Annotated in this window: 112 protein-coding genes, 2 pseudogenes and 2 riboswitches (2 of these 116 cut by a window edge); of the genes and pseudogenes, 58 read left to right on the top strand and 56 right to left on the bottom strand. The window is 67.3% G+C overall.

Annotated features, from left to right (window positions below):
* The 3 genes in view from ACNQS7_RS16350 to ACNQS7_RS16340 are tightly spaced (each overlapping or abutting the next) and all read left to right on the top strand, a layout consistent with a single transcriptional unit that may run on beyond the window.
* On the top strand, window positions 1–135 hold the final stretch of the coding sequence (locus tag ACNQS7_RS16350) for an LLM class flavin-dependent oxidoreductase (RefSeq protein ID WP_418013340.1). The gene continues 933 nt to the left of window position 1, outside the view; 135 of the gene's 1,068 nt are visible here — the last part of the coding sequence; its start codon lies beyond the left edge, outside the window; its stop codon occupies window positions 133–135.
* The gene (locus tag ACNQS7_RS16345; protein WP_418013339.1) at window positions 132–1,247 is read left to right on the top strand and encodes an LLM class flavin-dependent oxidoreductase; all 1,116 of its coding nucleotides are present in this window, start codon (window positions 132–134) and stop codon (window positions 1,245–1,247) included. The genes ACNQS7_RS16350 and ACNQS7_RS16345 overlap by 4 nt, the downstream gene beginning before the upstream one ends.
* On the top strand, window positions 1,244–2,560 hold the full coding sequence (locus ACNQS7_RS16340; protein WP_418013338.1) for an NtaA/DmoA family FMN-dependent monooxygenase: 1,317 nt from the start codon (window positions 1,244–1,246) through the stop codon (window positions 2,558–2,560). The genes ACNQS7_RS16345 and ACNQS7_RS16340 overlap by 4 nt, the downstream gene beginning before the upstream one ends.
* Here ACNQS7_RS16340 and ACNQS7_RS16335 read toward each other — a convergent pair.
* Window positions 2,549–2,887 carry a YnfA family protein gene (locus ACNQS7_RS16335; RefSeq protein ID WP_418013337.1) on the bottom strand — a complete coding sequence of 113 codons (339 nt, stop codon included), beginning with the start codon at window positions 2,885–2,887 and terminating at the stop codon, window positions 2,549–2,551. The two genes, ACNQS7_RS16340 and ACNQS7_RS16335, sit on opposite strands and share 12 nt — an antisense overlap.
* Complete coding sequence (locus tag ACNQS7_RS16330; protein ID WP_418013336.1) at window positions 2,884–3,636, bottom strand: MBL fold metallo-hydrolase; 753 nt, start codon at window positions 3,634–3,636, stop codon at window positions 2,884–2,886. The genes ACNQS7_RS16335 and ACNQS7_RS16330 overlap by 4 nt, the downstream gene beginning before the upstream one ends.
* A 39-nt stretch (window positions 3,637–3,675) precedes the next feature.
* Here ACNQS7_RS16330 and fgd point away from each other — a divergent pair, with 39 nt between their 5' ends.
* From fgd to ACNQS7_RS16315, 3 genes are read left to right on the top strand one after another with little or no spacing between them, the layout of a single operon-like run.
* A complete protein-coding gene (fgd, locus tag ACNQS7_RS16325) occupies window positions 3,676–4,686 on the top strand; it encodes a glucose-6-phosphate dehydrogenase (coenzyme-F420) (protein WP_418013335.1) in 1,011 nt (336 codons plus the stop codon).
* A gap of 2 nt (window positions 4,687–4,688) precedes the next feature.
* Entirely contained in the window at window positions 4,689–6,758 is a 2,070-nt protein-coding gene (gene pta / locus ACNQS7_RS16320) for a phosphate acetyltransferase (protein WP_156452785.1), read from the top strand.
* On the top strand, window positions 6,751–7,896 hold the full coding sequence (locus tag ACNQS7_RS16315; RefSeq protein ID WP_418013334.1) for an acetate kinase: 1,146 nt from the start codon (window positions 6,751–6,753) through the stop codon (window positions 7,894–7,896). The genes pta and ACNQS7_RS16315 overlap by 8 nt, the downstream gene beginning before the upstream one ends.
* Here the strand turns inward: ACNQS7_RS16315 and ACNQS7_RS16310 are convergent.
* Window positions 7,891–9,060 carry a DUF1501 domain-containing protein gene (locus tag ACNQS7_RS16310; protein WP_418013333.1) on the bottom strand — a complete coding sequence of 390 codons (1,170 nt, stop codon included), beginning with the start codon at window positions 9,058–9,060 and terminating at the stop codon, window positions 7,891–7,893. The two genes, ACNQS7_RS16315 and ACNQS7_RS16310, sit on opposite strands and share 6 nt — an antisense overlap.
* Window positions 9,057–10,361, bottom strand: coding sequence for a DUF1800 domain-containing protein (locus ACNQS7_RS16305; protein WP_418013332.1), 1,305 nt, complete (start codon window positions 10,359–10,361; stop codon window positions 9,057–9,059). Before ACNQS7_RS16305 ends, ACNQS7_RS16310 begins: the two co-directional genes overlap by 4 nt.
* Window positions 10,362–10,547: 186 nt before the next feature.
* Between ACNQS7_RS16305 and ACNQS7_RS16300 the strand changes: the two genes are divergently transcribed.
* Window positions 10,548–11,411 carry a hypothetical protein gene (locus tag ACNQS7_RS16300; RefSeq protein ID WP_418013331.1) on the top strand — a complete coding sequence of 288 codons (864 nt, stop codon included), beginning with the start codon at window positions 10,548–10,550 and terminating at the stop codon, window positions 11,409–11,411.
* 347 nt (window positions 11,412–11,758) lie between these two features.
* Here ACNQS7_RS16300 and ACNQS7_RS16295 read toward each other — a convergent pair whose 3' ends face one another.
* The 5 genes from ACNQS7_RS16295 to glnX form a co-directional block, all read right to left on the bottom strand.
* Window positions 11,759–12,040 (bottom strand): hypothetical protein, encoded by a 282-nt coding sequence (locus ACNQS7_RS16295; RefSeq protein ID WP_418013329.1) that lies wholly within the window; start codon window positions 12,038–12,040, stop codon window positions 11,759–11,761.
* Window positions 12,041–12,051: 11 nt separating this feature from the next.
* Window positions 12,052–12,471, bottom strand: a complete 420-nt coding sequence (locus ACNQS7_RS16290) for an Hsp20/alpha crystallin family protein (protein ID WP_055580436.1) — start codon at window positions 12,469–12,471, stop codon at window positions 12,052–12,054.
* A gap of 147 nt (window positions 12,472–12,618) precedes the next feature.
* Window positions 12,619–14,916: a serine/threonine-protein kinase PknG gene (locus ACNQS7_RS16285; protein WP_418016022.1), complete on the bottom strand. Its 2,298-nt coding sequence runs from the start codon at window positions 14,914–14,916 to the stop codon at window positions 12,619–12,621.
* A gap of 59 nt (window positions 14,917–14,975) precedes the next feature.
* A complete protein-coding gene (locus ACNQS7_RS16280; protein WP_418016021.1) occupies window positions 14,976–15,902 on the bottom strand; it encodes a glutamate ABC transporter substrate-binding protein in 927 nt (308 codons plus the stop codon).
* A 35-nt stretch (window positions 15,903–15,937) separates the two neighbouring features.
* Complete coding sequence (glnX, locus tag ACNQS7_RS16275) at window positions 15,938–17,257, bottom strand: protein kinase G-activating protein GlnX (RefSeq protein ID WP_418013328.1); 1,320 nt, start codon at window positions 17,255–17,257, stop codon at window positions 15,938–15,940.
* A 124-nt stretch (window positions 17,258–17,381) separates the two neighbouring features.
* On the opposite strand from glnX, the gene ACNQS7_RS16270 reads away from it, so the two are divergent.
* On the top strand, window positions 17,382–18,011 hold the full coding sequence (locus ACNQS7_RS16270) for an NUDIX hydrolase (protein ID WP_418013327.1): 630 nt from the start codon (window positions 17,382–17,384) through the stop codon (window positions 18,009–18,011).
* On the opposite strand, the gene thiE is transcribed toward ACNQS7_RS16270, so the two are convergent.
* A complete protein-coding gene (thiE, locus tag ACNQS7_RS16265) occupies window positions 17,983–18,654 on the bottom strand; it encodes a thiamine phosphate synthase (protein WP_418013326.1) in 672 nt (223 codons plus the stop codon). The two genes, ACNQS7_RS16270 and thiE, sit on opposite strands and share 29 nt — an antisense overlap.
* Before the next feature lie 30 nt (window positions 18,655–18,684).
* Window positions 18,685–18,812, top strand: a riboswitch (TPP riboswitch).
* Between thiE and thiO the strand changes: the two genes are divergently transcribed.
* The 4 genes from thiO (at window position 18,803) to ACNQS7_RS16245 (ending at window position 21,507) form a co-directional block, all read left to right on the top strand.
* Entirely contained in the window at window positions 18,803–19,807 is a 1,005-nt protein-coding gene (gene thiO / locus ACNQS7_RS16260) for a glycine oxidase ThiO (RefSeq protein ID WP_418013325.1), read from the top strand. Its footprint overlaps the riboswitch before it by 10 nt.
* On the top strand, window positions 19,804–20,001 hold the full coding sequence (gene thiS, locus ACNQS7_RS16255; RefSeq protein ID WP_310779403.1) for a sulfur carrier protein ThiS: 198 nt from the start codon (window positions 19,804–19,806) through the stop codon (window positions 19,999–20,001). The genes thiO and thiS overlap by 4 nt, the downstream gene beginning before the upstream one ends.
* Window positions 19,994–20,752: a thiazole synthase gene (locus ACNQS7_RS16250; protein ID WP_418013324.1), complete on the top strand. Its 759-nt coding sequence runs from the start codon at window positions 19,994–19,996 to the stop codon at window positions 20,750–20,752. Before thiS ends, ACNQS7_RS16250 begins: the two co-directional genes overlap by 8 nt.
* Window positions 20,749–21,507, top strand: a complete 759-nt coding sequence (locus ACNQS7_RS16245) for an SGNH/GDSL hydrolase family protein (RefSeq protein ID WP_418013323.1) — start codon at window positions 20,749–20,751, stop codon at window positions 21,505–21,507. Before ACNQS7_RS16250 ends, ACNQS7_RS16245 begins: the two co-directional genes overlap by 4 nt.
* Before the next feature lie 6 nt (window positions 21,508–21,513).
* Here the strand turns inward: ACNQS7_RS16245 and ACNQS7_RS16240 are convergent, their stop codons facing one another.
* Together ACNQS7_RS16240 and ACNQS7_RS16235 are read right to left on the bottom strand one after the other, a co-directional pair.
* Window positions 21,514–22,032, bottom strand: coding sequence for a serine/threonine protein kinase (locus tag ACNQS7_RS16240; RefSeq protein ID WP_418013322.1), 519 nt, complete (start codon window positions 22,030–22,032; stop codon window positions 21,514–21,516).
* A 72-nt stretch (window positions 22,033–22,104) separates the two neighbouring features.
* On the bottom strand, window positions 22,105–22,608 hold the full coding sequence (locus ACNQS7_RS16235; RefSeq protein ID WP_418013321.1) for a serine/threonine protein kinase: 504 nt from the start codon (window positions 22,606–22,608) through the stop codon (window positions 22,105–22,107).
* Window positions 22,609–22,980: 372 nt separating this feature from the next.
* Here ACNQS7_RS16235 and ACNQS7_RS16230 point away from each other — a divergent pair, with 372 nt between their 5' ends.
* From ACNQS7_RS16230 to ACNQS7_RS16210, 5 genes are all read left to right on the top strand, one after another.
* On the top strand, window positions 22,981–23,322 hold the full coding sequence (locus tag ACNQS7_RS16230) for a CD225/dispanin family protein (protein WP_055580426.1): 342 nt from the start codon (window positions 22,981–22,983) through the stop codon (window positions 23,320–23,322).
* Between the two features lie 4 nt (window positions 23,323–23,326).
* A complete protein-coding gene (locus tag ACNQS7_RS16225; RefSeq protein ID WP_418013320.1) occupies window positions 23,327–23,764 on the top strand; it encodes a DUF2752 domain-containing protein in 438 nt (145 codons plus the stop codon).
* Between the two features lie 36 nt (window positions 23,765–23,800).
* The gene (locus ACNQS7_RS16220) at window positions 23,801–25,303 is read left to right on the top strand and encodes a M28 family metallopeptidase (protein WP_418013319.1); all 1,503 of its coding nucleotides are present in this window, start codon (window positions 23,801–23,803) and stop codon (window positions 25,301–25,303) included.
* Window positions 25,300–26,772, top strand: coding sequence for a M28 family peptidase (locus tag ACNQS7_RS16215; RefSeq protein ID WP_418013318.1), 1,473 nt, complete (start codon window positions 25,300–25,302; stop codon window positions 26,770–26,772). The genes ACNQS7_RS16220 and ACNQS7_RS16215 overlap by 4 nt, the downstream gene beginning before the upstream one ends.
* Before the next feature lie 141 nt (window positions 26,773–26,913).
* Entirely contained in the window at window positions 26,914–28,377 is a 1,464-nt protein-coding gene (locus ACNQS7_RS16210) for a neutral zinc metallopeptidase (protein ID WP_418013317.1), read from the top strand.
* 24 nt (window positions 28,378–28,401) lie between these two features.
* Here the strand turns inward: ACNQS7_RS16210 and ACNQS7_RS16205 are convergent, their stop codons facing one another.
* From ACNQS7_RS16205 to ACNQS7_RS16190, 4 genes are all read right to left on the bottom strand, one after another.
* Complete coding sequence (locus tag ACNQS7_RS16205; RefSeq protein ID WP_418013316.1) at window positions 28,402–29,037, bottom strand: alpha/beta family hydrolase; 636 nt, start codon at window positions 29,035–29,037, stop codon at window positions 28,402–28,404.
* On the bottom strand, window positions 29,034–29,864 hold the full coding sequence (thiD, locus tag ACNQS7_RS16200; protein ID WP_418013315.1) for a bifunctional hydroxymethylpyrimidine kinase/phosphomethylpyrimidine kinase: 831 nt from the start codon (window positions 29,862–29,864) through the stop codon (window positions 29,034–29,036). Before thiD ends, ACNQS7_RS16205 begins: the two co-directional genes overlap by 4 nt.
* Window positions 29,861–31,486, bottom strand: a complete 1,626-nt coding sequence (gene thiC, locus ACNQS7_RS16195; protein ID WP_418013314.1) for a phosphomethylpyrimidine synthase ThiC — start codon at window positions 31,484–31,486, stop codon at window positions 29,861–29,863. The genes thiD and thiC overlap by 4 nt, the downstream gene beginning before the upstream one ends.
* Window positions 31,477–31,586, bottom strand: a riboswitch (TPP riboswitch). Its footprint overlaps the gene before it by 10 nt.
* Window positions 31,587–31,649: 63 nt before the next feature.
* A complete protein-coding gene (locus ACNQS7_RS16190) occupies window positions 31,650–33,161 on the bottom strand; it encodes a PE family protein (protein ID WP_418013313.1) in 1,512 nt (503 codons plus the stop codon).
* Between the two features lie 123 nt (window positions 33,162–33,284).
* Between ACNQS7_RS16190 and ACNQS7_RS16185 the strand changes: the two genes are divergently transcribed.
* From ACNQS7_RS16185 to ACNQS7_RS16175, 3 genes are all read left to right on the top strand, one after another.
* Window positions 33,285–33,977, top strand: coding sequence for a PAS and ANTAR domain-containing protein (locus ACNQS7_RS16185; protein ID WP_418013312.1), 693 nt, complete (start codon window positions 33,285–33,287; stop codon window positions 33,975–33,977).
* 102 nt (window positions 33,978–34,079) lie between these two features.
* Window positions 34,080–34,430 (top strand): STAS domain-containing protein, encoded by a 351-nt coding sequence (locus ACNQS7_RS16180; protein ID WP_418013311.1) that lies wholly within the window; start codon window positions 34,080–34,082, stop codon window positions 34,428–34,430.
* A 53-nt stretch (window positions 34,431–34,483) separates the two neighbouring features.
* Window positions 34,484–36,550 carry an ATP-binding SpoIIE family protein phosphatase gene (locus tag ACNQS7_RS16175; RefSeq protein WP_418013310.1) on the top strand — a complete coding sequence of 689 codons (2,067 nt, stop codon included), beginning with the start codon at window positions 34,484–34,486 and terminating at the stop codon, window positions 36,548–36,550.
* Here ACNQS7_RS16175 and ACNQS7_RS16170 read toward each other — a convergent pair.
* On the bottom strand, window positions 36,547–36,828 hold the full coding sequence (locus tag ACNQS7_RS16170; protein WP_418013309.1) for a hypothetical protein: 282 nt from the start codon (window positions 36,826–36,828) through the stop codon (window positions 36,547–36,549). The two genes, ACNQS7_RS16175 and ACNQS7_RS16170, sit on opposite strands and share 4 nt — an antisense overlap.
* Window positions 36,829–36,888: 60 nt before the next feature.
* Between ACNQS7_RS16170 and ACNQS7_RS16165 the strand changes: the two genes are divergently transcribed.
* Complete coding sequence (locus ACNQS7_RS16165; protein ID WP_418013308.1) at window positions 36,889–37,080, top strand: Rv1535 domain-containing protein; 192 nt, start codon at window positions 36,889–36,891, stop codon at window positions 37,078–37,080.
* Between the two features lie 20 nt (window positions 37,081–37,100).
* Here the strand turns inward: ACNQS7_RS16165 and ACNQS7_RS16160 are convergent, their stop codons facing one another.
* The 4 genes and pseudogenes from ACNQS7_RS16160 to ACNQS7_RS16145 all read right to left on the bottom strand — a co-directional run bounded on the left by ACNQS7_RS16160 (window position 37,101) and on the right by ACNQS7_RS16145 (window position 39,643).
* Window positions 37,101–37,538, bottom strand: a complete 438-nt coding sequence (locus ACNQS7_RS16160; RefSeq protein ID WP_310779440.1) for a hypothetical protein — start codon at window positions 37,536–37,538, stop codon at window positions 37,101–37,103.
* A 67-nt stretch (window positions 37,539–37,605) separates the two neighbouring features.
* Window positions 37,606–38,412 (bottom strand): exodeoxyribonuclease III, encoded by an 807-nt coding sequence (locus ACNQS7_RS16155; protein ID WP_418016020.1) that lies wholly within the window; start codon window positions 38,410–38,412, stop codon window positions 37,606–37,608.
* Window positions 38,413–38,471: 59 nt separating this feature from the next.
* Window positions 38,472–39,047, bottom strand: a pseudogene (locus ACNQS7_RS16150) (GNAT family N-acetyltransferase); the annotation flags it as partial.
* Window positions 39,047–39,643, bottom strand: coding sequence for a peptide deformylase (locus tag ACNQS7_RS16145; RefSeq protein ID WP_418013307.1), 597 nt, complete (start codon window positions 39,641–39,643; stop codon window positions 39,047–39,049). The pseudogene ACNQS7_RS16150 and the gene ACNQS7_RS16145, both read right to left, overlap by 1 nt.
* 276 nt (window positions 39,644–39,919) lie before the next feature.
* On the opposite strand from ACNQS7_RS16145, the gene ACNQS7_RS16140 reads away from it, so the two are divergent.
* Genes ACNQS7_RS16140 through ACNQS7_RS16125 form a run of 4 tightly spaced genes read left to right on the top strand, consistent with a single transcriptional unit; the run spans window position 39,920 to window position 42,621 of the window.
* Window positions 39,920–40,228: a DUF3263 domain-containing protein gene (locus tag ACNQS7_RS16140; RefSeq protein WP_055576750.1), complete on the top strand. Its 309-nt coding sequence runs from the start codon at window positions 39,920–39,922 to the stop codon at window positions 40,226–40,228.
* Between the two features lie 26 nt (window positions 40,229–40,254).
* Window positions 40,255–40,728 carry a LytR C-terminal domain-containing protein gene (locus ACNQS7_RS16135; protein ID WP_055576756.1) on the top strand — a complete coding sequence of 158 codons (474 nt, stop codon included), beginning with the start codon at window positions 40,255–40,257 and terminating at the stop codon, window positions 40,726–40,728.
* A gap of 38 nt (window positions 40,729–40,766) precedes the next feature.
* A complete protein-coding gene (gene sodC, locus ACNQS7_RS16130; RefSeq protein WP_418013306.1) occupies window positions 40,767–41,465 on the top strand; it encodes a superoxide dismutase[Cu-Zn] in 699 nt (232 codons plus the stop codon).
* Window positions 41,466–41,469: 4 nt separating this feature from the next.
* Window positions 41,470–42,621: a glutamate--cysteine ligase gene (locus ACNQS7_RS16125; RefSeq protein WP_310786566.1), complete on the top strand. Its 1,152-nt coding sequence runs from the start codon at window positions 41,470–41,472 to the stop codon at window positions 42,619–42,621.
* Here the strand turns inward: ACNQS7_RS16125 and ACNQS7_RS16120 are convergent.
* On the bottom strand, window positions 42,618–43,007 hold the full coding sequence (locus ACNQS7_RS16120) for a hypothetical protein (protein ID WP_418013305.1): 390 nt from the start codon (window positions 43,005–43,007) through the stop codon (window positions 42,618–42,620). The genes ACNQS7_RS16125 and ACNQS7_RS16120 overlap by 4 nt on opposite strands.
* A 21-nt stretch (window positions 43,008–43,028) precedes the next feature.
* Here ACNQS7_RS16120 and ACNQS7_RS16115 point away from each other — a divergent pair, with 21 nt between their 5' ends.
* Together ACNQS7_RS16115 and ACNQS7_RS16110 are read left to right on the top strand one after the other, a co-directional pair.
* Window positions 43,029–43,688 carry a TetR/AcrR family transcriptional regulator gene (locus ACNQS7_RS16115; RefSeq protein ID WP_418013304.1) on the top strand — a complete coding sequence of 220 codons (660 nt, stop codon included), beginning with the start codon at window positions 43,029–43,031 and terminating at the stop codon, window positions 43,686–43,688.
* On the top strand, window positions 43,633–44,274 hold the full coding sequence (locus tag ACNQS7_RS16110; protein ID WP_418013303.1) for an LON peptidase substrate-binding domain-containing protein: 642 nt from the start codon (window positions 43,633–43,635) through the stop codon (window positions 44,272–44,274). The genes ACNQS7_RS16115 and ACNQS7_RS16110 overlap by 56 nt, the downstream gene beginning before the upstream one ends.
* 15 nt (window positions 44,275–44,289) lie before the next feature.
* Here ACNQS7_RS16110 and ACNQS7_RS16105 read toward each other — a convergent pair whose 3' ends face one another.
* From ACNQS7_RS16105 to ACNQS7_RS16090, 4 genes are all read right to left on the bottom strand, one after another.
* On the bottom strand, window positions 44,290–48,450 hold the full coding sequence (locus ACNQS7_RS16105) for a PE domain-containing protein (RefSeq protein WP_418013302.1): 4,161 nt from the start codon (window positions 48,448–48,450) through the stop codon (window positions 44,290–44,292).
* A 99-nt stretch (window positions 48,451–48,549) separates the two neighbouring features.
* Window positions 48,550–50,709, bottom strand: coding sequence for an AAA family ATPase (locus ACNQS7_RS16100; protein WP_418013301.1), 2,160 nt, complete (start codon window positions 50,707–50,709; stop codon window positions 48,550–48,552).
* A 1-nt stretch (window position 50,710) separates the two neighbouring features.
* On the bottom strand, window positions 50,711–51,565 hold the full coding sequence (gene pssA / locus ACNQS7_RS16095) for a CDP-diacylglycerol--serine O-phosphatidyltransferase (RefSeq protein ID WP_055578661.1): 855 nt from the start codon (window positions 51,563–51,565) through the stop codon (window positions 50,711–50,713).
* Window positions 51,562–52,260 carry a phosphatidylserine decarboxylase gene (locus ACNQS7_RS16090; RefSeq protein ID WP_418013300.1) on the bottom strand — a complete coding sequence of 233 codons (699 nt, stop codon included), beginning with the start codon at window positions 52,258–52,260 and terminating at the stop codon, window positions 51,562–51,564. Before ACNQS7_RS16090 ends, pssA begins: the two co-directional genes overlap by 4 nt.
* A gap of 126 nt (window positions 52,261–52,386) precedes the next feature.
* Between ACNQS7_RS16090 and ACNQS7_RS16085 the strand changes: the two genes are divergently transcribed.
* A complete protein-coding gene (locus ACNQS7_RS16085) occupies window positions 52,387–53,532 on the top strand; it encodes an MFS transporter (RefSeq protein WP_418016019.1) in 1,146 nt (381 codons plus the stop codon).
* Here ACNQS7_RS16085 and glp read toward each other — a convergent pair.
* Together glp and ACNQS7_RS16075 are read right to left on the bottom strand one after the other, a co-directional pair.
* Window positions 53,529–54,734, bottom strand: a complete 1,206-nt coding sequence (gene glp / locus ACNQS7_RS16080) for a gephyrin-like molybdotransferase Glp (protein WP_418013299.1) — start codon at window positions 54,732–54,734, stop codon at window positions 53,529–53,531. The genes ACNQS7_RS16085 and glp overlap by 4 nt on opposite strands.
* 1 nt (window position 54,735) lies before the next feature.
* Entirely contained in the window at window positions 54,736–55,674 is a 939-nt protein-coding gene (locus tag ACNQS7_RS16075; RefSeq protein ID WP_418013298.1) for an SDR family NAD(P)-dependent oxidoreductase, read from the bottom strand.
* Window positions 55,675–55,740: 66 nt separating this feature from the next.
* Here ACNQS7_RS16075 and ACNQS7_RS16070 point away from each other — a divergent pair, with 66 nt between their 5' ends.
* Both ACNQS7_RS16070 and ACNQS7_RS16065 read left to right on the top strand, forming a co-directional pair.
* Entirely contained in the window at window positions 55,741–56,217 is a 477-nt protein-coding gene (locus ACNQS7_RS16070) for a VOC family protein (protein WP_418013297.1), read from the top strand.
* Entirely contained in the window at window positions 56,217–57,656 is a 1,440-nt protein-coding gene (locus ACNQS7_RS16065) for a flavin-containing monooxygenase (protein WP_418016018.1), read from the top strand. The genes ACNQS7_RS16070 and ACNQS7_RS16065 overlap by 1 nt, the downstream gene beginning before the upstream one ends.
* Before the next feature lie 19 nt (window positions 57,657–57,675).
* Here the strand turns inward: ACNQS7_RS16065 and ACNQS7_RS16060 are convergent, their stop codons facing one another.
* Window positions 57,676–58,170, bottom strand: a complete 495-nt coding sequence (locus ACNQS7_RS16060) for a cupin domain-containing protein (RefSeq protein ID WP_418013296.1) — start codon at window positions 58,168–58,170, stop codon at window positions 57,676–57,678.
* Window positions 58,171–58,497: 327 nt separating this feature from the next.
* On the opposite strand from ACNQS7_RS16060, the gene groL reads away from it, so the two are divergent.
* Entirely contained in the window at window positions 58,498–60,123 is a 1,626-nt protein-coding gene (groL, locus tag ACNQS7_RS16055; RefSeq protein ID WP_418013295.1) for a chaperonin GroEL, read from the top strand.
* A gap of 65 nt (window positions 60,124–60,188) precedes the next feature.
* A complete protein-coding gene (locus tag ACNQS7_RS16050; RefSeq protein WP_418013294.1) occupies window positions 60,189–61,415 on the top strand; it encodes a TerC family protein in 1,227 nt (408 codons plus the stop codon).
* Here the strand turns inward: ACNQS7_RS16050 and ACNQS7_RS16045 are convergent.
* The 6 genes from ACNQS7_RS16045 to ACNQS7_RS16020 all read right to left on the bottom strand — a co-directional run bounded on the left by ACNQS7_RS16045 (window position 61,412) and on the right by ACNQS7_RS16020 (window position 68,045).
* Entirely contained in the window at window positions 61,412–61,792 is a 381-nt protein-coding gene (locus ACNQS7_RS16045; protein ID WP_418013293.1) for a GreA/GreB family elongation factor, read from the bottom strand. The genes ACNQS7_RS16050 and ACNQS7_RS16045 overlap by 4 nt on opposite strands.
* A gap of 194 nt (window positions 61,793–61,986) precedes the next feature.
* Window positions 61,987–62,625, bottom strand: coding sequence for a hypothetical protein (locus tag ACNQS7_RS16040; RefSeq protein WP_418013292.1), 639 nt, complete (start codon window positions 62,623–62,625; stop codon window positions 61,987–61,989).
* Between the two features lie 132 nt (window positions 62,626–62,757).
* Window positions 62,758–64,281, bottom strand: coding sequence for a PucR family transcriptional regulator (locus ACNQS7_RS16035; protein WP_418013291.1), 1,524 nt, complete (start codon window positions 64,279–64,281; stop codon window positions 62,758–62,760).
* 13 nt (window positions 64,282–64,294) lie between these two features.
* Window positions 64,295–64,711, bottom strand: a complete 417-nt coding sequence (locus tag ACNQS7_RS16030) for a pyridoxamine 5'-phosphate oxidase family protein (protein ID WP_418013290.1) — start codon at window positions 64,709–64,711, stop codon at window positions 64,295–64,297.
* Between the two features lie 21 nt (window positions 64,712–64,732).
* Entirely contained in the window at window positions 64,733–66,229 is a 1,497-nt protein-coding gene (locus ACNQS7_RS16025; protein WP_418013289.1) for a PPE family protein, read from the bottom strand.
* Window positions 66,230–66,305: 76 nt separating this feature from the next.
* A complete protein-coding gene (locus ACNQS7_RS16020) occupies window positions 66,306–68,045 on the bottom strand; it encodes an N-acyl-D-amino-acid deacylase family protein (RefSeq protein WP_418013288.1) in 1,740 nt (579 codons plus the stop codon).
* A 47-nt stretch (window positions 68,046–68,092) separates the two neighbouring features.
* Between ACNQS7_RS16020 and ACNQS7_RS16015 the strand changes: the two genes are divergently transcribed.
* From ACNQS7_RS16015 to ACNQS7_RS16005, 3 genes are read left to right on the top strand one after another with little or no spacing between them, the layout of a single operon-like run.
* On the top strand, window positions 68,093–68,464 hold the full coding sequence (locus ACNQS7_RS16015) for a VOC family protein (protein ID WP_418016017.1): 372 nt from the start codon (window positions 68,093–68,095) through the stop codon (window positions 68,462–68,464).
* Window positions 68,465–68,474: 10 nt separating this feature from the next.
* Complete coding sequence (locus ACNQS7_RS16010) at window positions 68,475–68,993, top strand: mycothiol transferase (RefSeq protein ID WP_418013287.1); 519 nt, start codon at window positions 68,475–68,477, stop codon at window positions 68,991–68,993.
* An 11-nt stretch (window positions 68,994–69,004) separates the two neighbouring features.
* Window positions 69,005–69,874, top strand: a complete 870-nt coding sequence (locus ACNQS7_RS16005; RefSeq protein WP_418013286.1) for a hypothetical protein — start codon at window positions 69,005–69,007, stop codon at window positions 69,872–69,874.
* Here ACNQS7_RS16005 and ACNQS7_RS16000 read toward each other — a convergent pair.
* From ACNQS7_RS16000 to ACNQS7_RS15970, 7 genes and pseudogenes are all read right to left on the bottom strand, one after another.
* Window positions 69,867–70,568: an anti-sigma factor domain-containing protein gene (locus tag ACNQS7_RS16000; protein WP_418013285.1), complete on the bottom strand. Its 702-nt coding sequence runs from the start codon at window positions 70,566–70,568 to the stop codon at window positions 69,867–69,869. The two genes, ACNQS7_RS16005 and ACNQS7_RS16000, sit on opposite strands and share 8 nt — an antisense overlap.
* Window positions 70,565–71,128, bottom strand: a complete 564-nt coding sequence (locus ACNQS7_RS15995; RefSeq protein ID WP_055578881.1) for a sigma-70 family RNA polymerase sigma factor — start codon at window positions 71,126–71,128, stop codon at window positions 70,565–70,567. Before ACNQS7_RS15995 ends, ACNQS7_RS16000 begins: the two co-directional genes overlap by 4 nt.
* A gap of 44 nt (window positions 71,129–71,172) precedes the next feature.
* Window positions 71,173–71,943 (bottom strand): DUF1295 domain-containing protein, encoded by a 771-nt coding sequence (locus ACNQS7_RS15990; RefSeq protein WP_418016016.1) that lies wholly within the window; start codon window positions 71,941–71,943, stop codon window positions 71,173–71,175.
* Between the two features lie 20 nt (window positions 71,944–71,963).
* Window positions 71,964–72,164 (bottom strand): annotated as a pseudogene (locus tag ACNQS7_RS15985) (class I SAM-dependent methyltransferase); the annotation flags it as partial.
* Between the two features lie 38 nt (window positions 72,165–72,202).
* The gene (locus tag ACNQS7_RS15980; RefSeq protein ID WP_418013284.1) at window positions 72,203–72,961 is read right to left on the bottom strand and encodes a DUF1365 domain-containing protein; all 759 of its coding nucleotides are present in this window, start codon (window positions 72,959–72,961) and stop codon (window positions 72,203–72,205) included.
* A gap of 54 nt (window positions 72,962–73,015) precedes the next feature.
* Window positions 73,016–75,844, bottom strand: coding sequence for an RND family transporter (locus ACNQS7_RS15975; RefSeq protein ID WP_418016015.1), 2,829 nt, complete (start codon window positions 75,842–75,844; stop codon window positions 73,016–73,018).
* A gap of 83 nt (window positions 75,845–75,927) precedes the next feature.
* Window positions 75,928–76,317, bottom strand: a complete 390-nt coding sequence (locus tag ACNQS7_RS15970) for an MmpS family protein (RefSeq protein WP_418016014.1) — start codon at window positions 76,315–76,317, stop codon at window positions 75,928–75,930.
* 283 nt (window positions 76,318–76,600) lie between these two features.
* On the opposite strand from ACNQS7_RS15970, the gene ACNQS7_RS15965 reads away from it, so the two are divergent.
* The 3 genes from ACNQS7_RS15965 (at window position 76,601) to ACNQS7_RS15955 (ending at window position 80,895) form a co-directional block, all read left to right on the top strand.
* On the top strand, window positions 76,601–77,287 hold the full coding sequence (locus tag ACNQS7_RS15965) for a TetR family transcriptional regulator (protein ID WP_418013283.1): 687 nt from the start codon (window positions 76,601–76,603) through the stop codon (window positions 77,285–77,287).
* Between the two features lie 93 nt (window positions 77,288–77,380).
* A complete protein-coding gene (locus ACNQS7_RS15960; protein ID WP_418013282.1) occupies window positions 77,381–77,938 on the top strand; it encodes an MmpS family transport accessory protein in 558 nt (185 codons plus the stop codon).
* Window positions 77,935–80,895, top strand: a complete 2,961-nt coding sequence (locus ACNQS7_RS15955) for an RND family transporter (RefSeq protein ID WP_418013281.1) — start codon at window positions 77,935–77,937, stop codon at window positions 80,893–80,895. Before ACNQS7_RS15960 ends, ACNQS7_RS15955 begins: the two co-directional genes overlap by 4 nt.
* Before the next feature lie 7 nt (window positions 80,896–80,902).
* On the opposite strand, the gene ACNQS7_RS15950 is transcribed toward ACNQS7_RS15955, so the two are convergent.
* The 6 genes from ACNQS7_RS15950 to ACNQS7_RS15925 all read right to left on the bottom strand — a co-directional run bounded on the left by ACNQS7_RS15950 (window position 80,903) and on the right by ACNQS7_RS15925 (window position 85,947).
* The gene (locus ACNQS7_RS15950; protein WP_055578683.1) at window positions 80,903–81,226 is read right to left on the bottom strand and encodes a hypothetical protein; all 324 of its coding nucleotides are present in this window, start codon (window positions 81,224–81,226) and stop codon (window positions 80,903–80,905) included.
* Window positions 81,227–81,531: 305 nt separating this feature from the next.
* Complete coding sequence (locus ACNQS7_RS15945; protein WP_418013280.1) at window positions 81,532–81,774, bottom strand: hypothetical protein; 243 nt, start codon at window positions 81,772–81,774, stop codon at window positions 81,532–81,534.
* 7 nt (window positions 81,775–81,781) lie between these two features.
* Window positions 81,782–82,228: a DUF5078 domain-containing protein gene (locus ACNQS7_RS15940; RefSeq protein ID WP_418013279.1), complete on the bottom strand. Its 447-nt coding sequence runs from the start codon at window positions 82,226–82,228 to the stop codon at window positions 81,782–81,784.
* A 62-nt stretch (window positions 82,229–82,290) separates the two neighbouring features.
* The gene (locus ACNQS7_RS15935) at window positions 82,291–83,211 is read right to left on the bottom strand and encodes a crotonase/enoyl-CoA hydratase family protein (protein ID WP_418013278.1); all 921 of its coding nucleotides are present in this window, start codon (window positions 83,209–83,211) and stop codon (window positions 82,291–82,293) included.
* A gap of 32 nt (window positions 83,212–83,243) precedes the next feature.
* Window positions 83,244–83,864: a DedA family protein gene (locus ACNQS7_RS15930; protein WP_418013277.1), complete on the bottom strand. Its 621-nt coding sequence runs from the start codon at window positions 83,862–83,864 to the stop codon at window positions 83,244–83,246.
* Window positions 83,865–83,916: 52 nt separating this feature from the next.
* A complete protein-coding gene (locus ACNQS7_RS15925) occupies window positions 83,917–85,947 on the bottom strand; it encodes a prolyl oligopeptidase family serine peptidase (RefSeq protein ID WP_418013276.1) in 2,031 nt (676 codons plus the stop codon).
* 56 nt (window positions 85,948–86,003) lie between these two features.
* On the opposite strand from ACNQS7_RS15925, the gene ACNQS7_RS15920 reads away from it, so the two are divergent.
* The 7 genes from ACNQS7_RS15920 (at window position 86,004) to ACNQS7_RS15890 (ending at window position 91,372) form a co-directional block, all read left to right on the top strand.
* Window positions 86,004–87,527, top strand: a complete 1,524-nt coding sequence (locus ACNQS7_RS15920; protein WP_418013275.1) for an aldehyde dehydrogenase family protein — start codon at window positions 86,004–86,006, stop codon at window positions 87,525–87,527.
* Window positions 87,527–88,000 carry a DUF779 domain-containing protein gene (locus ACNQS7_RS15915; protein WP_418013274.1) on the top strand — a complete coding sequence of 158 codons (474 nt, stop codon included), beginning with the start codon at window positions 87,527–87,529 and terminating at the stop codon, window positions 87,998–88,000. Before ACNQS7_RS15920 ends, ACNQS7_RS15915 begins: the two co-directional genes overlap by 1 nt.
* A gap of 19 nt (window positions 88,001–88,019) precedes the next feature.
* On the top strand, window positions 88,020–88,298 hold the full coding sequence (locus tag ACNQS7_RS15910) for a putative holin (protein ID WP_418013273.1): 279 nt from the start codon (window positions 88,020–88,022) through the stop codon (window positions 88,296–88,298).
* A complete protein-coding gene (locus tag ACNQS7_RS15905) occupies window positions 88,291–88,932 on the top strand; it encodes a hypothetical protein (protein ID WP_418013272.1) in 642 nt (213 codons plus the stop codon). The genes ACNQS7_RS15910 and ACNQS7_RS15905 overlap by 8 nt, the downstream gene beginning before the upstream one ends.
* Window positions 88,933–89,009: 77 nt before the next feature.
* The gene (lpdA, locus tag ACNQS7_RS15900) at window positions 89,010–90,407 is read left to right on the top strand and encodes a dihydrolipoyl dehydrogenase (protein WP_055578691.1); all 1,398 of its coding nucleotides are present in this window, start codon (window positions 89,010–89,012) and stop codon (window positions 90,405–90,407) included.
* A gap of 173 nt (window positions 90,408–90,580) precedes the next feature.
* Window positions 90,581–91,024 (top strand): hypothetical protein, encoded by a 444-nt coding sequence (locus ACNQS7_RS15895; RefSeq protein WP_418013271.1) that lies wholly within the window; start codon window positions 90,581–90,583, stop codon window positions 91,022–91,024.
* Between the two features lie 54 nt (window positions 91,025–91,078).
* The gene (locus tag ACNQS7_RS15890) at window positions 91,079–91,372 is read left to right on the top strand and encodes a hypothetical protein (RefSeq protein ID WP_055578886.1); all 294 of its coding nucleotides are present in this window, start codon (window positions 91,079–91,081) and stop codon (window positions 91,370–91,372) included.
* A gap of 2 nt (window positions 91,373–91,374) precedes the next feature.
* Here the strand turns inward: ACNQS7_RS15890 and ACNQS7_RS15885 are convergent, their stop codons facing one another.
* On the bottom strand, window positions 91,375–91,941 hold the full coding sequence (locus ACNQS7_RS15885; protein WP_418013270.1) for a carboxymuconolactone decarboxylase family protein: 567 nt from the start codon (window positions 91,939–91,941) through the stop codon (window positions 91,375–91,377).
* Window positions 91,938–93,356, bottom strand: a complete 1,419-nt coding sequence (gene ramB / locus ACNQS7_RS15880; RefSeq protein WP_418013269.1) for an acetate metabolism transcriptional regulator RamB — start codon at window positions 93,354–93,356, stop codon at window positions 91,938–91,940. Before ramB ends, ACNQS7_RS15885 begins: the two co-directional genes overlap by 4 nt.
* Window positions 93,357–93,509: 153 nt before the next feature.
* Here ramB and ACNQS7_RS15875 point away from each other — a divergent pair, with 153 nt between their 5' ends.
* The 4 genes from ACNQS7_RS15875 to ACNQS7_RS15860 all read left to right on the top strand — a co-directional run bounded on the left by ACNQS7_RS15875 (window position 93,510) and on the right by ACNQS7_RS15860 (window position 97,884).
* Entirely contained in the window at window positions 93,510–94,304 is a 795-nt protein-coding gene (locus ACNQS7_RS15875) for an acyl-[acyl-carrier-protein] thioesterase (protein ID WP_278804035.1), read from the top strand.
* A gap of 294 nt (window positions 94,305–94,598) precedes the next feature.
* On the top strand, window positions 94,599–95,885 hold the full coding sequence (gene aceA / locus ACNQS7_RS15870; protein ID WP_055578696.1) for an isocitrate lyase: 1,287 nt from the start codon (window positions 94,599–94,601) through the stop codon (window positions 95,883–95,885).
* A 176-nt stretch (window positions 95,886–96,061) separates the two neighbouring features.
* On the top strand, window positions 96,062–96,925 hold the full coding sequence (locus ACNQS7_RS15865; protein WP_418013268.1) for a 3-hydroxybutyryl-CoA dehydrogenase: 864 nt from the start codon (window positions 96,062–96,064) through the stop codon (window positions 96,923–96,925).
* A gap of 98 nt (window positions 96,926–97,023) precedes the next feature.
* Window positions 97,024–97,884, top strand: a complete 861-nt coding sequence (locus ACNQS7_RS15860; protein ID WP_418013267.1) for a cyclopropane mycolic acid synthase family methyltransferase — start codon at window positions 97,024–97,026, stop codon at window positions 97,882–97,884.
* A 54-nt stretch (window positions 97,885–97,938) separates the two neighbouring features.
* Here ACNQS7_RS15860 and pcaA read toward each other — a convergent pair whose 3' ends face one another.
* The gene (gene pcaA, locus ACNQS7_RS15855) at window positions 97,939–98,802 is read right to left on the bottom strand and encodes a cyclopropane mycolic acid synthase PcaA (RefSeq protein WP_055578699.1); all 864 of its coding nucleotides are present in this window, start codon (window positions 98,800–98,802) and stop codon (window positions 97,939–97,941) included.
* 160 nt (window positions 98,803–98,962) lie between these two features.
* Complete coding sequence (locus ACNQS7_RS15850) at window positions 98,963–99,679, bottom strand: TetR/AcrR family transcriptional regulator (protein WP_306237745.1); 717 nt, start codon at window positions 99,677–99,679, stop codon at window positions 98,963–98,965.
* Between the two features lie 139 nt (window positions 99,680–99,818).
* Here ACNQS7_RS15850 and ACNQS7_RS15845 point away from each other — a divergent pair, with 139 nt between their 5' ends.
* The 6 genes from ACNQS7_RS15845 to deoC all read left to right on the top strand — a co-directional run bounded on the left by ACNQS7_RS15845 (window position 99,819) and on the right by deoC (window position 104,120).
* On the top strand, window positions 99,819–101,186 hold the full coding sequence (locus ACNQS7_RS15845; RefSeq protein WP_418016013.1) for a DUF445 domain-containing protein: 1,368 nt from the start codon (window positions 99,819–99,821) through the stop codon (window positions 101,184–101,186).
* An 87-nt stretch (window positions 101,187–101,273) separates the two neighbouring features.
* Complete coding sequence (locus ACNQS7_RS15840) at window positions 101,274–101,690, top strand: helix-turn-helix domain-containing protein (RefSeq protein WP_055578701.1); 417 nt, start codon at window positions 101,274–101,276, stop codon at window positions 101,688–101,690.
* Window positions 101,691–101,835: 145 nt separating this feature from the next.
* A complete protein-coding gene (gene hbhA, locus ACNQS7_RS15835; protein WP_055578702.1) occupies window positions 101,836–102,474 on the top strand; it encodes a heparin-binding hemagglutinin HbhA in 639 nt (212 codons plus the stop codon).
* Window positions 102,475–102,711: 237 nt separating this feature from the next.
* The gene (locus ACNQS7_RS15830) at window positions 102,712–103,002 is read left to right on the top strand and encodes a DUF2516 family protein (protein WP_055578703.1); all 291 of its coding nucleotides are present in this window, start codon (window positions 102,712–102,714) and stop codon (window positions 103,000–103,002) included.
* A 3-nt stretch (window positions 103,003–103,005) separates the two neighbouring features.
* Window positions 103,006–103,437, top strand: coding sequence for a DUF2599 domain-containing protein (locus tag ACNQS7_RS15825; RefSeq protein ID WP_418013266.1), 432 nt, complete (start codon window positions 103,006–103,008; stop codon window positions 103,435–103,437).
* Window positions 103,437–104,120, top strand: coding sequence for a deoxyribose-phosphate aldolase (gene deoC, locus ACNQS7_RS15820; protein WP_418013265.1), 684 nt, complete (start codon window positions 103,437–103,439; stop codon window positions 104,118–104,120). Before ACNQS7_RS15825 ends, deoC begins: the two co-directional genes overlap by 1 nt.
* 1 nt (window position 104,121) lies before the next feature.
* Here deoC and ACNQS7_RS15815 read toward each other — a convergent pair whose 3' ends face one another.
* From ACNQS7_RS15815 to ACNQS7_RS15805, 3 genes are read right to left on the bottom strand one after another with little or no spacing between them, the layout of a single operon-like run.
* Window positions 104,122–105,171 (bottom strand): DUF2993 domain-containing protein, encoded by a 1,050-nt coding sequence (locus ACNQS7_RS15815; RefSeq protein ID WP_418013264.1) that lies wholly within the window; start codon window positions 105,169–105,171, stop codon window positions 104,122–104,124.
* A complete protein-coding gene (locus ACNQS7_RS15810) occupies window positions 105,168–105,998 on the bottom strand; it encodes a carbon-nitrogen hydrolase family protein (protein WP_418013263.1) in 831 nt (276 codons plus the stop codon). The genes ACNQS7_RS15815 and ACNQS7_RS15810 overlap by 4 nt, the downstream gene beginning before the upstream one ends.
* 29 nt (window positions 105,999–106,027) lie before the next feature.
* Window positions 106,028–106,579 (bottom strand): DUF2505 domain-containing protein, encoded by a 552-nt coding sequence (locus ACNQS7_RS15805; RefSeq protein ID WP_418013262.1) that lies wholly within the window; start codon window positions 106,577–106,579, stop codon window positions 106,028–106,030.
* A gap of 40 nt (window positions 106,580–106,619) precedes the next feature.
* Here ACNQS7_RS15805 and ACNQS7_RS15800 point away from each other — a divergent pair, with 40 nt between their 5' ends.
* Together ACNQS7_RS15800 and ACNQS7_RS15795 are read left to right on the top strand one after the other, a co-directional pair.
* Window positions 106,620–107,714, top strand: coding sequence for a UDP-N-acetylmuramate dehydrogenase (locus ACNQS7_RS15800; RefSeq protein ID WP_418013261.1), 1,095 nt, complete (start codon window positions 106,620–106,622; stop codon window positions 107,712–107,714).
* Window positions 107,715–107,757: 43 nt separating this feature from the next.
* Complete coding sequence (locus ACNQS7_RS15795) at window positions 107,758–109,140, top strand: L,D-transpeptidase (RefSeq protein WP_418013260.1); 1,383 nt, start codon at window positions 107,758–107,760, stop codon at window positions 109,138–109,140.
* Here ACNQS7_RS15795 and ACNQS7_RS15790 read toward each other — a convergent pair.
* Window positions 109,118–109,876, bottom strand: a complete 759-nt coding sequence (locus ACNQS7_RS15790; protein WP_418013259.1) for an SDR family NAD(P)-dependent oxidoreductase — start codon at window positions 109,874–109,876, stop codon at window positions 109,118–109,120. The two genes, ACNQS7_RS15795 and ACNQS7_RS15790, sit on opposite strands and share 23 nt — an antisense overlap.
* A gap of 181 nt (window positions 109,877–110,057) precedes the next feature.
* On the opposite strand from ACNQS7_RS15790, the gene ACNQS7_RS15785 reads away from it, so the two are divergent.
* Window positions 110,058–110,886, top strand: partial view of an ROK family protein gene (locus tag ACNQS7_RS15785; RefSeq protein WP_418013258.1) — the 5' portion only. Its footprint extends 488 nt past the window's final position; only the first 829 of its 1,317 coding nucleotides appear in the window; the start codon lies at window positions 110,058–110,060; the stop codon falls past the right edge of the window.

Genomic DNA, 110,886 nt, shown 5'->3' with positions numbered 1-110,886 from the left:
GTGATCGTGGACGAGGTGGTGCCGCTGCTGCAGCGCGCGGGCGAGTTCCGCTCCGAGTACCGCGACGGCGAAACGCTGCGCGAACGACTCGGGCTGCCGGTACCGGTCAACCGGTATGCGGCGGTGAGCCGATGATTCCCTTGTCGATTCTGGACCTTTCGCCGATCAGTGCGGGCAGCACCGCGACCGCCGCACTGCACAACACCATCGACCTGGCGCAGCACGCCGAGCGGTGGGGCTACCGTCGCTACTGGATCGCCGAACATCACTTCGTGGGCGTCGCCAGTTCGTCGCCCGCCCTGCTGATCGGCCAGATCGCGGCCGCTACCAACACGATTCGGGTGGGCGCGGCAGCGGTGCAACTCGGCTACACCACCGCCGTCGCCGTCGTCGAGAACTTCGGCATGCTCGACGCGTTCTACCCCGGACGGATCGACCTCGGTGTCGGCCGGTCCGGGCAGCGTCGCTCCGAGGAGGGTAAGCCGAAGAAGCCTCGCGCGCCACGGCCACCACGCGTCTGGCACGAGGTGGACGGGGTGGTCATACCGACTCCGTTCGACCTGCGCGGAATGCTCGATCTGGAACGGCTGGCGGCCACCATGGAGATCCTGCAACAGCCCGAGGCGATATCGCCGGACTTCGCCGAGCAGGTCAACGACATCCTCGCCCTGCTGGACGGCAGCTATCGCGCCGGCGGTTTCGACGTGCACGCGGTGCCCGGCGAGGGAAGTGGGTTGCGGCCGTGGATCTTCGGCAGCACCAGGGGGCAGAGCGCGCGGGTCGCCGGAGCGTTGGGGTTGCCGTTCGTCGCGAGTTATCACATCACGCCGGCCACCGCACTGGAGGCCATCGAGGCCTACCGCGACACGTTCGTGCCGTCCGCTGCCCTCAACGAGCCCTACGTGGTGGTGTCGGCCGACATCGTGGTCGCCGACGACACGGAGACCGCTCAGCGTCTGGCCGCCGGGTACGGTCACTGGGTCTACTCGATCCGAACCGGCGTGGGCGCCATGCCCTATCCGGCGCCGGGTGACTGCGGACCGCTCGCCGACGACCAATATGAGTTGGTAAAAGACCGTCTCGCAACACAATTCGTCGGCAACCCGGACGAGGTCGCCGAACGGTTGGACGCGTTGCAGCGGGTCAGCGGAGCCGACGAACTGGTCGTCACCTCCGTCACCCACAGTCACTCCGACCGGTTGCGCTCGCATGAACTGATCGCACAGCGGTGGGGGCTGACCGCATGAGTCGCAAGCCGATTCATCTCGCGGTCCACTTCCCGGGCGTCAACAACACCACGGTGTGGGCGGACCCGGGCGCAGGCAGCCAGATCGAGTTCGAGTCGTTCGTGCACCTGGCGCGCACCGCCGAACGCGGTTTGTTCGACTTCTTCTTTCTGGCCGAAGGATTGCGCCTGCGCGAACACCGCGGCCATATTCACGACCTGGACGTGGTGGGCCGGCCGGATACCTTCACCGTGCTGGCGGCACTGTCCGGCGCCACCGACCGCATCGGCCTGACCGGCACCATCAACACCACCTTCAACGAACCGTTCGAAGTAGCAAGGCAATTCGCGACGCTGGATCACCTGTCGGACGGCCGCGCCGGCTGGAACATCGTCACCTCCTCGGACGCCTTCACCGGTGCCAACTTCCGCAGGGGTGGCTTCCTCGCCCATACCGACCGTTACCGGCGGGCCGAAGAGTTCGTCACCGTGGCGCAGAAGTTCTGGGACAGCTGGGCGCCGGATGCGGTGTTGCGCAGGGACGGTGTCTACGTGAATCCGGACGGGATCGGGCGCGTTGCATTCACCGGTTCGCACTTCGACGTGACGGGTTTCGCGACGCTACCGGCGGGCCCGCAGGGCCATCCGATTTTGTTGCAGGCGGGCGACTCCGACGAGGGTCGCAATTTCGGCGCCCGGTTTGCCGACGCCCTGTTCACCCTGCACGGTTCGCTTGAGGACGGTCGGCGCTACTACGCCGACGTCAAGGGCCGGGCACAGTCTTATGGCCGGGATCCCAACCAGCTCAAGGTATTCCCAGCGGCCACCTTCGTCATCGGGGACACCGCCGACGAAGCCGAGGACAAGGCGCATCACATCCGCCGCCAGCAGGTCAGCGGGGCGACCGCCATCGGCATGCTGGAACAGGTATGGGGGCGTGAGCTTTCCGACTACGACCCGGACGGCCCGCTGCCCGAGATCGAGCCGGTCGTCGACAGCGACATCACCCAGGGGCGCGTGCGTCATGGTGACCCGGTAGCGCTGGCGCGGCGTTGGCGGGAGCGGGCGCAGACGGAGAACCTGTCGATCCGCGAGTTGGTGATCGCGGTGACCAGTCGGGAGCAGTTCGTCGGCACCGCCGCCCACATCGCCGACGAGATCGACCGATACGTGCAGGCCGACGCGTGCGACGGGTTCATCCTGGTGCCGCACCTGACACCGCACGGCCTCGATGAGTTCGTCGACCGGGTTGTCCCGCTGCTGCAGGAGCGAGGCGCTTTTCGTTCCGAGTACCCGGGTGAGACGCTGCGGGAGAACCTCGGCCTAGCCTCCTGAGCGCGGTACGTACATGATCACCGCGACGCCCGCCAGGCAGACCGCCGCTCCGATGATGTCCCAGCGGTCGGGCCGGAATCCGTCGAAAGCCATGCCCCACAACAGCGATCCGGCGACGAACACCCCACCGTAGGCGGCCAGGATCCGGCCGAAATGGGCGTCGGGCTGCAGGGTGGCCACGAAACCGTAGGCGCCGAGCGCGAGGACGCCCAGACCGGCCCACAGCCAGCCGCGGTGCTCACGCACCCCTTGCCAGACCAGCCACGCGCCGCCGATCTCGAACAGCGCGGCGAGCACGAACAACGTGATCGACTTCGCAACGGTCATAAAGCACCCGCCTTGCGCCGGGCCGCATCGGTGGCTTCGCGGATCGGGCCGCGCCACAACGGGCCGTGGCCGGGGGCCAGCACCTCGGTCTGCACCTGCGACAGCACCGACAGTGTTCGGATGCACTCCTGCTGGCTGTAGCTGAAAATGGCGGGCAGCAGCTGCGGCCCGTCCTGGCGGATCAGCGGGTGGCCGGTGATCAGCGCGTCGCCACTGGCCAGGACCCCGTCCACCAGATACGAGCAGTGGCCGTTGGTGTGGCCGGGACTGAACACGGGTTGCGGGTTACCGGGCAGCCCGGCGGCGATGTCCGCTGTCAGCGGCCGGGTGCTCGGTATTCCGTCGCGGATGAGCCCGCCGCTGCGCACCACGTGCAACGTCCACACCGCCCAGCGCGGCCGCCAGAGGCGCAGTGCCAGATCGTGAATCGCGACCTGTTCCAGATACTCGCGCTTGGCGTGGCCCACCTCGTCGGCGTGGCAGTAGACCGGTGTGCCGTGCTCGGCGGCGAACCAGATCGCGGTGCCCAGGTGGTCGATATGCGCGTGGGTGAGCAGGATGGCGCGCACGTCGCCCGGCCCGTAACCGAGCTTGCGCAGCGAGGCCAGCACCTCTTCGCGGTCGCCCGGATAGCCGGCGTCGATCAGCATGACGCCGGTGTCGTCGGTGACCAGCGTCCAGTTGACCGCCGGGCCGTGTGCGAGGTGAACCGTGTCGGTTATCTGAACAAGCTGTGTCTGTCCGGACATGCCCATCAGCCTAGGAGCTGGGGGGAGTAGAAAAGACTGGTGGCTGAACTGAAACTTGGATACAAGGCGTCCGCTGAACAATTCGCACCGCGCGAGCTCGTCGAACTGGCCGTCCTCGCCGAAGGACACGGCATGGACAGCGCCACCGTCAGCGATCACTTCCAGCCCTGGCGGCACAAGGGCGGGCACGCACCGTTTTCCCTCGCGTGGATGACCGCGGTCGGCGAACGCACCGAAAGGCTGCAGCTGGGCACCTCGGTGCTCACCCCGACCTTCCGGTACAACCCCGCGGTCATCGCGCAGGCCTTCGCCACCATGGCCTGCCTGTACCCGGGCCGGGTGTTCCTGGGGGTCGGCACCGGTGAGGCGCTGAACGAGATCGCCACCGGCTACGAGGGCGATTGGCCGGACTTCAAGGAGCGTTTTGCCCGACTGCGCGAGTCGGTGCGGCTGATGCGCGAGTTGTGGCGCGGTGACCGCGTCGACTTCGACGGCGAGTACTACCGCACCAAGGGCGCCTCGATCTACGACGTGCCCGAGGGCGGCGTGCCGGTGTACATCGCCGCCGGTGGTCCCGCGGTGGCCAAGTACGCCGGCCGCGCCGGTGACGGCTTCATCTGCACTTCCGGCAAGGGGGAGGAGCTCTACACCGAGAAGCTGATCCCTGCGGTCAAAGAAGGCGCCGCCATCAACGAGCGCAACATCGACGACATCGACAGGATGATCGAAATCAAGATCTCCTACGACACCGACCCCGACCTGGCGCTGGAGAACACCCGGTTCTGGGCACCGCTGTCGCTGAGCGCCGAGCAGAAGCACAGCATCGACGACCCGATCGAAATGGAGAAGGCGGCCGACGCGCTGCCCATCGAGCAGATCGCCAAGCGCTGGATCGTCGCCTCAGACCCGGACGAAGCCGTGGAAAAGGTCGGGCAGTACGTGACGTGGGGCCTCAACCACCTGGTCTTCCACGCGCCCGGGCACGACCAGCGACGGTTCCTGGAGCTGTTCCAGAAAGACCTGGCGCCGCGGTTGCGGCGGCTCGGCTGACGGTGCCCGCCTCCAGCATTTACATCGCGGCGCCCGAATCGGAGACCGGTAAGTCGACGATCGCGCTGGGGCTGATGCACCGGCTGGCGGCCACGGTCGCCAAAGTCGGTGTGTTCCGGCCCATTACGCGTCACGGTGAGGATCGTGACTACATCCTGGAGCTGTTGCTCGAGCACTCCACGGCCGGCCTGACGTACGAACAGTGCGTCGGGGTCACCTATCAGCAGTTGCATGACGACAGCGACGCGGCGATAGCCGGCATCGTCGACGCGTACCACGCGGTGGCCGAGCACTGCGATGCGGTGGTGATCGTCGGCAGCGACTACACCGACGTCACCAGTCCGGCCGAGCTGTCGGTGAACGCGCGGATCGCGGTCAACCTCGGCGCGCCGGTGCTGCTGACGGTGCGTGGCAAGGGCCGCACACCCGGCGAGGTCGCCAGCGTCGTGGAGGTATGTCTGGCCGAACTGTCCGCGCAGCGGGCCCATACCGCGGCCGTCGTCGCCAACCGCTGCGAGCCCGGCGAGATGCAGGCCGTCGCGGACGCGTTGCGCAAGTTCACCCCGCGGGCCTACGTGCTGCCCGAGGAGCCGCTGCTCGCCGCACCGACCGTGGCCGAACTGACCACCGCGGTCAACGGGACACCGATCCGTGGTGACGAGCAACTGGCCCAGCGCGAGGTGATGGGCGTGATGGTCGCGGGCATGACCGCCGACCACTGCCTCGAGCGACTGCGTGACGGCATGGCCGTGATCACCCCGGGCGACCGCTCGGACGTGGTGCTGGCCGTCGCCAGTGCCCATGCGGCAGAAGGGTTTCCGTCGTTGTCGTGTCTGGTTCTCAACGGCGGCTTCGACCTGCATCCCTCGATCGCCGCCCTGGTTGCGGGGCTGCGGCTGCGGCTGCCCATCATCGCCACCACGCTGGGCACCTACGACACCGCCAGCGCGGCGGCCACGGCCCGGGGCCGCGTCACCGCGTCCTCGCAACGCAAGATCGACACGGCGCTGCAACTGATGGACCGGCACGTCGACATCGACGACCTGCTCGAGCAGCTCACCATCCCGATCCCCAACGTCACCACGCCGCAGATGTTCACTCACCAGTTGCAGGAGCGGGCCCGGGCGGACCGCAAACACATCGTGTTACCCGAAGGCGAGGACGACCGGATCCTGCGCTCGGCCGGGCGTCTGCTGCAGCGTTCTGTCGCCGACCTGACCATCCTGGGCGACGAACCTCAAGTGCGTTCCCGGGCAGCGGAACTCGGTGTCAGCCTCGACGAGGCGACGGTGATCGATCCGCGGACCAGCGACCTGCACGAACAATTCGCGCAACAATACGCGGAGCTGCGCAAGGCCAAGGGTGTCACGCTCGAGCATGCGCGTGAGATCATGAACGACGCAACGTATTTCGGCACCATGCTGGTGTACAACGGCAAAGTCGACGGTATGGTGTCCGGCGCCGTGCACACCACCGCGCACACCGTGCGTCCGGCGCTGGAAATCATCCGTACGGTCCCCGACGTCTCCACGGTGTCCAGCATCTTCCTGATGTGTCTGCCGGACCGGGTGCTGGCCTACGGTGACTGCGCCATCATCCCCAACCCGACGACCGAACAGCTTGCCGACATCGCGATCTCCTCGGCGCGCACGGCCGCCCAGTTCGGCATCGACCCCCGGGTGGCCATGCTGTCCTACTCGACGGGGGACTCGGGTTCCGGCGCCGACGTCGAAAAAGTCAGGAAGGCAACCGAACTGGTGCGCTCCCGGGACCCACAGTTGCTGGTCGAGGGCCCGATCCAGTACGACGCCGCGGTCGACCCGTCGGTCGCGGCCACCAAGATGCGCGACTCGCCGGTGGCCGGCCGCGCCACCGTGCTGATATTTCCCGACCTGAACACCGGCAACAACACCTATAAAGCCGTGCAGCGTTCGGCGGGCGCCATCGCGGTGGGCCCGGTGCTGCAGGGTTTGCGCAAACCGGTCAACGACCTGTCCCGGGGCGCGCTGGTCGAGGACATCGTGAACACCGTTGCCATCACCGCGATTCAGGCACAGGGCACACATGAGTGACCGTCCGGTGCTGGTGATCAATTCCGGATCGTCGTCGCTGAAATTCCAGCTCGTCGACCCCGATTCCGGCGGCTCGCGGGCCGGTGGCACCGTCGAACAGATCGGGGAGCCGTCGTCGCCGGTTCCCGACCACGAGGCGGCGCTGCGTCGCGCTTTCGAGATGCTGAACGACGACGGCATCGACCTGCAGCACTGCGGGCTGGCGGCGGTGGGACACCGGGTAGTGCACGGCGGCAACCGCTTTCACCGTCCCACCATGCTGGACGACGAGGTGGTCCGGGAGCTCGACGAGCTTTCGCCCCTGGCCCCGCTGCACAATCCACCCGCCGTGCAGGGCATCGAGGTGGCGCGCAAGCTGCTGCCCGGGGTGCCGCACATCGCGGTTTTCGACACCGCGTTCTTCCACCACCTGCCGGCCGCGACGGCGACGTACGCCATTGACCGCGACCTGGCCGAGAAATGGCAGATCCGCCGGTACGGATTTCACGGCACCTCACACGAATACGTGAGCGGTCAGGCGGCGGCCTTCCTGGGCCGTCCGTCGGCGGAGCTGAATCAGATCGTGCTGCACCTGGGCAACGGCGCCTCGGCGTCCGCGGTCGCCGGCGGCCGCCCGGTCGAGACATCGATGGGCCTCACTCCTTTGGAGGGTCTGGTGATGGGCACCCGCAGCGGTGACATCGACGCGGGTGTCTTCAGCTACCTGTGGCGGACCGCGGAGATGGACGTCGGCGAGATCGAGTCGATGCTGAACAAGCGGTCCGGGGTGCTCGGCCTGTCCGGCGAGCGGGACTTCCGGCGGCTGCGAACGATGATCGAATCAGGCGATGCCGCAGCGCAATTGGCCTATGACGTGTTCATCCACCGGCTGCGCAAGTACATCGGCGCCTACCTGGCGGTGCTGGGGCACACCGACGTGGTCAGCTTCACCGCGGGAATCGGTGAGCACGACGCGGCCGTGCGCCGGGATGCGTTGGCGGGCCTGGGGGAGCTGGGGATCGAGCTGGACGAAGACCGCAATGCCGCGGCGGCTTCCGGTGCCCGGCGGATCTCGAGCGACCGGTCGCCCATCGCCGTGCTGGTGGTGCCGACCAACGAGGAGCTGGCCATCGCCCGCGACTGCGTCAGCCTGCTATAGGAAGCCGAGGCTGCTGCGGCCGGCGCCGACCGACGGGGTGGGGTCGGTGCGTAGCGTGCGTACCAGCAGCTCGTGGTAGATGTCGCGAAAGTCCGTGGTGTACTTCAGGTCTCCGTGGTCAAGATCGGTGAGACTCGGTTCCTCGCCGTAGAACCCGCCCTTGACCGGCGCGCCGGCGACGAACACCGGTCCGGCGGTGCCGTGGTCCGTTCCCTGCGACGCATTGGCCGCGACGCGGCGACCGAACTCCGAGTAGGCCAGGACCACGACGTTGGCGCCGGCCACCTGCTGCAGGAATCCGGTGACGGCTTCGTCGAAGGTCTGCAGCAGTCGCTGCTGGGCGCCGCGTTCGTTGGCGTGGGTGTCGAAGCCGCCCAGGTGAGCCAGGTAGACCCGGGTCGGAACCCGGGCCTTGATGGCGGCAGCCACCACACTCAGCCGACTGGCCAGGGCGTTGGGCGACTCGGTGCCTGTCACGTTCTCGAACGCGGCGTCCGTCGACTGCGCGGCGCGATAGGACTGGCGTACCGCGGCCATGGCCGGGGTATCGGTAGGGTCGTCCACACCCAGGGCTTCGATCGTCGCCCGGAACAGGTCCGAGCGGGCGGCCGGTATCTGTGTCGTGGAAAGCGCTGCGGCTGTCTGCCTTTCGCCGACCGCGAGCAGTGGCAGCACACTGCCGACGTTGACCGCGCGCAACGGCTCGTCACCCGTGGCGTCCAGCCAGCGTCCGATCCATCCGGTCGGCACCGGTGCGTCCGGCGACGCGGTCTGCCAGATGTCCATGGACCGGAAGTGGCTGTGATCGGGCTTGGGATACCCGGCGCCGCGCACGATCGCGAGTCGCCGATCGCTCCACAATTGACTCAGGCCGCGCATTGCGGGGTTCAGCCCGAGGTGGTCGTCGAGGTGCAAGACGTCGTCGGGAGCGTAGGCCAGTTCCGGGCGGGCGTCGTGATAGGCGTTGTCGGCGTAGGGAATCAACGTGTTAATGCCGTCGTTGCCGCCGTACAGGGTGACGATCACCAGCACACCGTCGCCCGCAGCGAGTGGGCGGTCCTGTGCGGCCCGCAGCAGGTCGTCCCAGTCGACCGCCAACGCGCCGGACAACAGGCCGGCCGCGCCCACCCCGGCGCCGGCGATCAGGAACTTGCGGCGGTTCATGAGGTCAGGTACTCCGGTGTGTTGACGGCTGCGGTCACCAGCCGCTGCGGCTGGCGCACCAGGGGTTGCAGGGCTTCGACCGTGCGGTCTGTCCACGCGCCCACACCGATCAGGTATCCGACCGCGTCGATCCGCTCTGCGGGGCCGGTGCTGTCGATCGTCGACAGGTCCGCTGACCGGGCGAGCCTGGCGGCGGTGCGCAACCGCGTGGTGGCCGATGCGGTGGACAACCACACCTGGCCGCGCGGCCAGCCGTTGACGTCGGTGGGGAAGAACGGGCGCTGGCCCAGCGCCTTGAGGGTGTTCTCGATCAGCGTGTCGTGCTGCTCGGCGGGCTGGAGCGCGCGGATCACCCCGACCAGCCACTCCACGGGAGTGTTGACAACCGTTGCGCGGCCACCGGTGAAGTCGTCGCCGGTGAGGATGGCCCGGGTCAGCGCCTTGAGGTCGCGCCCGGGGCCGTAGGCGGCGACAATGCGCTCGAGGGCCGGCGGGGAGGGCGGTTCGTCGGACACCAATTGCTGCCACAGGCGCCCCGCAACATGAGCCGCAGAACCGGGCCGGGCCAGTACCGCATCGCAGAATCCGGCCGCGTCGTAGTCATGGGTGACGCCGAACAGGGTCTTGGGACCCGGGTCGCGGCGGCGGGACACCAGCACCGCCCGTCCCTCGTTGATCGTCCATCCGGTCAGGGCGCGGGCGCCGGCACGGACGTCGTCCTCGGTGTACCCGTTGTTGTGGCCGAGGGTGAACAGCTCCATGAACTCGCGGGCCAGGTTTTCGTTCGGGGCTTTAGCGGTGTTGAGCTGTCCGTCCAGCCAGCGCAGCATCGCGGCGTCGGTGAGCATCGCGTACGCCAGCGTGCGGAAGTCGCCCAGCTTCAGGGTGCGCAGCTTCTGGTTCTGCGCCGCCATCTGCGCGGCGATCCTGACTTTCTGTGCGGAAGTAGCAAAGTGGTTGTGCCACAACAACGTTAGCTTCTCATGCAGAGGCAGCTCGGCGGCCACCATGCGGCGCAGCCACCATCGGGTCAGTTCGGCGTTCTGTTCGGCGAGCCGGCGGCGGTACTGCGTGCGTGCCGCCGTCGTCGCGCCCCTGCCGGGCGGTTGCGGGGGTGGCAGCGACGGCATCGGGGTGGCCAGTGCGCCGCGGTCCGCGTCGGGGTCGGCGGCCAGGGCGGCCTCCACGTAGCTGGGCCAATCACGGCCCACCACCGCGTCGACTTCGGCGCCGGTGGTCCCGAACCCGCACCTGCGCAGGACGCGGGCCGTCATGATCCACCGTGGGGACTGCCCGGCCATAGTGCACCACTGTCGCGCGCAAACCTATGTTTTCGCTGAGTGTGGCTGTGGATGGGGGTGTGCGTGCAGGGCGGTATCTGGGTCGTTTCTGCTCCCAGCAAGCACACCCGGGTCCCACGTCGCACTCGCGACGGCCCTGTGGACGGCCGACGGCGCGACGGCCCGGGTTGTGTGACGCTGCGCGCCATGACCGATCTGAGGGAACCGTTTATCGGCAGCCAAGCTCTGGCGGACGGCCTGGTGACTCGACACCAGTTGCGTACCAACTTCGGGGCGGTGTTTCCGAATGTCTACCTGCCGAAAGGCCTGCAACCGTCGCTGCAGCAGCGCACTGTTGCGGCCTGGCTGTGGTCGCGCCGTAGGGCCACCATTGCGGGCGCGGCAGCGGCGGCCCTGCATGGTGCGAGGTGGGTTCCCGACGACGTGCCCATCGAACTGGTGCACCCCAATGCCAGGGCGCCACAGGGAGTGTTGACGCGACGCGAGGTGTTACTTGACGGCGAAGTTCAGATGATCGGCGGGCGGCCCGTCACCACGCCCGAGCGAACCGCGTTCGACATCGGCCGGCGTGGCGCGGTGCGCTCCGCGGTGGCTCGGCTCGACTCACTATCGCGCGCAACGGGGTTCAAGGTTGACGACGTGATAGCCCTCATCGAGTGTCATCCACGCACGCCCGGATTGCGGCGGCTGGAGACGGCGCTCGAGCTGGTGGATGCGGGAGCCCAGTCCCCGCGGGAGAGCTACCTTCGGCTACTGCTCATGGACGCCGGCTTCGCCCGGCCGCAGACGCAGATCCCGGTGCTGGGGGCCGACGGTATTCCGCTTGCTTACCTCGATCTGGGTTGGCAGGAGTCCATGGTCGCGGTCGAGTACGACGGCGATCAGCATCGGACCGACCGCCGACAATTCGCTAAAGACATCCAGCGTCTGGAGATACTCGAACGGATGGGCTGGATCATCGTCCGGGTGGTCGCGGAGAACCATCCAGCCACCATTGTGCGACGGGTCCGCGCCGCCCTGGAGGCAGCCGCGGAGCGCTCCCGAATTTGACTGTGCGCCTGCTGCTTTGATAGTGCGGCTACCGCCGAAATGTGAGCGAATTTCGACGGTAGGCGCACACTGAATGTCAGGTCCGGGAAGCCGCACACTGAATGACGGGTCCGCGCCGCCCTGGAGGCAGCCGCGGAGCGCTCCCGAATTTGACTGTGCGCCTGCTGCTTTGACAGTGCGGCTACCGCCGAAATCTTGGCGTATCTCGACGGTAGCCGCACACTCGATGGACAGGGAAATCGGTAAAGCGCGGCCGGCGCCCGCCTCGGCCTTCAGCGCCTGAATAGGCTTGGCGTGCTTGAGGGAAGAGCGCGCTCACTCGTTTGGCCGGGTTGCGGGCCGCTCGGCTAGGTCTGTTGTGATGTCATCACCTGCCTTTCACTGCTCAGTAGGGACCGTGTGTGCGGGGAAGCCGGAGGGCTGCGCTGGACGGCACGCACCGGATGCGCCGGCCCCTGCCTGGCGCTGAGCAAAGCGTCAGCCCTCACCGGCGGCGCGGGCGGCCTGCGGGCGGCGGCAACGGCCGCACGCAGGATGGCTTCCACCTCGGCGATCAACTCGGCGACGTCAGAATCCAGGGCGTCCAGGGCGTCCAGGTCCAGCTCAGCCGGAGTCAACAGGCTGGTCATCACGCGTCCGATCAGGCGTTGATGACCTGGTGTCCGTTGCTCCGCCCGATCGCGATCTTGCGCGGTTTCGCCTTCTCGGCCACCGGGATTCGCAGCGTCAGCACTCCTGTGTCATAGGACGCCTCGATCTTTTCGGTGTCGAGATTGTCGCCCAGCACCAGTTGACGGCTGAACACCCCGCGAGGGCGTTCACTGGCCAGCATCTCCCGGCCGGGATCGATTTCGGGACGTTCCGCACGCACCGTGACCACGTTGCGCTCGATGTCCAGATCCAAGGATTCTGCATCGATGCCCGGCAGATCGAACTCCACGACAAAGGACGTGCCGTCGCGCCACGCGTCCATCGGCATCACCGACGGCCGGGACGCAGTCCCCGACACCGGCCGGGTGAAACGGTCGAAGTCACGGAACGGATCGGTTCGCATCAGCATCGTCGCCACCTCCAACTCCTAATGTGGTGTCAAAGCCGAAGTAAATGTATGCCACGAGGCATACATTTGATTTACCACCGAGGTCGCGCGAACGCAAGATCCCCCGCCGGAAATTCTCTCAATCCTGTTGCGCGCGTGGACTACAGGTCAGAAGGTGCTGGTCGGCCGCACCTGGTTGGCCATGTCGACCAGGGTGTAGCGGTGTCGCTGGGTGGGGGCCACCCGCGCCAGACTGCGCAGCGAGGCCTCCACGCCCAGTCGCAGCCCGTGATCGGTGAACGGGAACCCCAGGATGTGGTTGGTGCTTGCTTCGTTGTCCTGCAGCCAGTCCATCGCACCGCCGAGCACCAGAGCGCGGATCTGCAACACCCGGGGCTCGGTGGGAGGCAGGGCCTCCACCCGGCGCGCGGCGTCACGGATCTGCTCCTCGGTGATTTCACTCTGCGACCGCCCGGACAACAGGGTCACCGCGCTGGTCAGTCGCGCCGTGGTGAAATGCCTCGAGGTGGGCGGTACTTCGTCCAAGGTCTGCACCGCCCCGCTGCGATCGCCCAGAGCCGAACGCGCCCTGGCCAATCCGAACGCCGCCGAGATGACGCCGTCGTTGGTGCCCCACACCGTCTGGTAGTACTTGTGCTCATCCGGCTCGCCGGCCAGTTCGTATGTGGCGGCCAGCGCGAGCTTGGGCGCCAGCTCGCCGGGGAACGTGTCGAGCACCTCGGTGAAATGCTTGATCGCCGATTCGTAATCGCCGGTGAGCAGTCCGGCCACCCCCCGGTACCAGACCAGCCGCCACTGCCAGCCGACCCGTTCGGCAAGATCCTCGAGTTTGCGGGTGGCTTTGCTGACGTCCCCGAGATCGAGCAGGGCCCGCACCTCCATCAGCGGCAGCTCCACCGACTCGCTGAGGTCCAAACCCTCGGCGTCCAGCGAGCCATGGCGGGCCGCGCGCAACGAGTCCAGCGTCTGCACCGGCTGCGAGAGCACCGTCGCCTGCAGCACCGGGGCGGCGACATCGGTCGGGTCCACCAGCGGCACCGACAGCGCGGTGACGATTTCCTTGGCGGTCAGCTTCTCCGAATGCACCTGGCCGTCCAGGTACACGTCGGTGTGCGCGACCAGCAGGTCGACCCCGAACGTCGAGCGACTGGGACTGAAGATCGTCGACAACCCGGGCCGCGGTATGCCGGTGTCCTGGGCCACCACTTCCCGCAGCACGCCCATCAACTGCCCGGACATCTCCTCGGCGCTGGTGAACCGTCGCCGCGGGTCGGGGTCGATGGCGCGGCGCAAGAGCCGCGCGAACGAGTCGTACTGGGCCAGCAGCGGGTCGCCGTCGGGCAGCCCGTCGACATAGCGGCCGTTGCGGGTGCGCAGGCTCATGGTCAGGGCGGCCAGCGTGCGGCCGACCGTGTAGATGTCGGTGGCGACGGTCGGCCCGGTGCGAACGATCTCCGGCGCCTGGTAGCCCGGGGTTCCGTAGAGATAACCGAACGAGTTGATCCGCGACACCGCACCGAGGTCGATCAGCTTGAGTTGCTCCTCCGTGAGCATGATGTTCTCGGGCTTGAGGTCGTTGTAGACCAGGCCGATGGAGTGCAGATAGCTCAGTGCGGGAAGGATTTCCAGGATGTAGGCGATGGCCTCGGCGACCGGCAGGTTCTCGCCGCGGCCCCGCTTGAGCGATTGCCCGCCGATGTACTCCATGACGATGTAGCCGACCGGGTCGCCGTGCTTGTCGCTGTGTTCGACGAAGTTGAAGATCTGCACGATCGACGGGTGCACCACTTCGGCCAGGAACTGGCGCTCGGCCATCGCGATCGCCTGGGCCTCGGCGTCACCGGAATGCACCAGGCCCTTGAGCACCACCGGGCGGTCGTTGACGTTGTGGTCCAGCGCCAGGTAGACCCAGCCCAGGCCGCCGTGCGCGATGCAGCCCTTGACCTCGTATTGGCCGGCGATGATGTCGCCCGGATTCAGCTGCGGCAGAAACGAATACGGGCTGCCGCAGTAGGGGCACCAGCCTTCTTTGGACCCTTCGGTGCCTTTTTCCGAGCCTTTATCCGCGCTTCTGCCGGAGCCCGTGTCCGAGGCCGACCGGCCGACTGGCCGTCCACAGTTCCAGCAGAACCGCTTCGATTCCGGGACCACGGGGTTTTTCATCAACGCCTTGAGCGGGTCGATGTCGGGGGTGCGCGGGATCTCCACCAGGCCGCCGCCCAGTTGGCGGACGGGCGGCAGCGCCCGGGTGGCAACCGACATCCGGTCCTGCGGCTGGGTATCCATACTGCCCAGCGAGATCTGGAAGTCGTCGTCATCGTCGTCGTCGAAATCCGGCCGGAACAACGCCTGGGTGGCCTGCGGCCGGCCGGTCGTCGCGGTCGCGCCGGTCTGGGCGTTTTCTTCCGGCTGGGCGGCCGCCTGGGTGCCGGGGTCCCCGTCCATCGGGTCTTCCCGGTCCTCTTGCTGATCTTCTTGCCGGTCTTCTTGCCTGGGCTTGCCCATCAGTCCACGTACCTCGGCTGGGGCGGTAACGGGGCGGGACCCAGAACCGTCAACCACTTGCGGTACAGCGTGTTCCAGGTGCCGTCGGTGCGGATCCGTTCCAGAGTGCCGTTGACGAACCGGACCAGTCCGGTGTTGTCCAGGTTGATGCCGATGCCGTAGGGCTGGGTGGCCATGTTCGGGCCGACGATGTGCAGGTAGGGATCCTCTTCCACCAGCCCTGCCAGGATCGAGTCGTCGGTGCTGACGGCGTCGATCTGGCGCTGCTGCATGGCCACCAGGCAGTCGGCCCAGTTCACCACCGACACGATCACCGCCGGCGGCGTGATCTCGCGGATCCGGCGCAACGAGGTGGTGCCGCGGGCCACGCAGACCCGCTTGCCGGACAGGTCGGCCACCTTGGCGATCGGCGAGTCCCGCGGGGCCAGGATGCGCTGGTTCGCATCCAGGTAAACCGTGGAGAAGTTCACCAGCTTGCGTCGCTCGCAGGTGATGGTCATGGTCTTGACGACCACGTCGACCTGCGAGCGCTGCAGCGCGGTGATGCGCTCGTCGGCTGACAGGATGCGGTACTCGACGTGCGACGGCCCGCCGAAGATGTCGCGGGCCACCTCGCCGGCGATGTCGACGTCGAAGCCGGTGATCTCGCCGGTGATCGGGTCGCGGAAACTGAACAGGTTGCTGCCGATGTCCAGGCCGACGATAAGCCGGCCCCGGGTGCGGATGTTGGCCACCGCGGCGTCGGCATCGGCCTTGTTGGGGAACGGGCGCAGGCTGGCGGTCGGATTGCAGTCCTGGCTGGTGCTGTCCGGCGGCAGCGCGGCTTCCATCGGCAGTTCCTGCATGCCGACGGGTGTAGGCAGTGGCAGCGTCGGCGTCACCTCGACCTTCAGCGTCTCCGGGTGCCCGCAGCCGGCCAGCAGCATCGCCGAGACGACCAGCGCAGCGATCCGCCGGGGTCTCACCGGTACTCCTTGAGCCGGGGCCACAGGCCCAGCGCGACGGCGATGGCCGCGCCCAGACTGAGTACCACCGCGCCGACCTGCGCCCCGGCCAGCCCCCGCTTGGCGTTCAGGACGTCGTTGCGCAGGTGGTTGCGGCTCTGCGCCATCGCCTTGGTCAGGGCCTCGTCGAGCTTGTCGAAGGCCGGGGTGGAGTCGTCTTCGCCTTTTCCGAGTGCAACCTGGGTGGCGGCCCGATAGTTGCCGACCGAAATGTAGGCGTTGATCCGGTCGTTGGCCTGCTGCCAGCGCACCAGCAGCTGGTCGGCGCCCTGCAGGTCGGGCTTGTCGACGGCGTCGCGGCGCGCCATGTAGGCGTCCAGCTGGTGGTGCATAGCGTCGATGCGCTGGTAGAAGGCCTGCTTGCGGACCTCTTCGTCGCCCCGGCGAATCAGCGACAGCGTCTCGTCGGCGCGGGCCTGCTGGGCGGTGATGGCCAGATTGGTGACGGTTCGCAGCGACTCGGCCGCCGTGTCCTTGGCGCTGCGGCTGGCCGTCGTCGAGATCGTCAGTGCCGTGCCCACCCAGACCACCATGATGAGGATACCGAGCCCGCCGACGACCAGCCCGGGGTTGACCCGTCGCCGCGTACGCCGGGCCAGCCAGCGGTGGGCGAACGCGCCGAACGCCACGGTGGTGGTCACGACCAGGATCACCGGGGCCGGGATCTGCGTGGACGCCGTGGTCTCGCTGTCCACCCGGGCCGAGGTCGCCTGGTAGAGCTGCTGGGCGTCGGGCAGGATCCGGGACTGCATCAGCCCGGAAGCCTCCGACAGGTACGACGAGCCGACCGGGTTGCCCGCCCGGTTGTTGGTGCGGGCGATCTCCACCAGCCCGGTATAGACGGCCAGTTCTGCGTTGATCCTGCCCAGCAGCTGCACCAGCGGTTCGTCCGTCAACCCGCTGGATGCCCGGGTCACCGCCACCGCGGCGTCGGTAATGGCCTGCTCGTAGCGCAGCCGGACGGCTCGCGGTTCGGTCTGGGCGATGAACGCGGTCGCAGCGGCGGCGTCGGCCACCGACAGCGTGGTGTAGAGCCGTCCGGCCGCGAACGACAGCGGCTCGGTGTGGTCGAGCACGGTGGTCAGCACCTGCTGGCGGTGGTTGATGGTGGTCGAGGTGGCGAACGCACTCGACACGCCGAGTGCCGCCAGCACAATGCCGATGGTCAGGATGCGCCCCGGCGTGGTCGAGATGAACCACCAGCGGGGATGAGCCGGTTCTGCGGGCGAGCGCGACCCCATCGGCTCGGTCGACGGGTGGGCCAGCTCAACCGTCACGTCTGCTCGGACCTCATCTCGGCCATATTACGAACCCGTATAAGCGAATTCTAAGAGCATCTCGCGGCGGATGGGGGAGGCGTGACGAATTACCTAACCGGGTTTGCGTGCATATCCTGAATCCGTGCAGGGCGACGGCGACGGGTGGGTGATCTCCGGGCGCGGCGCCCATTACTGGGGAAGGTACGGCGCGGCCGGCCTGTTGCTGCGGGCTCCGTTGCCGGACGGGACGCCTGCGGTCCTGCTGCAGCACCGCGCGGTGTGGAGCCATCAGGGCGGTACCTGGGGTCTGCCGGGCGGCGCCCGTGACAGTCACGAGACTCCGGAGCAGACCGCGGTGCGCGAAGCCCAGGAGGAAGCGGGTCTGGTCGCCGAGCGACTGACGGTGCGGGCGAAAGTCGTCACGGCGGAAGTCGCGGGCAACGGCGGGACGCTGTGGAGCTACACGACTGTGGTCGCCGACGCCGTTGAACTGCTGCAAACCGTGCCCAACCGGGAGAGCGCCGAGTTGCGCTGGGTCGGTGAGGACGAAGTGGCCGGGTTGCCGCTGCATCCGGGCTTCGCCGCCAGCTGGGACCGGCTGCGCACCGCGCCGGCCACCGTGCCGCTGGATCACGGCGACGAGTTGCGGCACGATCTGCCACGCACCGTGCAGATCGACTCGGAGTTCTTCTGGTGCACACCGGGAGGTGCGGACCTGGCGCATTCGCCGCTGAGCCGGCGGATCAGCGCGCTGCTGCAAGCGCCGCGCTGAGTTCGGCGGCCGCCGCCCGTGGATCGGCGGCGGCGGTAACGGCGCGCACCACAACGATGCGGCGAGCGCCGGCCGCGATTACTTCCGGCAGCCGTTGCAGGTCGATGCCGCCGATGGCGAACCACGGCTTGTCGGTTTCCAGGGCGGCGGCGGTACGGACCAGGTCCAGGCCGGGCGCCGGACGGCCCGGCTTGGTGGGCGTGGGCCAGCAGGGCCCGACGCAGAAGTAATCGGCCGCGGAAGCGGCCGCTGCCGCGGCCTCGCCGGCGTCGTGGCTGGACCGGCCGATCAAGGGGGTGGGTCCGACGATGTCCCGGGCGACGTCCAGCGGCAGGTCGCGCTGACCGAGGTGCAGGACGTCGGCTCCGGCAGCGCGGGCGACGTCTGCGCGGTCGTTGACCGCGAACAACGCCCCGTGCCGGCGGGCCGCGTCGGCCAGGATCTCGCAGGCGGCCAGCTCGTCGAGCGCCTCCAGTGGGCCGAACTGCCGCTCGCCGGGCGAACCCTTGTCGCGCAGCTGGATGATGTCGACTCCGCCGGCCAGCGCGGCGTCGGCGAACTCGGCCAGGTCGCCGCGCTCGCGGCGCGCGTCGGTGCACAGGTACAGCCGTGTCTGGGCGAGCCGGGAAAGGGGGTCCTGCACACCGCGACGTTAGCGCGCTAGCGTGGAGCCTGAAGAACACACGGGAGTCCCGGGCCACCAGCGGGGCTGAGAGTGGGCACTGCCAGCGACTTGGACCTGTCCTTACCGTCACACCTGATCCGGGTCATGCCGGCGAAGGGAGCACAGGATGTCGGGTTCGGTCGCCGTGATCGGTGGCGGCGTCATCGGGCTGTCGGTGGCGCGCCGCGCGGCGCAGGCCGGGTTGTCGGTGACGGTGCACCGCACCCAGGACCGGGGAGCCTCGTGGGTCGCCGGCGGCATGCTCGCTCCGCACAGCGAAGGCTGGCCGGGTGAGGAATGCCTGCTGCGGCTGGGTCTGGAGTCGCTGCGGCTGTGGCGCGAGGGGTTCCTGGATGGACTGGACCCGGCGGTGGTCACCGCACGCGAGTCCCTGGTGGTGGCCGTCGACCGGGCCGATGTCGCCGACCTGCGCACCGTAGCCGACTGGTTGTCCCAGCAGGGCCACCCGGTGGTCTGGGAGTCGAACGCCCGCGACGTCGAACCGTTACTGGCACAAGGCATCCGGCACGGCTTCCGGGCGCCCACCGAGCTGGCGGTGGACAACCGCGGCGTCGTCGACGCACTGGCCCGGGACTGTGAGCTGCTCGGCGTGCGCTGGGCGGCGCCGGTCACCGATCTCAGCGCCGCCGACGGTGACACGGCGGTAATTGCGAACGGGATCGACGCGCCCGCGTTGTGGCCCGGCCTGCCGGTGCGGCCGGTGAAGGGCGAGGTACTGCGGTTGCGCTGGCGCAAAGGCTGTATGCCCTTGCTGGGCAGGGTGGTTCGGGCCCGCGTGCACGGACGCCAGGTGTATCTGGTGCCGCGGGCCGACGGGGTGGTGGTGGGGGCCACCCAGTACGAGCACGGCAGGGATACCGCGCCGGTGGTGTCGGGGATACGTGACCTGCTCGAGGATGCGTGTGCGGTGATGCCGGCGCTCGGGGAGTACGAATTCGCCGAATGTGCCGCTGGCCTGCGCCCGATGACGCCCGATAACCTGCCTATTGTGCGACGACTCGACAAGCGGACCGTGGTGGCCGCCGGTCACGGCCGGTCGGGCTTTCTGCTGGCCCCCTGGACCGCCGAAAGGGTTGTCTCCGAACTTGTTCCGGTGGGAGCCCAGTCATGATCGTGATGGTCAACGAGCAGCGGCTCGAGGTCGACGAACCGACCACGGTGGCCGCCCTGCTGGCTTCGCTCGGCTTCCCCGAGCGCGGTGTCGCCGTCGCGATGGGCGACGCGGTGTTGCCCCGTTCGGATTGGGCCACAGAACTTTTCGACGGTGCGCGACTAGAGGTGGTGACGGCGGTGCAGGGTGGCTGACCATAAACTGACGATCGCGGATCGCAGCTTCGCGTCCCGGCTCATCATGGGCACCGGCGGTGCCACGAGCCTGTCGGTATTGGAGCAGGCGCTGGTCGCCTCCGGAACCGAGCTGACCACCGTGGCGATTCGCCGGGTCGACGCCGAGGGTGGCACCGGACTGCTCGATCTGCTCAACCGGCTCGGCATCACACCGCTGCCTAACACCGCCGGCTGCCGCAGCGCCGCCGAGGCCGTGCTGACCGCGCAGCTTGCCCGCGAGGCGCTGGACACCAACTGGGTCAAGCTCGAGGTGATCGCGGACGAGCGCACCCTTCTGCCCGATGCGATCGAATTGGTCAGAGCGGCCGAGCAATTGGTCGACGACGGATTCGTAGTACTGCCCTACACCAATGACGACCCGGCGCTGGCCCGGCGGCTGGAGGACACCGGTTGCGCGGCGGTGATGCCGCTGGGGTCACCGATCGGCACGGGTCTGGGCATCACCAACCCGCACAACATCGAGATGATCGTCGCCCGGGCCGGTGTTCCCGTGGTGCTCGATGCGGGCATCGGAACGGCCAGTGACGCGGCGCTGGCGATGGAATTGGGTTGCGACGCAGTGCTGTTGGCGACCGCGGTGACCCGCGCCGCCGACCCGCCGGCGATGGCCGCGGCGATGGCCGCCGGCGTCACCGCCGGGTTCCTGGCACGTCGCGCCGGCCGGATCCCGAAACGCTTCTGGGCGCAGGCATCGAGCCCCTCCAAATGAAAAGATATGTCGCGCTGGGTAGTTCGATGGCATCCGGCCCCGGGATCAAACCGCGTGCCGAGGGCGCGCCGTTTCGGTCGGGCCGGTCGGCACGCAACTATCCGCATCTGGTCGCCGAGCGTGCCGGACTGGAGCTGGTCGACGTCACCTACTCCGGGGCCACCACCGCCCACGTGCTGACCGAACGGCAGAACGGTGCACCGCCGCAGCTCACGGCGCTGGACGGTTCGGAGGCGCTGGTCACGGTCACCATCGGCGGCAACGACGTCGGCTACGTTCCGTTGCTGATGGCCGCCTCGTTGCCGCCCATCACGAGGCGGCTGCCGCTGATCGGGGGCCGAATCGGTGAGCTGCTCGACCGCGATGCGCGCGAGCACGCGCTGAGCCGGGTGTTCGACTCGCTGTGCGAGGTGGGCAGTTCGATCCGTCGGCGTGCGCCGGGGGCCCGGGTGCTGTTCGTCGACTATTTGACGCTGTTGCCGCCGTCCGGCGAACCGGCGCCGCCGCTGTCCGACGAGCACGCCGACCTGGGCCGGCAGGTGGCTGCCACCCTCGAGCAATTAACGGCAAAGGCCGCCGCGGCGACGGACTGTGAAGTCGTGTCGGCCGCGGCGGCCAGCCGCGATCATCATGCGTGGTCCCGGCACCCTTGGACCGTGAAAGTCGTTGTGCCGCTACCTGGTCGTCCGGCTCCGTTGCATCCCAACGAGGCCGGGATGCGGGCGGTCGCTGACCTGATCGTGAGCCGGTTGTAGCAGGGCTCAGCCGTTGGTGCGCCACCACTGGTACAGCGAGGAGGTGTCGCCACCGGATGCCCGGACGAAGGCCAGCACATTCTTGGCGTCGACGGTCCAGATGACCTCGGCCTTGCCGTCATCGGTCCCGCAGGCCACCTGTCCGGCGGAGTCGGTGGAGCTGCCCTGGTGCCAGACGGTCGGTGACTTGGCGTCCCCACAGTTTGTAAGCTGGTCGCTACCAATGAGTTTGGTGAACGCGCTAGCCAGGTCCGCGCTGTTGGGGAACTGGAAGTACTTCGCCGAGGCCGGTCCGCTGCTGTCGGCGTTCTGGCCGCAGGCCAGTACCGCCTGCACCGTCGGGAAAGCGGACTGTACCTCGGAAACCGCCTGAGAGCCGCAGTTGCTCGAGGAGTAACCCTTCGACAGCGAGCCGGCGAACGCGTCGGTGGGATCTGCGGATGCGGTAGCGACGCCGGCGCAGGCGAAGCCACCGACGAGCGCCGCGGTCGAGATCCCCCGCAACGCGTTCCTGAGGTAGGTCATTTTCAGCTCCTTAGTTGTTTGTTGTGGGAAGTGCTCCGCAGGTACACCGGAAGTCCCTGCGGCCGAACAAAATCAGCCGTTCGTGCGCCACCATTGGTAGAGCGCCTGGACGTCGGTGGTGGATCCGCGTATGTAGCTCAGCACATTCTTGGCCTCGGTGGTCCAGATGATCTCCGCGGCACCCTGATAGGTACCGCAGGCGACCTGTCCCGCGGTGGCACCGGCACTGCCGGTGTGCCACGTGGTCGGCGACTGGCCGCTGTCGCCGCATGCGGTGAGGCTCTCATCCTTGATGCTGGCGGTGAATCCGCCGTTGAGGTCGCCGGTGTTGTTGTACAGCAGATAGGTCGCTTTGACGGGTCCGTTCGCGTCCGCGTTCTGTCCGCAGTTGATCGCGGCCGCAACTCCCGCGGGAGGCTCTTTGGGGGTGCAGTTGCTCGACGAGTAGCCCTTGGAGAGCGAAGCGGCGAGCGTGTCATTGGGGTCGGCGTTCGCCGTGGCGGTGCCCAGGTGGGCAAAGCCACCCATGAGCGCTACCGCGGTTGCGGCTCGCAGCACCGTGTTGAGGTGAGACAACTCCTGGCTCCTTAATCGGCGGACCGACATATGCGGCCGCGTTGATATCGGTGAGTGTATTTCTCAAACTCCCCGTAGAACAGGGCTTTCATGCCAATAGGCATCGTAGGGCTACGCCGGAGCGGTCCAACACATTCCGCTGGCAACTGTCTGTCTGGGCATCGATTCCAGGACCGCAATATTACGAAACACATTGTGTATCAGAGGATTTAGCGCTTGTCCGGGGTGCCCGTCGGGTGGGGGTGCCCAGCTAGCCACGCAAGCGGTGGAGATGCCCGGCAAGCAATTTCAGATTGGTGATGCCGTCGAGACTGCTCTCCGGTATGGTAAGCCTCGCTTCACGCCAGCTAACTCTTTCGATCTGGAGAATCCATGACTCAACCACCCCCTCCCGGTTACCCGCCGCAGCAGCCGCCGGCAGGTCAGCAGCCGGACAATTACCTGGTCTGGTCGATCCTGGCGACGCTGTTCTGCTGTCTTCCGCTCGGGATCGTGGCTATCGTCAAGTCCACGCAGGTCAGTGGTTTGTGGGCGCAGGGCCAGTACGCCGAGGCGCAGGCCGCTGCCGACAGTGCCAAGAAATTCGTGAAGTATTCCGTCATCGCCGGCGTGGTCGGCGCCGTCATCTACGGCGTCATCATCGCGCTGGGTGCGATGAACACCGACACCAGCTCGGCGGCGATGATGATGGTCGATGCCCTGAGCCTGGGCTGATCCGATGGTGACCCGCCAAGGGTCGGTGCCCACGAGACTGGGTGCGCGATTGAGCGCCCCAGTGCTCGTGGCCGCAGCTTCTGCTGTGGCATGTACCGGCATTTGGCTGGGTGACCCGACGACCCCCAACGGCCCGTTGCCGACCTGCCCCACCAAGGCATTACTGGGTATCGACTGTCCCGGCTGCGGCAGCATGCGAATGCTGTACAGCCTGATGCACGGTGATCTGTTGGCGGCCGCCAGATTTAACGCGCTCGGTCTGGTGGCAGTCGGGCTCCTGGTCTGGGCCTACCTGGCCTGGACGTATGGCCGGGTGGCCGGCCGGCGGGTCCGGGGCTGGCAGCACAATCGCTGGGCCGCCGTGGTGACTCTGTCGCTGGTGGTGGTCTGGTTTGTGGTGCGAAATCTGCCCTTTGCTCCATTCAGCGCGTTGTACGTCTGAATTTGCCGCCTTCGCATCTGGTCTAACGTGGGCGCAATGGTGCACAAATTGAAGATGGTTCCGGTGGTGCTGGCTCTCAGCGCGATCGTCGCTTTCCTGGGGGTGGGCTGCGGGCGCGGGGCCAACCAGGCCGGGACCAGTGGCGGCGGCCAGGCGGCGGGCGAGTTCGCGACCACGATCCGCAACAAGGTCACTACCGACGCGATGATGGCGCACCTCACCAAGCTGCAGGACATCGCCAACGCGAACAACGGCACGCGCGCCGTTGGTACTCCCGGCTACGAAGCCAGCGTCGACTATGTCGTCGAGACGTTGCGTAAGAGCGGTTTTGACGTGCAGACTCCCGAGTTCTCGGCCCGGGTGTTTCACTCCGAGAAGGGTTCGGTGGCAGCCGGCGACCTGACCGCCGATGCCCGCGCACTCGAATACAGCCTGCCCACGCCGGCCGAGGGAACGACCGGACCACTGCTGTTCGCACCCAGCGGCGAGAACCCCGGTTGCTCGCCCGGCGACTACGACAAACTGCCTGCCAAAGGCGCGGTCGCCGTGGTGGATCGCGGCGGCTGCCAGTTCGCCCAGAAGGAAGACGCGGCCGCCCAGCGGGGCGCGGCGGCCCTGATCGTCATCGACAACGTCGACGAGCAATCGATGGGTGGCACCCTCGGAGCAAACACCGACGTGAAGATTCCGGTGGTCAGTGTCACCAGATCGGTCGGGTTCCAGTTGCGCTCCAAATCGGGCCCGGTGACCATCAAACTCAACGCGAACACCCAGAGTTTCAAGGCTCGCAACGTCATCGCGCAGACCAAGACCGGATCGCCGACCGACGTGGTGATGGCCGGTGCGCATCTGGACAGCGTGCCCGAAGGCCCTGGCATCAACGACAACGGCTCCGGAGTGGCGGCGATCCTGGAATCCGCTGTGCAACTGGGGAATTCACCACAGGTGCACAACGCGGTGCGGTTCGCTTTCTGGGGCGCGGAGGAGCTCGGCCTGATCGGTTCGCGCAACTACGTCGAATCGCTGGACGCCGAGGGCCTCAAGAACATCGCGCTGTATCTGAACTTCGACATGCTGGCATCGCCGAATCCCGGTTACTTCACCTACGACGGTGACCAGTCGCTGCCGATGGATGCGCGTGGCCAGCCGGTGGTGCCCGAGGGGTCGGCCGGCATCGAGCGGACCCTGGTCGCCTACCTGAAGCAGGCCGGAAAGACCGCCCAGGACACCTCTTTCGACGGTCGCTCCGACTACGACGGATTCACGCTGGCGGGCATCCCGTCGGGCGGGCTGTTCTCCGGCGCGGAGGTCAAGATGTCCCAGGACCAGGCCAAGCTGTGGGGCGGCAAGGCGGACGAGCCGTTCGACCCCAACTATCACCAGAAGGGCGACAATCTCGAGCACATCGACCGGACGTCGCTGGGCATCCAGGGTGGCGGTGTCGCCTACGCGGTAGCGCTCTACGCCCAGGATCTCGGCGGGCGCAACGGTGTTCCGGTCATGGAGGACCGCGTCCGGCACGTGCTCGCCAAGCCATGACGCGGCCGCTCGCCGTATTGCTGCTGACGCTGCTGATCGCGGCCTGCGCGGCGACCCACCCGCCCGCCCGGCAGCCGTCCGCCGCACCCGACCCGGGCCGTTCGCTGGCCGCGAAGGTGACCGCGGACGGTATGTTCGTGCACCTGCGCGCGCTGCAGGAGATCGCCAACGCCAACAAGGGCAACCGGACGACCGGCACCCCGGGTTATGACGCCAGTGTCGACTACGTGGTGAAAGCCTTGCGCGGCAAGGGGTTCGACGTTTCGACGCCGCAGTTCGAGCGGATGCGTAACGTGTCCGAGGGCAAGCCCACCCTGACGGTCGGCGGCCGTAGCTTCCCGGTGGACCAGGCTTCGCTGCTGGTGCGAACTCCGCCCGGTGGTTTGACCGGCCAGGTGATACGGCCCGCCCAAGCCGCCGGCTGCGCTGCGGGGGACTATCCGGCCGCGGTGGCCAGAGGGGCGATCGCCGTGGTCGACGACAGTCGCTGCTCGGTGGTCGACAAACAGAACGCCGCGGTCGGCAGGGGCGCCGCGGCGGTGATCGTGATCAGCCAGCCCAGCAGTCAGGGCGCGCCGCCGACCCTGTTCAACCCCGGCTACTACAACCAGCTGACGGTGCCGGTCGCGGTGGTGGGGGCCAGTGGAGCGGCCGCGCTCAAGGGGTCCACCGCGCCGGTGCGGCTGGTGCTGGACGCCGAGAACGTCAAGGTCAGCTCGCGAAACGTGGTGGCGCAGACGAAAACCGGGTCGGCCAGTGAAGTGGTGATGGTCGGCACCCATCTGGACAGCCCGGCCGACAGCCCGGGCATCAACAATGCGGGTTCCGGAGTCGCGGCGGTGCTGGAGACCGCTCTGCAGCTGGGTCCGCTGCCGCCGGTGTCCAACGCAGTCCGCTTCGCCTTCTGGGGTGCCGCGGAGAACGGGCTCGACGGCTCCATGGACTACGTGTTCGGTCTGGACAACAACGCGCTGAACGACATAGCCCTCTACCTCAACTTCGACATGCTCGGATCCCCCAACCCGGGCTTCTTCACCGACGACGGGGACCAGTCCGGCCCGGCCGGACCGGGTGTGGCGGCATCGGACATTCCGGAGGGGTCGGCCGGCATCGAGCGCACCCTGGCCGGCTATCTGAACCTCGCCGGCAAGCGGCCGGCCGACATGCCGTTGAACACCCGGACCGACTACCACCCGTTCCTGGTCGCCGGCGTGCCGGTGGGCGGCATGAACACCGGCGCGTCCCAGACGAAAACGACTGTGCAGGCCCGACTCTGGGGTGGACAACCAGGAGCCGCCTTCGATCCGAACTATCAGGGCGCCCGTGACACCGTCGATGCGGTCAACCGCGGCGCCCTGGCGGTGATGGGGTCCGGGGTCGCGTTCGCGGTAGGCACCTACGCGGACTCGATCGGCGGCGTCAACGGCGTCACACCGCACGACAAACGCCATCGGACACGGGTTTCCTGAGAATGGCACCCTGACTGGGCAGCAAGCGTTTTCGCCCCGCGCAGCCGCCTGGCCGCACCCGCTGCACAAAGTGCTCATTATCGGGTGTGACCCATTTAGAATGGGTTTCCTTTGGTGCAGGCTCGGGACGGGGTTGATCGAATGAAGTTGCGCTCGCGCAGGGTGGTCGCGTCGTCACGCGCCCTGACGGCTGGTCTGGCTGCGGTGTTGGTGGTGGCGGGCTGTACCACCATAGTCACCGGACGCGCCGTGTCGGTACTCAACGATCCGTTCCGGGTGGGTGGGCTGCCGGCCACCGACGGACCCAGCGGAGTCAAGCCGAACGGGCCGGCGCCGACGGGCACCGTGCTCAACACCAACAACGGGCCCATCGACAAGTTGTCACTGCTGTCGGTCAACGACATCGAGGAATTCTGGAAGAACAACTACACCGCACCCTTGCAGGGCTCGTTCAAACCCGTCGACAAGTTGGTGTCTTATGACTCCAACGACCCGAACAGCCCGATCGTCTGTCACAACGAGACCTACGATCTGGTCAACGCCTTCTACACCTCCCGGTGCAACATGATCGCCTGGGACCGTGGCGTTTTCATGGCAGTCGCGCAGAAATACTTCGGCGACATGTCGGTGAACGGCGTGCTGGCCCACGAATTCGGGCACGCCCTGCAGACCATGGCCAAGCTGGTCACCCGCAAAGACCCCACCATCGTGCGTGAGCAGCAGGCCGACTGTTTCGCCGGGGTGTACATGTACAACGTGGCCGCCGGTAAGTCGCCGCGCTTCAACATCAGCACCGCGGACGGACTTGACCACGTGCTGGCCGGCATCATCACGACGCGCGACCCGGTGATGGACGCCGACTCCCAGAACGACGACGAGCACGGTTCGGCTCTCGACCGGGTCAGCGCCTTCCAGATGGGCTTTATCACCGGCACCTCCGCGTGCGCGGGGATCAACAAGGCCGAGGTGGAGCAGCGGCGAGGCGATCTGCCGACCACACTGCGGGTCGACACCGGCGGGGACCCGGAGACCGGCGAAGTGCAGATCACCGAGGACACGCTGAAGACGCTGATGGAGTTGATGGGCAAGATCTTCTCGCCGAAGAGCCCGCCCACGCTGGTCCTCAAGGCGGGCGGCTGCTCGGATGCCAAGCCCAGTCCGCCGGCGTCCTACTGCCCGGCCACCAACACGATCAACGTGGACCTGCCCGCACTGGCGACCATGGGCAAGGTCGCCGGCGAGAAGGAACACAGCCTGCCGCAGGGTGACGACACCGCGCTGTCGATCGTCATGTCGCGGTACGCGCTCGCGGTGCAGCACGAGCGTGGGCTGGCGATGCAGAGCCCGTGGACCGCGCTGCGCACGGCGTGCCTCACCGGCGTCGCACACCGCAAGATGGCCGAGAACATCGAGCTGCCCTCCGGCAACTCCCTGGTGCTGACGGCCGGTGACCTGGACGAAGCCGTCGCGGGACTCCTGACCAACCACATGGTCGCCAGTGACGCAGACGGCATCAGCGTCCCCGCCGGATTCACCCGTATCGCCGCGTTCCGGTCTGGCGTGGGTGGCGAGATGGACGGGTGCTACTCCCGCTACCCGGGCTGATCTCCCGGCTCCGGGTCAGGCGGGTCAGGATTTTCCGGCTGCCGGAGGCAGCAGGCGCAGCGCCGCATCGACGGCCAGGGCGGGGACGTCGAGAGTCTTCGAGCCCAGATCGTGCCGCGCGCCGGTGATTTCGACGACCTCGGTGCGTGCGGCGATCAGCGCCGCGGCGTCGCGCAATTCGCTGATGGTGCCGAACGGGTCCGAGGTGCCATGGGTGAAGACCGTCGGCACGGTGATGCGGGGCAGGTGCTCGGTGCGCCGGCGCTCCGGCTTGCCCGGCGGATGGAGCGGGTAGGAGAAGAGCGTCAGCTCGTCCACCGGGACCTCCAGGGCGGCCACCACCATCGAGGTCTGCCGGCCGCCGTAGGAGTGTCCCCCGGCGATCAGTGGTCCGTCCGCCAGCGTGCGGCACAATTCGATCGCTTCGACGACGCCCGCCTGGTCGGCGATGGCGGAGCCCGACGGGGGGCCCTTCGGCCGTCGTCGCCGGTAGGGCAGGTTGTAACGCACCGCCAGCCAGCCCCGGCGTGCCCACTCGTCGCAAATGCGTTGCAGCAGAGCGGAATCACGGTTGCCTCCGGCGCCGTGTGTCAGCACCGCGACGCCCTGCGGGATGCCCGCCGGTTCGTGCGCGATGCCGGCAATGTCCTCGAGGTTCATTGAGCGAGCCTGAACAGTGGGGACACCGGGCCGTGGCCGCCGCCCAGTGGATAGGCGGCGCGCAGACACTCGGTGACCCAGCGCTTTCCGAAAGCGACCGCGTCAGGCACCTGGTATCCATGGGCCAGCGCACACGCCGTCGCCGCTGCCAGTGTGTCGCCGCCGCCGTGGTCGTCGCCGGTGGGGAGTCGCTGAGCATCGAACTCGTAGAAGTCCGTGCCGTCGTAGAGCAGGTCGCTGCTGCGCTGCGACGAGCGCAGGTGTCCGCCCTTGACCAGCGCCCAACGCGGGCCCAGAGCGTGCAGGGCTTCGGCGGCGGCGCGTTGGGTGTCGGTGTCGACGACATCGATACCGACCAGCAGCTTCACTTCGTCCAGATTGGGTGTCACCAGGGTCGCCATCGGAAATAGTTGGCTACGAAGCGAATCCAGTGCCGAAGCGGCAAGCAGCGGGTCCCCGTGCATGGACGCGCACACGGGGTCGACGACCAGCGGCACAGTCAGGTCGAGCCCGCGCCAGGTGCGTGCCACCGCCTCGATGATGGACGCGGATGCCAGCATCCCGGTCTTGGCGGCCTGGATGCCGATGTCGGTGACCACCGCTTCGATCTGCCCGGCCACCACGTCGTCGGGAATCTCGTGAAAGCTCTTGACGCCCAATGTGTTCTGCACCGTGACGGCGGTGACGGCGACGCAGGCATGGACGCCGAGCAGCGCGATGGTGCGCATGTCGGCCTGGATGCCGGCACCACCGCCGGAGTCTGATCCGGCGATGGTCAGCACCCGCAGCGGCGTCGTTCCGGGCGCCGGAAGCGGCAGGAAACTCACTGCGTGAGGGGGAGATACACCCGGTTGCCGTGCTCGGCGAACTCACGGGACTTCTCGGCCATGCCGCTGGCCAGCATCGCCTCGACGTCTTCCTCGGTCTCCAGGCCGTGTTTGGCGGCAAAATCCCGTACATCCTGCGTGATGCGCATCGAGCAGAACTTCGGCCCGCACATCGAGCAGAAGTGAGCCGTCTTGGCAGGCTCCGCCGGCAGCGTCTCGTCGTGGTACTCCCGCGCGGTGTCGGGGTCCAGCGACAGCGCGAACTGGTCGTTCCAGCGGAACTCGAAACGCGCCTGCGACAACGCATTGTCGCGGTCCTGTGCATGCGGGTGGCCCTTGGCCAGATCGCCTGCGTGCGCGGCGATCTTGTAGGCGATGACGCCGTCCTTGACGTCCTTGCGGTCGGGCAGGCCGAGGTGCTCCTTGGGAGTGACGTAGCACAGCATCGCGGTGCCGGCCTGAGCGATGATGGCCGCGCCGATCGCCGACGTGATGTGGTCATAGGCCGGTGCGATGTCGGTGGCCAGCGGGCCGAGCGTGTAAAAGGGAGCCTCTTCGCAGAGCTCTTCTTCCAGCCGCACGTTCTCGACGATCTTGTGCATCGGGACGTGTCCGGGTCCTTCGATCATCACCTGCACGCCATGGGATTTCGCGATCTTGGTCAGCTCGCCCAAGGTGCGCAGCTCGGCGAACTGCGCGGCGTCATTGGCGTCGGCGATCGAGCCCGGCCGCAATCCGTCTCCCAGTGAGAAGGTGACGTCGTACTGAGCCAGGATGTCGCAGAGTTCCTCGAAGTTGGTGTACAGGAACGACTCCCGGTGATGCGCCAGGCACCAGGCGGCCATGATGGAGCCGCCCCGCGACACGATGCCGGTGACGCGCTTGGCGGTCAGCGGGACGTAGCGCAGCAGCACCCCGGCGTGCACGGTCATGTAGTCCACACCCTGCTCGCACTGCTCGATCACGGTGTCCCGGTACAGCTCCCAGGTCAGTTCGGTGGGGTCGCCGTTGACCTTCTCCAGCGCCTGGTAGATGGGGACGGTGCCGACCGGCACCGGGGAGTTGCGCAGGATCCACTCGCGGGTCTCGTGGATGTTCTTGCCGGTGGACAGGTCCATGATGGTGTCGGCGCCCCAGCGAGTGGCCCACACCATCTTGTCGACCTCTTCGGCGATCGAGGATGTGACGGCCGAGTTGCCGATGTTGGCGTTCACCTTGACCGCGAACGCCTTGCCGATGATCATCGGCTCGCTCTCGGGGTGGTTGTGGTTGGCCGGAATGACGGCACGTCCGATCGCGACCTCGTCGCGCACCAGTTCGGCGGGCATGCCTTCGCGCGCGGCGATGAACGCCATCTCCGCGGTGATCTCCCCGGCGCGGGCCCGCTGCAACTGGGTGCCACGGTCACGGACCACACCGGGCCGGGCCGGCAGGCCGGCGGCCAGGTCGATGACGGCGTCCGAGTCGGTATAGGGCCCGGACGTGTCGTACAGGTCGAAATGGTCGCCGGTGGACAGGTGCACGCGCCGGAAGGGGACGCGCATCCCGTCCAGCTCGCGGTACACCTTGCTGCTGCCCGCAATGGGGCCGGTGGTGACGGACGGTTCGATGGTGACAGTCATCTCTATCTCCCTACGCCGGCATTACCCGGTCAGGTTCGTACGGTCGACGGCCCCAGCCGTCCTCTCAGCGCATGAGGGTTGCGCTCCCGCGTGATTTATTGGGCTTGCCCAGCTCGCCGGGCTCCTCCCACGCTAGCGCAGGGCGGGGCGGATGGGCAGGGGCTCAGCCGTGTGTCCCGGGAGTGCCGAACAGCGAGCCTCTGCCGCCGCCGTTGCCGCCCCTGCCGTCGGGGCCGGCCTGACCCGAACCCGGCGCTATGGTCGCGCCGCCGGCGCCGCCGCCACCCCCGTTGCCGCCGTCGCCGATGAAGCCGATGGAATCGCCACCCTCACCGCCGTCGCCACCGGTCCCGCCGAAGAGGCCTTTGCCGCCGGTTCTGCCTATCCCGCCGGGGCCGCCGCCGCCCAGCAGTCCACTGTGTCCGCCGTTGCCGCCACCGCCACCGGCGCCGCCGACTCCTCCGAACTGGCTGCCATCGCCGGCGAACCCACCGGCGCCGCCCGCGCCGCCGTTGCCGAACAGCTTCGCGTCACCGCCGTAACCCCCGGCACCGCCGGTTCCACCAGCGTGCTGGGCGGCCGTGGCGGACGTTCCGTTGCCGCCCGCGCCACCCGCTCCGCCGTTGCCGATCTGCCCGCTCAACCCGCCGTTGCCCCCGTGTCCGCCGCTGCCTCCCGTACCGGCGGTCGCCAGCCCGCCGGTCCCGCCGGCTCCGCCGGCCCCGCCGTCACCGAACAGGATTCCGCCGCGGCCGGCATCGCCACCGCTTCCGCCGAGGCCGCCATTGGTCGCCCCGTCGCCACCCACTCCGCCAGCGCCGCCGGCGCCGCCGTTGCCGAAGAGGAAGGTGGTTCCGCCGGCCCCGCCGGTGCCGCCCAGTCCTGGCACCTGCCCGGCGGCGCCCGCCCCGCCAACGCCGCCGTCACCGCCGTTGCCGTACAGCGCGCCGCCCCATCCACCTACGCCGCCGGTGCCGCCGTGGCCGCCGGAGGAGCCGGCACCGCCCATTCCGCCGGCACCGCCGTTGCCGAACAGCCCGCAACCGCCGCCCGTGCCGCCGTAGCCGCCCGAGACGGTCGCACTCCCGGCTCCACCCGTCCCGCCCGTCCCGCCGTTGCCGAAGAGGAAGCCGCCAAGGCCGCCGCCGCCACCCGGGGCGAGGGCCCCGCCGGTGCCGCCTGCGCCTCCGTTGCCGATCAGCCCGCCGCTTCCACCTGCGCCACCTTGCTGGCCGGGCGCGCCCTCCGCGCCATTGCCGCCGTTGCCGAACAGCAGGCCGCCCGGTTCGCCGGCACCGCCCGGTGTCGTCGCGTTCCTGCCGTCGCCGATCAGGGGCCGGCCCAGCAGCATCCGGGCGGGCGCGTTGATCGCGTCGAGGACGACCTGGCCGACGTTGGCGGACTCCGCACTTGCGTAGGCTCCGGCGCCGGCGTTGAGGGCCTGCACGAATTGGGCGTGAAAGGCGGCCGCCTGGGTGCTGACCGCCTGGTAGGCCTGGGCATGGCTGTCGAACAACGCGGCGATGGCCTCCGATATCTCGTCGGCTCCGGCAGCCAGGACCGTCCTGGTCCCGACCGAGGCCGCGGTGTTGACACTGCTTATGGTGGAGGCAATGTTCGCCAGGTCCGTTGCCGCCGCTGCCATGAATTCGGGGGCTGCGATCACATACGACATGCGGACACTGTCTCGGGCAGGTGTTGCGCACTTCCTGCGCAATCATTGAACGCGCTGGTCAGCACATCGCGAGACGATGAAGGCCGCACGGCGAAGTGGCCGTCGTCCGCGCGTAATGGGATGATGGCCGATGTGCAGGACGATGGTCGTGAGCAGTCGACCAGTCCCGTGCTGCCGGCCGGGGCCCGGCCCTACCTGAACATCGGCAGCTTCCGCTTCTGGTTCGTCGGGCAGCGCTGGGAGTGGTCGGATGAGATGGCCCGGATGCACGGTTATGAGCCGGGATCGGTGGAGCCCACGACGAAGCTGCTGATGTCGCACAAGCATCCGGCCGACCGCGCTCACGTGCAGGATCTGCTGGATTATGCGCTGCGTTCGGGCGAGCCGTTCTCGAGCCGGCACCGGTTCATCGACACCGGAGGCACCGTGCACGACGCCATCGTGGTGGCCGACCGGATGCTGGACGACAACGGCGCCGTGCTGGGCACCGCCGGTCATTACATCGACCTCACCAACAGCTTCGACGAGGCGCGTCAGGAGGTTCTCGACGACGCCCTGCCGGACCTGTTCGAGAACCGGGCGGCGATCGAGCAGGCCAAGGGCGTGCTGATGTACGTCTACCGGGTGAGTTCCGAGCAGGCCTTCCGGGTGCTGCAGTGGCGTTCACAGGAGACGAACACCAAACTGCGCGAACTGGCCAAGCAGTTGCTCGATGAGGTCAGCTCGCTGGACCACCCGTCCACGGTCGCGCAGAGCCAGTTCGACCACTTGTTGCTGACGGTGCACGAGCGCATCCCCGAGGAATCCGGACGCTGAGCCGGGTTAGGCTCCCAATATCTGGGACGGGCAAGGTGGCGGATTCGGGCATCCGCACCCTGACCACCGGCCGAAATCTGACACATTTTAGGCGGGTACGTAATGGATTTGCTGGAGGTCGCGTATGAGTCGGGCGGGGAGGCGGTAATGGTGCTCGTCACGGGCGACGTGGACTCCAGCACCGCGGACTACCTGCGCGATCAGTTGGTCGCCGCGCTCGACGTCGCCACCACACACCCCCGGCGCCTGGTCATCGTTGACTTGCAGGGAGTGAACTTCTTCGGCAGCGCCGGGTTGAATGCGATGCTCGACTGCCATGACGCAGGCCGGGCCGCCGGGACGGCCGTCCGGCTGGTGGCTGACCATCCGCAGGTGCTGCAGCCGATCAGGGTGACCGAGTTGGACCGCATCTTCGCGATCTTTCCGACAGTGTCTGACGCGTTGCAACGATGAACCCGCATCCGCTACCGGCTGACCTCACGACCGCGGTCAGGCTTGGTGGCGAGATGGGGCGGAAGTTCGCCGACTTCGACTGGGCGGCGCATCCGCTCGGGCCGCCGCGGGGCTGGGCGGCCGAGATTCGGACCACGGTCGCCAACACTCTGACCTCGCGGTCTCCCACGATCGTGTTTCTGCGGGCACCGGAGCTGTTCGTCTGGCACAACGACGCGTACCTGTCCCTGCTGGGGGACAAAAACCCGGGCGCGCTCGGCCGGACCGCCCGGGAGCTGTGGTGGGACAACTGGGATGAGATCGGCCCGATACTCACCGGGGTCCTGTCGACCGGCGTCGCGACCTGGTCGCACGGGCTGATGCTGCCGGTGGTGAGCGAATCGACTCCGAGGGACTACATGTTCGCGGTGAACCCGGTGCTCGGCAGCGACGGGGCGGTCAGTGCGGTGATGGCGGCCGCCACCGCTATCGCCGACCCGGGCGGCCCGGCAGCGCGTGAGCGCGCCGAGCAATCCGCAGGCCTGATGAAGCTGGACGCCGCCGTGCAGGGAGCAGGCTCGGTCGCGGGTCTCCTCGAGGCAATACTGCGCTCTCCGTTTGCCAGCGGCGATGCCCCCGCCGCGGCGATCGGCGTGATCGTCGACGGTGAGGATCACCTTCAGTTCGAATTCGCCGGGGCCTTACCGGCCGAACTGCGAGACCGCTACCACGTTGCCGGGTTGGACAGCCCGCTGGTGGGCGTCGACGTCATCGCAACCGGCCGGCGGATGGTCATCCCGGACACGCTCGAGCTGCCGGCGCGGTACAGCCACGCGGTGAACGACACGGCTGGCAGTGTCCGGGCCTGCGTGGCGCAACCGTTGCGGGCCGGCAGCGGTCGCGTGGTCGGCGTGCTCACCCTGCTGTGGCCGCAAACCCGGCGGTTCACAGACTCCGAACTCGAGTTGTTCGCCCGGACCGCCGATATCACCGCGTCGGCCCTGGACCGCATCCGGTTGGCCGCGCGGGAACACCGCATCGCCGTCGACTTCCAGGAACACCTGCTGGACCTGGATCGCGGGTCGACCGCGGCGGTGGTCGCGGCCGTCTACCAGCCGGCGGGGGAGGCGATCAGGGTCGGCGGTGACTGGTTCTCAGCCACCGGGCTCGATCACCCCGACCGGATAGGTGTCTCGGTGGGCGACGTGGTGGGCCACGGCCTGCCCGCCGCGATCGTGATGAGCAGGTTGCGCGCCGCGGTCACCGTGTCTGCGCTGACGGCGTATGACCCGGCCAGCGTGCTGGGCGCCCTGGACCGGTATGCGCTGACCGTGGCCGGTGCACGTTGCGCGACGGTCGCCTACGCAGCCATCGACACCAGCGTTGAACCGGCCCGCATCAGCTATCTCTGTGCCGGGCATCCCTACCCGTTGCTGGTGCTGCCGGAACAGGGTCCGGTCTACCTGGAAGAGGGGCGCCGGTCCCCGGTGGCGACCAGCGCCTCCGACGGCGCGCCGGTGACCGCGACCGCTGATCTGCCGCCGGGGAGCCTGGTCCTGCTGTATACCGACGGACTGATCGAACGGGCGGGCGAGACGCTCGACAGCGGATTCGACCGGCTCAAGGCCGCGGCCGCCGAGTGCGCGGATCTGCCTGTCGAATCCGTGTGCGCCGAACTGCTGCACCGGATGACGCCCCCTGGCGGCTACCGCGACGATGTGGTGGTGCTCGCGGTGCGTCCCCGCCACGCCGGTAGCCGTAGCTTCGCTACGGTCGTGCCGGCCATGGCGAAGTATGTTCCCGCCGTGCGCGCACGGCTGCGGGATTGGCTGGCGACAACCGGCCTGCACAGGCAAGACGAAATTCTGCTGGCGGTGGGCGAAGCCGTCACCAACGCCATTGAGCACGGGAGCGGCTGCGAGGCCCGCAAGACGGTGGCGATAGAGGCCTTTCTCCGGCGCGACGCGGTGTCGATCAGTGTCAGTGACTCCGGTCGTTGGGTTGGCGATTCGTCGGCCAGCCGGCGCAGTCGCCGACGTGGCCGTGGGCTCACTCTGATCAGCGGCTTGGCGGACCAGGTCGAGACGGTTCGCACCACCGGCGGAACGCGGGTGACGCTGCGCTTCGGCTCCGCGTCCTAGTCGGCTTCTTCCAGGGCCTCGCCGATCTCCTCCAAAATCTGGTTGTGGTGATTGCTGGCCAGCAGGTGCCCGGTGCCGATCACCAGAGCCACCGGCCAGTCGATCAGCTCGAAGGCGGTCAGGGCGATCAGTCCGCCGAAATAGGCGAGCTGCTCGGGTGGGGGAACGTTCACCTTGCCCACTATGGGCAGGTTCACCGCGAAGGTGTGTCCCGCCCGGATTCTGTCCACCGCCTCGCGTTGTGGGGTGTGCCGGCGTTCTTTCTTTTCCGCCATCATTTGCCTTTCGGTAACGTCGGATTTGCCGTCCTGCCGGTTGATGCGGTCACCGTCGGAGATATGACGACGACAGAACACCCGACCGACCCGTTAGCGGCGTCGTTCGCCGTGTTGCTGAGGGGGCCTCTAACCGAACTTTATGCGCTGTTGTGGCGCGTTGGCGTGCTGGAAGTTCGAACGAACGAGCGGCGCCCTCGGCAACTGGTCGCCACGCGGTCCGCTTCGGCGGAGTACAGCCGGGCCACCGGTTGATTATCTGAATCGACGCCTCGTCAGTTCGTGCTGCGCAGGTCGCTGGTGCCGGCTCTGCGGCCCGCCGTTTTCCTCGCAGTCTTCGCGGGGGCTTTTTTGGCCGGCGGCTCGTCGGGTACCGGCGCGAGCTTGGCCTTGGCCGGCTGCACGGCCTGCGCCGGGGGCTCGGGCTGATGGCTCAGCCTGCGGAGCAACAGCGCGCCGCCACCGACGGCCAGCAGGATCGGCCATTCGACCAGACCCGCCGCGCCGATCGCGCCGATGGCCAGGGCCGCGGCCGGAGTCGACTTGCTGCCGGTGCTGAGTCCCTGCTGGATGCCCTCGGCGGCGCCCTTGACACCGCCGACGATGCCGTTGACGGCCGCGCCTCCCACGGCACCCGCGGCGGACGTTGTCGCCGTCGCGGCACGACTCACCGTTCGTCCCACGCCCCGCACCGCTTGATCGACGACACCCATGATGCCTCCCTGGCCTAGGTTTTCTCTGCTTTGTATACCCCTATGAGACTCACATGACCAGAATTTCTCAGCTGGTTCGCAGATCGACCAATACCGGTGCGTGGTCGCTGGGCGCTTTGCCTTTGCGCTCCTCCCGGACGATCTGCGCGTCCACCACCCGGGCAGCCAGTGCCGGTGAGCCGAGGATGAAATCGATCCGCATGCCCTGCCGCTTCGGGAAGCGCAGCTGGGTGTAGTCCCAGTACGTGTACACCCCCGGCCCGGGCGTGAAAGGCCTTACCACGTCCGTGAATTGGGCGTCGACGATCGCGTTGAACGCCTGCCGCTCGGGCTCGGACACGTGGGTGCAACCCTGGTAGAACTCGGTGCTCCAGACGTCCTCGTCGGTGGGCGCGATGTTCCAGTCCCCGACCAGTGCGATCGGGGCCGACGGGTCCGCGCGCAACCACCCCTCGGCCGTGTTACGAAGTGCGGCAAGCCATTCCAGTTTGTAGGAATAGTGCGGATCGTCGAGCGAGCGACCGTTGGGCACGTACAGGCTCCACACCCGCACACCGCCGCACGTCGCGCCCACGGCGCGGGCTTCGGACGCGGCGGCCACATCGGGCCTGCCGCTCCAGGTGGGTTGGCCTTCGAATCCGACCTGCACGTCCTCGAGGCCGACGCGGGAGGCGATCGCCACGCCGTTCCACTGATTGAAACCGACGTGTGCCACCTCGTAGCCGCGTTCGATCAATGGCAGCGCGGGGAATTGGGTGTCCGAGCACTTGGTCTCCTGCATGGCCAGCACGTCGACCTCGGCGCGATCGAGCCAGTCAACGACACGATCGAGCCGGGTGCGGATCGAGTTGACGTTCCAGGTGGCCAGCCGCAACAGATCGGGCATGGGGTGTCTCCTATCGGTGGCGAGGATCAGGGGCGGTGGAAGTAGCGGCGGCGGTGGTGCAGCCGGAAGCCCAGTTCCTCCGCAGCGGCGGTCGATTCGGTGTCCGGGACGCACACGTATTGCGGTGTGGGCGCCGCTGTTTCGCGCACCAGAAGCTGTTCGACGAGTTCGCATTCCAGGCCGGCGGGCGGGGACAGCAGGCGGTCCGGGATCAGCAATCTCGGGGTCAGGCCGCGCTCGTCGTACCAATCGAAGATCTCCGGTACGGTGCCAGATTGGGCCGAAACATCAAGCGGTACAGCTGAATTACTGGCCAGGGTGGAGCCGTGGGCGCGCAGCAGCCAGCCGCTCAGCCAGAGTTGCTGGGCACCCGGTGAGTCCGCAGCGGCGGCTCGCTCGAGACTGCGGATGTCGGCGGTGCGGACGGGTGCGGGGGTCAGGATGCGCACCGCCGTCACGTCGGCCGGGGCGACGTCGACCACCACGCCGGACTTCGTCTGCACCCGCACCGTCGGGTCGGTGGTCAGCAGGCGCCCCACCGCATCCGTCAGCGGCGGGACGGACCCGGGGGGTCGGCGGTAGCGCAGCGTCACCCGCGTGCCGAGGGCCGGCCACGAGACCATCAGTGACCGAACGGGTCGGGTCCCTCGCCCGGCAGCCAGGACAGGCCGGGAACACCCCAGCCGTGCGATTTGATGGCCCGTTTCGCGGCCCGGGCGTGCCGGCCGATCAGGCAGTCGACGTAGAGGAATCCGTCCAGGTGGCCGGTCTCGTGCTGCAGCATGCGGGCGAACAGGCCGGTGCCCTCGATGGAGACCGGCTTGCCCTCGCCGTCCAGTCCGCTGACCCGGGCCCAGTCGGCGCGGCCGGTGGGAAAGGACTCGCCCGGAACCGACAGGCATCCCTCGTCGTCGTCGTGGCCGGCTGACGGCATCGTCTCGGGGATCTCGGAGGTCTCCAGCACCGGATTGACGACGACTCCGCGGCGGCGGTTGGTCAGCCCGCGGTCGTCGGAGCAGTCGTAGACGAAGACCCGCAGCCCGTAGCCGATCTGGTTGGCCGCCAGACCGACGCCGTGGGCGGCGTCCATCGTGTCGTACATGTCCTTGATCAGCGCCGGCAGGTCGGCCGGAAGCGACCCGTCGGCGCCGACCGGGATCGGCGTCGTCGGGTTGTGCAAGACGGGATCGCCCACGATGCGGATGGGTACGACGGCCATGGTCGGCTAGCTTAAGGCGTCTGGTCGCAGCGGCCCGGAACGGGCCGCGCGGCAAGTGTGACCAAACCGACGGAGGCCGGGCCGGCCAGCGCGTCTGCCAGGCATCCTGCCGGCCGCAGAGGTCGCGTATTCCAAAGCAACTCGGCCGACTCGCGGGTCTGGTTTCCGGCTCAGCAGATAGCGGCGTGTTTCAATAATCGCCGGAGAATGCCCCCGATCTAGGTCAGGTCATTCGAGTCAATCGAGTTTTCGCCGGAAGGGTCCAGGGGAAGCGATATGGACAGCGCCATGGCGCGGGCACATCGATCGGGGGACAACACTGAGGTCGCGGATGGGTTGACCCGGCGCGAACACGACATCCTGGCCTTCGAACGTCAGTGGTGGAAGTTCGCCGGCGTGAAGGAAGACGCGATCAAAGAGCTGTTCTCGATGTCGGCGACGCGCTACTACCAAGTGCTCAATGCGCTCGTCGACCGGCCGGAGGCGTTGGCGGCCGACCCGATGCTGGTGAAGCGCCTGCGGCGACTGCGCGCCAGCCGTCAGAAGGCCCGCGCCGCACGCCGGCTCGGCTTCGAGGTGACCTGAGACGCTCCCGGGCTACAGTGGGCTCGATGAATGAGCGCGTACCGGACTCTTCCGGGCTTCCCCTGCGGGCCATGGTGATGGTGCTGTTGTTCCTGGGCGTCATATTCCTGCTGCTCGGCTGGCAGGCGCTGGACTCCTCGGGAAAGTCCGACGACGAGGCGTCGCCGGTGAGCACCGTCTCGGCCACTACGGCACCGTCCTCGTCGACCAGCGCCAAGCCGGCCGCGGCGAATGAGGCCGAGGTGCGCGTCTACAACATCTCGTCGAAGGAAGGCATCGCCAAGACCACCGCCGACGAGCTCAAGGCCGCCGGGTTCAAGGTCACCGAGGTGACCAACCTTTCGGTTTCAGACGTCACCGCCACCACCGTCTACTACGGCGAAGAAAGCGAGAAGGCCACCGCGGACGCGGTGGGCAAGAAGCTGGGAGCGCCGGTGGAAAAGCGGATCTCGGCACTTTCCGACCAACCGCCCGGCGTCATCGTTTTGGTGATGGGTTGACGCTGATTCCGGAGGCTCGCCACGCTAGGCTCTCCGCTATGCCTAAGCCTGCCGGTTTGAAAGTCGCAGCCGTAACGTGTGTCGCTCTGGTGAGCGCGTGCTCGTCGCCTCAGCAACCGACGTCGACGCCGGGTACCACCCCGTCGGTCTGGACCGGATCTCCGGCACCCTCGACCTCCGGCCACCAGGAGGCGTTGCCGAGTCCTCAGGCGGGGGCGGCGGCCCAGATGTTGATGACCGTCCTGAAGGGTCCCGACGGCAAAGAGATCGCCACGGCGAAGTTCGAGTTCGCCAACGGCTACGCCACCGTGACGGTCGCGACGACGGGCACCGGCGTGCTCTCACCCGGGTTCCACGGCATGCACCTGCACAAGGTGGGCAAGTGCGAGGCCAACTCCGTGGCTCCCAACGGCGGCGCGCCCGGCGACTTCCTGTCCGCCGGCGGGCATCTGCAGCTGCCCGGAGCCAGCGGCCACGCCAGTGGCGACCTGCCGCCGTTGCAGGTCCGCAAGGACGGCTCTGGGACGCTCGTCACCACCACGGACGCCTTCACCATGGACGACCTCACCTCCGGCGCCAAGACCGCGATCATCATCCACGCGGGCGCGGACAACTTCGCCAACATTCCGGCGGATCGCTACAAGCAGAACGACGGGACACCCGGTCCCGACGAGACGACGATGACAACCGGTGACGCCGGCAAGCGGGTGGCGTGCGGTGTCATTGGGTCCGGGTAAGGGTCTGGTTAACGGTCCGGGCTTCCCGCCGTCCTCCAGGGCCCGCAGCCACATCGATTTCGCTCGTTCGCCGCGGCCGACCGTCGGCGTGGAGTGGGAGTTCGCGCTTGTCGACGCGCAGACCCGTGACCTGAGCAACGAGGCCACCGCGGTGATTGCCGAGATCGGCGAAAACCCGCGCGTACACAAGGAATTGCTGCGCAACACCGTCGAGGTGGTCAGTGGCATCTGCGAGAATGCCGCCGAGGCGATGGCCGACCTGCGCGACACCCTGGGCCCGGCCCGCCGGATCGTGCGCGACCGCGGCATGGAGTTGTTCTGCGCCGGGACCCATCCCTTCGCCCAATGGTCCAGCCAGAAGCTCACCGACGCGCCACGGTACGCCGAACTGATCAAGCGCACCCAGTGGTGGGGCAGGCAGATGCTGATCTGGGGTGTGCACGTACATGTCGGGATCTCCTCGGCCAACAAGGTCATGCCCATCATGTCGTCACTGCTCAACCAGTACCCGCATCTGCTGGCGCTGTCGGCCTCCTCGCCCTGGTGGGGCGGCGAGGACACCGGGTACGCGAGCAACCGGTCGATGATGTTTCAGCAACTGCCGACCGCGGGGCTGCCGTTCCAGTTCCAGAAATGGTCGGAGTTCGAGGGCTTCGTCTACGACCAGAAGAAAACCGGCATCATCGACCATGTCGACGAAGTCCGTTGGGACATAAGGCCGTCCCCGCATCTCGGCACACTCGAGGTGCGGATCTGCGACGGCGTGTCCAACCTGCGGGAACTGGGTGCGTTGGTCGCGTTGACGCACTGTCTGATCGTCGACCTGGACCGCCGGCTGGAGGCCGACCAGCCGCTGCCGACCATGCCGCCCTGGCATGTGCAGGAGAACAAATGGCGGGCCGCCCGCTATGGGCTGGACGCCGTGATCATCCTGGATGCCGACAGCAACGAGCGGCTGGTCACCGAGGACCTCGACGACGTGCTCAACCGGCTGGAGCCGATTGCCAAGTCGCTCAAGTGTTCTGACGAACTGGCGGCGGTGGCCGACATCCCGCGCCGCGGTGGGTCCTACCAACGGCAGCGGCGGGTGGCTGAGGAGCACGACGGCGACCTGCGCTCGGTGGTCGACGCGCTCGTGGCCGAGCTGGATATCTAGGCGAGTGCCCCGGCAGCCGGCCGGACAGCGCCGGCGACGCGCCTGAGCAAGTGACGCACCACGATCCGGTGCCCTCCACTACCGATGACCAACGCCCGATACACCCTGCCGCGCAGACCGGGGAACTCCGCGAAGGTCAAGGCGCGCAACCGAACTCCGTCGGTAGCGGGATCCAGCTCGTAGACCAGGCGGTAGGCCGCGAACGGGTGACGGCCCTTGAGGGCGAGACGGCGCGGCGGCGTGGCTTCCTCCAGAGTGAAGCCGAAGGGGACCGTACTCGGGTCGGCGGGGTCGCGACAGGTCTTGGCCAACAGCGCCGCCCAGGTTTGCTCCGGTGAGGCGTGGATCGCGATAGCATGCTCATCGATATAGGGTAATCGTTTCATATGGAAGGATCATACTAGATCGTGGCACCTCCGCGGAAGCACGAAACCGACGCGATTCTGGATGCGACGCGGGCGCTGGTGCTCACGGCCGGCCCGCGGGCGGCCAGCGTCGCGGCGATAGCCAAGGCGAGCGGCGCCCCCGCCGGCACGCTGTATCACCGCTTCGGCAACCGGGACGGCGTGGTGATCGCCGCCTGGCTACGGGCATTGGACCGGTTCCAGCAGCGAGCGCTTGCCGCCGCCGGCGGCACACCCCTGGCGCAGGCCGCCGCAATGGCTTCGGCGGCCGTCGGCTTTGCCCGCGAACTTCCCGACGACGCCCGGCTGTTGCTGACGATCCGGCCCGCGGACCTGGTTGACAGCCAATCCGACACGGACTTCCGGGGGACCCTGGCCGCGATGAACGCGCCGCTGACGCAACGGATGCGCGAGTTGTGTCATCAGCTCTACGGCACCGACGAACCGCGGGCCCTGGACGCGGTGTACCGCGCCGTGTCGGATCTGCCCTACGCCGTCGTGCGCCGCCACGCCCACGACGATCCGCTGCCGGATTGGCTGGAGGCCGATGTCGAGGCCGCCGCGCGGGCGCTGCTGCATAGTTATGGGAAGAAAGGGGATGAGGCGGATGGACCCAATCGACGTGGCGATGTTTCCACTGGAATCGGCGTTGTTGCCGGATGAAGATCTGCCGCTGCGCATCTTCGAACCTCGTTACACCGCGCTGGTGCGGGACTGCCTCGACAGCCCCGACCCCCGCTTCGGTGTGGTGTTGATCTCGCGTGGCCGCGAGGTCGGCGGCGGTGACGCGCGCTCCGACGTCGGAACCATGGCGACGATCGAGGACTACGTGGACGCGGGCGGGGGCCGGTACGCACTGCAGTGCCGGATCGGCGAACGCATCAAGGTGCTGCAGTGGCTCCCGGACGATCCCTACCCGCGGGCCCGGGTGCAGGTGTGGCCCGACGAGCCCGGGCCGCCGGTGACCCCTGCTGCCTACCTGGACGCCGAGGACCGGGTGTGGGCGTTGTACGAGCGGATCGCCGACGTGCAGGGCGTGGCACTGCCGGCCCGTGACGAGGTGTTCGACTACCCGGAGGGCGCCGCCGACCTGTCAAAGATGTTGTACGCGTTGGCATCTCGGGTGCCGATGGGGCCGGCCGACCGGTACGCCGTGCTGTCGGCGCCGGCTGCCGCCGACCGGCTGGCCGCGTTGCTCGACGCGGTGGAATCGGTCACCGCGGTGGTGGAGTTTCAGCTCTCGGAGTGATCGTCCGGGGCGCTGTCACGTCCAGAAGTCGTTCAAGGGTAAGGCGTACTTGTCGTTGTAGGTCAGCGTGGTCAAAGGTGTTCCCGCCGTCGGGCTCAAGGCATATTCGAGCGTGGACATCAGGCCGTAGTGGTCGTAGCGGGTGTTGGTGACGAAGTGCCCGGATTGCATTCCCCCGACGGTCACCGCGCCCTGGTTGGGGATGATAACGGTGTTGATCAGGTTGCCCTGGTTGCCGATGCCCAGCGACAGGTTGTTGTAGTCCTCGTCGAACGTGATGATGATGGCGTCGCGCTGGCCCGCCGTATTCCAGCTGTTCGAGTTCATGATCGTGGACACCGTCTGCTGCAGGAATTGGTCGCCGGCCGCGACGTTGTACTGGTGGTTGGTGAGCTGGCTGGCAAGCCAATTCGCCGCACCGTTCGGGAAATCGACCGGGCCTTCCATGTTGTAGGAACCGTCGGCGGCGATCCACGAGAATCTCGGCGTGGTCGCGCTGCTCTGCAGATCGATGCTCAGCTGGGTCAGCGGGAGCAGATGCGTCTGCAGATAGGCAGGGGAGTTGTTATAGACGTAGGTGAACTGGGCGAAGGGCAGCGCGTCGACGGCATACTCCCCGGAGGACACGATGGCTCCCGGATACGGCATGCCCTGCGCATACCCCGCCCACGTGATGCCCGCGTTGTCCATGGCTTCCATCAGGCTGGGTGCGTTGATGGAGGGCGAGGCCGGGTTGTAGATCAGGCCGAAGTCCGACCCGCCCATGATCCGGAAGTAGTTCGGGTCGCTGGGGTGCCCCAGAGCGTAGTAGTTGTTCGCGTAGCCGTATGTGTTGATCAGGCTGTTGAGGTAGGGGGCGTTGACGCTGCCCAGGATGTCGGCTGCGCCCTTGTTCTCCATGTAGATCAGGTAGACGTGGTCGAGTTGGCCGACGTTCGACGTTGGGACGGTGAGCACCGGTGCGGCCAGGGTCGGGTCGCCGACGGTGAACGACAGGTTGTCGGCGAAGGCACCGTTGTAGTTGCCCAGGATCGGGTTGCGGTCGGTGAAGGTCGCGGTGACGACCGCGGAGGTGGTACCCACCGGGACGGTGCCGGAGATATCGCGGGCCTGGAACCCGGTCATTCCCAGGCGGTCAATCGTCGACACCGGCCCGATCGAACCGGTGCCCAGCGCGACCCCGTTGGAGTTGAGGAAGGTGACCTGCACCGAGGTCGAGGACGGGTCCAGCAGGTAGCCGCCCAGCAGTCCACTCAACGTGTAGGGGACGGTGCCGGTATTGATGCTGGCGGTTGCGGCTGCCAGATTGACGGTTTGACTGATCGACGACGTGGCCACAGGTCCGCCGCCGGCGAAGTTGTTGCCCGCACCCGGGGCCGGGTTGCCGGGGAAGCCCAGGCCCAGGAAGTTGGGCACCGTCGGGAACGGAGTGGAGGTCGGTGACGGGTAGGTGAGTGGGGTGCCGTAAGGGACGATGGTCGGGGTGCCGGTGACGGTCCAGCCGGGGATGGTGACCGAGCTGAAGCCCGTCGTGGAGGGACTGGCGAATTCGAAACTGCCATTGACGAGCAGGTTGGGGCTCATCGGTAGCCCGGGGATGCCGTTGTGGCCGATCAGCCAGCCGCCGGTGCCGATGGTGCCGGGACGGCCGAGCAGATTGAGAGTGGCGGAGTAGCCGCCGTTGCCGCCGTTGCCGCCGTCGCCGATCGCGACCGCGTTGCCGCCGGCGCCGCCATTGCCGCCGCTGAAGGTGGGGGCGGCCTCCGCGCCGGACCCGCCTGCACCCCCGTTGCCGAGCAGCGACCCGCCGGCCCCGCCGTGCCCGCCGGCTCCGCCGGGGCCCGCGACGGAGAATCCGCCGGTTCCCCCGGCGCCGCCGCCGCCGATCAGCGTGGCGTTGCCGCCGATCCCGCCTTGGCCGCCGAAGTGCCCCGCGCCACCGAAGCCGCCGTCGCCGCCGGACCCCAGCGCGCCGGCGACGCCACCGGGGCCGCCGAGGCCACTGGCGCCGGTCTGGCTGGATCCGCCGGCTCCGCCGGAGCCGCCGGTGCCGGCAAACTGGCCGCCCGCGCCGCCTAGTCCTCCGGGGCCGGCGATTGAGAAGGCGGCGCCGCCGTCGCCGCCGACCCCCCCGGCGCCGATCAGTGAGCCGCCGATCGTGCCGGCGCCGCCGCCGAACACCGAGCCGGCGATGCCGGAGTTGCCGCCGAGGCCGCCGGCACCGCCGACATCCCCGGCTCCACCGACGCCGCCGCCTCCGCCGACGGCGCCGACCAGGCCACTCAGGGCCCCGCTGGCCCCGCCGGCGCCTCCGCCGCCGCCGCGTAGACCACCAGCCAACTGGCTGGCAATCCCGCCCGCGCCACCGCCGCCGCCCGAGCCGAAGATGCCGCCGGTCCCGCCGGCCCCGCCGCCTCCGCCGTTGGCGTCGACTCCCGCCGCGGCGCCGATTCCGCCGGCCCCGCCTGTCCCGCCGTTGCCGAAGAACAAGCCACCGTTGCCGCCCTGGCCGCCCGCCCGCCCGACGCCGGTGGCGCCGAACCCGCCGGAGCCGCCGGTACCGCCGGTGCCCAACAGTCCGGCCGCCCCGCCGGGACCACCGGGGACGCCGTTGGCGCCGGACCCGCCGGCCCCGCCGTCACCCAACAGCCAGCCACCCGGGCCGCCGGCGGCGCCGCTGCCCGCCGCGCCCGGGGCGCCGTTGCCGATCAGCGGGCGCCCGGTCAGCGCCACGCTCGGCGCGTTGATCACATTGAGCGCCGCCGCGGGTAGCAGCAACCCGTTTGCGCCGCTCGCGCCGTTGGCACCCGCCGTGGTGCCGAGTCCGCCGATCCCACCGGTCCCGCCCAGCCCCAGCAACACGGCCTTGCCGCCGGCCCCGCCGGCCCCACCGGCGAACAGCGGGGCACCCTGAGCGCCGGCCCCGCCGGCCCCACCGCTGCCGACCAGCAGTGCTCCGGCCCCGCCACCGCCGCCGGCTCCACCGTTGCCGGCCGCAGCGAACCCGCCGACCCCACCGACTCCACCGAACCCGAACCAGCCCGCATCCCCGCCGGCTCCGCCGTGGCCACCGGCGCCACCGCCGAGATCGAACGTCGAGCCGCCGCCGCCGCCGGCCCCGCCGGAGCCCAACACACCGGCGTGCCCGCCCGTCCCGCCGGCACCGCCGGCGCCGGCAAAGCTGGTGCCACCGCTCCCGCCGGCCCCGCCGTTACCGAACAGCGGGCCTGCCGCACCACCCGTCCCGCCGGCACCGCCGGCGCCGTTCAGGCCCAGGCCGCCGGTGCCTCCAGCTCCACCGGCACCGAACAGCGGACCCCCGGCGCCCCCGGTTCCGCCGGCACCGCCGGCTCCGCCGGCACCGCCCACCCCACCGACTCCACCGCCGGCTCCGACCAGACCGCCCAGCAGGCCGCCGGCACCGCCCGCTCCGCCGGCTCCGCCGGTACCAAGGTCGGAAAGCCCGCCGGTTCCGCCGGCACCGCCAGCGCCCAACAACCCACCGGCCCCGCCGGCACCCCCGGTGCCACCGATCCCGTTCAACACGAACCCGCCGGTGCCACCGGCCCCACCGGTGCCCAGCAGCCAGCCGCCGGCTCCGCCGGCACCGCCCGTCCCACCGCCGGAGCCGCCGGCCCCACCGGCTCCGCCGGCACCGATCAGCCCCGCCGGGCCGCCGGCCCCGCCGGCGAATCCGGCCGCTCCGGAACCGCCGGCGCCGCCATCACCGAGCAGCCAGCCGCCGGCCCCGCCGCCGGCCCCGGTGCCGGGGGCGCCGTTGGCGCCGTTGCCGATCAACGGGCGCCCGGTCAACGCCTGCACGGGCCCATTGATCGGCGCCAGCAGGCTCTCGCCCAGGGCGTGCAGATCCACCGATTGCAGTGCCGACAGATTCACGGCCTCCGCGCCGGCGTAGGCACCCGCACTTGCGCTCAACGTCTGCGCCAGCAGCTGCTCGAAGGCGGCCGCCTGCGCGTCGAGGGCCACAAAGCCCTGCGCGTAGTTGCCGAACAGCCGCGCGATCGCCGCCGACACCTCGTCGGCGGCCGCCGCCGCGACCGTCGTGGTCGACGGCGCCCACGACGCCGTCGCCTTCCTGATCGCCTCCCCGATCCCGCTTACATCGGCCGACGCGGCTGCCAGAGCTTCCGGGGCTGCGATCAGGAACGTCGACATCAGCGGCTCCCATCATTGGGGCGAAGCGAACGGCTAAATATATGGCACGGGACCCCGAAAGTGAATGGATCTGCAGCTGTTCGGCAGAGCGTTTCTTCGCTAGAGAACTTTGGCGAATTCGCGCAGTGACTGTATCTGCAAGGGATCCAGCGACGGGCGCACTTTTTCCCGGGCCGCGGCCAGGTCGGCCGCTGTGACGTCCGCGGCGTCGATGGAACGCCGCATCGCGGTCAGGGCGGCCTCGCGCAGCAGCGCCACACAGTCTGCGGCGCTGTATCCTTCGAGCCCGGCGGCCACCGCGTCCAGGTCGACGTCGGAGCTGAGCGGGATGGATTTGCCTGCGGTGCGCAGGATTTCGCGACGGGCATCGGCGTCCGGCGGCTCGACGAACACCAGCCGTTCCAGCCGGCCGGGCCGCAGCAGAGCCGGGTCGATCAGATCCGGTCGGTTCGTGGCGCCCAGCACGACGACGTCACGCAGCGGGTCGATGCCGTCGAGTTCGGTCAGCAGCGCGGCCACCACACGGTCGGTGACACCCGAGTCGAAGCTCTGCCCGCGCCGGGGCGCCAGTGCGTCGATCTCGTCGAGGAACACCAGAGACGGCGCCGAATCGCGGGCCCGCCGGAACAATTCGCGCACCGCCTTCTCCGACGATCCGACCCATTTGTCCATCAGCTCAGAGCCTTTGACGGCGTGCACGCTCAGCTGTCCGGTGCTGGCCAGCGCCCGGACCACGAAGGTCTTGCCGCAGCCCGGCGGGCCGTAGAGCAGCACCCCGCGCGGCGGGTCCACCCCGAGGCGGGAGAAGGTGTCCGGGTGCTGCAGCGGCCACAGCACCGCCTCGGTGAGCGCCTGCTTGGCCTCGACCATGTCGCCGACGTCGGCCAGGGTGACGCTGCCGACGACGACCTCTTCGCCGGCTGACCGCGACAGCGGCCTGATCACCGACAGCGCGCCGATCAGGTCGTCCTGGCTGAGTTTGGGTGGCTGACCGTCGGTGCTGGCCCGCGACGCCGCCCGCAGCGCCGCCTCGCGCATCAGCGCCGCCAGGTCCGCGACCACGAATCCCGGTGTCCTGGCGGCGATCGCGTCGAGGTCGAGGTCGGTGGTGGGCACCTTCTTCAGCAGTGCCTCCAGCAGCGCCTTGCGGGTTCCGGCATCGGGCAACGGCAACCCCAGCTCACGGTCGCACAGCTCCGGTGAGCGCAGCCGGGCATCGATCTGGTCCGGCCGCGCCGAGGTGGCGATCAACGCGACGCCGTTGGTGGCCACGGCCCTGCGCAACTCGGTGAGGACTAGCGCGGCAACCGGTTCGGGTGTTTCCGGTAGCAGGGCGTCGACGTCGGTGATCAGCAGCACGCCACCGCCGTCGCAAGCCTTGGTGACGGCGGCCGAGACCGCGCGCAGCCGGTCCTCGGCGGCCAGCGCGCCGATGGCCGGGCCGTCGAGCTGCACCAACCGGCGTCCGGCGCACACCGCTCGGACCAGGGTCACTTTGCCGACACCGGCCGGCCCCGACACCAGGACACCGAGATTGGTGCCGGCTCCCAGTGTCTTCAGCAGGTGCGGCTCGTCGAGCGCGAGCTTGAGCCACTCGGTGAGCTTGGCCGCCTGCGGCTGTGCCCCTTTGAGCTCTTCGACCTGCATCTCCGGGGTCGAGACGTCGACGGCCGGAATGACGTGCGACGAGTCGGGCACCGCGGTACCCCAGCTGACCAGCGTGTTCGGCTGGACGCTGACCGGTCCCTGGGGGTCCATGCCGGTGACCGTCAACAACTCGGATGTCCAGCTGATCCCCACCGACGAGGCCAGCGCGCGGGTGGCCGCCGACGTCGACGTGCCGGGTCCCAGGTCGCGCGGCAGCAGCGACACCGCGTCCCCGACCGTCATCACCTTGCCGAGCAGCGCCTGGCGCAGCGTGGCCGACGACAGCGACTGGGTGGCCAGCGTCGAACCACTCAGCGTCACCGTGCGCGCCCCGTAGACGGTGACGGCGCTGACGATGACCTCGGTGCCCTCCCGCAGGCCGGCGTTGGACAACGTGACGTCATCGAGCAACACGATGCCGATCGGGATGTCGCCGTTGGCCATGCCCGCCACCGCCGCGGTGGTGCGGGATCCGGTGAGCGACACCGCATCCCACTCGCGGATGCCCAGGGCGACGATGGTGCTCGGGTGCAGCCGCACGACGCCGCGGCGCGAGTCGACCGCGGACGTGTTCAGCCGGGCGGTGAGAGTGAGGTGATTGGGCCGGGTCACGTCACCTGCCCGGTTTGCGCAACCCGAGCCGCGCCATCGACCGTCGGTGCGGCTGGGCCCGCCGGGTCGCGCGCCGGGCGGCGCGTCGTTGCTTGTTGTCGTCCTCCCACGCTTCGGGGTGCTTGGCCAGCCAGCGCTTGCTGCGCACCGCGAACGGGATGTGGCACACGTAGGAGATGATGATGACCCAGATCAGGATGTAGGGCGCCAGCACCGCGGCGGCGGCGGCGATCGCCAGCACCGCCAGTAGCGGGGCCGCCCAGTTCGGCGGCACGGCCAGGGTGTGGAACTTCTTCATCGGGATCGCGCTGACCATCAGCAGCGACGTCCCGGCGATCCAGAAGCCCAGGAACCAGATCGACGTCCACCAGCCTTCGCCGAACTGGAGCTTCAGGCCGATCGTCCCGATCATCGAGACGGCGCCCGCCGGCGCCGGCATCCCGACGAAGTACTCCTTGGCGTAGGGCGGCAGCGTCCCGTCGTCCTGTTGGGCGTTGTACCGGGCCAGTCGCAGCACGACGCACACCGCGTAGAGCAACACGACGGCCCAGCCCACCGGCCACTTCGACAACAGGGTCACGTACACCACGAGGGCAGGGGTCACGCCGAAGTTCACCGAGTCGGCCAGCGAGTCGATCTCGGCCCCCATCCGCGACTGAGCGTCAAGGATCCGGGCCACCCTGCCGTCGAGGGCGTCGAGGATGGCGGCCACCGCGATCAGCGCCATCGCGGGGATCGGTTTGTGGTCGAGCGCGAACTTGATCGAGGTGAGGCCGGCGCAGATGGACAGCACGGTCATGGCGCTGGGCAGCAGGTGCAGCGCCTCGGTGCGCCGGACCCGCGGTTTGTTGATCATGAGAGCTCTGCCAGGACGGTCTCGCCGCCCAGGGTGCGCTGGCCGAGACTGACGATCGGCTGCGCGCCCGGCGGCAGGTAGGTGTCCAGGCGCGAGCCGAACCGGATCAGGCCGTAGGTCTCTCCGATCGCCAGCCGGTCGCCGACATGTGCGTCGCACACGATACGGCGCGCCACCAAGCCGGCGATCTGCACAACCACCAGGTCGTCTCCGTTGTCCATGCGGATGCGGACGCTGGTGCGCTCGTTGGCCTCGCTGGCCTCGGGCAGGTCGGCGGACAGGAAGCTGCCCGGACGGTGTTGCACAGCGATCACCTCACCGCTCACCGGGGCCCGCTGCACGTGCACGTCGAGGATCGACAGGAAGATACTGATGCGCGGTCTCGGCGTGTCGCCCATGCTCAGTTCGGCAGGCGGGACGGCGTTGTCGATCACGCAGACCGTCCCGTCGGCGGGTGCGACGACGGCACCGGGCCGGGTGGGAGGCACCCGCTTCGGGTGCCGGAAGAAGCCGGCGCAGGCGCCCGCGGCCAGCAGCCCGGTCCGGCGCACCCAGCGGTGCCGGTAGCCGACGGCGGCCAGGGCCAGGCCCGCACCTATGAACGGCCGCCCGCCCGGGTGGATCGGGGGAACGGTGTCCCGCACCAACTCGATCAGGTGCGCGGGACCTTCGGAAGAACCAGGGCGTCGTGCCACGCGGGTCATCTTACGTATGGGCGCAGCGGCGGCGTGGTTCGTTGGGTCCCGGGCAGGGAAAGCTGAGAGCGAACCCGCCCGTTCGAGGAGTCCGACATTCCGCCTCAGTCCCTGCACGGCGCGGCGCTGCGCCGCGCAAAGCTCGGCGTCACCGCGACGTTCGTCGCTCATGCCGTGGTGTTTTCGTCCTGGGCTGCCCACATCCCGCAGGTCAAGGCGGGCCTCGGGTTGTCCGACGGGGGATTGGGGACGGCGCTGTTCGGCGCACCGCTGGGCTCGGTCGCGGCGACGTTGTTCAGCCACTGGGCGCTGCCCCGCTGGGGCAGTCGCCGGCTGGTGCCCGTGATGGTCGCGGGCTACTCGCTCGCCCCGATGACCGTCGGGCTGGCGACTTCCGGCGCATGGCTGTTTCTGACCCTGATGCTGTGGGGCTGGTTCCAGGGTGCGCTGGACGTCGCGATGAACACTCAGGCGGGCACCGTGGAGCGACAGGCCCGCGCCCCGATCATGGCCCGGTTTCACGGCATGTGGAGTCTGGGCGCGCTGGTGGGCGCGGTGATCGGGGCGGCCTGCGTCAGCGTCGGCGTCGGCCTCGAACCCCAGCTGGTGGTGCTGGGGGCCGCGGTACTGGTGCTGGTCGGCCCGCTGACCCTGCGCTTCATCGACGACGAGACCGTCGACGCCGAGGCAGGCGAGCGGGTGCGCGTCTGGACACCGACGGTGGCGATCCTGGCGGCGGTGGCATTCGCGTCGTTCCTGTGCGAGGGCGCCGCCACCGACTGGTCGGCGAATTTCGTGCACGACGTCGTCGGCGCCGGGGCCGGGGTGTCGGCTCTGAGCTACGCGGCGTACACCCTGGCGATGGTGGTGATCCGGTTCGGCGCGCTGCGCCTGCACGCCCGGGTCTCGGCCCGTCGGCTGCTGCCGGGGCTGGCCCTGGTCGCCGTCGTCGGCATCACCGTCACGCTGGTCGCGGCCGATCCGGTTGCCAGCGTGATCGGTTTCGCCTGCGTGGGAGCGGGGGTGGCGCTGCTGGTGCCCACGGCGTTCAGCGCCGCCTACGCGGCCGGCAACGGGGGGTCGGCGATCGCCCTGGTCGCCGCGACCGGCTGGGTGGGCTATCTGCTCGGGCCGCCGCTGATCGGCCATCTCGCTCAGTGGGTCGGGCTGTCGGCGGCGCTGGTCACCATCCCGGTGGTGCTCTTGGTTGCGGCACTCGCGATCGCGGCCACCTCAGCTTTCGACGCGGCCGACGATTTTCATCGCGATTAGCTCAGATCCCACACCTGCAACTCGGTTCCGGCCGGCACCTCGACCACGTCCTCGGGGATGTCCAGTAGGGCGTTAGCCGACGCGAGCCAGCGCAGATGGTGCGAAGCGGGTGGCCCGTAACTGGTGACCCGGCCCGCCGCGGGCTCGAGGATGGCGCGCCGGAACTGCCGCTTGCCGCGGGGCGAGGTCACCGCCTCGGTGAGCACCGCGGCCCGCTTCGGCCGCTGCGGGTCGGGCAGGCCCATGGCTGCGCGCAACGCAGGCCGGATGAACACCTCGAAGGAGACCAGCGCGCTGACCGGGTTGCCGGGCAACGTGATGATGGGCGTGCCGGCCACGAAACCGGCGCCCTGCGGCATGCCCGGCTGCATCGCCACCTTGACGAACTGCACGCCCTGATCTCCCTCGCGGCCGAAGGCGTCCTTGACCACCTCGTAGGCGCCGGCGCTGACCCCGCCGCTAGTGATGATCAGGTCCGCGTCGGGCGCGTAGCGGTCCAGGACCGCGGTGAACTGTGCGACGTCGTCGCCGGCGGTCGCGGTGGCGAGCACTTCGGCACCGGCCTCGCGGACGGCGGCCGCGAGCATCACCGAGTTGGACTCGTAGATCTGCCCGGGTTGCAGCGGCGTACCGGGCGCCACCAGCTCGGAACCGGTCGACATCAGCAGCACCCGCTGCCGGGGCACCACCGGCAACGCCGCCAGCCCCAGCGCGGCGAGCAGGCCGAGCGCGGCAGGCGTCACCACCTCGCCCGCACGCAGCACGGTGGTTCCCGCGTCCACGTCCTCACCTGCCCGGCGGATGTGTTTGCCCGCGTCGGAATGCTGGCGGATCTGCACCGACCGCACGCCGCCGTCGGTGGCCTCCACCGGCACGATGGCCGTGGCCCCGGCCGGCAGCGGCGCCCCGGTCATGATCCGGTGCGCGGTACCGGGTTTCAGGGCCAGCTCGTCGGTGCGGCCGGCGGGTATGTCCTCGGCGACCGGCAGCACGACGGGCCGCTCGGGCGTCGCGCCCGCGGTGTCCTCGGCCCGCACCGCGTAACCGTCCATCGCGGAGTTGTCGAAGACCGGTAGGGACAAGGGCGCGACGATGTCGTCGGCCAAGACCAGGCCCAGAGCGTCGGCCAGCGCGACCGTGGCCGCGGGGCGGGACGTGATCATGTCCGCGATCACCCGCTGGTGTTCGGCGACAGAACGCATGTCAGACCGGGAACTTCACGCCGGTGAGTTCCTCGGAGACACTCCACAGCCGGCGTTGCAGGTCCGCGTCGTGCGACTGCGCACTGGACTGCACCAGCCTGGGGTGGCCACGCTGCTCGCCCAGGCCGTCCGGCCCGTAGTACTGCCCGCCCTGCACGGACGGGTCGGTGGCCGCCCGCAGCGTGGGCAGGGCGCCGGCCTCCGCGCTCTGGAACAGCAGCGGCGCCAGGGCGTTGAGCGGCCGCAGTATGCGCGGCACATTGCGCGCGAGTTCGGTGGCCGAACCGCCGGGATGCGCGGCAACGGCGATGGTGGGCGCCTTCCCGTCCTGCCGGATGTCGGACAGCCGGCGCTGCAACTCGTAGGTGAACAGCAGATTGGCCAGCTTCGACTGTCCGTAGGCGCCGATGCGGCTGTAGTTGCGTTCCCATTGCAGGTCGTCGAAGTGAATCGCGGCGCGCATGCGGTGGCCGAGGCTGCTGACCGTCACCACCCGGGAGCCGCGCACCTTCAGCATCTGGTCCAGCAACAGCCCGGTGAACGCGAAGTGGCCGAGATGGTTTGTGCCGAACTGCAATTCGAAGCCGTCGGCGGTCAGTTCCTTCGGTGTCCACATCACGCCCGCGTTGTTGATCAGCAGGTCGATGCGGGGGTGGGTGCTGCGCAGTTCGTCGGCGGCCTGACGCACCGAGGCCAGCGAACTGAGGTCGAGCTGGGTCAGTGTGATGTCCGCGTCCGCTTTGGCGGCGACGATTCGGGACAACGCCGCATTGCCCTTCTCCAAGTTGCGCACCGCCAGCACAACGCGGGCGCCGTGGAAGGCCAGCGCGGCGGCGGTGTGGTAGCCGAGCCCGGTGTTGGCGCCGGTGACGACGACGGTGCGGCCGCTCTGGTCGGGGATGTCGGCTGTCGTCCACTTCCTGGTGCCACTGGAGGTCATGAGGCACAACTTACTCAACCCGACGGACCGGCTGCCCGTCGGCGAAAGCCGGGTAACGTCGAGAACGTGATTACCGGTCTGGCGCACGCCGGGGTGTGCGTACCCGACTGTGAGGCTGCGGTCGCGTTCTATCGCGACGTGTTAGGCCTGCGTGTGCTCTCGCCGCCCTACGTCATGTCCGGTAATGCCATTCGCGACGACATGGGCGAACTGGTGTCCGATCCCGCTATGAAGGCCGCCATCGTCGGCCTGCCCGGTGACGGCGATCGAGTGCTGGAGGTGATCGAGTACATCAACGTCGAGGGTGCCGCGGCAGACCGTGCTCTGACCGATTACGGCCTGTCGCATGTCGGGCTGATTTGCGACGACCTCGACGCGACCCGCGCCGAGCTGGAAAGCAAAGGGGTGCGATTCCTCGTCAGTGGGATCGCCGATGTCGCGCGGGTCCGCACTACCTGGTTCACCGACCCGTGGGGCGTGGTGTTCATCCTGGTGGAGAAGAGCCGGCCCGGGCGCCCCTATTTCGCGCAGTTCGGCGCGTGATGTCCCCGAAAATCAAGGTGGGTGTCATCGGCGCGGGCGCCGGCGGCATCGCCATGGGGATTCAACTCGCCGCCGGCGGCTACGACTTCACGATCTTCGACCGCGCGGACGGTTTCGGGGGAACCTGGCGGCACAACACCTTCCCCGGCGCGGCCTGCGATGTCCCGTCGCACCTCTACTCCTACTCGTTCGCGCTCAACCCGCGCTGGAGCAAGACGTACGCGAACCAGCCCGAGATCCTGGCCTACCTGGAAAGGGTCGCCGCCGACCACAGGCTGGGCGCACACCTGCGGCCGAACACCGCGATCACGACCCTGCGATGGTCGGATCAGTCGAGGCGCTGGACCCTGACGGACGACGACGGCCGCCACCACGATTTCGACGTCGTGGTGAGCGCGGTGGGGATGCTCGACGTGCCCAACGTGCCGCGCATCCCCGGTGCGCAGCGATTCCGGGGCAGGCAGTTCCACTCGGCCCGCTGGGATCACAGCAGGTCGACTGCCGGGGAACGGGTCGCGGCCATCGGCACTGGCGCCAGCGCCGTTCAGTACGTCCCCGCGATCGCGCGAGACACCGCGCAGCTCACCGTGTTCCAGCGCACCCCGATCTGGATCGCACCCCGGTTCGACTTCCCGTTCACCGCCGAGCAGCACGAGGAGTTCGAACGCCATCCCGAGATCGCGCAGAAGCTGCGCGACGAGGCGTTCGCCGCCTACGAGTCAGCCAGTTTCGACACCGACGACAGACAGACCCGGGAGGCGACCGAACTGGCGCGCAGCTATCTGCACCGCAAGGTCGCCGACCCCGAATTGCGGGCCAAGCTGACGCCGGATTACCCGGCCGGCTGCAAGCGGCCGTTGATGTCGCGGGAGTGGTACCCGACCTTCGCGCTGCCGCATGTCCGTCTGGAGACCACCGCCATCGCGGAGCTGACCGAGCGGGGGGTCCGCACCGTCGACGGGGTCGAGCACCGCGTGGACACCGTCATCTACGGCACCGGGTTCAAGGCCGCCGACTACCTGGACAGCATCGACGTATACGGGAGCGGCGGCCGGCACCTGCGCGAGGACTGGCGTGGTGGTGCCGAGGCCTACCTCGGCACCCTGGTCAGCGGATATCCCAACTTCTTCACCCTCTACGGCCCCAACACCAACGGGGTCAACTCGATCATCTACATCCATGAGGTCCAGACCACCTTCGTCCGCCACATCCTCGACGTGATGGGCCGCCAGGGTGCGCGCACGGTCGAGGTGACGACCGACGCGCAGCGCCGCTATAACGACGAGATCCAGGCCGCGATGGTGGGCAAGGTCTGGTTGGCCTGCTCCAACTATTTCCGCCATCCCAGTGGCAAGGTGGTGACCCAGCTGCCCTTCAGCGGCCGGACGTTCTTCGAACGGACCCGTGCGATGGTCACGGAGGACTACGTGCTGAGTTGATGCTCGCGGGGTTCGGGGGCTACTCCACGAAGTGGTTGTCGTGCGCCGCGAACCACGCGCGGCGCTCGTCGTCGGTCATGTCCGCCAGCGCGGTGAAGCCTTCGAAGTAGGCCTCGCGGGGCGCTCCCGGCGAGAAGAGCATCAGCATCGACGCCGGTTCGTCGACCTCGTTGCGGAAGCCGTGGATGCCGCCCGGCGGCACATAGAGGAAGTCGCCCTGATTCCCGTCGACCCAGTCCCGGCCGTCGTAGAGCCGCATGGTCCCGGACAGCACGAAGAAGGCCTCGGACATCGAGCGGTGGAAATGCGGACCGGGTCCGCCGCCGGCGGGCGCGATGTCGACCCGGTACAGCCCGTAGTCGCCGTCGGTGGCTTCCTTATTGGCCAGGTAGTGGTACTTCACCCCGAAGTTCTCGTAGTCCGGTGGCTCATCGCCGCGCTTGAGCCACGCGCTGACCTCCGGTTCCGCTCTGGTGTAGCGAGGCTTGGGATATGGCGGCACGAACAGCGACATCTCTTCAGTCTGCCGCGCACCGGGGCGGCGGGACCCTTCGGCGAGGGTGAATATCGCGACGGGACACGCGGACGGGACGTCGGGGTGTTCACAGTCGCCGCTTCAGCCCACGGCGAACTCGACCGGCCGACCTTGCACTCGGCATAGGCGAGTGCTAATAATGACGTTGGCACTCGGCATAGGCGAGTGCCAGGTCGGGACGGTGAGGTCCAGCAACCAACCGCTGTGATCGTCCGTCGCGGGCACTGCGCCCGGCCAGCGTAAGTAATGGGGTTGTCGTCACTCGCGACCCCAATTTCATTCCCAATCCGGAGGAATCACTTCGCAATGGCCAAGACAATTGCGTACGACGAAGAGGCCCGTCGCGGCCTCGAGCGGGGCCTCAACGCCCTCGCCGACGCGGTAAAGGTGACGCTGGGGCCCAAGGGCCGCAACGTCGTACTGGAGAAGAAGTGGGGCGCTCCCACGATCACCAACGATGGTGTTTCCATCGCCAAGGAGATCGAGCTGGAGGACCCGTACGAGAAGATCGGCGCCGAGCTGGTCAAGGAAGTCGCCAAGAAGACCGACGACGTTGCCGGTGACGGCACCACCACGGCCACCGTGCTGGCGCAGGCGCTGGTCAAGGAGGGCCTGCGCAACGTCGCTGCCGGTGCCAACCCGCTGGGTCTGAAGCGCGGCATCGAGAAGGCCGTCGAAAAAGTCACCCAGACCCTGCTCAGCTCGGCCAAGGACGTCGAGACCAAGGAGCAGATCGCGGCCACCGCGGGCATCTCCGCGGGCGACCAGTCGATCGGTGACCTGATCGCCGAGGCGATGGACAAGGTCGGCAACGAGGGCGTCATCACCGTCGAGGAGTCCAACACCTTCGGCCTGCAGCTCGAGCTCACCGAGGGCATGCGGTTCGACAAGGGTTACATCTCGGGCTACTTCGTCACCGACGCCGAGCGTCAGGAAGCAGTCCTGGAGGACCCCTACATCCTGCTGGTCTCCAGCAAGGTGTCGACCGTCAAGGACCTGCTGCCGTTGCTGGAGAAGGTCATCCAGGGCGGCAAGCCGCTGCTGATCATCGCCGAGGACGTCGAGGGTGAGGCACTGTCCACCCTGGTCGTGAACAAGATCCGCGGCACCTTCAAGTCGGTGGCGGTCAAGGCCCCCGGTTTCGGTGACCGTCGCAAGGCGATGCTGCAGGACATGGCCATCCTCACCGGTGGCCAGGTCATCAGCGAAGAGGTCGGTCTGTCCCTCGAGACCGCCGACATCTCGCTGCTCGGCAAGGCCCGCAAGGTCGTCATCACCAAGGACGAGACCACCATCGTCGAGGGCGCCGGTGACCCCGACGCCATCGCCGGCCGGGTGGCCCAGATCCGCGCCGAGATCGAGAACAGCGACTCCGACTACGACCGCGAGAAGCTGCAGGAGCGCCTGGCCAAGTTGGCCGGCGGTGTTGCGGTGATCAAGGCCGGCGCTGCCACCGAGGTGGAGCTCAAGGAGCGCAAGCACCGCATCGAGGACGCTGTCCGCAACGCCAAGGCGGCCGTCGAGGAGGGCATCGTCGCCGGTGGTGGCGTGGCCCTGCTGCAGGCGGCTCCGAGCCTGGAGGGCCTCGGTCTCTCCGGTGACGAGGCGACCGGCGCCAACATCGTGCGCGTGGCGCTCGAGGCTCCGCTGAAGCAGATCGCCTTCAACTCCGGGCTGGAGCCCGGCGTGGTGGCCGAGAAGGTCCGCAACTCGCCCGCCGGCACCGGCCTGAACGCCGCCACCGGTGAGTACGAGGACCTGCTCAAGGCCGGCGTTGCCGACCCGGTCAAGGTGACCCGCTCGGCGCTGCAGAACGCGGCGTCCATCGCGGCGCTGTTCCTGACCACCGAGGCCGTTGTGGCCGACAAGCCGGAGAAGGCGGCCGCTCCGGCGGGCGACCCGACCGGCGGCATGGGCGGTATGGACTTCTAGGAAGTCAACGAGAAGCCCGGCTCCTTCAGGGGAGCCGGGCTTTTTCGTGTGATAGGGGGTATTGCATGGACGTTCCCGACTGGGTGTGGGCCCTGACGATCGTCGCCATCGTGGGCCTGCTGGCCTTCGACTTCGTTTTCCACGTCCGCAAGGCGCATGTTCCGACGCTGCGGGAGGCCGCGGTGTGGTCGGCCGGGTATGTGGGGATAGCCCTGCTGTTCGGCGTAGGCCTGGTGATCTTCGGCAGTGGCGAAGCGGGTCCGGAGTACTTCGCCGGTTATGTCACCGAGAAAGCGCTGTCGGTCGACAACCTGTTCGTCTTTCTGGTGATCATCGCGAGCTTCCGGGTCCCGCGCGAGGACCAGCAGAAGGTGCTGCTGTTCGGGATCGCCTTCGCGCTGATCGCCCGTACCGGATTCATCTTTCTGGGTGCCGCGCTGATCAATGCGTTTGCATGGGTTTTCTACCTGTTCGGCCTGATCCTGCTGCTCACCGCAGGCAGTGTGCTGAAGAACGACCACGACGACGACGATCGCAAAGCCGACAACTTCGTCATCCGGCTGGCCAAGAAGGTGATCCGTACCAGCGAGCATTACGACGGCGACAAACTGTTCACCACCATCGACGGCAAGCGGGCGATGACGCCGATGCTGCTGGTGATGGTGGCCCTCGGCGGCACCGACATCCTCTTCGCGCTGGACTCGATCCCCGCCATCTTCGGCCTCACCCAGCACGTCTACATCGTGTTCACCGCGACGGCTTTTTCGCTGCTCGGCCTGCGGCAGCTGTATTTCCTGGTCGACGGCCTGCTGGACCGGCTCATCTACCTGTCCTACGGGCTGGCGGCGATTCTCGGAGTCATCGGTGTGAAGCTGATCCTGCACGCCTTGCACGAGAACAACGTCCCGTTCATCAACGGCGGTGAGCCGGTGAAGGTCGTCGAGATCAGCACGTCGCTGTCGCTGTCGGTGATCGTCGGCGTTCTGGTCGTCACCGTGGTGGCCTCATTGCTCAGCCGGAAGGGCAAGGCGATGACGGCGATCGCCAATGCCCGCCGGCACGCGACGGCCTATCTGGATTCCGAATACACCCACGACCCCGAGGAACGAGAACGAATCTTCAATAGGCTGCTCGACGAGCGCGATCAGATCATGGACATGAAGCCGAAATACCGCCAGCTGGTGCGCGACGAGCCGGCCCTACGGAAACTGCTCGACGATGCGGCCGCCAAGCACGACGAGGCCGTCGAGCGTGGAGAAGCCGAGCCGTTCGTCCGCAAGGGCCTGACCTAGCGGCGCCGCGTCGGACCGGAGTAGGGCTCGGCCGACAACACCGTCACGGGCATCGGGCGCGCGTCGTGCGGGATCATGGCGACGCGCCGCTCACCGGGACGCGCACCCAGGACGGCACGGCCTACCGGAGAGAGCGTCGAATGGACCGGCAGGTCGGTGTGCCTGCCGAAACGCCTTCCGAGTACGAAGGTTTCGGTTTCACCGCTGTCGTCATAGCGGATGGTCACCACCATGCCGCCGGCGACGACGGGATCGGCGTCGTAGTCCATCAAATCGTCGGGGACCTCGGGGCGCCGATGCGGGCGCGGTGCGCCGTACCGGCTGCGGCCATGGGTGCAGTGCTGTTGCGTCGTCCAGACGCGTTGTGTGACAGCCACTTTGGTGTCCTTTCTGGTGTCAGCGAATGTTGTCGCCAGGGGCGGGCCCGACAGCGGCAGCCGCCCCTGACGACTCGGTGGCCCTCGCTGGGGCCTGGTCCAAGTGCGTGGTCCAAAAGTGTTACTTCCATGCTGGCCACGGCGGGCATCACGTGTTTGCCGGAGCCCGACAATGGCGCAGTGGGTCGTTGTCGTCAGCCGACGACACCTTCGGTGCCTTTCGAGCCACCGCCGCCGCGCGCGTGCACCAGCTCGGGTCGCCAGGCGGACAGACGGCGGTGGTTCAGAACGCGTCGGATACCCGCGAACGCGAGCGCAACCGCGGCCGTCGCGTTCAGCCAAACGGCAAGTGCCACCAACACCGCTTCCCGTGCGGCAGACATCGGCGGCGGCCCGGCGTACGAGCCGTCCTGGTTGACCGAGATCTCGAACGACTCACCGGTTCTGGGCGCCGAGCGGGCCTGGACCAAACCGGTGTGTTCGGCTCCGGCGGCGAACCATCGGGCCTGGACCCTGGTCGGATCGCTGCGTGCGGGCAAGCCGGTCACGGTCGCGGTGACCGCAGTCCGGCTTTGGGCCTGCTCGGCGTGGTGGCGACTCCGGGAGTCATAGACCGCGGTGCCCGCGGCGCCGGCGACCGGCGCCGCAAGCAGCGCCAACACGATCGTCAGCACCAGCGCGAATGCCTCAAGTCGATCGCTGACGCGGATCAACGGATTGCGGCCGCAGAGCATCGACAACCAGCGCGGTGGATTTGCGGTGAAAGTCTCCATCGCGTCGTCCTCCGGGCTCCGGCGTTCGGTATCCGGTTGCGGGATCGACGGGGTTGTCATGGGTGTGCTCCTGTTCGGCGGGCCGCTGTGCTTGAGCGGCTACCTCCAGGGTGACCTCGGCACCCGCCATCGGCTTTGCCCGAGACGTACAACCGGGCCGGCGCGTGTTGTCGCGATTCGACAGCACGCTGGTCAATCGGTGTCGCCGGCCGCCAGTTGGATCATCATGGCGAGCCGTTTCTTGGCGTCGTCCAGCGCGAGGTTGGTGATCTCGGCCATCTTGCGCATCCGGTAGCGCACGGTGTTCTCGTGCACTCCCAGGCGCGCGCCCGCCTCCACGGGGTCGCCTTGCGCCGCGAGCCAGGCGCGCAGCGTCGCGACGTAGTCGGTTCCGCTGGCGCTGTCGTGGCGGCGCAATTCGGCCACCGGGCCTCGGTCCGGGAGACGACCGGAGCGCGACGCGGCGCGCAACCGCTGCAGCAGGATGTCGTCCCACGATTCGTCGTAGACCGGAGTCGGGCCTTGGCTGGATACCTTGTGCAGAGCCAGGCACTCGTCGGCCTCTTGGCGGGCGGCGGCGAGCTCAGAAAGTTCCGCTGCACCGCTGACGCCGGCCGCCACGGTGGTTCCATCCGGCAGCGCAGCCGCCAGGCCGGCGACCCAACGACGTGCCGGTGCCGCCGCAGCACCCGGAAGCAGCGTGTAGACGGTGCTGCCGACCAGGGCGCTCCGGCCGGGTCGGGACCAGCCGAACCCGGCCGTGGCCCGCTCGAACGCCAGTAGCAACGGGGCATCGCGATCGGCGCCGATCGACGCCTGCACCGCGATCACCCGCAGCGGGCCGTCCGGCAGTCCCAGCCTGCTGGTCACCGTGGCGGCGTCGGCGGTGCCCTCCAGCAGCCGGATCACCAGCTCGGATTCCACCTGTCGCTCGAGGTCTGCGCTGGCTCGCGAGCGCAGCAGATGCAGGGCCACGGTGTGCGCGCCGTCGGCAAGGGCCGCGCGTGCGGCGCCGTCCAGCGGTGCGGCACATTCCACCCACAACGATCCCATCAGTTCCCGGCCGGAGCGCACGGCCACCACCATTCGGCCCGTCACTCCGTGGTCGGCGTCTCCCGGGACGAACAGGGGTTCGTCGGAGACCGCGAGATGGGCGAAGACGCCGGCGGCCTCGAAGAACTCCCGCAGCCGTTCGGGTGTCTGCCGTCCCAGGATGGTCTGCACCCGCGCCGCGTCGGCGTGCTGCTGCAGCCGCGAGTACGCCAGCACCTGCATCAGCCGATCGTGAATGACCACCGCACTGCCGATGGCGTCGGCCAGAGAGTCGGTGAGGGCGAACAGATCGGTGGGACCTCGGCCGGACTCGGTCTCGCGACCCTCGAGCACCAGCCCGTACGTCACGGCGGCCAACTCGCTCCACGACAATGACGCGTCGACCAGCATCACCGCGCCGGCCCGGGAGTCCCCGTCCAATGCCGCCGGCTCCGCACCGTCGCGGACCAGCACCACGACGGCGCGTGCCGCGGCGGCCCACTGCATCGCCTGCTCGAACGTTGCGGCGCCAACCGCAAGCAGGACATCGCCCGAAACGGGACCCTGCGGCGTCGATTCGTGGATCACCACGCTGCGCAGTTCGGTCGACCTCGGAACCGATGACCACCGCAGCCGAACCCCGTAACTGCCCAGCACATTCACCAGGCGGTCCAGAGTGATCACGCGCTGCTCGCCTCTAGGACCCCGCGTCGCCCGGCAGGGAGAAGACCACGCAGTCGTGCAGGCAGCCGTTGGCCGCCGAGGGGGAGTCGGCGTTGCGGTGCAGCAGCGCGCGCGTGGGGACGACCGCACAGCGCACCGTCTCGGCTCCCGCGTCGGAGATCGCGGCGCGCCCGTCGACGATCAGCGAATAGCCGCCCGGTGCCGGTGGCGGCCACACCAGGGTGACGTCGCTGCGGTGGGTGAGGTTGGTTCGGGTGCCGCCACCGATCAGCCCGACGTCCAGCACCGCGAGGTCGCGCAGCACCGGCTCGACGGTCACTGTGTGAGCGCGGTAGTCGTCGTCGACGGTGATCAGGTACGCGAAGGGATAACTCGGCAGGGTGTCGGCCAACCGCTGGAAATCGACCGGTTTGCTGGTCTTTGCAGCCATGGGTCGAGAATAGGCGCGCGGCTACTCGGTGCGGATCGGGAACTGGATGACCCGGCTCTGATCGCCGGTGTCACGCTCGGCCGGCGGGTAGAAACCCGACTTCGGGATGCCTGAGTTCGGCAGACTCGGGGCGCCGATGCCGGACTCGCGACCCAGCGTCGTCCGCACTCCGGGGTCGCTGGCGCCGGGGTTGACGAAGCCGGTGACCGGGGTGCCGGCGGACGTCCGCAGGCCGGCATTGGCCGCCGGGCTGCTGGTCGGGTTCGCCGAGACGGAACCCTGGCCGCTGGTGTCCACGGCCGCGGCCGGCGCGGACGCCGGGGCAACCACAGGTGTGCTGCTCAGGCCTGAGTTCAGCGCGCCCGCCAGACCGGAGTGCAGGCCACCGGTATTGGCCAGGGCCGAGCTGAGTAGCCCGGAACTGAGCGCTGCCGTTCCCAGGCCGCCGGTGGCGTAGTGCGCGGAGTTGGCCAGTCCAGCCTCCAGGCCGGTGCCGCCCACGCCCGCGTTCTGCAGTCCCGAGCCCAGGTAGCCCATCGATCCGCTGAAGCCGGTGTTGACGCTGCCGGAGTTGCCCAGGCCCGTGTTCAGAGAGCCCGAGTTGCCCAGGCCCAGGTTCCCGTTGCCCGAGTTGAACAAGCCGGTGTTGCCGGTGCCGGAGTTACCGAACCCGGTGTTGCCGGTGCCCGAGTTGAACCCGCCGAATCCGAACTGCTTGTCGCCGGTGAGGCCCATACCGAGGACGTCGCTGCCGGTGTTGCCGATGCCCAGGTTGTTGCTGCCGAAGTTACCCAGACCCAGGTTGCTGTTGCCGGTATTGCCGATGCCCAGGTTGCCGCTGCCGCTGTTGCCGGCGCCGACGTTGCCGCTGCCGCTGTTGCCGATACCGAAGTTGTAGTTGCCGGCGTTGTTGTTGCCGATGTTGCCGCTGCCGGTGTTGCCGAAGCCGAAGTTGATCGTGCCGTTCTTGCCGATGTCGATGCCGAGATTGCGCAGTACCTGCTGCCAGGGCGCCAGTTGAGCGGCGGCCGCCGACGCATCGAAGTGGTAGTTCGCCATGGCTGCCACGTCGATCGCCCACATTTGCTCGTAGGCGGACTCGGTGTCCATGATGGCCGGCCAGTTCATGCCGAAGAAGTTCGTCGAGGCCAGCATCTGCACCAGGCCGCGGTTGGCCGCCACGACCGCCGGCTGCACGGTGGCTGCCACTGCCGTCTCGAACGCGGCCGCCGTGGCCGTCGCCTGCGCCGCCGCCATGTCCGCCTGGACCGCCGCCGCACTGAGCCAGCTCATGTACTGGGTGGCGACGACCATCATGGCGGCAGCCGACGCCCCCTGCCAGGATCCGCTGGTGAGTTCCTGAGTAACGGAACCGAAAGATGACACCGCTGACGCGAGATCTTCTGCCAGACTTCCCCATGCGGAGGCAGCAGAAAGTAACGGTCCCGCACCGGGACCGGCAAGCATTAATGCCGAGTTGATCTCTGGCGGCAACCACGCGAAATGCGGGCTTGTCACCACCCAAACTTACCCGGCACAGCCCGTTACCGTGGGCGTATCGGGTAACCCGCTACCGTTAATTCGCAGCAGGCCGTCAGGCGGGAGCGGGCGCCGGTTGCCGGCCGCGGACCAGCTTGCCCGGGCGGGCGGGGGTGGGCACACCGTTCTCGGCGATCACCTCACCGGATACGACGGTGGCGACGTAGCCTTGCGCGGTCTGATCCAGCCGGCGACCGCCGGCGGGCAGGTCGTGGGTGATGACCGGCTTGTGCAGTCGCAGGGCGGCGTGGTCGATCACATTGAGATCGGCCTTGAAGCCGGGCGCGATGCGGCCGCGGTCGGCCAGACCAGCGATGCGGGCGGGCACGGAAGTCAGTTCCCGGACTGCTTCGGCGACGCTGAATCGGCCCGACTTGCGATCGCGGGCCCAGTGGGTGAGGAAGTACGTGGAGTAGCTGGCGTCGCAGATCATCCCGTAGTGAGCGCCGCCGTCGCCTAGTCCGAGCACCACGTCGTCCCGGTGCAGAAGTTTGCCGACGGTGTCCAGTGAGTTGCGTTCCAGGTTGCTGGTGGCGACCAGCAGCATGGCCCGCCCGTCGTCGTCGAGGAGTCGGTCGTAGGCCTCCTCCATCGGGTCGACGCCGCGTGCACGCGCTCGCGCGCCGATGCTGTCGGACGGGTTCGGCTCGTAGTTCGGGTTGTCGTCCAGCGGGAAGATCCAGTCCCACATCTGGGCCACGTACAGGATCGGATGGCCCTGGCCCGGCTTGTCGGCCAGGATGCGGGCGCGCACCTCGGGCTTGCGCATCTCGGCGACCCGCTCGGCCAGCGGCAGGTGCGCGATCTCGCGGTAGCTCGGGTACAGCACGAACGGGTTGGCCGTCAGCTGCAGCCCGATGATCAGCCCGATCGGGCGCGGCAGCAGCTGCGCGGTGACCTGAGGGTCGCCGGCCTCCGCCGTTGCATTGGCTTTCTCCACCATCGTGATGGCGTCCGGCCAGGTCGGGTCGCCCGCATTGCCGACGACCAGGGTGAACGTGACCGGCAACCCGACGTCTTCGGCCACGTCGAACACCGTCTGCAACACGGGCTGGTAGCCCCCGGCCGGGATGTCGGGCACGAACTGCAGCAGTCCGCCGCCGCCGTCGACGACGCCCCGGGCGATCTCCTCGATCTCTTCGCGGGCCGCGTCATAACTGGGGATGGGTGCACCGCTCTCGGTCTTGTGGATGGTGAGCCGTGAAGAGGCGAAACCCAGCGCCCCCACCTCGATGGCTTCGGTGGCCAGCGCGCGCATCTTGGCCAGGTCTTCGGGTGTCGCGGGCTCGCGGTCGGCCCCGCGCTGGCCCATCACGTAGACCCGCAGCGGGGAGTGCGGCAGGTAGGCCGCGACGTCGATGTCGCGTTTACCCGACTCCAGCGCGTCAAGGTATTCCGGGAAGGTTTCCCAGGTCCACGGCAGGCCGTCGGTCATCACGACGCCGGGGATGTCCTCGACGCCGGCCATGACGTCGACGAGTACGTCGTGGTCCTCCTGGCGGCAGGGGGCGAAGCCGACGCCGCAGTTGCCCATCACCACCGTGGTCACCCCATGCGCCGAGGACGGCGTCAACCGGTCCGACCAGATCGCCTGGCCGTCGTAGTGGGTATGCAGGTCGACGAAGCCGGGAGTGACGAGCAGCCCGCTCGCGTCGATCTCCCTCGTCGCGCTCGCGCCGTTGACGGCGCCGACCGCGGCGATCAGCCCGTCCTTGACCGCGACGTCGCCGACGTAGGGATCGCCTCCCAATCCGTCCACGATGGTGCCGTTGCGGATCAGAAGGTCGTAGGTCATCTAAATAATCTACGACCGTGTCGGTGGCTCGTGCCAGGATCGGAGCCGTGATCGATCACTTCGGCATCAATTGCAGCGACTATGCGAGATCGTGGCAGTTCTATGACACGGTGCTCGGTGTATTGGGTTACTCGCGGCAGATGGACTTCGGCGAGGCGATCGGCTACGGCCGCGAGGGGCATCCGGCGTTCTGGATCGCCGACGGGAAGGGGATGGGGCCGAACCGCGAGGTCCACGTCGCGTTTCAGGCCGCCGACGAGAACGCCGTACGCGCCTTTCATGACGCGGCCGTAGGCCTGGGAGCCGAGTCCCTGCATGCGCCTCGGCTGTGGCCGGAATACCACCCGGGCTACTTCGGCGCCTTCGTCCGCGACCCGGACGGCAACAACGTCGAAGCGGTGTTTCACGGCGGCCCGTAGGGTCGAAATCATGGCAACTTCCGAGACCGCTGCCGTTCAAGAACTCCTGCGCGACGCGTTCACCCGCTTGATCGAACACGCCGGCGATGTGTGCGCCGGGTTGACCGACGAGGTCGCCGAGTACCGGCCGACCCCGAACGCCAACAGCATCGCGTGGCTGCTCTGGCACAGCGCGCGCGTTCAAGATCTCCAGCTCGCCGACGTGGCCGGTGTGGAACAGGTCTGGACCAGCGACGGCTGGGTGGACCGCTTCAACCTGGACCTGCCGCGCAACGACACCGGCTACGGGCACGGCGCCGAGGAGGTGTCCAAGGTCCGCGCGCCCGTCGACCTGTTGCTGGGCTATTACCACGCGGTGCACCTGCTGACAGTGGAGTACGTCGAAACCGTCACGCCCGACGAACTCGCCCGCGTCGTCGACACCCATTGGGATCCGCCGGTAACCGCGAGCGCGCGGCTGGTCAGCATCATCGACGACTGTGCCCAACACCTGGGGCAGGCGGCCTACCTGCGGGGGATCGCGCAGTAGGGTTCCAACCCGTGCGGTTCCTCCTGACGATTTTGTGCTGGCTGATCGCCACGGCCGGGCTGGCGGTGGCGCTTCCGGCCGCGTGGGCGCAGGCGAACATCGTCGACGAGAACGGCTACAGCGCACTGGCCGATCAGGCGGCGCGCGATCCGGCCCTGCAGTCGGCGATGGCGTCCGAGCTGACCACCCGGGCGATGGCGCTCATCAACGAACGCAGTGGGCGCGGCAACCCGGTCGACAGTTCGACGGTGCACGGCGTGGCAGCGGCGTTCACCGCCGGCCGGTCGTTCCCCCCGCTGTTCGTGCAGGTGAACCGGGCCGCGCACGACTGGTTGTTCAGCGCTCCGCAACCCGGCGGCAACGAACAGTGGGTCGTCGACGTGGCGCCGATGCTCAAGGACACCGGCATCCAGCAGCAGCTGGCCACCCATAACGTGCAGGTGCCCGCGACGCTGACGGTTCCCCTGACTGTTCCGGTGGATCAGCCGCTGCGACAGGGGCAGTTTCACCGCGCCGAGGTGTGGGGGCCGTGGCTCAGCATCGGTGTTGCCGCCCTGACGGCGCTTTTCGCCTTCCTGACATTGGTTGCCGCGCGCAGCCGCGGCCGGGCGGTGACCGCCCTGGGAATCTCGGCGCTACTCGTCGGCGCGGCCGGCTGGGCGGGGATCGAGATGGGTGGGCGCACCCTCAACGAAGCGCTGAACCGGACCACCGGGGACATCCGGCGGGTGGCCGATGTGATGGTCGGCCACGCGGAGAGCAGCATGCACCTCTGGCTCAACCTGACGTTGCTCACCGGTGTGGGTCTGGTGGTCCTCGGTATGCTCGCCGCGCTGCTCGGTGGTCTGTTCAAGCGAAGAAGCGGGCGTCCAGTTACTTGAGGGGTAGCTCGGCCAGGATCGCGCCCGTGGGTTTAGGCGATCCGGTGCCGGGCTCGACCGTGAAAGCCAGCGCCCGGCAGCTGCCGATCTCGTTGACCGTGGCCGTCGTCGTCGGCTGCACCGTCGCGGTGCCCATGGTCCCCGCGGATCTGGGGCCGTCGGCCCCGAGCAGCCACATCTGGTAGACGGTCCCACTCGACGGTGGCGGCACATTGTTCATCACGAGCACCGCCGCGTTGCGGTCACGCGAGAACATGACCGTTGCCTGTCCCGGGCCCAGTGGGCGGGAGACCGTTTTCATATCCGGAGCGGTCAGGACCTGCTCCGTGACCGTCGACGTAGCGGGGTGCGGTCTGACCAGCACACCCAGCCCAAAGCCGGCAAGGCCGATGACGACTGCCGCGGCGGCCGCGAAAACCTTGGTGCGCCAGAATGATCGCCGCTGACCGTCGTGGTGCTGCACCGCGGTGAGCACTGCGTTGCGTAGCTGGTCGGGCGGTTCGGCGACACTCGCCGAGGACAGCACTGCCAGCGTCTCGCGAACCGCGCGGACCTCATCGTGGAAGGCGGCGGCTATGGGGGCGGGTGCGGCGGCGACCTGCCGCTCGATCTCGGCGCGCTCGGCGTCGGACACGGCGTGCAGGGCGTAAGGGGTCGCCAGTTCGAGCAGTTCGAAATCGGTCGGATCGGTCATGAGACACCCAGGCAGTTGCGCAAGCCGCGCAGCGCGTCGCGCATACGCGATTTGATGGTCGACAGGTTCGCGGCCAACCGCTGCGACACCTCGGCATAGGTGAGTCCGCCGTAATAGGCGAGCTCGATGCACTGACGCTGGGTGTCGGTCAGCCCCTCCAGGCACTGCGCGACCCGACGGCGCTCGTCGCCCGCTATTGCCGACTCCGCGACGACGTCGCTGGCCGGCTCGAGATTGGCCACGCCATAGCGTGATTCGCGGGTGGTGCCCGCTTGCTCGCTGCGCACCCGATCGATCGCACGGCGGTGGGTCATGGTCAGCAGCCATGCCAGCGCGGACCCTTTGGCCGAGTCGAACTCAGCGGCGGTCCGCCACACCTCGAGATAGATCTCCTGGGTGGTCTCCTCGCTGTATCCGGCGTCCCGCAGCACCCGGGTCACCAGTCCGTACACCCGGGACTTCGTCTGGTCGTAGAACGCGGCGAAGGCAGCGTTGTCCCCATGCGCGACCCGGCGCAGCAAGGCGTCCAGGTCGCTGCTGGGCTGCAGCGGTCCGGTCATCGATCGGTAGCCTAAGTCAGCAACCACCGCACCCGGTACGCCGGTCATGACCGGCGCACCGTTCTGGGTGGCCGCGGAACGAAATACGCGGTCCTTTCCTGGTACTCGGCGAATCCCGGCCGGCCCCTCATGTACTTCTCGGTCAGCCGCGCCCCGCTGACGTCCACCAGGAAGTACGTCATCACCAGCGGGGAGACCACTGTCGCCAGCGGCACCCAGCCATTGAGCGTGACCAGCCACAATCCCCACCACACGCAAGCGTCGCCGAAGTAATTGGGGTGCCGGGTCCACGACCAGAGCCCGCGGTCCATGATCAGGCCGCGATGCGCAGGGTCGGATTTGAATTCCCGCAGCTGCCGGTCCCCGAGTGCCTCGAAGGTGAACCCGAGCAGCCATACCGTCACACCCAGCACGGTGACGGCCAGCAACGGCGTGGGCGTGGGGCCGCTGACCGCTGACAGCTGCAAGGGGAAGGAGATGAACAGCGTCAGGAAGCCCTGCAGCAGGAACACCTTGCGAACCACCTCACCCACCGACGCGCCACGCAGCAGATCGGCGTAGCGGCGGTCCTCACCCTGCCCCGTGGTCTTCTGGTGGATGTGCCAGCTCAGCCGCAGACCCCATACCGACACCAGCGCCAACAACAGCCAGCGCCGGGTCGGATCCCCGCGGCCCACAGCCGCCGCCACCGCCGCCACCACGACGAAACCGACGCCCCACGCGACGTCGACGACGTTGTAGCGGCCCAGCCTGCGACCGATCGCGAAGGTGACCGAATGCACCACGGCCACCGCCAGGGTGCACGCACCCGTCACCGCCAGAATGTCGCGCTCGCTCACCGCGGCCCCCAGCGCTCCAACGTCCAATGATGGACACCAAGATAGCCGGACAGGGGTGCCGCTTCCGAGTACGCCAGATGCAGCTCCCACATGCGTTCGAATACCTCATCGAATCCCAAGCGCGCCAACCGGTTACGACGCTGCAGGAAGCGTTCCGGCCATAAACGCAGCGTGGTGGCGTAAGGCGACCGCGAGGCCACCGATCCGTCAGGGAAAATGTACTGCTGATTCCAGGTCATCGCGCCACCACCGGGACTCGTCGTAGCCACGATTTGATCCCTTGGAGACGGATCCGCGCGGCCACCGCCAGCGGTGCCGCCGGCGACAGGAACCGCAGAGCCGCGACGTGCGGAGTCGTCGCGGGCAGCCGCTCGCCGCGCAGCGTGGCGGTGAAGGTGAGTCGGCGCTCCCGCAGCAGCGACACCATGACGTCGACTTCGTGCTCGGGAGGCGGGACCAGCACCAGGTAGTGCCCGTCGACCGGGTTGCCGGGTGAAACGTCGAACTGCTTGCTGACCAGCACCGGCGAGTCAGCGGGTGGTAGCAGATAAGCATGGCGTCCGCCGAAGGTGTTGTGGACCTCGGCGACGACGTGGCGTAGCCGGCCGTCGCGGTCGTGACACCAGAAGACGCTGAGCGGGTTGAAGGCGTGCCCGGGAGCGCGGGCCTGCAGCATCGCCGTGATCCGGCCGTCAGGCATGGCGGTGTCGTGCTCGGCGAAAAAGCGCTCCAGCCGCCGGCGCAATGACGTATCCGTGGCGCCGTCCGCGCCTGCCAGATGGTCGGACGCGTCGAACCGCGCGAAGGGCCGCAACCACCAAGGCACCGCGGGAAGCTGGTCGATGTCGACATACCAGCTGTAGCCGCGGTATTGGCACAAGTGCTGTGCCGGGACCTGCCGGCAGTGGCTGATCGTGGTGCGGTAGATGGCAGGGGTCAGCCCGGCGACCCCGCTGCCGATGACCGCTACCGATCGTCCGTCTGGTGCCTGCACACCTACTATTCGGAGCCCCGCGGGCCCCGGATTGCGGGTGGGGCCGACCCCGAGTTAGCGCTCGGCGCTCAACGCCGGCGACCTGTCGGTGACTGGCTCCGTACGGGGAAGCCGCGGGCTGCGGGCGGGACGCGACCGCACCCGGATGGGCCACCAGAACCAGCGGCCCAGCAACGCCGCGATCGAGGGCGTCATGAATGCCCGCACGATCAGCGTGTCGAACAGCAGACCCAGGCCGATGGTGGTGCCCACCTGCCCGATCATCCGGGCGTCGCCGATGATCATGGACGCCATCGTGAAAGCGAAGACCAGGCCGGCGTTGGTCACGACCTTGCCGGTCCCGCCCATCGACCGGATGATGCCGGTATTGAGGCCGGCATGTATCTCCTGCTTGAAGCGGGAGACCAGCAGCAGGTTGTAGTCCGAGCCCACGGCCAGCAGCACGATCACGGACATCGCGAGCACCAGCCAGTGCAACGGGACGCCGAATATGTGCTGCCACACCAACACTGACAGGCCGAACGAGGCGCCCAGGGAGAGCGCGACCGTTCCGACGATCACCGCCGCCGCCACGAACGCGCGGGTCAGGATCAGCATGATGATGAAGATCAGGCAGAGCGACGAAATGCCAGCGATCACGAGGTCCCACTTGGCGCCTTCGGAGATGTCCTTGACGATGGCTCCCATTCCGGAAACGTAGATCTTGGAGTCTTCCAGGGGAGTGCCCTTGAGCGATTCCTCGGCCGCGGTCTGGATCTTGCCGATGCTTGCGATGCCCTCGGCCGAGGCGGGATCACCCCGGTGCAGGATGATGAACCGCGCCGCGTGGCCGTCGGCGGACAGGAAATTGTTCATCGCTCGCTTGAAGTCGGCGTTCTTGAACACTTCCGGCGGCAGGTAGAACGAGTCGTCGTTCTTCGCGGCGTCGAACGCATGGCCCATCGCCGTCGCGTTGTCGCTCATCTCGTCCATCTGCTGGAAGATCCCGGACATGGTGCTGTGCATGCTCAGCATCATCGTTCGCATGCTGACCATGGTTTCGATCATGGGCGGGAAGGTTGCGATCATCTGCGGCATCAGCACGTCGAGCTGTTTGATGTCGCCCACCAGGACGTCCAGCTTCTCGTCGATCTCGTCGATGCCGTCGAGGGCGTCGAAGACCGAACGCAACGACCAGCAGGCCGGGATGTCGTAGCAGTGCTTCTCCCAATAGAAATACGAGCGGATCGGCCGCAAGAAGTCGTCGAAATTGGCGAGTTTGTCGCGCAGGTCGTTGGTGATCTGCTGCATCTCCTCGGTGTCACCGACCATCTTGTGGGTGACTCCCACCAGCTGCGTCATCAGGCCGTACATCCGCTGCATCAGGGCGATCGTCTTGGACATCTCGTCGGCCTGCTTGAGCATGTCGTCCATGCGGTCGCGCTGGTACTTCATGGTCTGCATCTGACCGGCGCTCTGCATGCTCATCTGGAACGGTATCGAGGTGTGGTCCATCGTGGTGCCGTCCGGCCTGGTGATGGCCTGGACGCGGGATATCCCCGGCACCCGGAAGATCCCCTTCGCCAGTCTGTCCAGGATCAGGAAATCAGCCGGATTCCGCATGTCGTGATCCGACTCGATCATCAGAATCTCCGGCTTCATCCGAGCCTGGGAGAAGTGGCGGTCGGCGACGAGGAAGCCCTGGTTGGCCGGGATGAAGCTGGGCAGGTAGGCGCGGTCGTCGTAGCTGGGCTTGTAACCGGGCAGGGTGATCAGGCCGATCAGGGCGATCACACACGTGACGGCGAGAATCGGCAACGGCCAGCGCACCACCGCGGTACCGACCCGGCGCCAGCCCCGCACCGAAAGCACCCGCTTGGGGTCGAACACGCCGAACCGGCTGCCGACCACGAGCACCGCCGGGCCCAGCGTCAGCGCGACCAGAACCGCGACCAGCATGCCGACCGCGCAGGGAATGCCCAGCGTCTGGAAGTAGGGCATACGGGCGAAGCCGAGACACAACGTCGCACCCGCGATCGTCAGACCGGATCCCAGAATGACGTGCGCCGTACCGTGATACATCGTGTAGAACGCGGACTCCCGGTCCTCCCCGGCCTGTCGTGCTTCCTGATATCGGCCGATGATGAAGATGCCGTAGTCGGTTCCGGCCGCGATCGCGAGCGACGTGAGCAGGCTGACGGCGAAGGTGGACAGCCCGATCAGCTGGTTGCTGCCGAGGATCGCGACGGCGCCGCGCGCCGCGCTCAGTTCGATCCCGACGGTGACCAGCAGCAGGATCACCGTCAGTGGAGATCGGTAGATGAACATCAGCATGAACAGGATCACCAGGACCGTGGTGATCGTGATCTTGGCCATCGATCTGTCGCCGCTGTGCTGCAGGTCCGCGGCCAGTGCCGAGGCCCCGGTGACGTACGCCTTGAGACCTGGCGGCGGCGGGGTGGCGTCCACGATCTTGCGCACGGCGTCCACGGATTCGTTGGCCAGCGGTTCACCCTGGTTACCGGCGAGGTTCAGCTGTACGGTGACGGCTTTGCCGTCGTTGCTCTGCGCGCCCGCCGCGGTGAGGGGATCGCCCCAGAAGTCCTGGATGCTCAGCACGTGCTTGTCCGCGCGCAGCTTGCGGATCAGACCGTCGTAGTACCGGTGCGCCGCATCGCCGAGGGGCTGCTCGCTCTCCAGCACGATCATCGCGACGCTGTCGGTCTCCCCTTCCTTGAAGACGCGGCTGATCCGCTTCAGCGCGACGAACGACGGGGCATCCTTGGGGCTCAGCGAAACCGAGCGTTGTTGCCCGACGATCTCCAGTGACGGAACGAGCACGCTGAGCAGCACGACGACCACCACCCAGAAGAGGATGATCGGCACCGCGAAGGCATGGATCATCCGCGGGATGAATGGGCGGTGCGGAAGGGGTTCGACCACGGGGCTGTCCGGGCGGTCGTCGGCTCGGTAGTCCAAGGTGGTACTCACGCGGACTTGACCAGACAGAAGGTAAAGGCGTTGACCTCGTTGGAGACTCGCTCCGATTTGACCACGTCGTCGATCAGGATGCGGCAACCGATGCTGTCGCTGTCACCCTGGGCCATCAGGTTGCCCACCATTGCCGCCTTGTTCGTGCTGATGTGCAGCGACCAGGGCAGCCGCGCGTTGTCCACGCGCTGCGGGTCGGCGTTGACGTCGAAATAACTGATGTCGGCCACCGTGCCTGCCGGGCCGAACACCTCGTAGGTGATTCGCTTGGGGTTGAACGGCTCTGGGTTCTTCAGGTTGCTGTCCGCGTAGGACGCCCGCTTCTCCGAGCCGAAATAGCCGTGGACCCGGTTCACGATGAAAGCGCCGGTGACCAACACCGCCATAATGACGAGTGGGATCCACACGCGCGACAGCACCTTGAAAATCTCAGGTCCCTTTCACCGTTGGGCATCGCTCAGGTCGGACGATACCCGCCCTAGGAGACGCTTGCGTCTTCATTCGACCGGCCGCACTGCGCAGATCGGACAGCGCGTCGCGAACACAATTAGCCTTACCTAAGTAAAACACGGAGGCGTCTGGTCCCAGGTGGGCTCCTTCCGTTAGAGCGCCGATTCTAAGGCATATTGCGTGCGTAAAGTTCCGGATTGCGCGCGCAAATCACGTTATGTGCGTTATCCTCAGCCGGTGGCGCAACTCAGTTTCCGGCGCGCCCGAACCGAGGAGAACAAGCGTCAGCGAGCCGCGGCCCTCGTGGAAGCCGCGCGCTCACTCGCGTCGGAAAGCGGTGTCGCGTCAGTGACATTGACCGCGGTGGCCAGTCGCGCGGGAATCCATTACTCGGCCGTGCGCCGATACTTCACCTCCCACAAAGAGGTGCTGCTGCACCTGTCCGCCGAGGGCTGGCAGCGGTGGTCGGACACCGTGTGCGCGCAACTCGGGGAGCCCGGTCCGATGTCGCCGGCGCGGGTGGCCGAGACGCTGGCCAACGGGTTGGCGGCCGATCCACTGTTCTGCGACCTGCTCGCCAACCTGCACCTGCACCTCGAGCACGAGGTCGATGTCGAGCGCGTCATTGAGATCAGGCGGACCATATCCGCCGCCGCCATCGCCCTGGCCGGCGCCATCGAGCGGAGCTTGCCGGACCTCGGCCGCTCCGGCGCGTTCGACATGCTGATCGCCGCCTACTCCCTGGCGGCCGCCTTCTGGCAGATCGCCAACCCTCCGGAGCGGATCTCCGATGTGTACGAGGAGGAGCCGGAAGTGCTGCCGCCCGAATGGAATATCGACTTTCCGTCCGCGCTCACCCGGGTGCTCACCGCCACCTGCATCGGCTCGCTTGCGGGGTCCCGATGAACACGTCGGCGAAGGTCTTGATGCACAAGGTCTTTGCGCAGCACGCCGAGATTTCCTACGGTTTGTCCATTAGGTTAGAAAGACTAAGTGCCCATGACGACGACTGAGCCAAGGACCGAGCCGTTGACGACCCCGGACTCTGCTGGCGGAGAAGGCAATACCAGGACTCAGCAACGGGTTAAGCGGGGCGGCCTGAGGGGCCTTGTGACCCGGTTCTGGCTCATCCTCACCGTGCTGGCCGTCGTCGCGGTGGCGGGATTCGCGGTTCACCGATTGCACGACATCTTCGGTGTTCACAGCGGTTCGTTCGGCGGCGGCTCATCCGGTGACGTCATCGATCAGTTCAACCCGAAGACCATCACACTCGAGGTCTGGGGGTCCCCGGGCAGCACGGCGACCATCAGTTATCTCGATGAGAACTCGCACCCCCAGCAGGCTCTCAATGTGCCCCTACCGTGGAAGACGGAATTGAAGTCAACGAAGCCCGGTATTCCGGCCAATCTGATGGCGCAGGGAAACGGCAGCTGGATCGCCTGCCGGTTCCTCGTCAACAACAACGACGGGAAAGGTGACGTCGTCAAAGCGCCGAATCAGTCGCCTCCCAACGAGACGGTGAACGCCTTCGTCTACTGCCTGGACAAGTCCGCATGAGTCAGACCACCGAGGCTAACTCGGCCCCGCCGCCGGTCTCGCAGCCGCTGATCCCGCCCTTCCTGCCGCGGATGATCCATCGGCTGGCACTGCCCATCGTGCTGGTGTGGTTGGGCATCGTGGTGGTGACGAATACCGCTGCGCCGCAGCTGGAGGCCGTCGCCAAGAACCATTCGGTATCGCAGAGCCCCACCGATGCGCCGTCGTTCCAGTCGATGATGCGGGTCGGAAAGACGTTCAAGGAGTTCGACTCCGACAGCTCGGCAATGATCGTGCTGGAGGGTGACAAGCCGCTGGGAGCGGAGGCGCACCGCTACTACGACGAGATCGTCAGGCGGATCGAGCAGGACAAGAAACACGTCCAGCACGTGCAGGACTTCTGGAGCGATCCGTTGACCGCCGCGGGGTCCCAGAGCCACGACCAGAAGGCCGCCTACGTCCAGGTCTACCTCGCCGGGAACATGGGCGGCGGCCTGTCCGCCGAGTCCGCCGACGCCGTACGCAAGATCGTCGACTCGGTGCCGGCCCCGCAGGGGATCAAGGCGTATGTCACCGGCGCGGGTCCGTTGTTCGCCGACCAGTCCCACGCCGGCGAGAAAGGTGTCGCCATAGTCACCCTGGTCACGATCCTGGTGATTTTCGTGATGCTGCTCGTCGTCTATCGCTCGCTCGTCACCGTCCTGGCCGTGTTGTTCATGGTCTTTGTCGAACTGTTGGCGGCCCGGGGCGTCGTTGCCCTGCTGGCCAACTACGAGATCATCGGGCTGTCCACGTTCGCCAACAATTTGTTGGTGTTGATGGCGATCGCCGCCGGAACGGACTACGCGATCTTCGTGGTCGGCCGCTACCACGAGGCCCGCGGCTTGGGGGAGACTCGCGAACAGGCCTTCTACACCATGTTCCACAGCACCGCGCACGTCGTGCTCGGGTCGGGACTGACCATCGCCGGTGCGATGTACTGCCTGAGCTTCTGCCGATTGCCGTATTTCGAGTCCTTGGGCGCACCCTGCGCCATCGGCATGTTGGTAGCCGTGCTCGCGGCGTTGACCCTGGGCCCTGCGGTGCTGACCGTGGCGTCATTCTTCAAGCTCCTGGATCCGAAGCGAAAGCTGCAGACCCGGGGCTGGCGCCGGATCGGCACCGCGATCGTCCGTTGGCCCGCACCGGTTTTCGCGGTCACGATCGCGGTTGCCCTGGTCGGTCTGATCGCCCTGCCCGGCTACAAGACGGACTACGACACCCGTCACTTCCTGCCCGAGGACACCCCCGCCAACATCGGTTACGCGGCCGCCGACCGGCACTTCAACCAGGCCCGGCTCAATCCTGAGCTGTTGATGATCGAGACCGATCACGACCTGCGTAACTCGGCCGACTTCCTCGTCCTGGACAAGGTCGCCAAGGCGGTCTTCCACATCCCCGGTATCGGTCGGGTGCAGACCATCACCCGGCCATTGGGCACGCCGCTCGACCACAGCACCCTCGGATTTCAGATGGGCGCCCAAGCCGCGGGCCGGATTCAGACGCAGCACTTTCAGGACGAGCAGGCCAAAAATCTGCTGAACCAGGCAGACGAGCTGCGCAAGACGATGGCAACGCTGCATGAGCAGATGCAGGTCACCCAGGACCTCAGCAACACAACGCACGAAACCACGAAACTCACCAAAGAAACCGTGAAGATCACCGAGGCATTGCGCGACGACATCGCCACCTTCGACGACTTCTTCCGGCCGATTCGCAGCTATTTCTATTGGGAGAAGCACTGTTACGACATCCCGGTCTGCTGGGCCCTACGGTCGATCTTCAATGCGCTCGATGGAATCGACCAGGTAGCGCAGAACATCCTGGCGCTCAGCCAGAACCTGGACAGGCTGGACGCGATTCAGCCCAAGCTCGTCGCGTTGATCCCACCGCAGATCGAGAGCCAGCAGCGCAATCTCGACACCATCATGTCGAACTATGCGACCACCATGGGTCTCAACGACCAGGCCAGGGCGCAGGCCGACAACGCCACCGCACAAGGAGATGCGTTCGACAGAGCGAAGAACGACGACACGTTCTACCTGCCGCCGGAAGCTTTCCAGAGCCCGGACTTCGCGCGGGGTCTCAAACAGTTCATCTCGCCGGACGGGCACGCTGTCCGGTTGATCATCTCGCACGAAGGCGACCCGGCGAGTCCTGAAGGCATCAACCTCATCGAACCGATCAAGCGGGCCGTGCACGAGGCGATCAAGGGCACGCCCTGGGAGGGAGCCAAGGTCTACCTCGGCGGTACCGCCGCGACGTACAAGGACATGCACGACGGTTCGAACATCGATCTGTTGATCGCCGGAATATCCGCTGCCACATTGATTTTCATCATCATGCTGGTGATCACCCGAAGTGTCGTGGCGGCGGTCGTAATCGTCGGCACGGTGCTGTTGTCGCTGGGCGCCTCGTTCGGGCTCTCCGTGCTCCTATGGCAGTACATCCTGGGGATGAAGTTGCACTGGATGGTGCTGGCGATGGCGATCATCCTGCTATTGGCCGTCGGCTCGGATTACAACCTGTTGCTGATCTCGCGGTTCAAGGAGGAGATCCATGCGGGTCTCAAGACGGGCACGATCCGCGCGATGGCGGGTTCGGGCTCGGTGGTGACCGCCGCAGGCCTGGTGTTCGCTGCCACCATGGGCACGTTCGCCTTCAGCCCGTTGAAAGTCATGGCCCAGGTGGGAACGACGATCGCGCTGGGTCTGCTCTTCGACACGTTGATCGTTCGGTCATTCATGACACCGTCGTTGGCCACCTTGCTCGGGCGCTGGTTCTGGTGGCCGCAGCATGTGCGCCCGCGGCCGGCCAGCAGCATGCTGCGGCCGTTCGGGCCGCGCCCGGCGGTACGTGCGCTGTTGGGGGAGGAGCGCGCCGACGGCGTCGACGCGGCGAACTCGGATCGGTCCCCGGCGACGCAGCCGCACTACTGAGTGGGTGTCAGAGCGCGACCACGTCGCGCATGATGTCGCTCAACTCCGACACCGGAGCGCCGCACGTCAGGCAGTAGGAGCCTGATGAGCGTCTGAGCTGGCCCACCTGCACCAGGATCTCGGCCTCGGCGCGCCACAGGCAGGCGATGCAGACGATCTCGACGATGTTGCCGAACGGGTCGACGTGGGAATGATTGCATTCATCGACCGCGTGCCGGTGAACGATGTGAGTTGCCCGGTTAGTGCAGCCGGCTTCGAACTGGCAGGTGATCGTCTGCCAGTCCAGGGCCGCGAGCGTGCCAGGGATGCCGTTGCCAGTTGTTTGGCTCATGCGATGTCCTCCAGCTTCCGGAACGCAGTCGCACCCATCCCTCGCAGCTCGAGCGGATGATTGGCTGGCCGGAGGTCCATTATGGGTTCGTTTGACCCACCGCGGCAAGGGCCCCGACGATGTATTTATGGCCCGTCCGCCAGTCGCGGTCCCCCGACGAAACCGTACTTTGAGTGCTAACTAGCACTATTCCGCAGGTCATGGGGTCGGGGCTATCCTCCGAACGGCCTCTGGAAGGATGAAATTTCTGTCCCCCAATCGGGGGACAGAAACAGAAAAATCTGCTAACGATCGGTGGACGGGTTCTAGGGCTGGTTGACGCAGAACGCCACACACAGCGCTGAGACGGGGATGGAAACCCATTGCAGTTGACCGTCCGCCTGGCGCTCGCAGTAGATCGGGCCGGGCGTCCCCCAGACTTTCGCCCCCTCCGGCGAGCATTGCTTGCCGAGATCGGTGTCGGCGTGCGCCGGGCCACTTCCGAGGGCGACCGCCAGCGGAGCGGCGGCCGTCATCAACGCCGCGGCGACGAACTTCCGTGCGCGCATGGTGGCCTTACGCCCAGTTCCAGACCGACATGTCGCCGGCCGGGTACCCGTTGCACGCGTCGGTGCCCTTGGCGACGACGCCCTTGTTGTTGAAGAAGATCTTCATGTGATTGACCCAGGCGAAGGTGAGCGGGTCGCCGTTGTAGAAGTTCTCGGAATAGTCCCTGCGCTCGGCCGGCGACAGCGAGAAAAACCAGTGCGCCTTGTTGATGGTCGCTTCCTGCAGGTTCGCGTGGTTGTTGAAATCGATCATGTACCGCTCGTAGTAGACCGGGCTGGTATCCCGGACGGCGGCCAGATACTGCTCCGCGTCGCAGGTGGTCGCGATCATCCGCCGCGGGATCGGGAAATCCTCGGTGGAGTCAGCCTTCGCTGCCTGGGGAAAGATCACCGAGGCGATCGCGAGAGCAAAGAAAACAGCGCCTGCACGCAGGCCGATACTCAGCCGAGACATCATGGTTACCGTAACACTTTCATGGTTGCAAAGATTCCGACGGCGATTCCTAGTTGATCTTACTACCCATCGCTATCAGGAACTATCACGTGTGACGGGTTCGGCCGCAGCTCCGGCGGTGCCTGGCTGTAGTCGCCGAACGGGCCGTCCCGGCGCTCCACCGCGGCCCGCACGCCCTGCGCCTCGGCGGTACGGATGAAGTCGAGCGCATCGGGGGTGTTGCGCATCAGTCCGTCGAGGATGCCGCCCAGCAACTGGGTTGACGCCAGGCCCATGTTCTCGTAGGCCTGATTGACGATCAGCTTCTGCGCCCGCAGCTGCGATAACGGGATCTGCGCCAGTTCGGCCGCGATCTCAGCGACCCGGGCCTCCAGCCGCTCGAACGGGACCGCCTCGTTGATCAGTTCGATCTCGGCGGCCTGCACACCGGTCAGCGGCCGGCCGGTCAGCGAGTGCCATTTCACTTTGGCCAGGCTCAGCCGGTACAGCCACATCCCGGTCAGGTAGGCGCCCCACATCCTGCTGTACGGGGTCCCGATCACGGCGTCCTCGCTGGCGATCACGATGTCGGCACACAGGGCGTAGTCGCTGGCCCCGCCGACGCACCAGCCGTGCACCTGCGCGATCACCGGCTTCGACGCCCGCCAGATGGCCATGAACTTCTGCGTCGGCGCGGTCTCGCGCGCGCTGACCATCGCGAAATCCTTACCCGGATCCCACCGTCCGTCGGTCATCATGTCCTCGCCCCAGTGCTGGAAGCCGCCGCCGAAGTCGAAACCACCGGAGAAGGCCCGCCCGGCGCCGCGCAGCACGATGACCTTGATGTCGTGGTCCCGCTCGGCCAGCCCGATGGCAGCCTCGATCTCGTCGGGCATCGGCGGGACGATGGTGTTCAGGTGTTCGGGTCGGTTGAGGGTGATGGTGGCCACCGGACCTCTGCTGGAATACAGCAGCGTTTCGAAGGCGGGCTCTGCAGAAGGCATGAAGAGAAGCGAAGCCGCGTCGAATTATGGTGTCAAGCCTGTTGGCGGCGCCTCATCGCCAGCCCCGCCAGCACGGCGAAGGCGACGGCTGCGCACGTGGCCAGCAGGTATATGCCGTACCGCTGGAATGCGGCGTAGAGCGCCGCGATGTGATTCCCGGCCAGATACCCCGCGAAAACCCAGACCGACACCCACACCGCGGAACCCAGCGCGTTGTAGGCGAGGTAACGGCGCCAATCCATCCGAGCCAGCCCCGCCGCTATGCCGCTGGCCTGCCGCAGGCCGTCGATGAAGCGCCCGATGGAGACCACGAGGTGGCCGCGCCTGGCGAAGAAGCGTTCGGTTTTCGCCAGCCGCTCCCGGTTGAGGAACACATACGGACCGAACCGCAGGACCAGACCGCGTCCGCCGTAGCGGCCGATGGCGTAGCCGGCGTTGTCGCCGCCCACCGCGGCCAACAGCCCGACGATCAACACTGGGAGCAGCGTCAAGTGTCCGCTGGCCGCGTAGATTCCGCCCGCGATCAAGATCAGCTGACCAGGCAGGGGTATTCCCACCCCTTCCAGTCCCACCAGGGCCACGATCGCCGCGTACCCGTACCGGTCGAGGGTGGGGGCAAGCGTGTCGAAGATTCCCGGCAGTTGCGCGGACATGGGTTCCAGGGTGCCCGATGCTGCTCGCAGCTAGACGTTGTAACCGTCACAGCTACGTGTCGGTTGTCAGCGTCCGCCACAGGAACGAGTAGCTCAGCGCGGCCTTGAACGCGAGTTGTTCATTGTCGGCGGCGCCACCGTGGCCGCCTTCGATGTTCTCGTAGTACCAGACCCGGTGGCCGGTGGCCTCCAGCGCCGCGGTCATCTTGCGGGCATGACCGGGATGCACCCGGTCGTCACGGGTGGACGTGGTCATCAGGATCGGGGGATATTGCCGGTCCGCTGAAATGTTCTGGTACGGCGAATATTCCGAGATGAACGCCCAGTCGTCCGGGTTGTCCGGGTCGCCGTATTCGGCCACCCAGGAGGCGCCGGCCAGCAGCAGGTGGTAGCGCTTCATGTCGAGCAACGGCACGCTGCAGACCAGCGCGCCGAATTTCTCCGGGTACTTGGTCAACATGATTCCCATCAGCAGGCCGCCGTTGCTGCCGCCCTGGGCGCCGAGCTGGCCGACCGTGGTGATGCCCCGCCGCACGAGGTCGTCGGCGACGGCCACGAAGTCTTCGGCCACCTTGTGGCGGCCTTCGCGCATCGCCTGGGTGTGCCAGCCCGGCCCGTATTCCCCGCCGCCGCGGATGTTGGCCAGCACGTAGGTGCCGCCGCGTGCGAGCCAAAGCCGCCCCAGCACTCCGCTGTAACCCGGGGTATTGGACGTCTCGAACCCGCCGTAGCCGTAGAGCAGGGTGGGAGCCGGTCCGGCGGTGCCGGTGGGCCGCACCACGAAGTACGGGACCGAGGTGCCGTCCTGGGAAGTGACGAAATGCTGCTCCACAGAGATGTTTTCAGCGTCGAAGAAGGACGGCGCGGCCTTGATCGGCTCCAGGTCACCGGAGCCGGTGCCCCGTAACAGTCGCGAGGGCGCGGTGAATCCGCTGGAGTCCAGGAAGAACTCGTCGCCGGTGTCGTCGGCGGCGGTAATCACGGTGTTGGTCGACTCGGGCAGGCCGGGCAGCGGCTCGCGTTGCCAAGTTCCCGGCGCGACGATCTCCACCCGGCTGGCGACGTCGGCCAGCGAGACGATCAGCAACCGGTCCCTGGTCCATGCGTAGTGGTAGAGGCAGGTGTGTTCGTCGGGTTCGAAGACTACCGTGAGATCCCTTGCGCCAGAGAGGAATTGATCATAGTTGGCCGCCAGCAGCGAGCCGGCGCGGTAGGTCGTGTCATTGACGGTCCAGTCGGAGCGCAGATCGATCAGCAGCCATTCGCGATGCACCGACATGCTGCTGGCATCGGTGGGCACGTCGATGGAAATCAACTCTGTTCCGCGTAACTCGTAGCGCTGCCGGTTCCAGAAGTCCAGCGAGCGGCCGAGGAAGGTGCGTTCGAAGCCCGGCGTGCGGTCCTTGGAGCCGCCGGCGCTGACGTCGGTGGGCTCACCTTCGAAGATCGTCTCGGCCTCGGTCAGCGGTGTGCCACGTCGCCACCGCTTGAGGATGCGCGGATAACCGGATTCGGTCATCGAGTCGGGGCCGAAGTCGGTGCCCACCAGGACGGTGTCGGGATCGTCCCAGCTGATCTGCGACTTGGCTTCCGGCAGCTCGAACCCGTCGGCGACGAATTCGCGTGTCAGCAAGTCGAATTCACGTACGACGACGGCGTCCGAGCCGCCCGGGGAAAGGCTGATCAGGGCGCGGGTTAGCTCGGGTTCGATCACGTCGGCGCCGGCCCATACCCAGTTCTTGCCGTCCGCGCGGCCCAGCGCGTCGACGTCGATGAGCACATCCCACTCGGGCGAGTCGGTGCGGTAGCTCTCCAGCGTGGTGCGCCGCCACAACCCGCGGGGGTTGGTGGCGTCGCGCCAGAAGTCGTAGAGGTATTCGCCGCGCCGGCGGACGTAGGGGATCCGGGCGTCGGTGTCGAGCACCTCCAGCGCCTCGGCGCGCATCGTCTCGAACTGTGCGTCGCAGAACTCCGTCTTGGTCGGCTCGTTGCGGGCGCGCACCCAATCGAGTGCCTCCTCGCCAGTGACGTCTTCGAGCCAGAGGTAGGGGTCTTCGGCAGTCTCAGATGACATGGAAGCCATTGTCGTCCCAGCGGTAGTGTGAGCTGTATTACATGAACTAGCGAGGAGCCGAGCAGATGCCTGTCTTTGCACGTCCAGGGACTTCCGGGGCGCTGATGTCCTATGAGTCGCGGTACGGGAACTTCATCGGCGGCGAGTGGGTCGCGCCCGCTGCGGGCCGGTACTTCGAGAACCCGTCGCCGGTCACCGGCCAGTCGTTCTGCGAAATCCCGCGATCCGACGAAACCGACATCGAAAAGGCACTGGATGCCGCACACGGCGCGGCCCCGGCCTGGGGCAAGACATCCCCGGCCGAGCGGGCCGCGATTCTGAACAAGATCGCCGACCGAATCGAGGAGAACACCGCCGCGCTGGCGGTGGCCGAGGTGTGGGACAACGGCAAGCCGATCCGCGAGGCGCTGGCCGCCGACATCCCGCTGGCCGCCGACCATTTCCGGTACTTCGCGGCCGCGATCCGGGCCCAGGAGGGCGCGCTGTCCCAGATCGACGACGACACCGTCGCCTACCACTTCCACGAACCGCTCGGCGTCGTCGGGCAGATCATCCCGTGGAACTTCCCGATTCTGATGGGTGCCTGGAAGCTGGCCCCGGCGCTGGCGGCCGGTAATGCGATCGTGCTCAAGCCTGCCGAGCAGACCCCGGCGTCGATCCTGTTCCTGATGTCGCTGATCGGTGACCTGCTGCCGGCCGGAGTGCTCAACGTCGTCAACGGCTTCGGGGCTGAGGCTGGCAAGCCGCTGGCCTCGAGCAACCGGATTGCGAAGGTCGCTTTCACCGGTGAGACCACCACCGGGCGCCTGATCATGCAGTACGCCTCGCAGAACCTGATCCCGGTCACGCTCGAACTCGGCGGCAAGAGCCCCAACATCTTCTTCTCCGACGTGATGGCCGCCGGGGACGACTTCCAGGACAAGGCGCTGGAAGGCTTCACCATGTTCGCGCTGAACCAGGGCGAAGTCTGCACCTGCCCCTCGCGCAGCCTGATCCAGTCCGACATTCACAACGAGTTCCTGGAACTGGCCGCGATCCGGACCAAGGCAGTACGGCAGGGCGACCCGCTGGATTCCGAGACCATGCTGGGATCGCAGGCGTCCAACGACCAACTGGAAAAGATCCTGTCCTACATCGAGATTGGCAAAGGGGAGGGCGCCAAGATCATCACCGGCGGCGAACGCGCCGAACTGGGCGGCGACCTGTCCGGCGGTTTCTACATGCAGCCGACGATCTTCAGCGGCAACAACAAGATGCGGGTCTTCCAGGAGGAGATCTTCGGGCCGGTGGTGACGGTGACATCGTTCGACAGCTACGACGACGCGATCGGTATCGCCAACGACACCCTCTACGGGCTGGGGGCGGGGGTGTGGAGCCGCAACGGCAACACCGCCTACCGCGCCGGCCGGGACATCAAGGCCGGACGGGTGTGGGTCAACTGCTACCACGTGTACCCGCCGCACTCTGCCTTCGGCGGTTACAAGCAGTCCGGCTTCGGACGCGAGGGCCACCTGATGGCGCTCGAGCACTACCAGCAGACCAAGAATCTGCTGGTGTCCTACTCCGAGAAGGCCCAGGGCTTCTTCTGATGATCCCGGGGGCGCTCATCACCGCCTCCGCCGCCGAACTGCTGGTGCGATTGCAGGACCGGCACGGGCCGGTGATGTTCCACCAGTCGGGCGGTTGCTGCGACGGATCGTCGCCGATGTGTTATCCGCGCGGCGACTTCCTGGTGGGGGACCGCGACGTCCTGCTGGGTGTGCTCGATGTCGGTCCCGAAGGCGTGCCGGTGTGGATCTCCGGCCCTCAGTACGAGACCTGGAAGCACACCCAGCTGATCATCGACGTGGTGCCCGGCCGCGGCGGCGGCTTCAGCCTGGAAGCACCGGAGGGAATGCGATTTCTCAGCCGCGGCCGGGTCTTCACCGAGACCGAAAGCGAACTGCTGCAAGCGCAACCCATGATCACCGGCGCCGCGTACGAGCGTGGCGAAAGGCCGTCGATACGAGGCCATCTTGTGACCGACAACGCGCCGGGGACCTGCCCGGCACCGCCTCGGTAATTCAGTAAGGTGCTCTACCGTGATCCCCCTCCCGCGTGCCTGGCTGCTGGCCAGCGGCATGCTCGTGGGTAGCGCGGTCGGACAGCTGCTGGCGGTGGCGTCCAGCCTCCTGATACACACCCGGATCCGTCCGGACATCGCCATCGCGCTGGTGGTCGGGATACCCGCCGTGGTCGGACTGTCGGTGATCCTGTTCTCCGGGCGCCGGTGGGTGACCATGCTCGGCGCGGCGATTCTGGCGTTGGGGCCCGGCTGGCTGGGCATGCTCGTCGCCTTGCAGGTGGTCTCTCATGGCTGACAGGAAGACCGAGCAGGACCACGAGTCACACCCCGGCACCGAACCCTTCGTGCCCGATTTCGACTCCGGTGAGGTGCCCGTCGCCCCGAAGTACGACGCCGGTGAACCGTCAGTGCCGTTCGTCCCGGATTTCGACACCGACTCCCAGCCATTCCTGCCACTGGCGGGGCTGGATGAAGAGCCGGTCAAGAAGGCCGAGCCTGCCCCGGCCGAGGAGGAGCCGGCGCCGGTCGTGGTGGCTCCGCCGCCCGGTGCCGGGGCGGATGCGGGGTCTGAGGCGCCAGGTCCGATCGCGGTGCCAGGCCGTTACCTCTACCTGAAGTGGTGGAAGTTCGTCCTGGTGTTGTTCGGGGTGTGGTTCTTCGCCGCGGTGTTCGGGCTGAGCCTGTTCTACTGGTGGTATCACACCATCGACAAGACGCCGCCGGTGTTCGCGACCTTCGTGTACATCGTGGCCTGCGTCGCGGCTGGCTTGATTTTGGCGATGGTGGAATCCAAACCGCTGGTCGCGGCCTTGGCAATCGCCGTGATGTCGGCGCCATTCGCCTCGGTCGTCGCCGCGGCGCCCCTGTACGGCTCCTACTACTGCGAGCGCGTGACGACACCGTGCGTGATGGGCGTAGTGCCCGAATAACCGGACGCTGGGCCAGACGGTGGTGACCCACTGCGCCCCGCTTCGCGGCGCTTGCGATCACCACTAGGGTGAGTTCCGTGACCCACTATGACGTCGTCGTTCTCGGAGCAGGTCCCGGCGGATACGTAGCGGCCATTCGTGCCGCACAGCTCGGGTTGAACACCGCAATCATCGAGCCGAAATATTGGGGCGGCGTCTGCCTCAACGTCGGCTGCATTCCGTCGAAGGCGTTGCTGCGCAACGCCGAACTCGCCCACATCTTCACCAAGGAAGCCAAGGTTTTCGGCATCAGCGGTGAGGCCACCTTCGACTTCGGCGTCGCGTTCGACCGCAGCCGGAAAGTGGCCGAGGGACGCGTGGCCGGCGTGCACTACCTGATGAAGAAGAACAAGATCACCGAGATCCACGGGTACGGCCGGTTCACCGACGCCAACACGATCTCCGTAGAGCTCAACGACGACGGTGGGACCGAGGAGGTCACGTTCGACAACGCCATCATCGCCACCGGCAGCAGCACCCGGCTGGTCCCGGGCACGTCGCTGTCGGAGAACGTGGTGACCTACGAGAAGCTGATCCTGACCCGGGAGCTGCCGAAGTCCATCGTCATCGCGGGCGCCGGTGCCATCGGCATGGAGTTCGGTTACGTGATGAAGAACTACGGCGTCGACGTCACCATCGTCGAGTTCCTGCCCCGGGCCCTGCCCAACGAAGACGCCGATTCCTCCAAGGAGATCGAGAAGGCGTTCAAGAAGCTGGGCGTCAAGATCCTCACCGGCACCAAGGTCGAGTCCATCACGGACGATGGATCGGAGGTGACGGTCAGCGTCAGTAAGGACGGCAAGTCCGAGGAGCTCAAGGCGGAAAAGGTGTTGCAGGCCATCGGCTTTGCGCCCAACGTCGAGGGCTACGGGCTGGACAAGGCCGGCGTGGCACTCACCGACCGCAAGGCGATCGGCATCACCGACTACATGCAGACTTCCGTGCCGCACATCTATGCCATCGGCGATGTCACCGGCAAGCTCATGCTCGCGCACGTCGCCGAGGCCATGGGCGTGGTGGCGGCCGAAACCATCGCCGGGGCAGAGACTTTGGCGTTGGGTGACTACCGCATGTTGCCGCGCGCGACCTTCTGTCAGCCCAATGTGGCCAGCTTCGGCCTCACGGAGGAGCAGGCTCGCGACGAAGGCTACGACGTCGTCGTGGCCAAGTTCCCCTTCACCGCGAACGCCAAAGCGCACGGTGTCGGCGATCCGAGCGGATTCGTCAAGCTGATCGCTGACGCCAAGTATGGCGAGCTGATCGGTGGGCACCTGGTGGGTCACGATGTGTCGGAGTTGCTGCCGGAGCTCACGCTGGCACAGAAGTGGGATCTGACCGCTAATGAGTTGGCCCGCAACGTACATACGCACCCGACCATGTCCGAGGCGCTGCAGGAGTGCTTCCACGGACTGATCGGACACATGATCAACTTCTAGGACCGGTTTCTATGAATACACCCTGCGCCCGCGCGGCCTCATTGACGAAGAATTTTTCGTAATCTAGTTTTCGTATCAGGTGGGGCGGCGCGGACGCGGCGGCGAGGAGACTCGCTGGACGTGACCGCCTCAACCGCTCCGCTGGTTTTCCAATAACCAGAGAGCGGAAACTCATGAAACTCAACGCTTTTCCCGCGGCAATGGCTCTCGTGTTCGGCTTGGGGCTGAGCGCGGCGCCACCTGACGCCGTGGCCGAAGTGCCGTCGATGAACGGCGTTTACCACTACGCCGACGAGGATGGTGACGTCGGTACGTGGACCATCACGACCACCTGCAACCCGCGCTGCGTCGCCACCGTGACCACAGCACCGGGGCACGCTTTCGAAGCCCGCCTCGAGAATGGTCGTTTCGTGACCACCCGGGTCGTTCCCGACGGTCTGGAATGCCCGCACGTTTTCATGAATGAAATGTGGCTCGGCGGCGGAACCCACGCGGTGGTGGCAACCCAGTCGTGGGATCCCGTGACACTGACCGGCGAAGTGCACTTCTCGCACACCGCGCCGCCTTGCACGCTGGATGATCAGCACGACCGGTTCACTCTCACCCGAATCGGCTGATACCAGCGCTCAGCAACCACCGGTGGCCGTTGGAGATACGATCGCCAGGTGTTCATGTCCCGCAACGAGGAGCCGAGCCACGCTGCCGTCGTGATCGGCGCGATCGGCGGGCTGCTCGCCGGCTATGTCTTCTGGCTGGCTGCCATCACCGTCGGCGACGACCTCACCACGGTGAGCAAGTGGAGCCTGGCTGTACTGCTGGTGTCGGGTGCACTCGCGGTCGGTGCGGTGGTCTGCGGCTTGCTGATGCGCTGGCGCCGCCGATACGGGTGGTCGGCGTTTGCCTTCGGCATTCCGGTGCTGCCGGTGGCGTTGACGCTGGCCGTGCTGGCCAACTTGTATTTCTGACGCTACCGGGGGTTGTCCAGCGGAATCCCCAGCGCGGTGATCGTCGCGGCCAGCGCGTCGTATTGCGTTGCGAGCATGCAGAATTCGATCAACCGAGCGCGGTTGAGATGGCCCGCCAGCTGGTGCCAGGTCTGTTCGGTGATCGTGCGGTCCTTGATCAGTTCGTCGGTGGCGTTCAACAGAGCCTGCTGACGGGCGCTGAGCACCTTGCGCGGGCCGTCTCCCGGCGGAGCCTCGGGCCAGGCGAAAATCGTCGCCTGTGTCTGGGCGTCCAGCCCGGCTTTGCGTGCCATTCCGCGATGATGCTGGAGTTCGTATTCGCAGGACCGCAGGTGGGCAACCCGCAGAATGATCAACTCGGTGTCAATGGTCGGTAACCGACCCCGCAGCAGGCGACCGGAATAGATCGCCCACGTCCAGAACAGCCCTTGGCGGGACCCCAGCGTGGTGAACAGATGCATTTCGGGTGCGCGCACCTTGCGGGCGGCCAGCTTCGCGACCACCCAGTTGACCGGGCCCAGCTGGCGGAACCGCCCGGGTGCGATGCGGGCGATGTGATCGCCGGTCATGCTTGCTTCACCAGGTACGGGGAGACGGTGCTGCGGTGCTCGTCGATGTCGAGTGATCGGCCCAACGCCGGAAACGCCCGCTGCGGGCAGTTGTCGCGTTCGCAGACTCGGCATCCCGCGCCGATCGGCGTAGTGATATTCCCCGACAAGTCGAGTCCTTCCGAGTAGACGAGTCGGTGCGCGTGGCGAAGTTCGCAGCCGAGCCCGATCGCGAAGGTTTTTCCGGGCTGACCATACCGGGCCGCGCGCCGTTCGACGGTACGGGCCACCCACATGTAGTTGCGCCCGTCGGGCATCTGAGCGATCTGCACCAGGATCTTGCCAGGGTTGGCGAAGGTCTCGTAGACGTTCCACAGCGGGCAGGTGCCGCCGGTCGAGGAGAAATGAAACCCGGTGGCGGACTGACGTTTTGACATGTTTCCAGCCCGGTCGACCCGGACGAACGACAGCGGCACGCCGCGCATCGAGGGCCGCTGCAGCGTAGAGAGGCGGTGCGCGATGGTCTCGTAGCTGACCTGATAGAAAGCCGACAGCCGTTCGACGTCGTAGCGGAAGTTCTCGGCGACGTCGTGGAACTGGCGGTAGGGCAGCACCGCTGCGGCGGCGAAGTAGTTCGCCAGCCCGAGCCGGGCCAGGGTCCGTGACTCCGCACTGGTGAACTTGCCGTCGGTGACCAGAGCGTCGATCAGCTCGCCGTACTCGAGGTAGGCCAATTCGGCGGCCATCTTGAACACCTGCTGCCCGGAGCCGAGGTGGTTACTCATCTCCAGCGTCTTGGTCTGAGGGTCGTAGCGGTGCAGCACCGAGTCGCCGAGATCGATGCGCCTGGTGATGTGCACCCCGTGCACCTCGGTGAGCCGGCGGGTCAGCTCCCGGGCCAAGTCTCCGTGGTGCATCCGCATTTTGACGGTGAGCTCTTCGGCCGCCGTGTCCAGTTCGTGCAGATAGTTCTGGCGTTCGTAGAAGTAGTCACGAACCTCCTCGTGGGGCATGGTGATCGCCCCGCTGCCGCTGCTGCCGTCGAAGTACCGCTCTTCGGTGGCGGCGGCCAGTTGAGCGGTGGTGATCCGGTAGCGGCGGTGCAGGTTGACCACCGCGCGCGCCAGACCCGGGTGGGTGTTGACCATCTCGGCGATCTCGGTCGGGTCCACGTCGATGTCCAGGTCGCGGTCCATCGTCACTTCGCGCAACTCGGCGACCAACCGGGTGTCGTCCTGGGAGGCGAAGAAGGTGGCGTCCACTCCGAACACCTCGGTGATCCGCAACAGGACCGCGACCGTCAGCGGCCGGACATCGTGCTCTATCTGGTTGAGATAGCTGGGAGAGATGTCCAGCATCTGCGCCAATGCGGCCTGGCTGAATCCGCGTTCGCTGCGAAGCTGGCGGACGCGCGCGCCGACGAACGTTTTAGACACTCTGACCAGCGTAGTCCGGATTGCGAAGATCCGCTTTGCAGACTTGGCAGGGGCGGTGGGATTGGTATTTGCGAGGCGTCGTTGGCATGATTCGCATCGACGTTCCCAGGGAAAACCTGGTTTTCGCACGAGGAGGAAACGGGGAGCAGCGCCGTGAGCCTGGACAAAACTTTGATGCCGGTGCCCGACGGTAGCCCCGATGTTTTCGACCGCGAGTGGCCGCTGCGTGTCGGCGACATCGACCGGACCGGCCGGCTGCGATTGGACGCGGCGTGCCGGCACATCCAGGACATCGGCCAGGACCAGCTGCGCGAAATGGGCTTCGAAGAAACGCATCCGCTGTGGATCGTGCGCCGAACCATGGTCGACCTCATTCGCCCTATCGAGTTCCAGGACCTGTTGCGGTGCCGTCGCTGGTGTTCGGGTACCTCGAACCGGTGGTGTGAGATGAGGGTCCGTATCGACGGACGCAAGGGCGGGCTGATCGAGTCCGAGGCGTTCTGGATCCACGTCAACAAAGAGACCGAGATGCCGGCGCGCATCGCCGACGACTTCCTTGCCGGTCTGCACAAGACGACCACCGTCGAGCGGTTGCGGTGGAAGGGTTACCTGAAGCCGGGCGGCCGCGACGACGCGACGGAAATACACGAGTTTCCCGTCCGCGTCACGGACATCGACCTGTTCGACCACATGAACAACTCGGTGTATTGGAGCGTCGTCGAGGACTACCTGGCGGCCCACCCCGAGCTGATGCAGCTTCCGTTGCGGGTGACCATCGAGCACGAGGCTCCGGTGGCGCTGGGCGACAAGCTGGAGATCATCTCGCACGTCCACCCCGCCGGTTCCACCGAACAGTTCGGTCCCGGGCTGGCCGACCGGAGTGTTACAACGCTCACATATGCGGTCGGCGACGAGACGAAAGCCGTCGCCGCGCTGTTCACTCTCTAACCGGACAAGCGTCCCGGTAAATTACCGATGACCTGCAGGTTTCGGTTACCCGCCAGTAGCTTCTGAACCGTTTCAGTAGTTCGCCAGCTTCGCAAGCTTCGCAAAATGACCACAGGTCATAGCCGAAATTCGCAAGTGAAATGGGTGGACCTGCGGGAATGCACTGTGCCATGGTCGAGTTAGCACATCAGTGAAGTCGGGATGAAGTTGAACCTCTAGCTTCCATCCGCACCGCGGTAGCCCGACTCATCGCACGCAAATTTCAGTCAAAGAATGACCGTAAGGAGCAGCCCCATGTCCGAAGTCGGCACCCCGAAGAGCGCTGAGCAGATTCAGCACGACTGGGACCACAACCCCCGCTGGAACGGCGTCAAGCGCACCTACACGCCGCAGGACGTCGTGGCGCTGCAGGGTCACGTCGTCGAGGAGCACACGTTGGCCCGCCGGGGCGCCGAGGTGCTCTGGGAGCAGCTGCACGAGATGGACTTCGTCAACGCGCTGGGCGCGCTGACCGGCAACATGGCCGTCCAGCAGGTCCGCGCCGGCCTCAAGGCGATCTACCTGTCGGGTTGGCAGGTCGCCGGCGACGCCAACCTCTCCGGCCACACCTACCCTGACCAGAGCCTGTACCCGGCCAACTCGGTTCCGCAGGTCGTGCGTCGGATCAACAACGCGCTGCTTCGCGCCGACGAGATCGCCAAGGTCGAGGGCGACCGCTCGGTCGACAACTGGCTGGCTCCGATCGTCGCTGACGGTGAGGCCGGCTTCGGTGGCGCGCTCAACGTCTATGAGCTGCAGAAGGCGATGATCGCCGCCGGTGTCGCCGGTTCGCACTGGGAAGACCAGTTGGCGTCGGAGAAGAAGTGTGGCCACCTCGGTGGCAAGGTGCTGATCCCGACCCAGCAGCACATCCGGACCCTGACCTCGGCCCGTCTGGCCGCTGACGTCGCCGGTGTCCCGACGGTCGTCATCGCGCGCACCGACGCCGAGGCCGCCACGCTGATCACCTCCGACGTCGACGAGCGGGACCGCCCGTTCATCACCGGCGAGCGCACCAACGAGGGCTTTTACCGCATCAAGAACGGTCTCGAGCCCTGCATCGCCCGCGCCAAGGCCTACGCGCCGTTCGCCGACCTGATCTGGATGGAGACCGGCACGCCGGACCTGGAGCTCGCCAAGAAGTTCGCCGAGGGCGTCAAGAGTGAGTTCCCGGACCAGCTGCTGGCCTACAACTGCTCGCCGTCGTTCAACTGGAAGAAGCACCTCGACGACGACACCATCGCCAAGTTCCAGAAGGAGCTCGGTGCGATGGGCTTCAAGTTCCAGTTCATCACCCTGGCCGGCTTCCACGCCCTCAACTACTCGATGTTCGATCTGGCCCACGGGTACGCCCGCAAGCAGATGAGCGCGTACGTCGAGCTGCAGGAGCGCGAGTTCGCCGCCGAGGAGCGCGGCTACACCGCCACCAAGCACCAGCGCGAGGTGGGTGCCGGTTACTTCGACCGGATCGCCACCACCGTCGACCCGACCTCGTCGACGACCGCGTTGGCCGGCTCCACCGAAGAGGGTCAGTTTCACTGAGCCGAGCAGCATCGGTGAACAGATTGCGCCGAGCGTGAACTGACGGAGGGTTTTCAGCCGAATCTCCGCCCATACGTCACGCTCGACGGTCCGCAGAGATGAAGTAGCGTAGGCCCCGCCCAGCCAACCTGGGCGGGGCCTATTGCGGTGCAACCACAGACTCGGGAGAGACAACAGTGAGCGACACAGCAATCCAGCGAGTAGGCGTGATCGGGGCCGGGCAGATGGGTTCCGGCATTGCCGAGGTGTCGGTACGGGCGGGCGTCGCCGTGACGGTGTTCGAGACGACGGACGCGCTGATCACCGCCGGCCGCAACCGGATCACGAAGTCGCTGGAGCGCGGCGTCAGTGCCGGCAAGGTCACCGAGCGGGAGCGCGACCGCGCGTTGAGCCTGCTGACATTCACCACCGATCTCGGCGACCTGGCCGACCGCCAGCTGGTCATCGAGGCCATCGTCGAGGACGAGTCGGTGAAGGCCCAGGTTTTTGCCGAGTTGGACCGGGTCGTCACCGATCCGCAGGCGGTGCTGGCCTCGAACACGTCCAGCATCCCGATCATGAAGATCGCCGCCGCCACGAAAAACCCGCAGCGCGTGCTCGGTTTGCACTTCTTCAACCCGGTGCCGGTGCTGCCGCTGGTCGAATTGGTCAGCACACTGGTCACCGACCCGGATGCCGCCGCCCGCACCGAAGAGTTCGCCAGTGCAGTGCTGGGCAAACAGGTGGTGCGCTGCTCGGACCGGTCCGGTTTCGTCGTGAACGCCTTATTGGTGCCCTACCTGCTGTCGGCCATCCGGATGGTCGAAGCCGGGTTCGCCACCGTCGAAGATGTCGACAAGGCCGTGGTGGCCGGGCTGTCGCACCCGATGGGGCCGCTCAAGCTGTCCGACCTGGTCGGTTTGGACACTTTGAAGCTGATCGCCGACAAGATGTACGACGAATTCAAGGAGCCGCTGTACGGTCCGCCGCCGCTACTGCAGCGGATGGTCGAGGCCGGGTTGCTGGGCAAAAAGTCGGGCAGGGGCTTTTACACATACTGACCACGGCCGTGCGTTGAATTCATTGCGCGAAGTCGGTACGCCAGTTTGCGAATGAGGTACCATTCCGTCTGTTAACTGACGAGAGGTATCCGCCGAGCATGGGTGAATTGAAGCCGTTCTACGAGGAATCGCAATCCATTTACGACGTTTCGGACGAGTTTTTCGCGCTATTTCTAGACCCCACCATGGCGTACACCTGCGCTTACTTCGAGCGTGCGGATATGACGCTCGAAGAGGCGTCCAATGCCAAGTTCGACCTGGCGCTGGGAAAGCTGAACCTCGAACCTGGGATGACGGTGCTCGACATCGGCTGTGGCTGGGGCGGTGCGCTGCAACGTGCGGTAGAAAAGTACGACGTCAACGTCATCGGTATTACGCTGAGCCGCAATCAATTTGAATACAGCAAGAAAAGGCTCGCAGCAATTCCCACGCGCCGTACCATCGAGGTTCGCCTGCAGGGCTGGGAAGAGTTCGACGAGCCGGTCGACCGGATCGTGACCATCGGTGCCTTCGAGGCTTTCAAGGCGGAGCGTTACCCGACGTTTTTCGAGCGTGCCTATCACATTCTGCCCGCCGACGGACGGATGTTGTTGCACACCATTCTGGCGTACACGCAGAAACAGCAGCACGAGCGCGGTGTGAAGGTGACGATGACCGATCTTCGCTTTATGCGTTTCATCGGTCAGGAAATTTTCCCGGGCGGACAGTTGCCGGCGCAGGAAGATATTCTCAGGTTGGCCGAGGTCGCGGGCTTTTCAGTGGAAAGAGTGCACCTGTTGCGCGAGCACTATGAGCGGACTCTGCACATCTGGGCCGAGAATTTGGCGGCGAAGAAGGACGAAGCAATCGAGTTGCAGTCCGAAGAGATTTACGACAAGTACATGCGCTATCTGACGGGTTGCGAAGACTTCTTCCGGAAGGGCATCTGCAACGTGGGACAGTTCACGCTGGTCAAGTGATCCCGGGCGCGTCCGGGCGCCGCGAGGTGCGACGCCGCGGAGTCCGCGCCCAGCCTATTTGGCCAGAGTGAACTGGCAGATGTCGGTGTAGCCCTCGTGGAACAACTTGGCGCACCCGGTTAGGTACTTCATGTACCGGTCATAGACCTTCTCCGACTGGATCGCGATGGCCAGATCCTTCTTGGCCTCCAGCGCCGCCGCCCAGATTTCCAGCGTCCGCGCATAGTGCAGCTGCAGGGACTGGATGCGCTTCATCGAGAACCCGGCCGCTTCGGACTGTTCCTCGACCACCGGAACCGTCGGCAGGTACCCGCCCGGGAAGATCTCGGCCAGGATGAACTGGCTGAAGTGCACGATCTCGTGAGTCAGGGGGAGGCCCTTGGCCCTGGCTTCCTTGAAGGTGGGCCGGACGATCGTGTGCAGCAGCATGATGCCGTCGCTCGGCAGCACCTCGTGGGCCATCTTGAAGAAGCGCGGGTAGCGCTGACGGCCGAAGTGTTCGAAGGCGCCGATGGAGACGATGCGATCGACGGGCTCGTGAAACTTCTCCCAGCCCTCCAGCAGCACCCGCTTGGTGCGAGGCGTGTCCAGTTCGTCGAACTTCGTCTGAACATGCGCGGCCTGGTTCTCCGACAACGTCAGGCCCACCACGTTGACGTCGTACTTCTCGATGGCGCGGCGCATCGTGGCGCCCCAGCCGCAGCCGATGTCCAGCAACGTCATTCCCGGCTCCAGGTTGAGCTTGCCCAGGGCCAGGTCGATCTTGGCGAGCTGCGCCTCTTCCAGCGTCATGTCCTCGCGCTCGAAGTACGCGCAGCTGTACGTCTGGGTAGGGTCGAGGAACAGGCGAAAGAATTCATCGGACAGGTCGTAGTGCGCCTGCACGTTGCCGAAATGGGGCGTGAGCTGCACTGCCATTGCGATGTCAGCCTTTCTGTTTGTCGGGGTGCTCCCGGACAAAATCCGTCGGTCGTACCTGCAGCGCCCCCGATGCATTCCCTGAATGCTAACCGCTGCGCAGGGGTGCAGTTGCACTCCTTGCGTCACACCCGCGGCAGAGACGGCCGGGCCGGGCGGTTCACTGCTCCTGTTTGAGCTGCTCCCAGGCGGGCACGGTCGGGGACGGGTGCGGCTGGGCGCGGAACTTCTCCAGCGACCCCCCTGCCTCGACGATTCCGCACAGCGCGCTCCAACTCAGCATCGTCAGATAGTCGATCAACTCGTCGCTGCTCATCCGTGGGTCCGACATCCAGGAATGTGTGGCCAACTGCACACCGCCGACGATCAGGTAAGCCCACGGCTCGACCCCGCCGAGATCCATCCCGATCTCGCGCATGCGCCGGCGCAGCATCACGGCGATCATGCGCGCGATGATCCGCTCCGAATCGGCGATCACCTTGCTCTTGCTGCCGGAACTGTTCGCCATTACGAAGCCGTACGGCTCCGGCTCAGCCGCCATGGTTTCGACGTAGACGCGGATCACTTCGCGGGTCAGCTCGTAGCCGTCCAAATTGGACGACAGTGCCGCGGCCATGTTCGGAATGAGGGTGGTCTGCGCAAACCGCATCATCACCGCGGTGGTGAGGTCGTTCTTGTCGACGAAGTAGCGATAGAGCACGGTCTTCGAGACCCCGATCTCCGCGGCGATCTCATCCATGCTCAGAAAACGGCTCTGGCGGCGAATCGCCTCGATGGTGCCGTCGACCAGCTCATTGCGGCGGTCCACCTTGTGCTGGTGCCAGCGCCGCTTACGGCCATCGGTCTTAGCGGTCCGAGCCGGGATGTGTTGTGCCAATGTCGCCGATTCCCATTCACTACCTGGACGCATCGATACTACGGCTTGCGGGCGTCCGGATGTCCGAGCGGCAGGACTGCGTGAGGCTTCCGAACAGTGTGGGTAACACTAACCGGTGGTTTCGATAGCGGATGATGGTCTGGTGGCACACAGAGCCTTGCCGACAGCGGCACCCCCGGCTGCGCCGCCCGGCCCGGGCACGGACGGCGGGCGGGGGAACCGGACATCCCTCGCGGAGTCATTCGCCGGCGCTGATCCCGAGGCCGACGCCGAGCGTCGAACTGCGCTGCGGCGGATGAAGGCGGTGGCGCTGAGTTTCCTGATCGGCGCCACGGTGGTGTTCCTGCTGTGCCGGTGGGCCAACGCCCACGGCACCGCGCCGGTCTGGGTCGGTTACGTCGGCGCCGCGGCCGAGGCGGGCATGGTGGGCGCCCTGGCGGACTGGTTCGCGGTCACTGCGCTGTTCAAGCATCCGCTGGGAATTCCGATCCCGCATACCGCCATCATCAAGCGCAAGAAAGACCAGCTCGGGGAGGGCCTGGGTACGTTCGTGCGGGAGAACTTCCTGTCCCCGGAGGTGGTGGAAACCAAGCTGCGCGACGCCCAGGTACCCAGTCGGGTGGGGAAGTGGCTCTCCGAACCGACGCATGCACAGCGGGTCGCCGGTGAGGTGGCGACGGTGCTGCGCGTGCTGGTCGAGTTGCTGCGGGACGAGGATGTCCAGCAGGTCATCGACCGGATGATCGTGCGGCGCATCGCCGAACCGCAGTGGGGCCCGCCGGTGGGCCGGGTCCTGCAAACGCTGCTGGTCGAGAATCGTCAGGAAGCCTTGGTCCAGTTGCTGGCCGACCGGGCGTTCCAGTGGTCGCTGAATGCCGGGGTGGTGATCCAGCGGGTCATCGAGCGTGACTCACCGACCTGGTCGCCCCGCTTCGTCGACCATCTGGTGGGCGACCGGATCCACCGCGAGTTGATGGACTTCACCGACAAGGTGCGCCGCAACCCCGATCACGAACTGCGTCGATCGGCGACTCGTTTTCTGTTCGAATTCGCCGACGACCTGCAGAACGACGCCGACACGATCGCACGCGCCGACGCCGTCAAGGAGCAGTTGATGGCCCGGGACGAGGTGGCGAAGGCCGCCGAGACGGCGTGGACGACGCTCAAGCGACTAGTGCTCGAGGGGGTAGACGACCCGTCCAGCACGTTGCGTACCCGGATCGCCGACACGGTGATCCGGATCGGGGGGTCACTGCGTGACGATGCCGGGCTGCGCGACAAGGTCGACGGATGGATGGTGCGGGCCGCTCAGCACCTGGTTTCGCAATATGGGGTAGAGATCACAGCGATCATCACCGAGACGATCGAGCGCTGGGATGCCCAGGAAGCCAGCCGCCGAATCGAGCTACATGTAGGCCGTGACCTGCAGTTTATCCGGATCAACGGAACTGTGGTGGGTGCGCTCGCCGGCCTCGCCATCTACGCGATCGCACAGCTACTCTTCTGAAAAGTGCTAACAGACTGCTTGCAATAGCAAGCACTGCTCCGTACCCTGAGGGGCGTAAGCAAACAAAATCTGACACAGGAGCACCCGATGACGCCGGAGGAGAAGCTGGGCACCAAGGTGTCCACAAAAGCCTCTGACGTGGCCTCGGACATCGGCAGCTTCATCAGGTCGCAGCGCGAGACGGCGCAGGTCTCGATGCGGCAGCTTGCCGAACGGTCGGGTGTCAGCAACCCTTATTTGAGCCAGGTCGAGCGTGGACTGCGTAAGCCATCCGCCGACGTCCTGGCCCAGATCGCGAAGGCGCTACGGGTTTCCGCGGAGGTGCTTTACGTGCGGGCCGGCATCCTCGAGCCCAGCGAGGCCAGTCAGGTGCGTGACGCCATCGTCACCGACACGGCCATCACCGAGCGTCAGAAGCAGGTTCTGCTGGACATCTACGCGTCCTTCACCCAGCAGAACGAGGCGAATCGCGAGGAGTGTCCGAGCGAATCCGACGACGACTGACCCGACCACCAGGAGGTTTCCGGCAAGTCGCGCACCAGTGTCAATCCGCGGGTCTTGACATTTCCTGCCCAGAGGAGCCGAACTTGCGCCAATTTTCAACCATTTAGCACTAACCCCGATATCGAAATCAAAGAAAGGAAACATCATGGCTGAGAACACGAACATTGAGGACCTGAAAGCGCCGCTGCTCGCCGCGCTCGGTGCTGCCGACCTGGCTCTGGCGACCGTGAACGACCTGATCGCCACCCTGCGTGACCGCGCCGAGGAGACCCGCTCCACGCTGCGTGAGCGCGCCGAGGAGACCCGCACCGACACCCGCAGCCGTGTGGAGGAGAGCCGCGCTCGCCTGACCAAGCTGCAGGAGGAGCTGCCCGAGCAGCTCACCGAGTTGCGCGAGCGGTTCACCGCTGACGAGCTGCGGAAGGCCGCGGAGGGCTACGTCGAGGCTGCCACCAGCCGGTACAACGAGCTGGTCGAGCGCGGCGAGGCCGCCCTCGAGCGGCTGCGCAGCCAGTCGGCCTTCGAGGACGCGTCGGCGCGTGCCGAGGGTTACGTCGACCAGGCCGTGGAGCTGACTCAGGAGGCTCTGGGCACCGTGGCGACGCAGACCCGCGCCGTGGGTGAGCGTGCCGCCAAGCTGGTCGGCATCGAGCTGCCGAAGAAGGCTGAGGCTCCGGCCAAGAAGGCCGCTCCGGCCAAGAAGGCTGCGCCGGCCAAGAAGGCCGCTCCGGCCAAGAAGGCTCCGGCCAAGAAGGCTCCGGCCAAGAAGGTCACCCAGAAGTAATCCGGGTTCACCGGAACACTCACTCCAAGTCGCCGCACTTTCGGGCGACTTGGACCAGAGAAGCACCACTCGACTCCAAGTCGCCGCACTTTCGGGCGACTTGGACCAGAGAAGCACCACTCGACTCCAAGTCGCCGCACTTTCGGGCGACTTGGACCAGAGAAGCACCACTCGACTCCAAGTCGCCGCACGTCGGTGACTTGGAGTCGACGTTTTTGCGGCGGCCCGCATAGTCTTATGAGCGTGCAAGCCGTAGGAACCGTCATGTTCGTTCTGTGGGTCGCCGTCGCCCTGGCGACGGTGTACGCGTTTGTACACGCGGCGCTGCAGCGCTCCGACGCATACACCGCCGCCGACAAGCAGACCAAGCCGTTGTGGTTGGTGATTCTCGGTGGCGCGATGGCGCTGATCACCATCCTGTACGGAATCTTCGGTGTGATGGCGATTGCCGCGGCCGCGGTCGCGACCGGCGTCTATCTGGTCGATGTTCGGCCGAAGCTTCTCGAAGTGCAGGGTAAGTCGCGCTAGCGGATGAAGGTCGTGCTGGTTGCGCCGGCGGCGGCGCTCATTTCGCTGCTGGGCGCCGTTCCTGCGGCTGCCGATCCAGTATCGGGCCCGTCGTACCCGCCACCCTTCGTGGACCACACCGAATGGGCTTATTGGGGCGGGTTGTCCAGTCTGCGCGTGTATCCGACCCCCTCGGGCCGCGCTGCGTCCCGAATCTCGGGAACCGCCGGCGGCTACCCGCAAGCCGCTGACGAAGCCTGGTCGGAGGTAGTCGCGCAGTCACCCGACGCCGACACACCAGGCATGCGTGCGCAGTTCGTCTGCCACTGGCAGTTCGCAGAGATCGCGCAGCCGGGCAAAACCAGCTGGAACCTCGAGCCGTGGCGGCCGGTAGTCGACGACGCCGAGATGGTGGCGTCCCGCTGCAACCCGGGCGCCTCGGAGGAGCCCCTCTGATGGGCGCGCCGCCGACCCGCCGGCAGCTGGCCGCGATGGTGGATCACACCCTACTCAAGCCGGAGGCCACCGAAGCCGACGTCGTGGCGCTGGTCGCCGAGGGCATTGACCTGGGGGTCTATGCCGTCTGCGTCTCGCCGTCGATGGTGCCGGTCGCCGTTCGAGAGGCTGATGCGCAAGGCCTCCGTGTCGCTGCCGTGGCCGGTTTTCCGTCAGGCAAGCATCTGTCTGCCGTCAAGGCGCGGGAGGCGGCAGCGGCGGTAGCTGCCGGCGCCGCCGAAATCGACATGGTCATCGACGTCGGCGCGGCGTTGGCCGGACAGTTCGATGCTGTGCAAGCCGACGTCGCAGCGGTACGCGAAGGCGCAACCGGTGCGGTGTTGAAGGTGATCGTCGAGTCGGCGGTGCTGCTCGCCCTCTCGGACGAATACACCCTTGCCGCCGTCTGCCGGGCGGCCGAGCAGGCCGGCGCCGACTTCGTCAAAACCTCGACCGGCTTCCATCCCGCCGGCGGCGCATCGGTGCGCGCCGTTGAGGTGATGGCCGCGATTGTCGGCGGCCGGCTGGGGGTCAAAGCCAGCGGCGGCATCCGTACGGCCACGGACGCACGCGCCATGCTCGACGCCGGGGCCACCCGGCTGGGTCTGTCGGGCACCCGGGCCGTGCTGGACGGCCTGGCTTAACTCAGAGGTCGGCCAGGCAGGGGTCGGTGTTGCCGGCCGGGATGGTGGCGTTGCGGGCCGCGAAACGCGCAACCACGCCGTTGTCGGTGACCTCGACGCTTTCCGCGCGAACGCCCAATGGGTAGTCCTTGGTGAGGCTAGAGGTGTAGTCGTTGAGCGTGGACTGCACGGATTCCTTCGGCAGCGAGAACCCGAGTGTGTTGAAGCTGACGATCTGCAGCTGAATACCGCCGCCGGATACCACCGGCTTGGCGACGATGTCGTTGAGCATGCCCTTCAGCTCGACCGTGTTGTCCTTGGGGTGCGTGACCACGCTGCTGGTGACGAACTCGCCCAGAATCGGGATGGCGTTCTGCACCGACTCCTTGATCCCCTGGGTCGTCCAGGTGATGGTGGCGTCCAGCGCGCCGATCGTGCCCTTGGAGTCGCCCTTGTTCTCGAGGTTGATGTCCTGGATGTTGAGCTGCAGCTTCATGCCCTTGGCGTCGCGGATCTGGTTGCCCGCCGTCTCGATCCTGATATTGGTGTAGTGGTCGGTGGCCACCTGCCACAACACCAGCGGGGTCACCCCGAAGGACGCGGTGGCCTGGTCTTTGACCACGCAGGCCGTCGCCGCGGCGAGCTTGTTGTTGGCTTCGTGCCGCACGTACAGTTCGGCGCCGATCAGTCCGGCGATCAGCAGCGAGAACACGATGATCAAGACCAGCAGGATGGCCAGCGGATCGCGTCGCGAGCGCTTCTTCTTCTTGACCTCGCCGGCCTCGTCCGTCGGCTGCGCGATCGGAGTGGTGCGGTCGGCGCCGGGCATGGGTGGCGGGGTCGGGTTGATCCGCCGGGTGTCCGCGTTGGCGGCGGTCAGCTGATCGGTCTGCGGAGGCGGCGGGGCTGTCGGGGGTTGCTGTCCCAGTCCGCTCCCACCCTTTGGGTCGCCGGGATGCAGGCGTCCGGCGGAAGGATCCGCGGGGGCCGGAGGTCGGCCGAGCGGTCCCTGATCGCCCGGACGTGCCCAACCGGATGGGCCTTCGTTGCGTGGTCCCTGCGGAGTCGTCACGTTCGCGATTCTGCCCTATCGGTGTGAATGAAGTTTGAGCGGTTGCGCAGCACCGCGATGTTGTCCCGGGCCTTGGTCACGTCGCCGAGGTCGATGTCGGCAACGATCAGTTGCGGCTGGGAGCCCGCGCAAGCCACCACGTCCCCCAGGGGCGACGCCACCAGGCTGCCGCCCACGCCCGTCGGCGCGCCCGAGGCGCTCAGTGTGCCGCCGGGGTCGGCCTGACCGGCGGCGATGACGAAGCAGCTGGAATCCAACGCCCGCGCCCGGACCAGCAGCGTCCACTGCTCGAGTTTGCCGGGCCCGGAGCCCCAGGACGCGCAGACGACGATCAGCTGGGCGCCGCGGTCGGCGAGCTCGGTGTACAGCGCGGGAAAGCGGACGTCGTAGCACAGCGTGAGACCCACCCCGACGCCGTCGACCTCGATGACCACTGGTTGCCGGCCGGGCGCCACCGTGCGCGATTCGGTGAAGCCGAATGCGTCATAGAGGTGGATTTTGTCGTAATGGGCGTCGGGCTCATTGGGTGTGCCCGGGCCGGCCGCGATCAGGGTATTGGTGACTCGCCCGTCGTCCGTTGGGGCGAACATGCCCGCGACCACGGTGACGCCGGTGTCCGCGGCGATCCGGCGCACCCCATTGGCCCACGGTCCGTCGACCGGCTCGGCGATCGGTCGCAGAGGCACCCCGAACCGGCACATGGTGGCTTCCGGGAACACCGCCAGGCGGGCTCCAGAATCGGCTGCGCGCTCGGCGTACTCGCGCACCAGCTGCAGATTCGCGGCCGGGTCGGTGCCGCTGAGGATCTGTGCCAGAGCGATTCGCATGAACGCCAGCTTAGGCATCGCGACTGCGGTCAGCCGGTTCCGTTCCTCGCCGCCGATCCGCCCTCGTTGTTGAGCCACTGGGTGGTGAAGCGCTGCTCGATCGTCACCAGTTGGCCGAGTTCGTTGCCGATGATCCGCTCCAGCTTTCCGCCGATGAACGGCACCCGCACCTGAATCGTGAGCTGCAGTGTCATGCGGGCGCAGCCCGACTCCGCGACCGGCTGCAGCACCGCCGTACCCCACAGATTGACCGGGGCGCCGACGATCGATCCCGCCACGGACGCGGTTGCGATGCCGTCTCTGATCGGGCCCCACGTCTCCTCGCGCCGTACGCAGAGGTCGCCCCGATGCAGCTGGGTGACCAGCGCGGGCAGGTTCTGGCTCAGCATCGTCTGATGCGTGATCACCTCGATGGTGCCGTCATCGCCGGATTCGCCACCGATTCGCATCGACTCCAGGCTGGCCACGTCGACCGGCGTTTCGGCGAGCCTGGCCTCCCAGTAAGCCAGGTCATGGAAGGCCTGGTGGACGTCTCTGACAGTGCCCTCGTAGTCGGCCGACACGTCGAATGAACGCGGCATAACAGAAAACGCTACCGTTACGGGCCAGGAAACGGAGCACATGAAACGGGAAGTCGGGTCGTTCTTTGCCGGCGCACGCGTCGCCGAGTCGGTGCCGCTTGCACAGTTGACCACACTGCGGGTGGGCCCGGTGGCGCGACGCGTAATCACCTGTGAGAGCAGCGATCAGGTGATTGCGGTGTTGCGGACGTTGGACGCTCAGGCCCACGGCTTCGACGGTGGCCCCGTGTTGGTGTTTGCTGGCGGTTCCAATCTGGTGATCGGTGACGGGTTGCCGGATCTCACAGTGGTCCGGCTCGCCAACACCGGCATCGTCATCGACGGCAATCTGCTGCGCGCCGAGGCGGGCGCGGTCTGGGACGACGTGGTGGTCCGGTCCATCGAGCACGGACTGGGCGGGCTGGAGTGCCTGTCGGGCATTCCCGGTTCGACCGGGGCCACGCCGGTGCAGAACGTCGGTGCGTACGGCGTGGAGGTCTCCGACACCGTCACCCGGGTCAGGTTGCTGGACCGCCGCAGCGGTGAGGTGGGCTGGGTGCCCGCGGAGGAACTGCGGTTCGGGTACCGCACCAGCGTGCTCAAGCGCGCCGACGGACTCGATCTGCCCGGCATCGTCCTGGAAGTCGAGTTTGCGCTGGATGCCGGCGGACGCAGTGCGCCGCTGCGCTACGGAGAGTTGACGACGGCTCTGGGCGCGACCAGCGGGGAGCGCGCCGACCCGCAAGCGGTCCGCGCGGCGGTATTGGCATTGCGGGCCCGGAAAGGGATGGTGCTCGATGCTGCCGACCACGACACCTGGAGCGTGGGCTCGTTCTTCACCAACCCGGTGGTCACCCGGGAGGTCTACGAGCGCCTGGCGGCAGAGACCGACGGGCCGGTGCCCAACTACCCGTCGCCCGATGGGGTGAAGCTGGCCGCGGGCTGGTTGGTGGAGCGCGCCGGTTTCGGGAAAGGGTTCCCCGGCGAGAATGCGCCGTGCCGCCTGTCCACCAAGCACGCACTGGCCCTCACCAACCGCGGCAATGCCACCGCGGAGGACGTGATGTTACTGGCGCGCACCGTTCGGGACGGAGTTCGTGACGTGTTTGGTATCACACTGAAACCCGAGCCTGTCCTGGTCGGATGCGCTTTGTAGCTGCTATTTTTGTGCGCGAGCAGCCCTGCCGCATGTCATTGCAGTGGGGGAGAGGGCCTTTCGCCCGGTATCTTTGACGGTTGTGACCACCTCTCGCACCCCCTCGAGCCAAGGGCCGATCAATCGGCGCGCGGCTCTGGCGGCTATCGGGCTCGGGGTGTTTGCGCCGAGTGTCCTGGCCGCGTGTGCTGGTGGCAAGATCACCCCGCAATCCGAGAAGAAGCCGCCGGCCGCGCCCAAGCTGACCTACCTGCCGTCGAACGCCACCGAAGACGTGGTGCCGATCGCTCCGATCAGCGTCAGCGTCACCGACGGCTGGTTCCAGAAGGTCGCGCTGACGAACTCGGCAGGCAAGCCCGTCGCCGGCACGTTCAACCAGGACCGCACCGTCTTCATGACCACCGAGCCACTGGGCTACGACACCACCTACACCTGGAGCGGGTCGGCCGTCGGTCACGACGGCAAGGCGATTCCGGTGGCGGGCAAGTTCATCACCGTGACGCCGAAGAAGAAAATCGACGGCGGGTTCCAGCTGGCTGACGGCCAGACCGTGGGAATCGCCGCCCCGATCATCATCCAGTTCGACGCCCCGATCAGCGACAAGGCCGCGGTCGAGCGGGCGTTGACCATCAAGACCAACCCGCCCGTCGAAGGCAGCTGGGCATGGTTGCCCGACGAATCGCAGGGCGCCCGCATCCACTACCGGCCCAAGGAGTACTACCCGGCGGGCACCACCGTCAACGTCGACGCCAAGTTCTACGGGCTGCCGTTCGGCGACGGCGCCTACGGACTGCAGGACATGTCCCTGAACATCCAGATCGGCCGACGGCAGATCGTCAAGGCCGAGGTTTCCTCCCACCGCATCCAGGTGGTCACCGACGCGGGCGTGATCATGGACTTCCCGTGCAGCTACGGCGAGGCCGACAAGGCCCGCAATGTGACGCGCAACGGCATCCACGTGGTCACCGAGAAGTACGCCGACTTCTACATGTCCAACCCCGCCGCCGGGTACAGCAACGTGCACGAGCGCTGGGCGGTGCGGATCTCCAACAACGGCGAGTTCATTCACGCCAACCCGTCCAGTGCCGGTGCCCAGGGCAACAGCAATGTCACCAACGGCTGCATCAACCTGTCGACGGCTGACGCGGCGGAGTACTTCCCGACGGCGATGTACGGCGACCCTGTCGAGGTGACAGGCAGCTCGATTCAGCTCTCCTACGCCGACGGCGACATCTGGGACTGGGCCGTCGATTGGGACACCTGGGTGGCGATGTCGGCGTTGCCGGCACCCTCCGGCCGTCCGCCGGGCACTCAGATCCCGGTCACCGCGCCCGCGACGCCGTCGACGGCGCCCAGCCTGTCGGGCACACCGACGACGACCACGACCACCACTACGACCGGGCCTAGTTCTGGGCCAGGTGGTTGAACCTTCGGGTTGCCGACGCCTGGTCCCGGGGCCGGACGATGATCTGGTCCAGATTCACGTGTGAGGGACGCGAAGCCACGAATCCGATGATTTCGGCGACGTCGGTCGCCACCAGGGGTGTCATACCCGAGTAGACCGCGTCTGCGCGTTGCTCGTCGCCGTCGAAACGAACCAGCGAGAACTCGGTCTCCACGGCGCCGGGGGCAATCTCGGTCAGTCGCACCGGCTTTCCCAGTAGTTCGCCGCGCAGGGTGCGGTGCAGTGCACCCTGGGCGTGCTTGGCCGCCGTGTAGCCGGCGCCGCCGTCGTAAATCTCAAGGGCCGCAATCGAAGTCACGGTGACGATCAGACCGTCACCGGACTCGATCAGCTTGGGCAGCAACGCGCGGGTCATCCGCAAGGTGCCCAGCACATTGGTCTCCCACATCCAGCGCCAGTGCTCCATGTCGGCCTCTGCCACCGGCGCCAGACCTTTCGCGCCGCCGGCGTTGTTGACCAGCACGTCGACCCGGTCCAGCTGAAGGGCCAGCGCGGCCACGTCCTCGTCTTTTGTGACGTCTGCCACAACCGCGGTGCCGCCGACCTCGGCGGCCAGCGCCTCGATGCGGTCGGCCCGCCGTGCCACGGGGACCACGTGGAAGCCCTGTGCCGCAAGTACTTTCGCAGTCGCCTCACCGATCCCGGAACTGGCTCCGGTCACCACGGCCACTGGTTTGTGCGGGTCGGGGGAACTCATCGGGACAACTCTAATAAACGTGCTAAATTTTCGGTGTGTACTGCAGTGCCAAGTTCCGCACGACGACCGCGTGTCTCTACGCGGGCGCGTGTTGTTGTCGCGCACTTTGCCGCGCCTGAACTGACGCAAGTCGCGGGTGTGGCCAGGGACCCGGCCATCGGAACTCGTAAAAGGACTGCCAGTGCACTCGACTACCCTCACCCACCAATCGCACAGCCGCAGCGGGCACAACGGACAGGTGCGGGCTTACCGCCAGGTTGTGCCCCCGGCATTACACCTGTCGGACTCCGCGGCGGCCTCGGTGTTCCGCGCCGTGCGGTTACGCGGACCCGTCGGGCGCGACGTGATCGCCAGCGTCACCTCACTGAGCATCGCCACGGTGAACCGTCAAGTCATCGCGTTGCTCGACGCCGGACTGCTTCGTGAACGAGCCGACCTGGCGGTTTCCGGGGCGATCGGACGACCGAGGGTGCCGGTTGAGGTCAACCACGAACCCTTTGTCACGCTCGGCATCCACATCGGCGCCCGCACCACCAGCATCGTCGCCACCGACCTGTTCGGCCGCACTCTGGACACGGTCGAGACCCCCACGCCGCTCAGCGGCGCGGGTCCCGCTCTGACCGCGCTGTCCCACAGCGCCAGCCGCTACCTGCGCCGCTGGCATCGGCGGCGCGCGTTGTGGGTCGGCGTGGCGATCGGCGGCACCGTCGACAGCGCGACCGGCCTGGTGGACCACCCCCGACTGGGTTGGCGCCAGGCTCCGGTCGGGCCGGTGCTGGCCGATGCGCTCGGCCTGCCCGTGTCGGTGGCGTCGCATGTGGACGCCATGGCCGGGGCGGAGCTGCTACTGGGGATGCGGCGGTTCAACCCGGGTTCGTCCACCAGCCTGTACGTGTATGCCCGGGAGACCGTGGGCTATGCCCTGGTGATAGGCGGGCGGGTGCACTGCCCCGCCAGCGGTCCGGGCACCATCGCCCCGCTGCCGGTGCAGTCGGAGTTGCTCGGCGGCT

This window comes from Mycobacterium sp. 23 (assembly GCF_048287075.1).
In the GTDB taxonomy this organism is placed as follows: Bacteria; Actinomycetota; Actinomycetes; order Mycobacteriales; family Mycobacteriaceae; genus Mycobacterium; species Mycobacterium gordonae_B.
This window is presented reverse-complemented; position numbering and strand designations above follow the sequence as displayed.

What these genes read in the sequence shown, in the direction of transcription:
- pcaA (WP_055578699.1), bottom strand. Translation starts at nt 98,802, where the DNA reads ATGGCAGTGCAGCTCACGCCCCATTTCGGCAACGTGCAGGCGCACTAC.
- ACNQS7_RS16050 (WP_418013294.1), top strand. Translation starts at nt 60,189, where the DNA reads ATGGACGTTCCCGACTGGGTGTGGGCCCTGACGATCGTCGCCATCGTG.
- ACNQS7_RS15890 (WP_055578886.1), top strand. Translation starts at nt 91,079, where the DNA reads ATGTCCCGCAACGAGGAGCCGAGCCACGCTGCCGTCGTGATCGGCGCG.
- ACNQS7_RS16040 (WP_418013292.1), bottom strand. Translation starts at nt 62,625, where the DNA reads ATGACAACCCCGTCGATCCCGCAACCGGATACCGAACGCCGGAGCCCG.
- ACNQS7_RS16140 (WP_055576750.1), top strand. Translation starts at nt 39,920, where the DNA reads ATGGACAGCGCCATGGCGCGGGCACATCGATCGGGGGACAACACTGAG.
- pssA (WP_055578661.1), bottom strand. Translation starts at nt 51,565, where the DNA reads ATGATCAACAAACCGCGGGTCCGGCGCACCGAGGCGCTGCACCTGCTG.
- ACNQS7_RS16305 (WP_418013332.1), bottom strand. Translation starts at nt 10,361, where the DNA reads ATGGCCGGGCAGTCCCCACGGTGGATCATGACGGCCCGCGTCCTGCGC.
- ACNQS7_RS16105 (WP_418013302.1), bottom strand. Translation starts at nt 48,450, where the DNA reads ATGTCGACGTTCCTGATCGCAGCCCCGGAAGCTCTGGCAGCCGCGTCG.
- ACNQS7_RS16110 (WP_418013303.1), top strand. Translation starts at nt 43,633, where the DNA reads ATGGACCCAATCGACGTGGCGATGTTTCCACTGGAATCGGCGTTGTTG.
- ACNQS7_RS15805 (WP_418013262.1), bottom strand. Translation starts at nt 106,579, where the DNA reads ATGCCGCGTTCATTCGACGTGTCGGCCGACTACGAGGGCACTGTCAGA.
- ACNQS7_RS15960 (WP_418013282.1), top strand. Translation starts at nt 77,381, where the DNA reads ATGACGACGACTGAGCCAAGGACCGAGCCGTTGACGACCCCGGACTCT.
- deoC (WP_418013265.1), top strand. Translation starts at nt 103,437, where the DNA reads ATGGGCGCGCCGCCGACCCGCCGGCAGCTGGCCGCGATGGTGGATCAC.
- ACNQS7_RS16120 (WP_418013305.1), bottom strand. Translation starts at nt 43,007, where the DNA reads ATGAAACGATTACCCTATATCGATGAGCATGCTATCGCGATCCACGCC.
- ACNQS7_RS16280 (WP_418016021.1), bottom strand. Translation starts at nt 15,902, where the DNA reads ATGCTGCTGGCCGGCTGCGGGCACCCGGAGACGCTGAAGGTCGAGGTG.
- ACNQS7_RS16310 (WP_418013333.1), bottom strand. Translation starts at nt 9,060, where the DNA reads ATGAACCGCCGCAAGTTCCTGATCGCCGGCGCCGGGGTGGGCGCGGCC.
- ACNQS7_RS16000 (WP_418013285.1), bottom strand. Translation starts at nt 70,568, where the DNA reads ATGACCGATCCGACCGATTTCGAACTGCTCGAACTGGCGACCCCTTAC.
- ACNQS7_RS15915 (WP_418013274.1), top strand. Translation starts at nt 87,527, where the DNA reads ATGATCCCGGGGGCGCTCATCACCGCCTCCGCCGCCGAACTGCTGGTG.
- ACNQS7_RS16215 (WP_418013318.1), top strand. Translation starts at nt 25,300, where the DNA reads ATGACGCGGCCGCTCGCCGTATTGCTGCTGACGCTGCTGATCGCGGCC.
- ACNQS7_RS16165 (WP_418013308.1), top strand. Translation starts at nt 36,889, where the DNA reads ATGACGACGACAGAACACCCGACCGACCCGTTAGCGGCGTCGTTCGCC.
- ACNQS7_RS15840 (WP_055578701.1), top strand. Translation starts at nt 101,274, where the DNA reads ATGACGCCGGAGGAGAAGCTGGGCACCAAGGTGTCCACAAAAGCCTCT.
- ACNQS7_RS16060 (WP_418013296.1), bottom strand. Translation starts at nt 58,170, where the DNA reads ATGTCGCTGTTCGTGCCGCCATATCCCAAGCCTCGCTACACCAGAGCG.
- ACNQS7_RS15930 (WP_418013277.1), bottom strand. Translation starts at nt 83,864, where the DNA reads ATGTCCGCGCAACTGCCGGGAATCTTCGACACGCTTGCCCCCACCCTC.
- ACNQS7_RS15905 (WP_418013272.1), top strand. Translation starts at nt 88,291, where the DNA reads ATGGCTGACAGGAAGACCGAGCAGGACCACGAGTCACACCCCGGCACC.
- ACNQS7_RS15995 (WP_055578881.1), bottom strand. Translation starts at nt 71,128, where the DNA reads ATGACCGGACCGCTGCAGCCCAGCAGCGACCTGGACGCCTTGCTGCGC.
- ACNQS7_RS15895 (WP_418013271.1), top strand. Translation starts at nt 90,581, where the DNA reads ATGAAACTCAACGCTTTTCCCGCGGCAATGGCTCTCGTGTTCGGCTTG.
- ACNQS7_RS15950 (WP_055578683.1), bottom strand. Translation starts at nt 81,226, where the DNA reads ATGAGCCAAACAACTGGCAACGGCATCCCTGGCACGCTCGCGGCCCTG.
- sodC (WP_418013306.1), top strand. Translation starts at nt 40,767, where the DNA reads ATGCCTAAGCCTGCCGGTTTGAAAGTCGCAGCCGTAACGTGTGTCGCT.
- ACNQS7_RS16065 (WP_418016018.1), top strand. Translation starts at nt 56,217, where the DNA reads ATGTCCCCGAAAATCAAGGTGGGTGTCATCGGCGCGGGCGCCGGCGGC.
- ACNQS7_RS16290 (WP_055580436.1), bottom strand. Translation starts at nt 12,471, where the DNA reads ATGCTGATGCGAACCGATCCGTTCCGTGACTTCGACCGTTTCACCCGG.
- ACNQS7_RS16030 (WP_418013290.1), bottom strand. Translation starts at nt 64,711, where the DNA reads ATGGCTGCAAAGACCAGCAAACCGGTCGATTTCCAGCGGTTGGCCGAC.
- ACNQS7_RS15830 (WP_055578703.1), top strand. Translation starts at nt 102,712, where the DNA reads ATGAGCGTGCAAGCCGTAGGAACCGTCATGTTCGTTCTGTGGGTCGCC.
- ACNQS7_RS16185 (WP_418013312.1), top strand. Translation starts at nt 33,285, where the DNA reads ATGGCCGATGTGCAGGACGATGGTCGTGAGCAGTCGACCAGTCCCGTG.
- ACNQS7_RS16075 (WP_418013298.1), bottom strand. Translation starts at nt 55,674, where the DNA reads ATGACCTCCAGTGGCACCAGGAAGTGGACGACAGCCGACATCCCCGAC.
- ACNQS7_RS15940 (WP_418013279.1), bottom strand. Translation starts at nt 82,228, where the DNA reads ATGTCTCGGCTGAGTATCGGCCTGCGTGCAGGCGCTGTTTTCTTTGCT.
- ACNQS7_RS16230 (WP_055580426.1), top strand. Translation starts at nt 22,981, where the DNA reads ATGACTCAACCACCCCCTCCCGGTTACCCGCCGCAGCAGCCGCCGGCA.
- ACNQS7_RS16175 (WP_418013310.1), top strand. Translation starts at nt 34,484, where the DNA reads ATGGGGCGGAAGTTCGCCGACTTCGACTGGGCGGCGCATCCGCTCGGG.
- ACNQS7_RS15975 (WP_418016015.1), bottom strand. Translation starts at nt 75,844, where the DNA reads ATGATCCATGCCTTCGCGGTGCCGATCATCCTCTTCTGGGTGGTGGTC.
- ACNQS7_RS15800 (WP_418013261.1), top strand. Translation starts at nt 106,620, where the DNA reads ATGAAACGGGAAGTCGGGTCGTTCTTTGCCGGCGCACGCGTCGCCGAG.
- ACNQS7_RS16240 (WP_418013322.1), bottom strand. Translation starts at nt 22,032, where the DNA reads ATGACCTACCTCAGGAACGCGTTGCGGGGGATCTCGACCGCGGCGCTC.
- thiC (WP_418013314.1), bottom strand. Translation starts at nt 31,486, where the DNA reads ATGACTGTCACCATCGAACCGTCCGTCACCACCGGCCCCATTGCGGGC.
- ACNQS7_RS16340 (WP_418013338.1), top strand. Translation starts at nt 1,244, where the DNA reads ATGAGTCGCAAGCCGATTCATCTCGCGGTCCACTTCCCGGGCGTCAAC.
- ACNQS7_RS15935 (WP_418013278.1), bottom strand. Translation starts at nt 83,211, where the DNA reads ATGCCTTCTGCAGAGCCCGCCTTCGAAACGCTGCTGTATTCCAGCAGA.
- ACNQS7_RS16010 (WP_418013287.1), top strand. Translation starts at nt 68,475, where the DNA reads ATGGCAACTTCCGAGACCGCTGCCGTTCAAGAACTCCTGCGCGACGCG.
- ACNQS7_RS16285 (WP_418016022.1), bottom strand. Translation starts at nt 14,916, where the DNA reads ATGGACGGGGACCCCGGCACCCAGGCGGCCGCCCAGCCGGAAGAAAAC.
- ACNQS7_RS16330 (WP_418013336.1), bottom strand. Translation starts at nt 3,636, where the DNA reads ATGTCCGGACAGACACAGCTTGTTCAGATAACCGACACGGTTCACCTC.
- ACNQS7_RS16210 (WP_418013317.1), top strand. Translation starts at nt 26,914, where the DNA reads ATGAAGTTGCGCTCGCGCAGGGTGGTCGCGTCGTCACGCGCCCTGACG.
- ACNQS7_RS16245 (WP_418013323.1), top strand. Translation starts at nt 20,749, where the DNA reads ATGAAAAGATATGTCGCGCTGGGTAGTTCGATGGCATCCGGCCCCGGG.
- groL (WP_418013295.1), top strand. Translation starts at nt 58,498, where the DNA reads ATGGCCAAGACAATTGCGTACGACGAAGAGGCCCGTCGCGGCCTCGAG.
- hbhA (WP_055578702.1), top strand. Translation starts at nt 101,836, where the DNA reads ATGGCTGAGAACACGAACATTGAGGACCTGAAAGCGCCGCTGCTCGCC.
- thiS (WP_310779403.1), top strand. Translation starts at nt 19,804, where the DNA reads ATGATCGTGATGGTCAACGAGCAGCGGCTCGAGGTCGACGAACCGACC.
- ACNQS7_RS16160 (WP_310779440.1), bottom strand. Translation starts at nt 37,538, where the DNA reads ATGGGTGTCGTCGATCAAGCGGTGCGGGGCGTGGGACGAACGGTGAGT.
- ACNQS7_RS16345 (WP_418013339.1), top strand. Translation starts at nt 132, where the DNA reads ATGATTCCCTTGTCGATTCTGGACCTTTCGCCGATCAGTGCGGGCAGC.
- ACNQS7_RS16225 (WP_418013320.1), top strand. Translation starts at nt 23,327, where the DNA reads ATGGTGACCCGCCAAGGGTCGGTGCCCACGAGACTGGGTGCGCGATTG.
- ACNQS7_RS16180 (WP_418013311.1), top strand. Translation starts at nt 34,080, where the DNA reads ATGGATTTGCTGGAGGTCGCGTATGAGTCGGGCGGGGAGGCGGTAATG.
- thiO (WP_418013325.1), top strand. Translation starts at nt 18,803, where the DNA reads ATGTCGGGTTCGGTCGCCGTGATCGGTGGCGGCGTCATCGGGCTGTCG.
- ACNQS7_RS15860 (WP_418013267.1), top strand. Translation starts at nt 97,024, where the DNA reads ATGGGTGAATTGAAGCCGTTCTACGAGGAATCGCAATCCATTTACGAC.
- ACNQS7_RS16190 (WP_418013313.1), bottom strand. Translation starts at nt 33,161, where the DNA reads ATGTCGTATGTGATCGCAGCCCCCGAATTCATGGCAGCGGCGGCAACG.
- ACNQS7_RS16300 (WP_418013331.1), top strand. Translation starts at nt 10,548, where the DNA reads ATGACCGATCTGAGGGAACCGTTTATCGGCAGCCAAGCTCTGGCGGAC.
- ACNQS7_RS15810 (WP_418013263.1), bottom strand. Translation starts at nt 105,998, where the DNA reads ATGCGAATCGCTCTGGCACAGATCCTCAGCGGCACCGACCCGGCCGCG.
- ACNQS7_RS15955 (WP_418013281.1), top strand. Translation starts at nt 77,935, where the DNA reads ATGAGTCAGACCACCGAGGCTAACTCGGCCCCGCCGCCGGTCTCGCAG.
- ACNQS7_RS16020 (WP_418013288.1), bottom strand. Translation starts at nt 68,045, where the DNA reads ATGACCTACGACCTTCTGATCCGCAACGGCACCATCGTGGACGGATTG.
- ACNQS7_RS16170 (WP_418013309.1), bottom strand. Translation starts at nt 36,828, where the DNA reads ATGATGGCGGAAAAGAAAGAACGCCGGCACACCCCACAACGCGAGGCG.
- ACNQS7_RS15825 (WP_418013266.1), top strand. Translation starts at nt 103,006, where the DNA reads ATGAAGGTCGTGCTGGTTGCGCCGGCGGCGGCGCTCATTTCGCTGCTG.
- ACNQS7_RS15945 (WP_418013280.1), bottom strand. Translation starts at nt 81,774, where the DNA reads ATGCGCGCACGGAAGTTCGTCGCCGCGGCGTTGATGACGGCCGCCGCT.
- ACNQS7_RS16295 (WP_418013329.1), bottom strand. Translation starts at nt 12,040, where the DNA reads ATGACCAGCCTGTTGACTCCGGCTGAGCTGGACCTGGACGCCCTGGAC.
- ACNQS7_RS16145 (WP_418013307.1), bottom strand. Translation starts at nt 39,643, where the DNA reads ATGGCCGTCGTACCCATCCGCATCGTGGGCGATCCCGTCTTGCACAAC.
- ACNQS7_RS15970 (WP_418016014.1), bottom strand. Translation starts at nt 76,317, where the DNA reads ATGGCGGTGTTGGTCACCGGCGCTTTCATCGTGAACCGGGTCCACGGC.
- ACNQS7_RS16335 (WP_418013337.1), bottom strand. Translation starts at nt 2,887, where the DNA reads ATGACCGTTGCGAAGTCGATCACGTTGTTCGTGCTCGCCGCGCTGTTC.
- ACNQS7_RS15925 (WP_418013276.1), bottom strand. Translation starts at nt 85,947, where the DNA reads ATGGCTTCCATGTCATCTGAGACTGCCGAAGACCCCTACCTCTGGCTC.
- ACNQS7_RS16205 (WP_418013316.1), bottom strand. Translation starts at nt 29,037, where the DNA reads ATGAACCTCGAGGACATTGCCGGCATCGCGCACGAACCGGCGGGCATC.
- ACNQS7_RS15920 (WP_418013275.1), top strand. Translation starts at nt 86,004, where the DNA reads ATGCCTGTCTTTGCACGTCCAGGGACTTCCGGGGCGCTGATGTCCTAT.
- ACNQS7_RS15790 (WP_418013259.1), bottom strand. Translation starts at nt 109,876, where the DNA reads ATGAGTTCCCCCGACCCGCACAAACCAGTGGCCGTGGTGACCGGAGCC.
- aceA (WP_055578696.1), top strand. Translation starts at nt 94,599, where the DNA reads ATGTCCGAAGTCGGCACCCCGAAGAGCGCTGAGCAGATTCAGCACGAC.
- ACNQS7_RS16220 (WP_418013319.1), top strand. Translation starts at nt 23,801, where the DNA reads ATGGTGCACAAATTGAAGATGGTTCCGGTGGTGCTGGCTCTCAGCGCG.
- glp (WP_418013299.1), bottom strand. Translation starts at nt 54,734, where the DNA reads ATGCGTTCTGTCGCCGAACACCAGCGGGTGATCGCGGACATGATCACG.
- ACNQS7_RS16135 (WP_055576756.1), top strand. Translation starts at nt 40,255, where the DNA reads ATGAATGAGCGCGTACCGGACTCTTCCGGGCTTCCCCTGCGGGCCATG.
- ACNQS7_RS16315 (WP_418013334.1), top strand. Translation starts at nt 6,751, where the DNA reads ATGAGTGACCGTCCGGTGCTGGTGATCAATTCCGGATCGTCGTCGCTG.
- ACNQS7_RS15885 (WP_418013270.1), bottom strand. Translation starts at nt 91,941, where the DNA reads ATGACCGGCGATCACATCGCCCGCATCGCACCCGGGCGGTTCCGCCAG.